The sequence below is a fragment of the Alcanivorax nanhaiticus genome (assembly GCF_000756665.1).
GTDB lineage: Bacteria > Pseudomonadota > Gammaproteobacteria > Pseudomonadales > Alcanivoracaceae > Alcanivorax > Alcanivorax nanhaiticus.
This window is the reverse complement of record NZ_ARXV01000010.1, coordinates 1-115,343: the sequence shown is the minus strand read 5'-3', so window position 1 is coordinate 115,343 and position 115,343 is coordinate 1. Positions and strand designations below refer to the sequence as shown.

98 protein-coding genes and 1 tRNA gene (1 of these 99 running past the window's edge) are annotated in these 115,343 nt (G+C 55.6%); 49 read left to right on the top strand and 50 right to left on the bottom strand.

Annotated features, from left to right (window positions below):
• The 8 genes from Y5S_RS12925 to Y5S_RS12890 all read right to left on the bottom strand — a co-directional run.
• A protein-coding gene (locus Y5S_RS12925; RefSeq protein WP_035233492.1) for a YqaJ viral recombinase family nuclease crosses the window boundary here: on the bottom strand, positions 1 to 782 show its 5' portion. The gene continues 226 nt to the left of window position 1, outside the view; the window shows 782 of its 1,008 coding nt (coding positions 1-782); its start codon is at positions 780 to 782; its stop codon lies off the left edge, out of view.
• Positions 783 to 872: 90 nt separating this feature from the next.
• A complete protein-coding gene (locus Y5S_RS12920; protein WP_052041595.1) occupies positions 873 to 1,298 on the bottom strand; it encodes a hypothetical protein in 426 nt (141 codons plus the stop codon).
• 60 nt (positions 1,299 to 1,358) lie between these two features.
• Positions 1,359 to 2,327, bottom strand: a complete 969-nt coding sequence (locus Y5S_RS12915; protein ID WP_035233491.1) for a DUF932 domain-containing protein — start codon at positions 2,325 to 2,327, stop codon at positions 1,359 to 1,361.
• 41 nt (positions 2,328 to 2,368) lie between these two features.
• Positions 2,369 to 2,863 (bottom strand): RadC family protein, encoded by a 495-nt coding sequence (radC, locus tag Y5S_RS12910; protein WP_035233489.1) that lies wholly within the window; start codon positions 2,861 to 2,863, stop codon positions 2,369 to 2,371.
• A gap of 73 nt (positions 2,864 to 2,936) precedes the next feature.
• Positions 2,937 to 3,269, bottom strand: coding sequence for a hypothetical protein (locus Y5S_RS12905; RefSeq protein WP_035233488.1), 333 nt, complete (start codon positions 3,267 to 3,269; stop codon positions 2,937 to 2,939).
• 410 nt (positions 3,270 to 3,679) lie between these two features.
• Complete coding sequence (locus Y5S_RS12900) at positions 3,680 to 6,715, bottom strand: efflux RND transporter permease subunit (protein ID WP_035233487.1); 3,036 nt, start codon at positions 6,713 to 6,715, stop codon at positions 3,680 to 3,682.
• An 11-nt stretch (positions 6,716 to 6,726) separates the two neighbouring features.
• Positions 6,727 to 7,851: an efflux RND transporter periplasmic adaptor subunit gene (locus tag Y5S_RS12895; protein ID WP_081939763.1), complete on the bottom strand. Its 1,125-nt coding sequence runs from the start codon at positions 7,849 to 7,851 to the stop codon at positions 6,727 to 6,729.
• Positions 7,848 to 8,393, bottom strand: coding sequence for a TetR/AcrR family transcriptional regulator (locus Y5S_RS12890; RefSeq protein ID WP_035233486.1), 546 nt, complete (start codon positions 8,391 to 8,393; stop codon positions 7,848 to 7,850). The genes Y5S_RS12895 and Y5S_RS12890 overlap by 4 nt, the downstream gene beginning before the upstream one ends.
• A gap of 105 nt (positions 8,394 to 8,498) precedes the next feature.
• On the opposite strand from Y5S_RS12890, the gene Y5S_RS12885 reads away from it, so the two are divergent.
• The 7 genes from Y5S_RS12885 to Y5S_RS12850 are packed head-to-tail and all read left to right on the top strand — an operon-like array spanning position 8,499 to position 17,006.
• Complete coding sequence (locus Y5S_RS12885) at positions 8,499 to 9,518, top strand: metal-dependent hydrolase (protein ID WP_231552687.1); 1,020 nt, start codon at positions 8,499 to 8,501, stop codon at positions 9,516 to 9,518.
• Positions 9,518 to 10,519 carry a BtrH N-terminal domain-containing protein gene (locus Y5S_RS12880; RefSeq protein ID WP_052041593.1) on the top strand — a complete coding sequence of 334 codons (1,002 nt, stop codon included), beginning with the start codon at positions 9,518 to 9,520 and terminating at the stop codon, positions 10,517 to 10,519. Before Y5S_RS12885 ends, Y5S_RS12880 begins: the two co-directional genes overlap by 1 nt.
• 19 nt (positions 10,520 to 10,538) lie before the next feature.
• Positions 10,539 to 11,477: a PaaI family thioesterase gene (locus Y5S_RS19200; RefSeq protein ID WP_052041592.1), complete on the top strand. Its 939-nt coding sequence runs from the start codon at positions 10,539 to 10,541 to the stop codon at positions 11,475 to 11,477.
• 58 nt (positions 11,478 to 11,535) lie between these two features.
• Complete coding sequence (locus Y5S_RS12865; protein ID WP_035233485.1) at positions 11,536 to 13,086, top strand: long-chain-fatty-acid--CoA ligase; 1,551 nt, start codon at positions 11,536 to 11,538, stop codon at positions 13,084 to 13,086.
• Positions 13,087 to 13,133: 47 nt separating this feature from the next.
• The gene (locus Y5S_RS12860; RefSeq protein WP_035233484.1) at positions 13,134 to 14,294 is read left to right on the top strand and encodes an acyl-CoA dehydrogenase family protein; all 1,161 of its coding nucleotides are present in this window, start codon (positions 13,134 to 13,136) and stop codon (positions 14,292 to 14,294) included.
• Between the two features lie 8 nt (positions 14,295 to 14,302).
• Positions 14,303 to 15,418, top strand: a complete 1,116-nt coding sequence (locus Y5S_RS12855) for an acyl-CoA dehydrogenase family protein (protein WP_035233483.1) — start codon at positions 14,303 to 14,305, stop codon at positions 15,416 to 15,418.
• Entirely contained in the window at positions 15,405 to 17,006 is a 1,602-nt protein-coding gene (locus Y5S_RS12850; protein ID WP_035233481.1) for a GMC family oxidoreductase, read from the top strand. Before Y5S_RS12855 ends, Y5S_RS12850 begins: the two co-directional genes overlap by 14 nt.
• A gap of 146 nt (positions 17,007 to 17,152) precedes the next feature.
• On the opposite strand, the gene Y5S_RS12845 is transcribed toward Y5S_RS12850, so the two are convergent.
• The 10 genes from Y5S_RS12845 to Y5S_RS12800 form a co-directional block, all read right to left on the bottom strand.
• The gene (locus Y5S_RS12845; protein ID WP_035233479.1) at positions 17,153 to 18,037 is read right to left on the bottom strand and encodes a metal-dependent hydrolase; all 885 of its coding nucleotides are present in this window, start codon (positions 18,035 to 18,037) and stop codon (positions 17,153 to 17,155) included.
• Between the two features lie 41 nt (positions 18,038 to 18,078).
• A complete protein-coding gene (locus tag Y5S_RS12840; protein ID WP_007150445.1) occupies positions 18,079 to 18,945 on the bottom strand; it encodes an SDR family NAD(P)-dependent oxidoreductase in 867 nt (288 codons plus the stop codon).
• Positions 18,942 to 20,468 carry a flavin-containing monooxygenase gene (locus Y5S_RS12835; protein ID WP_035233477.1) on the bottom strand — a complete coding sequence of 509 codons (1,527 nt, stop codon included), beginning with the start codon at positions 20,466 to 20,468 and terminating at the stop codon, positions 18,942 to 18,944. The genes Y5S_RS12840 and Y5S_RS12835 overlap by 4 nt, the downstream gene beginning before the upstream one ends.
• Positions 20,465 to 21,325: an alpha/beta fold hydrolase gene (locus Y5S_RS12830; protein ID WP_231552686.1), complete on the bottom strand. Its 861-nt coding sequence runs from the start codon at positions 21,323 to 21,325 to the stop codon at positions 20,465 to 20,467. Before Y5S_RS12830 ends, Y5S_RS12835 begins: the two co-directional genes overlap by 4 nt.
• 269 nt (positions 21,326 to 21,594) lie before the next feature.
• Positions 21,595 to 24,675, bottom strand: a complete 3,081-nt coding sequence (locus Y5S_RS12825) for an Ig-like domain-containing protein (RefSeq protein ID WP_035233476.1) — start codon at positions 24,673 to 24,675, stop codon at positions 21,595 to 21,597.
• Between the two features lie 34 nt (positions 24,676 to 24,709).
• Positions 24,710 to 26,071 carry an OmpP1/FadL family transporter gene (locus Y5S_RS12820; protein WP_035233475.1) on the bottom strand — a complete coding sequence of 454 codons (1,362 nt, stop codon included), beginning with the start codon at positions 26,069 to 26,071 and terminating at the stop codon, positions 24,710 to 24,712.
• A 334-nt stretch (positions 26,072 to 26,405) separates the two neighbouring features.
• Positions 26,406 to 28,049: a flavin-containing monooxygenase gene (locus Y5S_RS12815; RefSeq protein WP_035233474.1), complete on the bottom strand. Its 1,644-nt coding sequence runs from the start codon at positions 28,047 to 28,049 to the stop codon at positions 26,406 to 26,408.
• Complete coding sequence (locus tag Y5S_RS12810) at positions 28,046 to 28,957, bottom strand: alpha/beta hydrolase (protein WP_230457773.1); 912 nt, start codon at positions 28,955 to 28,957, stop codon at positions 28,046 to 28,048. Before Y5S_RS12810 ends, Y5S_RS12815 begins: the two co-directional genes overlap by 4 nt.
• Before the next feature lie 86 nt (positions 28,958 to 29,043).
• Entirely contained in the window at positions 29,044 to 29,871 is an 828-nt protein-coding gene (locus Y5S_RS12805; RefSeq protein ID WP_008930238.1) for an SDR family NAD(P)-dependent oxidoreductase, read from the bottom strand.
• The gene (locus tag Y5S_RS12800; protein ID WP_008930237.1) at positions 29,868 to 30,812 is read right to left on the bottom strand and encodes a metal-dependent hydrolase; all 945 of its coding nucleotides are present in this window, start codon (positions 30,810 to 30,812) and stop codon (positions 29,868 to 29,870) included. Before Y5S_RS12800 ends, Y5S_RS12805 begins: the two co-directional genes overlap by 4 nt.
• 181 nt (positions 30,813 to 30,993) lie before the next feature.
• Between Y5S_RS12800 and Y5S_RS12795 the strand changes: the two genes are divergently transcribed.
• Complete coding sequence (locus Y5S_RS12795; protein ID WP_035233472.1) at positions 30,994 to 31,599, top strand: TetR/AcrR family transcriptional regulator; 606 nt, start codon at positions 30,994 to 30,996, stop codon at positions 31,597 to 31,599.
• Between the two features lie 56 nt (positions 31,600 to 31,655).
• Here the strand turns inward: Y5S_RS12795 and Y5S_RS12790 are convergent, their stop codons facing one another.
• The gene (locus Y5S_RS12790; protein ID WP_035233471.1) at positions 31,656 to 32,702 is read right to left on the bottom strand and encodes an AraC family transcriptional regulator; all 1,047 of its coding nucleotides are present in this window, start codon (positions 32,700 to 32,702) and stop codon (positions 31,656 to 31,658) included.
• A gap of 122 nt (positions 32,703 to 32,824) precedes the next feature.
• Here Y5S_RS12790 and Y5S_RS12785 point away from each other — a divergent pair, with 122 nt between their 5' ends.
• The 4 genes from Y5S_RS12785 to Y5S_RS12770 all read left to right on the top strand — a co-directional run bounded on the left by Y5S_RS12785 (position 32,825) and on the right by Y5S_RS12770 (position 37,557).
• Positions 32,825 to 33,145: a 2Fe-2S iron-sulfur cluster-binding protein gene (locus tag Y5S_RS12785; RefSeq protein WP_008930234.1), complete on the top strand. Its 321-nt coding sequence runs from the start codon at positions 32,825 to 32,827 to the stop codon at positions 33,143 to 33,145.
• 14 nt (positions 33,146 to 33,159) lie between these two features.
• Positions 33,160 to 34,572 carry a cytochrome P450 gene (locus tag Y5S_RS12780; RefSeq protein ID WP_008930233.1) on the top strand — a complete coding sequence of 471 codons (1,413 nt, stop codon included), beginning with the start codon at positions 33,160 to 33,162 and terminating at the stop codon, positions 34,570 to 34,572.
• Complete coding sequence (locus Y5S_RS12775; protein ID WP_035233470.1) at positions 34,572 to 36,227, top strand: GMC family oxidoreductase; 1,656 nt, start codon at positions 34,572 to 34,574, stop codon at positions 36,225 to 36,227. The genes Y5S_RS12780 and Y5S_RS12775 overlap by 1 nt, the downstream gene beginning before the upstream one ends.
• Before the next feature lie 97 nt (positions 36,228 to 36,324).
• A complete protein-coding gene (locus tag Y5S_RS12770; RefSeq protein ID WP_035233469.1) occupies positions 36,325 to 37,557 on the top strand; it encodes an NAD(P)/FAD-dependent oxidoreductase in 1,233 nt (410 codons plus the stop codon).
• 186 nt (positions 37,558 to 37,743) lie between these two features.
• On the opposite strand, the gene Y5S_RS12765 is transcribed toward Y5S_RS12770, so the two are convergent.
• On the bottom strand, positions 37,744 to 38,409 hold the full coding sequence (locus Y5S_RS12765) for a TetR/AcrR family transcriptional regulator (protein ID WP_022983803.1): 666 nt from the start codon (positions 38,407 to 38,409) through the stop codon (positions 37,744 to 37,746).
• Between the two features lie 161 nt (positions 38,410 to 38,570).
• Between Y5S_RS12765 and Y5S_RS12760 the strand changes: the two genes are divergently transcribed.
• From Y5S_RS12760 to Y5S_RS12750, 3 genes are read left to right on the top strand one after another with little or no spacing between them, the layout of a single operon-like run.
• Positions 38,571 to 39,746, top strand: a complete 1,176-nt coding sequence (locus tag Y5S_RS12760; protein WP_022983802.1) for an acyl-CoA dehydrogenase family protein — start codon at positions 38,571 to 38,573, stop codon at positions 39,744 to 39,746.
• 54 nt (positions 39,747 to 39,800) lie between these two features.
• The gene (locus Y5S_RS19195) at positions 39,801 to 42,788 is read left to right on the top strand and encodes a peroxisomal multifunctional enzyme type 2 (protein WP_022983801.1); all 2,988 of its coding nucleotides are present in this window, start codon (positions 39,801 to 39,803) and stop codon (positions 42,786 to 42,788) included.
• Positions 42,789 to 42,811: 23 nt separating this feature from the next.
• Positions 42,812 to 43,993 (top strand): lipid-transfer protein, encoded by a 1,182-nt coding sequence (locus tag Y5S_RS12750; RefSeq protein ID WP_035233468.1) that lies wholly within the window; start codon positions 42,812 to 42,814, stop codon positions 43,991 to 43,993.
• Positions 43,994 to 44,251: 258 nt separating this feature from the next.
• Here Y5S_RS12750 and Y5S_RS12745 read toward each other — a convergent pair whose 3' ends face one another.
• Together Y5S_RS12745 and Y5S_RS12740 are read right to left on the bottom strand one after the other, a co-directional pair.
• Complete coding sequence (locus Y5S_RS12745) at positions 44,252 to 45,607, bottom strand: tyrosine-type recombinase/integrase (protein WP_022983799.1); 1,356 nt, start codon at positions 45,605 to 45,607, stop codon at positions 44,252 to 44,254.
• Between the two features lie 182 nt (positions 45,608 to 45,789).
• Positions 45,790 to 45,876, bottom strand: a tRNA-Leu gene (locus tag Y5S_RS12740).
• A 129-nt stretch (positions 45,877 to 46,005) separates the two neighbouring features.
• Between Y5S_RS12740 and rnr the strand changes: the two genes are divergently transcribed.
• Together rnr and rlmB are read left to right on the top strand one after the other, a co-directional pair.
• Entirely contained in the window at positions 46,006 to 48,456 is a 2,451-nt protein-coding gene (gene rnr, locus Y5S_RS12735) for a ribonuclease R (RefSeq protein WP_035233467.1), read from the top strand.
• 121 nt (positions 48,457 to 48,577) lie between these two features.
• Positions 48,578 to 49,342, top strand: coding sequence for a 23S rRNA (guanosine(2251)-2'-O)-methyltransferase RlmB (rlmB, locus tag Y5S_RS12730; RefSeq protein ID WP_081939762.1), 765 nt, complete (start codon positions 48,578 to 48,580; stop codon positions 49,340 to 49,342).
• Positions 49,343 to 49,366: 24 nt separating this feature from the next.
• On the opposite strand, the gene Y5S_RS12725 is transcribed toward rlmB, so the two are convergent.
• Complete coding sequence (locus tag Y5S_RS12725; protein WP_035233466.1) at positions 49,367 to 49,960, bottom strand: hypothetical protein; 594 nt, start codon at positions 49,958 to 49,960, stop codon at positions 49,367 to 49,369.
• Between the two features lie 5 nt (positions 49,961 to 49,965).
• The gene (locus Y5S_RS12720) at positions 49,966 to 50,667 is read right to left on the bottom strand and encodes a hypothetical protein (RefSeq protein WP_052041591.1); all 702 of its coding nucleotides are present in this window, start codon (positions 50,665 to 50,667) and stop codon (positions 49,966 to 49,968) included.
• Between the two features lie 294 nt (positions 50,668 to 50,961).
• On the opposite strand from Y5S_RS12720, the gene rpsF reads away from it, so the two are divergent.
• The 7 genes from rpsF to radA all read left to right on the top strand — a co-directional run bounded on the left by rpsF (position 50,962) and on the right by radA (position 56,734).
• Positions 50,962 to 51,303, top strand: coding sequence for a 30S ribosomal protein S6 (gene rpsF / locus Y5S_RS12715; RefSeq protein ID WP_035233465.1), 342 nt, complete (start codon positions 50,962 to 50,964; stop codon positions 51,301 to 51,303).
• 2 nt (positions 51,304 to 51,305) lie between these two features.
• Positions 51,306 to 51,620 carry a primosomal replication protein N gene (priB, locus tag Y5S_RS12710; protein WP_035233464.1) on the top strand — a complete coding sequence of 105 codons (315 nt, stop codon included), beginning with the start codon at positions 51,306 to 51,308 and terminating at the stop codon, positions 51,618 to 51,620.
• A gap of 14 nt (positions 51,621 to 51,634) precedes the next feature.
• Complete coding sequence (rpsR, locus tag Y5S_RS12705; RefSeq protein WP_022983792.1) at positions 51,635 to 51,865, top strand: 30S ribosomal protein S18; 231 nt, start codon at positions 51,635 to 51,637, stop codon at positions 51,863 to 51,865.
• A gap of 18 nt (positions 51,866 to 51,883) precedes the next feature.
• Positions 51,884 to 52,336, top strand: a complete 453-nt coding sequence (rplI, locus tag Y5S_RS12700) for a 50S ribosomal protein L9 (protein WP_035233463.1) — start codon at positions 51,884 to 51,886, stop codon at positions 52,334 to 52,336.
• 204 nt (positions 52,337 to 52,540) lie between these two features.
• Entirely contained in the window at positions 52,541 to 53,935 is a 1,395-nt protein-coding gene (dnaB, locus tag Y5S_RS12695; protein ID WP_052041590.1) for a replicative DNA helicase, read from the top strand.
• A gap of 94 nt (positions 53,936 to 54,029) precedes the next feature.
• A complete protein-coding gene (gene alr, locus Y5S_RS12690; protein ID WP_035233462.1) occupies positions 54,030 to 55,091 on the top strand; it encodes an alanine racemase in 1,062 nt (353 codons plus the stop codon).
• A 275-nt stretch (positions 55,092 to 55,366) separates the two neighbouring features.
• Positions 55,367 to 56,734 (top strand): DNA repair protein RadA, encoded by a 1,368-nt coding sequence (gene radA, locus Y5S_RS12685; protein WP_035233461.1) that lies wholly within the window; start codon positions 55,367 to 55,369, stop codon positions 56,732 to 56,734.
• A gap of 239 nt (positions 56,735 to 56,973) precedes the next feature.
• On the opposite strand, the gene Y5S_RS12680 is transcribed toward radA, so the two are convergent.
• From Y5S_RS12680 to ettA, 9 genes are all read right to left on the bottom strand, one after another.
• Positions 56,974 to 57,750 carry a DUF547 domain-containing protein gene (locus tag Y5S_RS12680; protein WP_035233460.1) on the bottom strand — a complete coding sequence of 259 codons (777 nt, stop codon included), beginning with the start codon at positions 57,748 to 57,750 and terminating at the stop codon, positions 56,974 to 56,976.
• Between the two features lie 98 nt (positions 57,751 to 57,848).
• A complete protein-coding gene (locus Y5S_RS12675; protein ID WP_035233458.1) occupies positions 57,849 to 58,955 on the bottom strand; it encodes a PepSY-associated TM helix domain-containing protein in 1,107 nt (368 codons plus the stop codon).
• Between the two features lie 64 nt (positions 58,956 to 59,019).
• Entirely contained in the window at positions 59,020 to 61,134 is a 2,115-nt protein-coding gene (locus Y5S_RS12670; RefSeq protein WP_035233457.1) for a TonB-dependent receptor, read from the bottom strand.
• A 98-nt stretch (positions 61,135 to 61,232) separates the two neighbouring features.
• Complete coding sequence (locus tag Y5S_RS12665) at positions 61,233 to 63,377, bottom strand: FAD-dependent oxidoreductase (RefSeq protein ID WP_035233456.1); 2,145 nt, start codon at positions 63,375 to 63,377, stop codon at positions 61,233 to 61,235.
• 165 nt (positions 63,378 to 63,542) lie between these two features.
• Entirely contained in the window at positions 63,543 to 64,583 is a 1,041-nt protein-coding gene (locus Y5S_RS12660; protein WP_035233455.1) for a methyltransferase domain-containing protein, read from the bottom strand.
• 155 nt (positions 64,584 to 64,738) lie between these two features.
• Positions 64,739 to 64,969, bottom strand: a complete 231-nt coding sequence (locus tag Y5S_RS12655; RefSeq protein ID WP_035233453.1) for a zf-HC2 domain-containing protein — start codon at positions 64,967 to 64,969, stop codon at positions 64,739 to 64,741.
• Positions 64,963 to 65,565 (bottom strand): RNA polymerase sigma factor, encoded by a 603-nt coding sequence (locus tag Y5S_RS12650; protein ID WP_035233452.1) that lies wholly within the window; start codon positions 65,563 to 65,565, stop codon positions 64,963 to 64,965. The genes Y5S_RS12655 and Y5S_RS12650 overlap by 7 nt, the downstream gene beginning before the upstream one ends.
• Positions 65,566 to 65,568: 3 nt before the next feature.
• A complete protein-coding gene (locus Y5S_RS12645) occupies positions 65,569 to 65,928 on the bottom strand; it encodes a PilZ domain-containing protein (protein ID WP_035233451.1) in 360 nt (119 codons plus the stop codon).
• A gap of 91 nt (positions 65,929 to 66,019) precedes the next feature.
• Positions 66,020 to 67,687, bottom strand: a complete 1,668-nt coding sequence (ettA, locus tag Y5S_RS12640) for an energy-dependent translational throttle protein EttA (protein WP_035233450.1) — start codon at positions 67,685 to 67,687, stop codon at positions 66,020 to 66,022.
• A gap of 255 nt (positions 67,688 to 67,942) precedes the next feature.
• On the opposite strand from ettA, the gene glyA reads away from it, so the two are divergent.
• Genes glyA through nrdR form a run of 3 tightly spaced genes read left to right on the top strand, consistent with a single transcriptional unit; the run spans position 67,943 to position 70,137 of the window.
• Positions 67,943 to 69,199, top strand: coding sequence for a serine hydroxymethyltransferase (gene glyA / locus Y5S_RS12635; RefSeq protein ID WP_035233449.1), 1,257 nt, complete (start codon positions 67,943 to 67,945; stop codon positions 69,197 to 69,199).
• A 41-nt stretch (positions 69,200 to 69,240) separates the two neighbouring features.
• Positions 69,241 to 69,597 (top strand): four helix bundle protein, encoded by a 357-nt coding sequence (locus Y5S_RS12630; protein ID WP_035233448.1) that lies wholly within the window; start codon positions 69,241 to 69,243, stop codon positions 69,595 to 69,597.
• A gap of 57 nt (positions 69,598 to 69,654) precedes the next feature.
• Entirely contained in the window at positions 69,655 to 70,137 is a 483-nt protein-coding gene (gene nrdR, locus Y5S_RS12625) for a transcriptional regulator NrdR (protein WP_035233447.1), read from the top strand.
• Between the two features lie 148 nt (positions 70,138 to 70,285).
• On the opposite strand, the gene Y5S_RS12620 is transcribed toward nrdR, so the two are convergent.
• Together Y5S_RS12620 and Y5S_RS12615 are read right to left on the bottom strand one after the other, a co-directional pair.
• Positions 70,286 to 71,233, bottom strand: a complete 948-nt coding sequence (locus Y5S_RS12620; protein WP_035233524.1) for a sodium-dependent bicarbonate transport family permease — start codon at positions 71,231 to 71,233, stop codon at positions 70,286 to 70,288.
• Positions 71,223 to 71,429 carry a hypothetical protein gene (locus tag Y5S_RS12615; protein WP_035233446.1) on the bottom strand — a complete coding sequence of 69 codons (207 nt, stop codon included), beginning with the start codon at positions 71,427 to 71,429 and terminating at the stop codon, positions 71,223 to 71,225. Before Y5S_RS12615 ends, Y5S_RS12620 begins: the two co-directional genes overlap by 11 nt.
• Before the next feature lie 95 nt (positions 71,430 to 71,524).
• On the opposite strand from Y5S_RS12615, the gene Y5S_RS12610 reads away from it, so the two are divergent.
• The 9 genes from Y5S_RS12610 to Y5S_RS12570 all read left to right on the top strand — a co-directional run bounded on the left by Y5S_RS12610 (position 71,525) and on the right by Y5S_RS12570 (position 80,143).
• A complete protein-coding gene (locus Y5S_RS12610) occupies positions 71,525 to 72,493 on the top strand; it encodes a LysR family transcriptional regulator (RefSeq protein WP_197055144.1) in 969 nt (322 codons plus the stop codon).
• A gap of 9 nt (positions 72,494 to 72,502) precedes the next feature.
• Entirely contained in the window at positions 72,503 to 73,636 is a 1,134-nt protein-coding gene (gene ribD / locus Y5S_RS12605) for a bifunctional diaminohydroxyphosphoribosylaminopyrimidine deaminase/5-amino-6-(5-phosphoribosylamino)uracil reductase RibD (RefSeq protein ID WP_035233445.1), read from the top strand.
• A 154-nt stretch (positions 73,637 to 73,790) separates the two neighbouring features.
• Positions 73,791 to 74,456, top strand: a complete 666-nt coding sequence (locus tag Y5S_RS12600) for a riboflavin synthase (protein WP_035233444.1) — start codon at positions 73,791 to 73,793, stop codon at positions 74,454 to 74,456.
• A gap of 151 nt (positions 74,457 to 74,607) precedes the next feature.
• Positions 74,608 to 75,717 carry a bifunctional 3,4-dihydroxy-2-butanone-4-phosphate synthase/GTP cyclohydrolase II gene (gene ribBA, locus Y5S_RS12595; protein ID WP_035233443.1) on the top strand — a complete coding sequence of 370 codons (1,110 nt, stop codon included), beginning with the start codon at positions 74,608 to 74,610 and terminating at the stop codon, positions 75,715 to 75,717.
• A 128-nt stretch (positions 75,718 to 75,845) separates the two neighbouring features.
• Positions 75,846 to 76,316 (top strand): 6,7-dimethyl-8-ribityllumazine synthase, encoded by a 471-nt coding sequence (ribH, locus tag Y5S_RS12590; protein WP_035233442.1) that lies wholly within the window; start codon positions 75,846 to 75,848, stop codon positions 76,314 to 76,316.
• A gap of 84 nt (positions 76,317 to 76,400) precedes the next feature.
• Positions 76,401 to 76,856, top strand: coding sequence for a transcription antitermination factor NusB (gene nusB, locus Y5S_RS12585; protein ID WP_035233441.1), 456 nt, complete (start codon positions 76,401 to 76,403; stop codon positions 76,854 to 76,856).
• Between the two features lie 14 nt (positions 76,857 to 76,870).
• On the top strand, positions 76,871 to 77,830 hold the full coding sequence (thiL, locus tag Y5S_RS12580) for a thiamine-phosphate kinase (RefSeq protein ID WP_052041588.1): 960 nt from the start codon (positions 76,871 to 76,873) through the stop codon (positions 77,828 to 77,830).
• Positions 77,831 to 77,893: 63 nt separating this feature from the next.
• On the top strand, positions 77,894 to 78,379 hold the full coding sequence (locus Y5S_RS12575) for a phosphatidylglycerophosphatase A family protein (RefSeq protein ID WP_035233440.1): 486 nt from the start codon (positions 77,894 to 77,896) through the stop codon (positions 78,377 to 78,379).
• A 528-nt stretch (positions 78,380 to 78,907) separates the two neighbouring features.
• Positions 78,908 to 80,143 carry a GGDEF domain-containing protein gene (locus Y5S_RS12570; protein ID WP_035233439.1) on the top strand — a complete coding sequence of 412 codons (1,236 nt, stop codon included), beginning with the start codon at positions 78,908 to 78,910 and terminating at the stop codon, positions 80,141 to 80,143.
• Between the two features lie 311 nt (positions 80,144 to 80,454).
• Here Y5S_RS12570 and dxs read toward each other — a convergent pair whose 3' ends face one another.
• From dxs to Y5S_RS12525, 9 genes are all read right to left on the bottom strand, one after another.
• Positions 80,455 to 82,374, bottom strand: a complete 1,920-nt coding sequence (gene dxs / locus Y5S_RS12565; RefSeq protein ID WP_035233438.1) for a 1-deoxy-D-xylulose-5-phosphate synthase — start codon at positions 82,372 to 82,374, stop codon at positions 80,455 to 80,457.
• 120 nt (positions 82,375 to 82,494) lie between these two features.
• Entirely contained in the window at positions 82,495 to 83,391 is an 897-nt protein-coding gene (locus Y5S_RS12560; RefSeq protein ID WP_052041587.1) for a polyprenyl synthetase family protein, read from the bottom strand.
• Complete coding sequence (gene xseB / locus Y5S_RS12555) at positions 83,381 to 83,623, bottom strand: exodeoxyribonuclease VII small subunit (protein ID WP_035233437.1); 243 nt, start codon at positions 83,621 to 83,623, stop codon at positions 83,381 to 83,383. The genes Y5S_RS12560 and xseB overlap by 11 nt, the downstream gene beginning before the upstream one ends.
• 576 nt (positions 83,624 to 84,199) lie before the next feature.
• Entirely contained in the window at positions 84,200 to 85,258 is a 1,059-nt protein-coding gene (locus tag Y5S_RS12550) for a porin (RefSeq protein ID WP_035233436.1), read from the bottom strand.
• Positions 85,259 to 85,276: 18 nt separating this feature from the next.
• On the bottom strand, positions 85,277 to 85,717 hold the full coding sequence (locus tag Y5S_RS12545; protein ID WP_035233435.1) for a universal stress protein: 441 nt from the start codon (positions 85,715 to 85,717) through the stop codon (positions 85,277 to 85,279).
• 24 nt (positions 85,718 to 85,741) lie between these two features.
• Positions 85,742 to 87,025, bottom strand: coding sequence for a TRAP transporter large permease (locus tag Y5S_RS12540; RefSeq protein WP_035233434.1), 1,284 nt, complete (start codon positions 87,023 to 87,025; stop codon positions 85,742 to 85,744).
• Between the two features lie 3 nt (positions 87,026 to 87,028).
• Entirely contained in the window at positions 87,029 to 87,604 is a 576-nt protein-coding gene (locus Y5S_RS12535) for a TRAP transporter small permease (protein ID WP_035233433.1), read from the bottom strand.
• A 165-nt stretch (positions 87,605 to 87,769) separates the two neighbouring features.
• Positions 87,770 to 88,837, bottom strand: a complete 1,068-nt coding sequence (locus tag Y5S_RS12530) for a TRAP transporter substrate-binding protein (RefSeq protein WP_231552684.1) — start codon at positions 88,835 to 88,837, stop codon at positions 87,770 to 87,772.
• 364 nt (positions 88,838 to 89,201) lie between these two features.
• Positions 89,202 to 89,618: an acyl-CoA thioesterase gene (locus Y5S_RS12525; protein ID WP_035233432.1), complete on the bottom strand. Its 417-nt coding sequence runs from the start codon at positions 89,616 to 89,618 to the stop codon at positions 89,202 to 89,204.
• Positions 89,619 to 89,923: 305 nt separating this feature from the next.
• Here Y5S_RS12525 and Y5S_RS12520 point away from each other — a divergent pair, with 305 nt between their 5' ends.
• Positions 89,924 to 90,901 carry a tRNA dihydrouridine synthase gene (locus Y5S_RS12520; RefSeq protein ID WP_035233519.1) on the top strand — a complete coding sequence of 326 codons (978 nt, stop codon included), beginning with the start codon at positions 89,924 to 89,926 and terminating at the stop codon, positions 90,899 to 90,901.
• Here the strand turns inward: Y5S_RS12520 and Y5S_RS12515 are convergent.
• A complete protein-coding gene (locus Y5S_RS12515; protein WP_052041585.1) occupies positions 90,816 to 91,832 on the bottom strand; it encodes an MBL fold metallo-hydrolase in 1,017 nt (338 codons plus the stop codon). The two genes, Y5S_RS12520 and Y5S_RS12515, sit on opposite strands and share 86 nt — an antisense overlap.
• 220 nt (positions 91,833 to 92,052) lie before the next feature.
• On the opposite strand from Y5S_RS12515, the gene Y5S_RS12510 reads away from it, so the two are divergent.
• The 7 genes from Y5S_RS12510 to Y5S_RS12480 all read left to right on the top strand — a co-directional run bounded on the left by Y5S_RS12510 (position 92,053) and on the right by Y5S_RS12480 (position 100,613).
• Positions 92,053 to 92,310, top strand: a complete 258-nt coding sequence (locus Y5S_RS12510; RefSeq protein WP_035233431.1) for a DUF4212 domain-containing protein — start codon at positions 92,053 to 92,055, stop codon at positions 92,308 to 92,310.
• Positions 92,311 to 92,323: 13 nt separating this feature from the next.
• Positions 92,324 to 94,120: a sodium:solute symporter family protein gene (locus Y5S_RS12505; protein WP_035233430.1), complete on the top strand. Its 1,797-nt coding sequence runs from the start codon at positions 92,324 to 92,326 to the stop codon at positions 94,118 to 94,120.
• A 29-nt stretch (positions 94,121 to 94,149) separates the two neighbouring features.
• A complete protein-coding gene (locus Y5S_RS12500; RefSeq protein ID WP_035233429.1) occupies positions 94,150 to 94,359 on the top strand; it encodes a hypothetical protein in 210 nt (69 codons plus the stop codon).
• A gap of 12 nt (positions 94,360 to 94,371) precedes the next feature.
• Positions 94,372 to 96,183: a putative nucleotidyltransferase substrate binding domain-containing protein gene (locus tag Y5S_RS12495; protein WP_035233428.1), complete on the top strand. Its 1,812-nt coding sequence runs from the start codon at positions 94,372 to 94,374 to the stop codon at positions 96,181 to 96,183.
• A gap of 26 nt (positions 96,184 to 96,209) precedes the next feature.
• Positions 96,210 to 96,824 carry a 3'-5' exonuclease gene (locus Y5S_RS12490; protein WP_035233517.1) on the top strand — a complete coding sequence of 205 codons (615 nt, stop codon included), beginning with the start codon at positions 96,210 to 96,212 and terminating at the stop codon, positions 96,822 to 96,824.
• 15 nt (positions 96,825 to 96,839) lie between these two features.
• On the top strand, positions 96,840 to 97,055 hold the full coding sequence (locus tag Y5S_RS12485; protein WP_035233427.1) for a hypothetical protein: 216 nt from the start codon (positions 96,840 to 96,842) through the stop codon (positions 97,053 to 97,055).
• An 87-nt stretch (positions 97,056 to 97,142) separates the two neighbouring features.
• A complete protein-coding gene (locus Y5S_RS12480; RefSeq protein ID WP_035233426.1) occupies positions 97,143 to 100,613 on the top strand; it encodes a hybrid sensor histidine kinase/response regulator in 3,471 nt (1,156 codons plus the stop codon).
• Between the two features lie 139 nt (positions 100,614 to 100,752).
• Here the strand turns inward: Y5S_RS12480 and Y5S_RS12475 are convergent, their stop codons facing one another.
• Positions 100,753 to 101,409: a response regulator gene (locus Y5S_RS12475; RefSeq protein ID WP_035233425.1), complete on the bottom strand. Its 657-nt coding sequence runs from the start codon at positions 101,407 to 101,409 to the stop codon at positions 100,753 to 100,755.
• Positions 101,410 to 101,818: 409 nt separating this feature from the next.
• On the opposite strand from Y5S_RS12475, the gene Y5S_RS12470 reads away from it, so the two are divergent.
• Complete coding sequence (locus Y5S_RS12470; RefSeq protein ID WP_035233424.1) at positions 101,819 to 103,033, top strand: DcaP family trimeric outer membrane transporter; 1,215 nt, start codon at positions 101,819 to 101,821, stop codon at positions 103,031 to 103,033.
• A 348-nt stretch (positions 103,034 to 103,381) separates the two neighbouring features.
• On the opposite strand, the gene Y5S_RS12465 is transcribed toward Y5S_RS12470, so the two are convergent.
• The 4 genes from Y5S_RS12465 to Y5S_RS12450 all read right to left on the bottom strand — a co-directional run bounded on the left by Y5S_RS12465 (position 103,382) and on the right by Y5S_RS12450 (position 106,278).
• Positions 103,382 to 103,777, bottom strand: coding sequence for an ectoine synthase (locus Y5S_RS12465; protein ID WP_035233423.1), 396 nt, complete (start codon positions 103,775 to 103,777; stop codon positions 103,382 to 103,384).
• Positions 103,778 to 103,855: 78 nt separating this feature from the next.
• On the bottom strand, positions 103,856 to 105,160 hold the full coding sequence (gene ectB, locus Y5S_RS12460) for a diaminobutyrate--2-oxoglutarate transaminase (protein WP_035233516.1): 1,305 nt from the start codon (positions 105,158 to 105,160) through the stop codon (positions 103,856 to 103,858).
• 34 nt (positions 105,161 to 105,194) lie between these two features.
• Complete coding sequence (gene ectA, locus Y5S_RS12455; RefSeq protein ID WP_081939761.1) at positions 105,195 to 105,731, bottom strand: diaminobutyrate acetyltransferase; 537 nt, start codon at positions 105,729 to 105,731, stop codon at positions 105,195 to 105,197.
• A 28-nt stretch (positions 105,732 to 105,759) separates the two neighbouring features.
• Complete coding sequence (locus Y5S_RS12450; RefSeq protein WP_035233422.1) at positions 105,760 to 106,278, bottom strand: MarR family winged helix-turn-helix transcriptional regulator; 519 nt, start codon at positions 106,276 to 106,278, stop codon at positions 105,760 to 105,762.
• Positions 106,279 to 106,581: 303 nt separating this feature from the next.
• On the opposite strand from Y5S_RS12450, the gene Y5S_RS12445 reads away from it, so the two are divergent.
• From Y5S_RS12445 to Y5S_RS12430, 4 genes are all read left to right on the top strand, one after another.
• Complete coding sequence (locus Y5S_RS12445; RefSeq protein WP_231552683.1) at positions 106,582 to 107,472, top strand: tetratricopeptide repeat protein; 891 nt, start codon at positions 106,582 to 106,584, stop codon at positions 107,470 to 107,472.
• Between the two features lie 184 nt (positions 107,473 to 107,656).
• The gene (gene folE2, locus Y5S_RS12440) at positions 107,657 to 108,616 is read left to right on the top strand and encodes a GTP cyclohydrolase FolE2 (RefSeq protein ID WP_197055142.1); all 960 of its coding nucleotides are present in this window, start codon (positions 107,657 to 107,659) and stop codon (positions 108,614 to 108,616) included.
• Positions 108,617 to 109,112: 496 nt separating this feature from the next.
• Positions 109,113 to 111,743, top strand: coding sequence for a LuxR C-terminal-related transcriptional regulator (locus Y5S_RS12435; protein ID WP_035233417.1), 2,631 nt, complete (start codon positions 109,113 to 109,115; stop codon positions 111,741 to 111,743).
• Between the two features lie 306 nt (positions 111,744 to 112,049).
• Positions 112,050 to 114,797: a peroxidase family protein gene (locus tag Y5S_RS12430; protein ID WP_035233415.1), complete on the top strand. Its 2,748-nt coding sequence runs from the start codon at positions 112,050 to 112,052 to the stop codon at positions 114,795 to 114,797.
• Positions 114,798 to 115,343 lie beyond the last annotated feature (546 nt).

Sequence of the window (115,343 nt, the reverse complement as noted above, 5' to 3'; positions counted from 1 at the left end):
AGGGTGTCACGCAGATCCAGTAGCTCATTGAAGTCGCCTTCGATGGCCGGGTAATCCGTGAGATCCATGGTTTCCCCTTTGTCCTGGGGGTAGAGCGCTTGCAGGGCGTTCCCTGCTGAGTCGGAGCCATCCGGGTCCGGTGGCGTGTCCGCTTCCACCAGCTGCCAGAACTCCCGCTCCAGCTCGTACAGGTGAGCGATCAACGCCTCATCCCGTTCGATCCGATGAATCTGCAACTCCTGACCACAGATCAACACGGCCACATCGGCTGCCTGTTTGCCGGTGACCGCCAGCTGGTGCTGCACCTGGCACTGGATGTACTCGGGAACCCCATCGGCCCAGAGCTTTGCGCCGTACTGGCCGGTGGTCTTGCACTCGAGGATCTGCACGTCATCGTTACCCACCACGGCGTAATCCAGATTGGCGAGCATCCAGGGCTTGTCCTCATCCGGGTGCTGCAGCACGGCATTCACCCGCCGAACCTTGTTGCCGGTGATCCTGGCATAGGCCTCGGCCACCTTGGGCTCCAGCAGGGTGCCCCAGTAGAGAGGCGATTGGATGTCATCGGGATCAGGCGCGGGTAACAGACCATCGCGGCCGGTCTTGATCATCCACAGCTCCAGTGGGGACTGGTACGGGCTGATGCCGACGGCGGCAGCCGCATCACTGGCGCCAATGCCTTGCTTACGGATCTTCAGCCAGTCCTTCCGGCTCATCTGCTTGGTGGAGACCAGGCGGAGCGCCGGGCGCTGCGTAGGAGTTGTGCTTTTCGGTTGTGCCATGAGTGTTCTCCTGACAAAGAAAAGCCCCGGCACAGTGACCGGGGCTAGAGGTAGGGGAAGGGGGGGATTGCGAGAGATGCCTAAATGACATCATGCGGCGCGACCTGACGACGAGGATGGCTCATCGCCTATCTCGAAGAAGTCATTCACCAACGCTTCGATATAGCGTTCAGCCTGCTTATCGCTGGGGAGGTGGCCGGTAGTGAGCAGTTGCTCACCCAGCCATTCGCCCAGCTCGCTGACCACTTCGTACTCGAAGATGCCAGGGCGGCCACGGGGCTCGAACCAGATGTGGGAGACGGTCTGCCACAGTGGGTCCAGGTATTCACACGAGGCGATGATCAGTTCGATGCAGCCACTGTCCCAGGTTTCCAGGATGCGGCGACTGCGTCCTGGGTCTCCGGGGTGGCACATCAAGCCTTCATGCAGGAACGCGCCCCACACCGCTGCCAATTCAGCAGGCATAGGGCGGCAGTCCCATACCGCCAACAGGCGGTAGAGCCATTTCAAATTCATGGTGTTCTCCAGGTTTTCTTTTAAGCGGGATATAGAGAGGGGAGAAAGATCGGGCCGGTTTCAGGCGACCAGCAGGGAGGTTTGTTCCAGAGCGCGTTGCTTGATCTGCGCACCCTTACCGAACCACGCCGAGTCCAGCCGGTTGTCGGTGCTGCGGGCACGGCGCTCATGGTCCACGAACTCGGTGACGGCATTGAGCAGGCCGTAGGCCGTGTTCTTGGCGGATGCCAGATCCGATCCGCGACCGGCACCCTCATACAGAGCCATGGCTTTCTTCATGGCCTGCTCGTTGGTCTTCACCGGCATGTCCGGTGGCTGATAGCCGGTGTCGGTGAAGATGGTCTGCATGACCTTCTTGGCGGTCTTGCGGGTAATGCGGCGCTCGCTGAGGGCCTTCAGGCGATACATGAAGTCATCCCAGGCAGAGACAGAGATGCCTAGCTGCTTCTTCACCGACTGCGGATCAAAGGTGGTGTTGTGGCGTACCTTCACCGCATGGGTATTGCCATTCAGTGCCACCGCAAGGGTGTTATTGCAGACGACCCGGATACTGGTGAACTGCGCCGTGGTAGCCAGGGTGCCGTCACAAGCCGTGGCCAGCAGCACATAGCCGTTGGTTTGGTCATTCCCAGCCAACGTGCCGGACTGCCCGGTACGCGCAAGCGCCCACAGCTTGCGGCCCCCTTTCAATACGCCAGCGGTCTCCAGCTCGAAGCCGGATTGCTCGGTGAGATCCCGGTAGAACTCCAGCACCTCACGGGGCTGAACCACCTTAAAGCGGTTGCTCACTACCGAGAGGGGCTCTTGATTGTCAGAACGGAACAGCACCTTCTGATCCGGGAACGATGAGATCTGGCCGAGCGCGCCGGCTTCGCTGCTGATAAAGCGCACCGGGGTCTCACGGATCTCCCAATCCATGCCCGCTTCGCGCATCCAGACTTCCAGCGGCTGTTGGCTGGCCAGCTGGTTGCCCAGCCCGTGCCAGGGGGTACGGCCTACATAGGCCATGTTTTCGACAAGATGTGCCATGGTGAATCTCCTGTTAAAGAGGGAATGCCCAAAGGGCAGGGTTAGAGCCAGCCGCGCTCGGCGAGGCTCACGTAGCTGGAACGGGACACCACAAAGTGGTCCAACACCCGCACATCGATCAGTGCGAGGGCGTCCTTGAGGCGTTTGGTGATTTGCCGGTCGGCAGTGGAGGGCTCACTGCAACCGGAAGGGTGGTTATGGGCGAAGATGATGGCTGCGGCATTGCAGTCCAGAGCGCGTTGCACTACCACGCGGGGGTAAACAGCGGAGCTATCAATGGTGCCGTTGAACAAGGTCTCGAAACTGAGCACCTTGTGCTTGTTGTTGAGGAAGATGGCCGAGAAGACTTCGTTTTTCTCCTGTGCCAGAGCCAGTTGCAGGAACTGGGCGACATCGGTAGGCGCGGTCAGGGCCTCCCGGTCGGTAAGCTCATCCAGCAGGATGGTGGCCGCCGTACTGACGATCTCCTCGGGTTTAACGCAGCCCTGTACGTGGTACAGGCCCTGCTCGTTCTTTACGAAAGTGGGAATATCCATTCAGGCCTCCAAAGGGGCATAAAGAAGCCCGCACAAGGCGGGCTTCGGAGTGGTGGGCAAAGGGAAGAGGGGGTTACTCAGAATCGAGGCGGAAGCTGTGTCCGCAGTCCAGGCATTCCAGGTTGTCGAGATAGGTCTCGTCGAGCTTGGCTCCCAGCGCGGCACCGGCTTCACCTCCGGCAACGCCACCAGCTAGACCGCCGAGCACGGCACCTGCGATACCGCCGATGGCGGACCCGGCAGGGCCAAACGCCAAGCCGACAGTAGCGCCAACCCGAGCACCACTGGTCGCCATGGCAAACCCACTGGCAGCGCCGGCAGCCGTGCCAACAGTCCCGCCAACCTTGCGGCCATTTTGCAGGGCGACGATTCGGATGGAGCGGCAGGACGGACATTGAATGATCATGAAACCTCCATGAGATGGGGTCAGGAAGGACATTCCTTCCCGGCTTCATGGAGGTGATATGTGTTTGAAAATAATTAGATTAGAGCTGTTTATGTGAAAGCCAAGGAGATAGAGGCGCTTTGATAGGTTGTCAGAGTTTTATGTCTCTTTGTGCTGCCTGTAGTCCGTAGACTTTTGTAAATCACATGTGTTGAATTGCGATCGTGAAAGACGAGAATATGAATAGCAATATTCGCTATTCAGTTGGGGGTAATGTTCGCCCAAATGGAAGTGCGCTCTATGTCGCAAGAGAAGTTGTGATAAATGTTGTTTGGATAGATGCATGCACTATCGGCTGGATCATATAATCCAAGAAGAGTGCGAGGGCTCATGCTAAGCTATGTTAGTGTGCGGAGTTTTCAAGAGCCCGCCTAGAACCGCACGCGGAAGAAAAGTGAATAAAGCACAGGTATTGCCACCATGGTAAGCAGAGTGGCGAAGGCAAGCCCCCCCATGATAGTAATCGCCATGCTCGAAAAGAAGGCGTCCCACATCAGAGGTATCATGCCGAGAATGGTGGTGAAGGCCGCGAGGATCACGGGGCGCAGGCGGCTGACGCTGCCATCGACTAGTGCATCTCTCATTAGCTTACCGTCCTTGACCTGTGCGTCGACTTCGTCAATTAACACGATGGCATTTTTCATCAGCATTCCGGAAAGGCTGAGGAAGCCGAGCATTGCCATGAAAGTGAATGGCTGACCAGTTAGTAACAGGCCGATGCTCACGCCACAGATCGACATTGGTACGATCAGCCAGATTATCAGCGGCTGACGGACCTTTCCGAACAATAATACTGAAATTACCAGCATCACAAGGATCCCCAGCGGTACCTGTTTCGCCAGGGACGCTTGCGCTTCGCTGGCTTTCTCATATTCGCCGCCCCATTCCAGAGCATAACCTTTTGGCAGCGGTAGAGTTTCCACCGCGTTATGTAATTGTCGCAATGCTTGGTCGGCAGTCAGGTCGCCAATCGGTTCGGCCTGAACTTTGAGCGCGCGTATACGGTTGCGCCGATGAATAAGGGATTCTTCGGTGGCAATTTCTAGTCCGCTTAGCACCTGGCTAACAGGAACGTAGGTCTGTTCGGCGCTGCTCCACATAACACGGTTGCCGAGTTTGCTGACGCTGCCACGTTCCTCGCTGGGAGGACGTACCACAATTGGTATTTGCGAGTCATATTCGCGGTAGGTGCCGGCTTGGATACCGGTAGTGGCAAATAGTGATGACGTTTTCACTTCTGCACGGCCAACGCCGGCGATACGTGCTCGTTCTTCATCGAAATGCGGTACCACGACAACCTCCCGCGTACGCCAATCGATTCTGATATCTTGCACAACATTACTCTCTTGGAAAATTTGTTGTGCTTGCTCACCAAGTTGACGAAGCACAGCAGGATCGTTGCCCTTAAAGCGTGCCTCAATCTTGGCCCCGCCACCAGGGCCGAACATCATCGTTTGTGGGTACACCTCGAGGGACGGATATTGGTTTGCTAGAACTACTCTTAATTCATCAATCAGGCCGTTAATCAACTGACGATTAGTTACGCGCACGATCAGCTGACCATAGGATGGATTTGGTAGCTCCGGTTCATAAGTCAGCATGAAGCGGCTGGCGCCCTGGCCAACAAAGGTGGTGACTGCTTCTACTTCATCGTGAGCGAGAATCAGACTTTCTATTTCGCTTATCTGCCGCGCGGTTTCTTGTATATCGGCACCCTGACGTAGCCACACATTAAGGTAGAACATTGGCATGTTCGATGGCGGGAAGAAAGCATGTCGAACAAAACCGAAGCCGACTATCGAAATTACGGTAATCATAACTAGTGCGGTAACGGTGATGCCTCGGTTTTTTAGTGCAAGCAGAAGGATCATGCGGTACTTGCCGTAGCTTGCATGCGCGTAGGGATCTTCGCCTTCTTCATACTGGTGGCCATCAAACAAATAGTGGCCCATAAGTGGCGTAACAGTGATCGCCAGCAGCCAACTTAACAACAGTGAAATGGAAATAACTGCGAACAGCGAGAACAGGAATTCGCCGGTCACGTCTTGCGACAGGCCGATCCCGGAAAATGCCATGATGCCGATAACAGTGGCGCCAAGCAGCGGGATTTGGGTGCGACGACAGGCTTCGCTTGCGGCATTCTCGGCACTTTTGCCGCGCTGGATACCGATTAGCATACCTTCGGCAATGACGATGGCATTATCAACTAGCATCCCCATGGCGATAATCAAGGCGCCGAGAGAAATGCGCTCCATTTCGATGGCAAAAATTGCCATAAAAAACACTGTGCCAAGCACGGTAAGTAAAAGGGTGCTGCCGACGGCAACTCCGACGCGCCAGCCCATGGCCAGACAAAGGACACAGATTACAATAGCCACTGACAATGCAAGACTGGCAAGGAAGTCATCAATCGCTTTGTCAACCACAAGGTGCTGCTGGTAAATCGGCTTAATATGCACACCTAACGGAATATGGTGGCGAATTTTATCAAGGTGCTCGTTGACCGCGTGCCCTACCTCGACAATGTTGGCATTTTGCAGGCCGGCGATAGCGAGGGTGAACGCCCTTTCGCCATCATAATTGATAAGTTCCCTGGGGATATCGTCGGTAGCGCGGTATACGGACGCCACATCGCTCAGGCTGAATTGCTCCGTGGAACCGGGTCGACCGATGCGTAACGCCTCAATGGCTGCGACTGAATCAAAACCGGGTTCGCCGCTAATGCGAATGCGGCGTCCATCGATTTTAAAAGAACCGCCGGATTGCATGCGGTTTTCCGATTGTAGAGCGTTGAGCACTACTTCCAGCGGAATGCCGAGGCTGACCAGGCTTTCTTGGGAGATATCCACATAAATGACTTCTGACGGCTCGCCTGCGGTGGTGACTTTCGACACATTTGGCACATTCAATAACTCGCGGCGTAGGAAGCGCGAGAGCTCGCGTACCTCGGAATCAGTTAGGTCTGGTGCGACGACCGCAAAGAAAATTCCGAACACATCGCCATAGTCATCATGGACAGTGGAATTTAAAGCCCCAATTGGCAGGAAGCTTTGTGCGTCACCGACCTTGCGTCGCAGTTCATCCCAAACTTGCGGCATTGTGTCGCCGTCATACTGGTTCTTTATCTCGACCTTGATAATAGACTCACCGGGTCGAGATCGCGAGGTCAGTCGTTTCAGCTGTGGTAATTGCTGGATGGCGGATTCCAGCGGCTCGGTGATTTCCTTTTCTACTTCTACTGCGGTGGCGCCAGGGTAGGGCGTGACCACCAGTGCCATCTTGATGGTGAAGGCAGGGTCTTCGAGGCGGCCAATATTGTTCATTCCCCACAAGCCGCCGAGCAGGCATGCAAGTATAATCAGCCAGGTGTTGACAGGACGCTTGATGGAGGTGCGTGCGATATCCATGAGGCGCCCTATCAGAATCCGTTGAATGGGGTTACGGGCATGTTATCGTGCAATAGCCGCACGCCAGCACTAACAACCTGTTCGTTACCTGAGAGACCGGCGACCAGAGCGTGGCCCTGCTTGGTGACGCCATGTACCTTGACCGGCTGTGCAGTCACCACAGATTTTTTCGGTTGGTAAACCCACACACGGAATTTGCCTTCGGCATCGCTGTCAAGTGCGGACTGGGGAATGTCAATCATGGCATCCGGGCGGTTGCTGGCTTCACTTACACGCACCGTAACGGTCATACCCGGTAAAATTGTCTTTTCGTGCTGGCGCGCCAAGCTGAAGGTGACGCGATAGGATTGTGCTACGGAATTCGGCTCAGTTTCATGTTCGTGATATTTGAGCGGCAACGGATGCTCCGAGTCGTTACCGAAAATTGCGTCGGCCATCAGTCGTTCCGGTGATTCAAGAGTCGCCATCAAGTTCTCCGGGACGTTGATGTGAACACGGAATTCCTCCACGTTTTGCACTCGCACGATTTGTGCGCCAGCGGGTACGTTGGTGAACGGATCGACCAGTCGTCGTGTTACCAGTGCATCGAACGGTGCGAGGATGCGTGTGTAGGCAAGGTTTCGTTGTGCTGTAACAAGAGCAACTTTACGCAGTTTGTATGCGGTTTCGGCCTGATCGAATTTTGCTTGCGGCAGTGTGCCCCGTTCGAACAAGGTACGGGTTCTCTCAAGATCGCGCGAGGCCTGTTCGAGTTGTAGTTCAGCTTCGCGCACCGCGAGTTGATAATCAGATGAATCAAGCGCGGCGATTAGTGTTCCCTTAGCAACAAACTTGCCCTGATGGACCGGCATATCGATGATGCGGCCACTCACCTGAAAAGACAGGTCCACTGTGTTGACTGCGTCGACGCGACCGACGAAGTGGCGAGCTGCTTGAAAGTTATTATTACTGCTGACTTGGTAGAGGCGGACCGCACGGGGCTCCATTGCTGCTTTGTCATTGCCGCCACAGGATGACAGCAACAGGGTAGCGTAGAGCAAGATAGCAAGAGTAATGCAGTCATTGCGTAGCGGTATTGGTGACACGCTTTTGGCGTGTGCATGCATTCCGGAAAAGGATGCTGGATGTTGTCTCATTTGAGCAGGTCCTTGGCCAGTCGTTGCAGTTGTTGGTAAACCTGACTGCGCTGGTCGCTGGGTACCGGTGAGATATTAAGTAATTCCTGGAACAACAGGCCGTCGGCGGCTGCCCACAGCAGCCATGCTGTGGGAGATTCCCGTTCTTCTTCGAGGATACGTTTGCGGGTTTGCTGAATGTATTGACGCAGCGGGTCGAGCAGGGCCGGCTGCTCAGCGGCGGAGGTCAGTATGGCCATGGTGACCCTGGGGTCGAGCACATCAGGATCCATCCGTGCTGCAAGCATGGCGCGCAGGACGCTCCAGGGCTGGCCCGACAACGTTTGCTCATGCGTCTCGCGAACTGTTCTGGTGCGGGCGATTAGGCGTTCGAGCATTGCCTGGAGTAGAGCTTCTTTAGTGGCAAAGTGGTAGAGAAGTCCGCCTTTGCTGAAGCCGCTTTCACGGGCAACTTTGTCAAGGGTAATGCGCCCGGATCCGTGCTCTACGGCTATGCGCTGAGCAGCATCCAAGATCATGTCACGAGTAGAGGCGGTGTTCATGGCGGTTCCTAGTACGAACTACATGGTCTACTTAATGTACCAACTAGACGGTAAAGTAGCCAGTTATTTGATCTTGGTGTGGATGGCTGTGTTGTAAGGGGTTGGATGATCGCCCGGGTTCGTTCATATGCTGTTGGTGGTTTGAATTATTCCTCTGGCATTGACATTTGGTTGTATGACCAAATAAGATATTCGAAAGTGCCGCTTTTTTTGCGGCTTGACCATCCTGAAGAGCCCTGTCTATTTGGAGGAGCCATGAAATCTATCCCGATTAAGCCGCGCAAAGTCGCCTTTGATGTCTCATCAGTGCCAAGGCACTGGAATGGCGGTGATCCCGTGCTGACCCGCTTTTTTGATGCTCTCTCAGTGCATTTCCCGGAGGGAGAGCGCTTCTTTATCCAATCAGTGCGTAACTTCAAGGATCAGGTGACAGATGATCAGCTGAGTGAGGATATTCGCCACTTTATTCGGCAAGAAGGTCAGCATGGGATTGTCCATGATCGCTTTAACGATGTTATGGCAAGCCAGGGTGTAGACGTGGATAAGGTAACGGCGAATCTAAGATCGTTTATTCGCACCACGCAAAAGTACTTGCCGAAGAAGTATCAGCTAGCAATGACTGCGGCGTTTGAGCACTTTACGGCAACCCTTGGCGAAACCATGGTCAGCGAGAAGAGCGACATGTTTAGTGAAGCTGACCCCGTAATGAGGGCATTGTTCCTTTGGCATGGTGTTGAAGAGGTGGAGCACAAGGCCGTGGCCTATGATCTTTACCAAGGGGCTGCTGGTGGAGGGTACCTGACACGTGCTTCCGCGCTGGTGGTCGCGACTCTTATGGTTCACCTGGTAGTGGCTCCGGTATTTTGGAATATGCTCAAGCTTGATGGTGTGACGCGCCAGCCTGGCGTGATTCTGCGAGGCTTGAACAAGCTTTATGGTAGAAACGGTATTCTCACCGGTATGCTGCCTGATTTTCTCGCCTGGTTTCGCCCTGGGTTTCACCCTTGGGATACTGGCATGCCTGAGAAAGTTACCGCGTGGTTGGCTGAGTATGAGGCTCATGGTGATCCGATGCGGGCATCGGAAACCATTTATGGTGCGGCTCCAGTGAGTGAGGCGGCCTGATGCAGGTAGTGAAGCAGGATAATTCTAGTACCATTGATGTTCCTCATACGCATCGGCCTGGGCGTCACTGTGGCAGTTCGGCTATCAGAGACCTGCTGGAGTTCCATGGACTCAATTTGACAGAAGCTTTCTGCTTCGGGCTGGGGGCCGGCCTTGGTATTACCTATGTGGAAATACCAGACACGGCCACCCCGTTTATTGTCCATGTCCGTTCAATGGGTTTCGAAGAAAGGGTGTTCTCAACGCTGGGCGTGCCGTTTCGATGGGAGACTTGGCAGGATAAAAGTGCAGCAGCAGATGCTCTTGATAACCATCTTGAGGCCGGCAGGCCAGCCCTACTGTTAACTGATATATACCATCTGCCTTATTTTAAAAGTAGTACGCATTTTCCAGGTCATGCGATTGTGGCTTGGAAGCATGCAAGAGATAAAATGAGTGTACTTGTAAGCGACACCGAGCGCCCGGGGCTTATTGAGGTGCCACATAGTAAATTAAGTGAGGCGAGATTTTCATTGTCCCCACCTTTTATTCATCATGGATCGTTGTTTGCGCCGGAATACATTGATGTGCAGGTCTCGGCCGAAAAAGTCCGCAATGCAATCCTTAATAATGCTCAGTCTCTCAAGCAGGGAAATCAAAAAAAAGGGATTGAAGCGCTAACGACCTGGAAGCAAGACCTTCCCAGGTGGAAAGCTTTTGAGAAATGGCCTTGGTTGCTTCGATTTGCGTATCAAGTAATCGAAAAGCGCGGGACTGGTGGTAGTGGCTTTCGCGCTATGTACTCAGAGTTTCTAGATGAATCAAGTGGAATTCTACCTGAAATAAAAAATATGGGCTTGGTGGTTTTAATGCGCCGTAGTGCTACGGCTTGGTCATATTTGGCGGATTGCCTTCGTGAAGGTTCGGAAAGCGAAACATTTCCAGAGAAAAAGATAGGTGAGGCCATCGAATATGTTCGGGAAGCAGAGCTTAGATACGTAAACGCTGCTTTAGAATTATGAATATTAAGTTGCGAAAAAAATGACAGCCGAGAAAAAAATAGCAAATAAAATGCTTGCCGCCAAAGCTTTTTTTGGATCGGCACACCCTCTTTTTAATGCTTTTAATATCACAATGGATGACATTACCAAAGATGGCGCGGTAATGAGCATGCCTTGTGTGGAAGTGGTTTGTGATCAACAGGGAAAGCTTCATCGGGGAGCCATCGCTACCTTGCTTGATACGGCATGTGGTTTGGCGATTTTTGTGCGCCTCGGCGACATGCGCCCAATTGCGACAATTGACTTGCGCGTTGATTTCATCGCTAACCCCGAGGCTGGCGAAGGGGTGGCATGTAATGTCACCTGTTTTGCAGTTGAAGAAAATATTGCCTATGTCCGTGGAGAGGCATTTGGGCGTGATGGCGGCAATTTGCTGGCGTCGGTATCAGGCAGTTTTGCGATAGGAACGGCAGGCCCGTCCTTTGATCAATCTGTGAATGCTGGCAATAAGAGAGCCCCCTCCAAGAAAAAAACAATCGATGATGAAGGAATCATCAGCTTCGAAACAGAAAGGGTAACCGCTCTCTCTACTGTGGTCGGCGATGTATCACCATACGAAAAATTTCTTGGTATGACGGCTTCGGACGATAACGGCGAAGCAACCTATAAAATGCCGTTTCGCGAGCAGCACATTGGCAACCCTCTGATCAAGACTTTTCATGGCGGTATTATCGCAAGCTTCGCGGAGCTTGTTGCTGGCGCGCACTTAACAGCGAATCAGACTGAACAAAATAAACCAGTATGTTCAAGTATGACTCTGGATTATTTGCGCCCGGCCTTTGCGGGTACGTTGGTGGCCAAGCCGAACATTATTCGTGAAGGAAAGCGCTTCATTGTGGTTGTTGTGGATGTGTTTCTTGATGGCGCCCAGGTTTCCCGAGGTCGCTTCATTTATAAGAGAGCCTTCGCTTCCAGCTAATCCAATCTATAAACAACCCTCCCCCCTTCCTTTTCTGCCTCAATAGAGGAGTTCTGTTATGTATATTTCACAGACTTTGCGCCGTGCGGTTCAATTAAACGGCCAAGGTACGGCTACCGTTTTTGCTGGTCGGCGGCAAACCTGGCGAGAGTTTGAAGACCGTATCGCATGCCTTGCTAACGGGTTGCTAAGTCTGGGCATCAATGCGGGTGACAGGGTTGCCATACTGGCATTAAACAGCGATCGCTACCTGGAGTATTTCTATGCAGTGCCGTGGGCCGGTGCGGCAGTGAATCCCGTCAATATTCGGCTCGCACCACCTGAAATCGCCTATACCTTGAATGACTCAGGTTCTAAAGTGCTTTTCGTTGATGACACCTTTGCAGCATTGCTGCCATCCCTACAGCCACAGCTTGAGTCTATCAAGCATGTTGTCTTCATGGGTGAGGGTGAGTGTCCACAAGGGTGTATTGATTATGAATCCCTTGTCGCCAACGCCGGTCGAATCCGTGACGCCAATGCTGGCGGTGACGATCTGGCGGGGCTGTTTTATACCGGTGGTACCACTGGGCGGTCAAAAGGCGTGATGCTGAGTCATGACAACCTGGTATTCAATGCCCTGAACGTGGTTGCCGAGATGGGCTATGACAGTGACACCATATATATGCATGCCGGGCCCATGTTCCACTTGGCTGATATGGCCAGCACGTTCGCCGTGACACTGGCTGCGGGGACACATGGCATTGTTCCTCGCTTTGATGTTGATGAAGTGCTGGCTTTCATTGAGCAGGAGAAAGTCACGAACACCCTGCTGGTGCCGACCATGGTCAATCTTCTAGCCTCATCTGGTCGCATCGCCAATTACGATGTCAGCAGCATAAAACGCATGCTGTATGGCGCCTCGCCAATGCCAGAGGCGGTATTGATTAGTGCTATGGAACAAATGCCGACAGTGTCATTTGCTCAGGGCTATGGTCAGACCGAAGCCTCCCCAATCATTACCTCACTCGGGCCAGAACATCACATTCCCGGCGGAGAAAAATTACGTAGCGCCGGTCGCGCAGCACTGGGTGTGGAGGTGTTGGTGCTTGATGAAAATGATCAGGTGGTATCTCAAGGTACGGTTGGCGAAATATGTGCGCGGGGACCAAACGTCATGTTGGGTTACTGGGGAATGGAATCAACAACCGCTGATACCTTGCGCAATGGTTGGCTACATACCGGCGACCTTGGCTACATGGACGAGGATGGCTTTGTCTTCATCGTTGATCGAGCCAAGGACATGGTAATTAGCGGTGGAGAAAATATTTTTTCTGTTGAAGTTGAGGGTGCCATTTATGGCCATCCTGCGGTACAGGAGTGCGCGGTAATCGGTATTCCTGATGAGCGCTGGGGTGAAGCTGTGCATGCAATCGTGGTGCTGCGTGAAGGAGAGCGCGCTAATGAGGCAGAGATTATCGAACATTGCCGTGAACGAATTGCAGGTTACAAAGTGCCTCGTAGCGTTGAGTTTAAGGCCGAGTCGTTGCCGGTGAGTGGGGCAGGCAAGGTGCTGAAAAACGAACTGCGAGCCCCCTTTTGGGAGAACAACGGTAAACAGGTTAATTGAGTAATCGATAACCTTGTATTGCGAAATTTATTGGCTTGGAGGCTTCCATGAATCTGGATTTCAGTAATGAAGAAAAAGAATTTCGTAAGAGTATCCGGCAGTGGATGAAGGAAAATGTGCCTGATGATATTCGGCGCTGTACTGCCCGAGGAGCGATGTTAGATAAGAATATGCAGCAACGATGGGAGCGTTTGCTGGGCAGTCAAGGTTGGCTCACGTCTACTTGGCCAGAACAATTTGGTGGCCCGGGGTGGAGCGCAACCCAGCGGTATATTTTCGATCAGGAGCGCGCCTCGGCAGGGGCACCGCCAACAAGCCCTTTTGGTGTGGCTATGGTTGGGCCGGTGCTATATACCTTCGGTTCTGAAGCACAGAAGGAACGGTGGTTGCCCGGCATTCAGCGTGGCGAAACGCTATGGTGCCAGGGTTATTCTGAGCCCAATGCGGGCTCAGATCTGGCCTCGTTAAAAACGCGAGCCACGCGTAATGGCGACCATTATTTGGTTAATGGTCAAAAAATCTGGACGACACAGGCCCATTGGGCGGACATGATGTTTTGCTTGGTGCGAACGGATAGCACCGTGAAACAGCAGCAGGGCATTTCATTCCTGCTGATCGATATGAAAACCCCCGGGCTTGAAGTACGGCCGATTTATTCAATTGATGGGCATCATCACCTTAACGAAGTCTATTTTACCGACGTGAAAGTGCCTGTGGAAAATTTGGTGGGTCAAGAAGGAATGGGGTGGACCATTGCCAAGTTTCTTCTTACCCACGAACGCACCACCATTGCCGGTGTGGCGGATATTCACTACGAAATCAATCGCCTTAAAAGTGCTATCGATGCGCTACCAACGGAAACAGATAAGCAGTTGGCGGTGCGTCGGTTGGCTGGATTGGAAGTCGATCTTATGGCGCTGGAATACACCAACTTTCGCACCGTTGCTGCCACAGATGAAGGCAAGCCGTTCGGCCCAGAATCGTCAGGACTGAAAATCAAAGGCACGGAACTACAGCAAAGGGTTTCCCAGGCGATGGTGGAAATCGGAGGTTTGATGTCTTTGCCATGGGATAACGAGGAGCCCATTGGTGAGCAAATTTTTAATCAGGCCAGTCGCCGCTATAACTTCCTGCGTGCGTGCACCATCTATGGTGGATCTAACGAGATCCAGAAAAACGTGTTGGCGAAGATGTTGCTCGGATTGTGAGGTGAAAAATGGATTTCAAGTTACCCGAAAATACCACCATGATTGCGGATACCGCGCGCCGTTATCTTAAAGATAACTATTCATTTGACACCTACATTGCACAGTTGAATGAGAGTAATCACCTTGAAGCGAATCGCTGGCAGGCCATGAATGATTTGGGTTGGTTTGGCCTTCCGTTTGCTGAATCTGTTGGAGGGTATGGCGGCTCATTGCTTGACGTGTGCGCCATTGTTCAGGAGTTAGGAGCCGCGCTTTGTCTTGACCCTTTTGTCGATTTAATTGTTTCCCCCGGCAAGTTATTGGAGTGCGCCAATACGCCAACATCCTTGGCGTTGCTTGATCGCATTATTGCTGGTGAGGCACGTGTGGCTTGCGGCCTTTATGACCGGCATGCCGGTTATCACGTGCTGAACCCTTCCTTGAGGCTAAACGGAGAACGACTTTCCGGGCAGAAGCACGTTGTGTCTGATGGTGGCGTTGCAGACACCGTGCTCGTCTCCGCTATGTCTGGTGATGAGTTGGTCATTGTCGCGCTACCTTTCGACGCCTGTGGCGTTGAAAGATATCGACTGCTCGATGGAAGCCGTGCTGCCAGTTTGACGCTTGATGATGTGCTCATCACAGACGAAATGGTTTTGTGTCGTGGTGATGCGGCAAAGCAGGCGGTTTCTGCCTGGTTCGATTATCTGTGCGCATTGGACTGCGCACGTATGTACGGCGCCTGCCGAGAGGTGTATCAGGCCACTCTGGAATACGCTCGAACGCGTAAACAGTTTGGTACAACGATTGGCAGTTTTCAGGTAATCCAGCACTACCTTGTTGATGCGTTTATTGATCTCCAGCAGCTGGAATCCATGCTCTTGATGGTGTCAGTAAAAGGAGAGAGCGCAAACGTCTGTGAGCGCGGGCGCGCGACAGCGGCGGCAAAGGCTTACTACGCAAACCAGGCCGTTGGTATCACTCAGCAAGGTATCCAGATCCATGGTGGCGTTGGTGTTACGGAAGAGCTGAACATTGGCCATTACTTCCGTCTGGTGACACATGCGTCATTGAGTCATGGCGACCGAGAGCACCACATGTCACGGTTTATTCAGGCGGGGGAGAACCAAAATGAAGTCGTTTGATTTTATCGTCGTGGGGGCGGGCTCTTCGGGCTGTGTTCTTGCCAACCGGTTAAGCGAGTGCGGCAAGTATTCCGTTTGTCTTATTGAGGCCGGCCCCCACGATAATAGCGGTTTTATTAATATTCCGTTTGGTCTCATCGGTCTAATTAAACAAGGAAAGCGAAACTGGGGCTACGACACCGCGCCACAGAGTCACCTTAATAAAAGACGCCTCTACTGGCCGCGAGGAAAAACACTGGGGGGCAGCAGCTCAATCAATGCCATGGTCTACATTCGAGGCCAACAACAAGACTATGATGACTGGGCAGCGCAAGGCGCAACAGGGTGGGCGTGGAAAGATGTGCAGCCGGTATTCAATGCACATGAAAACAATGAACAATACTCCGCTGACAATTGGCATGGTGTGGGTGGGCCACTGAATGTTACCCGAGTCAGGGATGTTAACCCGTTAACCCCGCTGTTTATTAAGTCCGGTGAAGAGCTGGGTTATACCCGAAACGATGATTTTAACGGGCCGGAACAGAAAGGCTTTGGCCGGTTTCAGGTAACACAAAAAGAAGGGCGCCGATGGAGTGCCGCGCGTGCTTTCCTGGATCCTGCACGTGGCCGCGATAACCTGCACATCATGACGGATGTGCAGGTAACCAAGGTGTTACTGGATTGCGGCAGGGCGATTGGCGTCGAAATTTGTGATAGTGATGGTGCTCAATCGGTCATTGGTACGAACAAAGAAGTCATCCTGTCCGGTGGGGCGATCAATACCCCTCAGTTGCTGATGTTGTCGGGTATTGGAGAGCGAGAGCACCTATCGAAAATCGGCATCACCTGTTTGCAAGACTCGCCGGAAGTTGGGGAGAACCTTCAAGATCACCTTGATATGACCGTCATGATCAGGGACAAAAGCCGTCAATCAATCGGCATGTCACCGTTTTTTATACCTCGGCTGATTAGTGCCTTCTACCAGTATTTTCGTCATCGGCGCGGCTTTCTTGCCAGTAACGCGGCGGAAGCAGGGGCTTTTGTCAGCCTGCTCAGCGAGCCGGATCGTCCGGATGCTCAGCTACACTTTTTACCGGCTTATCTTCGAGATCATGGACGTCAGTTGACGCCAGGGTTTGGTTGTACGATTCATGTGTGCCAACTCAGGCCTAAGAGTCGAGGACAGATTCGATTGGCCAATAGCGATCCATTTACTGCGCCTTTGATAGACCCAAACTATCTTTCTCATCCTGACGATATTCTTGTGCTCCGTGAAGGCGTGAAACTAGCCAGAAAAGTGTTTCACAGTCATTCTTTCAGCTCTGCTTTTGGCGGTGATGACGAACCGGCTTCCAGCGTGGAGAGTGATGACCAGATTGATGCGGATATTCGCCAGCGCGCTGAAACAATCTACCATCCCGTCGGCACTTGCCGAATGGGTAGTGATGAAAAAGCGGTGGTGGATGTCCGTCTGCGGGTAAACGGTGTGAAGGGGTTGCGTGTCGCGGATGCCTCGGTCATGCCATTGTTGATCAGTGGTAATACGAACGCGCCATGTATGATGATTGGCGAGCGAGCGGCACAATTCATTCTAGAGGATGCGCAATAAAGATCGGCTAGAGAAAAGCTATGATAAAAGGTGTAATGCCGGAGTTGCATGGAAGCAATTCCGGCATTTTTTTGTGTGTCTTTTAGCAAACGGTGGTGACAGAGTCGTCAACTATTCAGAGGTTCCCTAAACCCCCTTGAGCATTATTATGCCGCCGGATTGCTATACAGCTCATGCAGTTGGCCACCTTCAGCGAACAACTTCTCACGCCACAGTTTTTCCAGCCCTTTGGTGTCATGTTGATCTGGGTGGAAATCCGGCTGAATGAACTCAGGAAGGCGCGAAAGGATTTGCGATATAAACCCGTTACGACCTAGCAAAATATTCAGACCTTTAACATTATCGCTGATGTTGCCGAGCTGGCCGTCTTTGACAAGCATCCAGCTCCAGGTGATGCCCAGCATCGGCAGCAAGACGACCATCGAGGCGAGGGCTGCAGCCACGCGCTCTGTACGGCTGTTACCAATAAGCTCATATACGTCGTAGGCAACAGATTTGTGTTCCAGCTCTTCGAGCGCATGCCACTGCCATATTTTGAGCATTTCAGGGTCTGCCTGGCGTACAAAATTCTCGTCTTCAAGCAGCTGCTCGGCGAGAAGCGCAGTAAAGTGCTCCATAAACGTGGTGGCGGCTAGCCGAGTGCTCGGCGGCAACTTCTCTAGTATGGCCAAGCCAATTTTGACAAACCGATCTGGCGACTGCATGTCATAGCCGTACTCGGCGAGAATCTGGTTCAGCCTGTCATGCTCTCGTCCGTGAATGGCCTCCTGTCCCATGAAGCCCGATATGGCCGCCCGTAGAGATTCGTCCTTAACCTGACCACGAAAGTGTCTAACAGACTCCATGAAATAGCGTTCACCAGGTGGGAAAAACCCGGAGAGCATGGCAAAGAAAGTCGTTGCTGTGGCATTTCCAGCATAAAAATACTTTGGAATGGAATCTGGAAATTGAAAATTGATATGACGCGGTGGAATGCCCACCAGCGCGCCGCTGAGTTTCTTAATGCTTTTTACCGTATTAGACGAGCGCATATCGCCTCCAATCAATAATGTGATAGTTAAAGAGAAAAATGTCAGGCCATGCCCTGGTGCGTTTTTTTATTTTTGCTGCTTTGCTGTTTTTTAAACATAATTTCAAGCAAGCGTTGGTAGCCTGTGGGTATCAGTCTCTGTGTGGTGTCCAGCATGACCGCGTCACCGCCTACCAAAACTCTTCGCCGGTTTTTTCGCACGCCTTTCAGGATGGTTCTAGCGGCAGCTTCGGGTGTGGTCATGGCAATTTTTTCGAACATGCTGGCAATCTCTTCTTTGTCGCCCATGTTCATGCTGCCCATGTCTCCCATGCGACTATTACGCGCGATGTTGGTCTTTACTCCACCTGGATGAACGCAAGTCGCGCTGACAAGGCCGCCCGCGATATCCAGCTCTTCACGTAATGATTCTGTAAATCCGCGAACAGCAAATTTTGCGGCGTTGTAGGCTGACTGGGTTGGAACACCGATAATGCCGAAAACGCTGGAGATGTTGACGATATGGCCTTCACCTATTTTCTGGAGATGGGGAAGAAATGCCTTTGTACCGTATACGACACCCCAGAAATTGATATTCATCAGCCATTCAAAGTTTTCATAGCTCATGTTCTCGACGGTCTCACCCAGTCCCACACCGGCATTGTTCATGATGAGATTTACTTTTCCGTGTGTTGAGACGGTATCTTCCGCGTATTGATAAACCGCATTTTTGTTGCTGACATCAACAACATGAGTGCTGATGTTGACGGCGTAGCCTGCCAGTAATTCGACCGTCTTCTCTAGGCTTTCTTCGCTGATATCAGAGATCGCTAAGTGGCAGCCTTCTTTTGCTAGAGCAATCGCCGTGGCTTGCCCGATGCCCGACCCGGCGCCAGTGATCGCCGCGACTTTTCCTGAAAATGATTTCATCGTTGCGCCTCTATATTGAGTGTGTTGCTCAGAAGTTTTTGGACGAGATTGCGTTTCGTTTTATGTAGGTTTGTCGTTTCGAATTTAAGGTGGCCATCATTCATTTTTCCATAACGAAGCGCCGGCAGGTCGTGAAGATAATCGTTGAGGTTTTGCCAAGGATCTTTGTTGCCTTGGCGTGGCAGGCGGTCATCAGCACGTTGAATGTAGCCAGAGCGAAGGTTGAGAAAGTTGACATCAGAGCCACACCCTTCCTCGTCGATAGGGGTCACCTTTTCTGCGCCTGTCTTGCGCATATGCTTGAGAAGCCGACAAACAAATTCGGAGGCAATATCTGCCTTGAGGGTCCAGGACGCGTTGGTATAGCCAAAGACCAGTGCCATATTAGGCACTTTTTCCAGCATTAAGCCTTTGTACATCATGGTGTTTGAGAGATTGACGTGCTTACCATCAACACGTAGCTCTGCGCCGCCCAACATTTGCAAATCCAGACCGGTAGCTGTGACGATAATATCGGCAGGTATCCAATCCCCAGATTCCAGTTTTATACCGGTTTTGGTGACATTTTTTATATGATCCGTCACCACGGAAGCCTTGCCTTCACGAAGCACCTTGAACAGATCCCCCTTGGGAACTGCGCACATTCGTTCCTCCCATGGGTTGTAGTGAGGTTGAAAATGCTTCATGTCGATATCCGGCCCCAGTTGTTTGCGAGCAGCGGCCAGCAGTAATCTGCGGATCGCTTTGGGCTTACGAATCGATAGGTTAAATACGGTTCTCTGCAGCAGGATATTGCGTGTGCGCGCCATGCGGTAAACAAGCATTTCTGGCAGTACTCGGCGCAGGTTTTTCGAGATGAGATCTTGCTCAGGGACGGAGGCAACATAAGTAGGGGAGCGCTGTAACATGGTGACATGCGCAGCGCGGTCGGTCATCGCGGGCACCAGTGTTACGGCGGTGGCGCCGCTGCCGATCACGACAACTCGCTTACCCGTATAGTCGTAGTCAGCTGGCCAGTGCTGCGGGTGAATTACGTCGCCGCCAAAGCGATTGATTCCAGGAATTTTCGGTGTGTAGCCGGCGTCATAGTTATAATAACCGGTACAGTTGAGGACAAACCCAGCGGTGAAAACTTCTTCTTCACCGGTTTCCTCGTTCAACGCGGTAACCGTCCAGCGATTGAATTCGCTGCTCCAGTCCTCGGCAGTGACTTTCAGGCCAAAATGAATTTTCTTGTGGACCTGATGATGCTCAGCGGTTTCTTCGATGTAATTGCGAATAGAGGGGCCATCGGCAAGCATCTTGGTGTCTGTCCAAGGCCGAAAGTTATAGCCGAGTGTGAACATATCGGAGTCCGAACGGATGCCGGGATAGCGAAATAAATCCCAGGTGCCACCAACGCGCTTGCGTCGCTCAAGGATGCCATAGCGTAGATCTGGGCACTTGCGGCTTAGGTGACAAGCCGCACCGACGCCGGAAAGGCCCGCGCCAATGATCAGCACGTCGAGGTGTTTATGTTTCATGGTGTAAGTCTCCGATCGGTGGAGCGTATGTGATTTCCTTGCGGGTCAAGGTGCTGAAGAAAGTCCAGCACTGCTCCGGTAAAAATACTGTTGCGGTCACCCGCTACCATATGACCTGCTTGATGGATTACTCGGTACTTGGCATGTGGCACGAGGGCTAATAATTCCTGGGCTCCTGCTTCGCTGAGTACATCACTGTGATGGCCGCGGATGAGTAATATCGGTAATTTGAGTTTGCTTGCTGCAAGATTGAGTCGCGCTCGGCCGAACATGCCTTCATTTGCTTCAGGGATTACCGCATGATCAAGAAACGCAGGATCCCAGTGCCAATGGAGACGGCCATTAGCGTCCTGGCGGAGGTTTTTTCGCAAGCCCTGTGAGCTTGATGGTGCTTTTCGTGTTGGGTTATAGGCAGCCACGGCATCCTGAACCTGATCCAGAGAGTCGAAACCGTCAGGGTGGCGGCGCATGAACTCAATCACCCGGCGAACGCCTTTGGTCTCAAGCCGTGGGGCCACATCCACCAGTACCAGACCTCGACAGGGCAAGGGGGGCTCCTCCCCAAGGGTAAGCATGGCCGTCAGTCCGCCCATTGACGCTCCCACGATATAAGGTGATGTGGGAAGTGATTGGATGATGGCGCGGAGGTCTGATACCAGCGCGGTGCCGCTGTAATCCCCTTCAGGGCACCACTGGCTTTGACCATGACCGCGGGCATCAATGCAGGTAGCGCAGTACCCTGATCTGGCCAGAGCTGTTGCCGTGTGCGCCCAGGCATGACGGGTCTGTCCGCCGCCATGCAGCAAAAGCACCTGCGGTGACTTCGGGTCCCCGAACTGGGTTGCACTAAGAACCAACCCGCCGTTTCCCGGGAACTGTATATCCCTGCCAGATTCCGGTGAGTGCTTTGAATCGCTGTAGGCAAGGCTTGCGAGGCTGTCGTGAGGATGCATCATTATAGGCATTTATTTATTTGGCCAAACAACCAAATATTAGCGTTTCTTCTACACAAAGAAAAGTCCTATTTGACGATATTGATGATCATTCAGCGGTGTGGCATACGGTGAGGACAGAAAAAAGCCCCCATAAAGGGGGCATGAAAGTGCGTTAGCACAAGGGGAATATATTAAAAATCTTTTACCGGCAAAAAGGTAAAGGTCAGATCTACGCCGAGGGGGGGGACTTCCAGCTCAACACCCGCCAAGCCGATTCCCAAGAGATCAATGTTGGCCGGTATGATGAGAGGGTCGGGGTTACGGACTTTGAGAATCAGACGACCATCATCGACAAAGCGCAGGGGCCCTTCGAGGACGACTCCGGTAATTACTTTGCTGCGGATGTCATGCCCGAGTTCTATAATTAGCCGTGGTTCTAACTCTGGTGCATCCACCATGAGATCAAGCGTAGCACTGAACCAGGGGCCATCCGGGGTTTCGGTGATATGGCCCGTAATGGGTTGATTGTTTTCGTATGCCAATCGAAGTATCAGAGGACCGGTGTCCAGCGGTATTGTGATTAATCCCAGTGCGCGAGCTTCCAGAAAGACACTGGTCGTTGAGAGAACGGTAGGGAAGACTTTGGCGATGACGGAGCCGGTAACTACATTTGACGTCATGGGGTTGCTGTCGATTAAACGGCGGTTGACACTAACATTCGAATCATAATTGCTTACACCCGCTTGTAACGCGCCTGACCCGACAAAGGCATATTTCTTTTCCGGGCAATCCTCGCCTATACCACAGCCAATGTTGGCACTGGTTACTACTCCCGATCTGCTTTTTAGCCTAAGCTTTAGGAAGTTGGCATCGGCAGTTGCTCCGCCGTTACCGTCGGGAACCGCACCTTGCTCGTTGTCATCGATACTAAGATTAGCGTTAACATCTGCAACCGGCAGAGAGCGTAACGATACACGGGTGATCTGGTCCTCTTCCCCTGTTACAACGAAGTGATTGGTTAGGTCTGGGCCTCCTTCTCTAAGTTCTGGGGCTGTGGAACTGGACTGAGAGATTTGACGTGTTTGTATCGGTGCACCATCGGTTGAACATATGGCATTGGTGCCACAAACAGGGTAGTACCTCTCGGAGTGCAGGGTGTAGCGATAAAGCTCGCCAATCTGCCAGGGGTTGTCCGGAAAAAACTCTACTCTCTGGGCAAGCACCTTGAGACGACCATTGATGGGCTCCCATTCGTTATTGTTGGTATCAAAGTGTTCAACAACAAAAGTCTGATCATTAACCGTGTCGGCGTCGATACTGCGGCTAAAGATGACTCGAATACTAAAATCCTTGAACATATTCGGTACAGGATAGAGCGGGTCGCTATTTTTACCTCCTACACATCGGCCATTGCGCCAAGTCTCTCTTTCGCCGGTAAGATCGACATCGGTTAACGCACAGGGGTAACCGGGAAAAACAGCCGCGACAAGTGGTGCACGTAACTCATTGGTGCTGCCATTGGGAAGAACGAAGTCCGGCAGACGGATATTGAGTGTCTGGTCCTGGTTGAGCGGGTTCCCCTGCGTATCTCGGAGCAGGCTGGTGAGGGCGAGCTGGACGTCTTTTCCGTGTTGAAGGATATCTCCCCCGATGACAATCGTGGCGCCATCGTGTCGCATTGGGTACTTCGTTACTACACCATCAACAGAAACCTGTACAGCACCGTCAATGAAAACCGAAGCTGGGTCCAATGGTTTGTTGAAGTTCAGGATAACGGGGTCACCAGGTCTTGCATTGGGTTGGAACGTTTCCCCCGGTGCCCAAGACTGGAGCTGCAAGGGCCGTGTATCTGGGCTTGGGGTAGGCGCTTGGCGCTGGTTTTGATAGGCCTCCATGCGAAATGAGAGCAGGCCAGATGCCCTCTCTAAGCCCAGCACTTCAAGTTCAACCACACTGACCGCATCCAGTACCAGCACACCATCTTTTACAATGGCTAAACCCGCCACCTGCACATTTAGCAGATTCTGGCTGAGAGCCGCATTGGGTTCTGTACCCTCAGCTGTCATTGCTGCATCCATATTAAGAAGGGCATAGCGGGGGACCGATGGGGAATCACTGAAAGGATTCGGGATCAGATACCCATTAGCGTCGCTGAGTATCGTGATGGTGACTTCACCGGTTTCTAGCCCGGACGGTACTTCGCCCAGTATATTGACGTCGACGTCGGTGCCTCGCAGTACGGAACCAGCGGGGACTCGCAGAGGAACGGCATCAGGAAAGTTGGGAGCAAAAGCCAGATCTGCTGCTAGATTCCCGCTCAATACGGTAAATGATTCATCTCCCAATACAAAGGATTGTACTGGTACCTGATTGATCGGGTTGCCGGTTAAAATTGACGCTAGTTCAGGTTGCTCAGCTCCAAGGCTGCCAACTTTGAGAATGGATGTAGCACGGGGAAGTGTCGTTTTCGGTACAAAAGTACGATTGTACACCGGTAACTGTTCACCGGTAGTCTGGGCGCGCAGCCCAGCAATCGTCAGTGTGTGTTCAACAGGTTGTAGATCTTGCTCAGGATCTAGTGTCAGGTAACGGCCCCGCAAGAAGAGGGAGGCGGGAACCAGCTTGCCCAGGTTGTCACGAAGTTGAACCGATCCGGTTTCGCCATATGCTGTGCTGACTGGGTCAACCGTCTGGTTAAACGACATCCTGAGGGTGCTCATGTCGTTGGGACGCCTGGCATCATCAATTGACTCTAGCAATGACGGTTGGTCTAAAGGAGTGGCTGAAAGCAGAGTGAAAGAGCCGCTTCCCATGCTTTGCGATGCGCCGTCTTGACTGCCTGCAGTCCGAAAGCCAACGCGGTTCACGGAGTCGTCATCAATGGCTCCTAAGCCACCATCGTTGACAACCAGATGGTACCCTTCAGCCGGAGCCAGCTGCGATTGAGGATACAGGGCCAGGCCTCTGCCATTGTCTACCACTTGATAGTCAACCATGACGGTATTCCCATCAGTATCACTGGCCAGCTGTAGGCGTGAGTCAATGTCATCAATAACCTCTTGCTCAAGTGCAGAGGAAAATCGCAGGATCACTGGCGCGGTAACTGGCACTTCTGTCTGGCCGGGATAAGGGTATGAAAAAATTAGTGTCTCTGGTGTGCTCCAGGGATTGTTTACATCGCCCTTGTCGCCACCGCATCCGGTCAGAAGGGCTGCTATGGCGATCGCCAGAATAGTAAAAAACTGATGGATTGTGCTGGAATTATTATTCATTGCTCTTCTCCTGGTATTAATCGCATGTCTGTTGTTAAAACTTTAGCGACAGAGAGGCAGAAAATACGTTTATCTCACCATCAGCCCTTACCGTTTCATAAGAATCTGGATCGGTGGGAGAGTTGATGGAGGTCAATTCAAAATCAGCTTCATCCAGCATTTGATACTGGTAAGCGAAGGCGAGTTCTAATGGCATTTCAATTATTGGTGCGCTGGCCAGACGGTAGCTGGCACCCAGACCGAAAACCTTTTTATCGGTGTCAAGATAGTTAACATCCTGGGATCGGCTGGATTTTAAAGGTGAGTCCTCCAGGGCTGCGCCGGCAAAGAGTTTCATGGACTCCGACCACTGATAGCTAACGCCAATTCGGGGAATGGTGATGTCGTCAAACGCTAGATTAGCCTGATCGCGAATAGTATCGTCGGCAAACTCGCTTTCAAGCGCAGACCAATTGTGCTGCTCAATGCCTGCCGTCAATTCGAATTTGCCAACGGGAAGCAAAATGGCTGCGCCGAGAACTTCAGGTTGATAGGTATCAATTGTACTAAGCGCTAGGCTCAGGCCTGGTTCAGGGATAACTCCCGGCACAACCACATTGGCATCCACGGATACCTCATAGCTACTTTCCCCCCGCCAGAAAAGAGCCAGCTCCATCTTATCCATTCCAAAAGGCATGCACTCGCTTGTACCGCAGAACATTTCTCCAGAGCGGATATTGATACCTAGTGCCGGTGATAGGGATGGAGAGGCTTCCAGGGAAAGTTTTTCAGAGTCTGTGTTGCCGCCAAGGTCTGAAACTGCTTCCAGGTTGGCTTTGGCCTGGAGGGTAAGACGTGCTGATGCGCCGACGTCAACGCCCCTCAGGACGTTGCTGATAGCGCCACCAAAGGCGAGATAAAGTGGCTGAGATTCATAGCGTAGAAACTGCCCTTTCTGGCTGGTATTGGCCTGATAGGGCAATAGGTTGGATGTGTATTGGTCTACACCCACGTTCAGGCCAAAGTAAATGGGCTTGTCGATGCTGGAAATGCCGGCGACGCGGCTTTTGAAGCCGATTAATAATAGTTCGGAACTGGTGTCAGAGAGGATATCATTCTCTCGCTCCAAAGGGTCTGTTCCTCCCAGTGATTTGGCACGTAATTCCTGGTCGCCATACTGCACAATGACTCCCAGTTCGCCCTCCGGGGAGCGGGCCATGGCGGCCGGGTTGTAGTACACCGACCAGCTGTTGGATGCAAAAGGACTGAATGCCAAGGCAGTGCCGGCATTCATCGGGCCTAGCCCATAAGTGCTCGCTCCGTCGCCAGCACCGCCAATGGCCAAGCCGGGTGAGAGCAATGCTGTAGTGCACGTGAAGAAAAGGAGAGGTAACCGTTTTGTTTTTTTTGCAGACATTTCAGGCTCCTAAAGGGGGCTGTTCTGGTTATAGATGGTGAGTTGTTCTGATTTTCTGTTTGTTTGGTTAAACAACCAATATTGGTCTCAGGCTTAGCTGTCTGTGTCCATGACTGTAATGACGTTGTGCTCTGGCGCTCCGGTAATGTCACACATTAATGCGTGACGCCCAGTCGTCGTCTATGACGAGATGCCGTGTTCTGTTGCTGACCAGGCATGGGTTATCGAGTGGTGTAACGCCTCCTGGGCAGCGCTAAAGCGCACGGTCAACTGGATCTGGAGAGCTCTGCTGGCGTGACATGTACAAGCAGGCTCCACACTTTCTCTGGCACAGTCACTGAGAATTGTTATCTGTTTGTTTTGCCGGAATGCCCTTCTCTGGCAGCTGGGGATGTGGCTCACAGGCTTGTCTCCCGCCGTCGTGTCTGCTGGGAGTGTGCCCGGCCAGTACACTGAATCGGTAGTGATCCATCGGTAAATGCTTGGCTCGCCACAGCATTTCCAGAGAGGTAGAGGGCCGCAGCATTGGCGCGTCACCATGATGGTCGAAGTAATAACTGTTCGACAGCGCGCAGTTGTGGTTAAGGAACACGGTGTTTTGCTGGCGTTTCTGGATATTGCGGAAATACGCGTCATGGACGGACTGACGTATTTCCACTTGGCTGGCTCCACGTCGGTTGGCTTCGCGAATACAGCGAGAGAGGTGGATGGCATTCCCTTCGACCATCTTGAAGTAAGAGGTGCCGATAAGGGCATAGGGACCGAGCATGATGTAAAAGTTCGGGTAGCCCGGAATGGTCAACCCTTCATAGGCCTGGTAACGGTAGTCATGCCAGAAATCGCCCAAATTGATGTTGTTGCTGCCGATGACGTCGAACGAGGGAATATTTCCTTTCTCGAAGGTTTTGTAACCGGTGGCGAGGATCAAGGTATCGATACGCCGTGAGCGGCCGTCCTGGGTGGTGATGCCGCGGGACGTAATACGCTTGATCGGGGTCGTGACAAGCTCAACGTTGTTTCGGGCAAAGGTTCGGAAATAGTCGTTGGAAAACGTTGGCCTTTTGCACCCGAAGCCGTATTTCGGTGTCAGTGCTTGCCACAGGTCCTGGCGGTTGGGCAGCTGTTCGCGCAGGTTGTTTATGCCCGCCTTTTCACACATGCGAACCAGCCAGGGGGCCTGCCGGTAATATATTGCGGAAAGCACCATCAGGGTTTCGCTGACGGTGTCGGTAGCGCCGCGAAGGCTGCGTTGCAAGCCCGGTACGGTTCGGAACAATACCTTGAGCCAGCCAGGCAGAGTCTGATCCGGCTTCTTCAGCACCCAGATGGGGGTGCGCTGGTAGACGTCAAGTTGACGAGCCTGGCGGGCAATTTTCGGAATCAGTTGCACTGCAGTGGCGCCAGTGCCTATTACCGCTACTCGCTTGTCACTAAGATCAAGGTCATCTGGCCAGCGTGCAGTGTGAATGACATTGCCCTGGAACGTATCAAGCCCTTCAATATCTGGCATCTTGGGTGATATCAAACCGCCACAGGCCGAGACAATATGGCGTGCACTAAGTCGCCTGCCATCCGTAAGATCGATCAACCAGGCATGGCTGTCGAGATCAAAACGGGCGCTAGCGACTTCGACACCAAAGCGAATCAGTGGGTAGATGCCATACTTGCTTGTTACCTGTCTTGTATACTGGTAAAGCTCGTTTCCCGGCGCAAAAACGCGAGACCAATTTGCGTTTTGTTCGAAGGAAAATGAATAGGTAAACGAGGTAATGTCGACAGCGATTCCCGGATAACGGTTGTCGCGCCAGGTTCCTCCCACATCCTTGCTTCGCTCAAGGATCAAGATATCTTTGATGCCATCGGCACGCAGCTGGATTGCCGCACCAATTCCAGAAATTCCCGCGCCGATGATAATGACTTCATGATCAGGAGTAACGCTGGGGCGAGGGTTATGGATTGCAACAGCAGCCATATTCATGATGCAACCTCAACTATGGCGCTATCGCTAGCATTGACCGTTTGGGATGGGGCTTTGCCGACGTTATTGCTGGTCAGATACTTTCCCAGAATTCGGACGATGGTAGGGAAGTCCTGCTTTGCCTCTGGTAGCAAAAAGGTGAATACGGGCCACACGTGCGGCATATCATCGCGCTCCAGAACCTGCACGGGCACCCCCGCATCTCGCGCGCATTGTGCTGCTGCATGGGTATCGTCGCGCAGACACTCTTCGCTACTGACAGTGAAAAGTAGAGGGGGCAAGCCGGTGAAATCCGCGGTGATTGGTGAGGCATACGGGTGAGCGGGGTCCGCGCCGGCCAGATAGATATCCGTTGCCACCTCAATCATGCCATGGGAAAGCATGGTATCGCTGTCGCTATTCGCCTGTCTGGACATCAGGGTGCCTCGCGCATCCGATGCCGGCGAAATGGCGAGGGCGCAAGCCGGCATTTTCAGCAGCTGATCACGGGCACGCAGCAATGTGACTAACGTCAGGTTGCCTCCCGCAGAGTCTCCCGCAATGACCACAGGGCGAGGGTCTGCGATCAGTTCACGATACACATTAAAGGCGTCATCCGTTGCTGCCGGGAAGGGGTGCTCAGGGGCTAGTCGGTAATCCGGAAGAAAGACCCGCGCATTCAGGGCGTGAGCCAAACGGCCACAAAAGTGGTGATAGGTATCAAGCCGCCCGCCGATGAAGGCGCCACCATGCAGGTAGAGTATGGTGATTTGTGGGTCTGCGGTGCCTAGCCAGTGGCCAGCTATTCCTGCAACCTTGCCTCGCTTGAGTCGCACTCCGCGTGGCAGCAGAGAGGGGGCCAAAGGCGCGTTCATCACCCTGCGAAGATGTCTTACCAGTTTGTCCGGGTCGCGTATATCACGCTTCATGCCGGCGCGAAAAAGTAGCTTCAAAATTGTTGTAGGAATGGAGGCCATATTGAATTCCTTGCGTGTTTCGTTTCCACTAATGCGGTTTAATCAGCCAGCATTCTGTAAGCTTCGCCAATCGCGCGGGCGTATAGTCGTGGCGTCAGGCGTTTCAACCGCCAGGCAAGCCGGCCGTCAATTTGTGGCAGCATGTAAAGCTCACCTCGATCAAGGGCACTGAGGGTCTGTCGGGCCACCTGGTCGGCGTTGGTGAGGGCATAGCGGGTCATCGCTGAACGGGCAAAGTCACGGCGACGTTCAGGCAGGCGCCCATTCTCGACGATATTGGTCGGGACCACGGTTGGGCACAGGGCCGTGATTTTTACGCCGGTACCGGTCAGTTCAGAAGACAGCGTTTCGGACAGGGCCAGCACCCCCGCCTTGGTGACGTTGTAGGCGGCCATTTCCGGGGCGGACCCGAATGCGGCAGCAGAGGCCACATTGATGATGCCTCCATAGCCCAGATCGCGAAGCTGAGGGGCAAAATAATGGCAGCCGTGAATAACCCCCCATAGATTGACGTTCATGCACCAGTGCCAATCTTCAAGTGACACCTCGCCGATTGGGCCACCGAGGCCGACGCCGGCGTTGTTGATTACCAGGGTTACCGGCCTGCCGAGCAAAGGCTCGGCATTTTCCGCCAGGTATGCCATCTGTTTTTCATCGCCGACATCACACCCCAGGGCTACCGCGTGAGTACCGAGTGCTCGCAGGCTGATCGCCACCTGTTCGGCGCGCTCTTCATTGATATCGACACACAGTACCGAACCGCCTCGACGGGCAACTTCGTAAGCAAAGCTACGACCGATGCCGCTACCCGCCCCGGTGATGACAGCTGCCGCCTGAGTTGACGGGTGCAAGGGTTTCTTTTTCATGCCTGCCCCCATGCGGGTTCAGGTTGTGGCGTTTCGAATGTACCGTGTACATTGTTGGCTCGGTGGTCTCTGAGCGCTTGATAGGCCTTATGAGGGTCGCCAGTTCTTTCGTAGGCGCGTTTCCAGATCCGGATTACATCACGGTTATCGTCATCCCACGGGTGGAAAGTGGGGGAGAAATAGGGGGGCACGCCAGCGAGTACCTTGGAAAGAATGCCGGGACGCCAGAACAGGACTTTGGTCATTTTGGCGGCGGACCACAAATTCAGAATTTGACGATCCTTGTAGAGCAGATAGGTCTGGTTGCCGATCATAATGGGGAAGCCCAGGGCAATGGCCAGTAGCATGCCACTGATACGCAGTCGGTAACTGCGGTAGCCACCACCACTGGCATCGACGAAGACGTCATAACTGACGCTCTTGTGCTCGGTTTCTTCGACAAAGTGCCAGTAGAGCATGGCACGCAAATCCGGGTGGGTTTCGTCAAACAGCTCCGGGTGCTCAAGCAGTACCGAGGAAATAATGGCCGTGAAATGTTCAAACGCCGCTGCGATGGAGCTCTGCATATCGTCACTGAGGCGGTGTTGGAGTTGCTTACGGATCAGCTTGAACACGCCTTCAACCTTGTCGATGGGAACCCCGTGTTGCACGCCGATGGCGTTCATTTCATCGTGCTCACGAGCATGAATGCGCTCCTGGCGAATGAATTCTTTAGCTGCGTTCAGCACTTCTGGATCGTCAAGCTTGCCAAGCTGCCGTCTTGCAGAATTCATCACCCAGCGTTCACCGTCGGGGACGGCGGCGAGAATGGCATTCATCCAGTGAGTGGACCACGGGTCGTTGCGAAACCAGTGGCGAGCCACGTTTTCGATGTTCATGGGAAAGTGAATGTCACGGGTTACAACCTCGTCGTAACCAATCTTGCGGTTTGCCAGAGCCATTGGATCGCTCCCAAGTAAAGTGCATTCATTGGACTTTATTTGTATAACCAACCAAATTCAAGATTATAAGGTAGACAGCGTGTTTTTATCTGTATAGATCGAATAGTGCCATCGGCCAGGAAGGCTGGGCCGACTTTAAAAGGAATGCTAGAATCAAAGGCTTACAGCATGGGAGTGCCTTGTGGGAAGAAAGAAAAATCAGGTAACGCCGGTGGCGGAGGCGGATCGAGTGTTTGTGCTCGGTGCTGCAGCTCGTCTATTTCGTCAAAAGGGGTTCGATAAAACCACCGTTAAAGAAATCGCCGAGGCTTGTGGCATGCTGCCTGGCAGCTTGCATTACCGTTACCCCTCCAAGGAAAGCATTCTGGTCGACTTGATGCGCCTTGCGCTTGAGCAAGCGTCTACGGCCTTGTCTGAGGCCATTCGGGGGGAAAGTGAGCCGCTTGAGCAGTTGCGTCAGGGGATCAATGCTCACCTTGAGTTGCTGGTTGGTGGGTCGGATATGGTCTATGTCCTCCTTTTTGAATGGCGCTCCTTGCAGGGCCAGTCACGCAAGGAAATGATTGATCTACGAGACAGATACGAACTTCTTTGGTCTGCTATGATCCAATCCTTGTCCTCTCAAAACCTGATTCGTGCGGATGTAGATCGTGACCTTTTGCGCCTTATCGGCTTGGGAGCGTTAAATTGGGTCGCAACATGGTTTAACGAGGGCGGGCGGTATACCGTAAAAGATATCGGTGACTTTGTGTGGGTGGTAATTAAAGACGGTGTGCTCAAGCGCTAGACGATCTATTGAATGAGAAGTCATGACCAGCGCTGATTGCTGACTGTCAGCACGGCTTATGTGCCCGTCCTTTGTCTGTACTGATCAGGAGTCTGACCAAACCAGCGTTTAAACGCCCGTCTGAAGCTGGCAGTGTCATGATAATTCAACAGTGTAGCGGTTGCTTCGACCGAGAGCTGACTCTCGCACAAATAGCTTGCTGCTTGCCTGGATAGCACTTCATCGCGAATCTTTCTGAAGCTGCTGTTTTCTTTCTTGAGCTTCCGTGCAAGGGTGCGTTTGCTCATGAAGAGGGAGGCGGCGGCTTCATCTTCACTCAGTGTCCCGGGTGGTCGGGAAAGCATCATTTTCTGTAGCCGAGTCCGATAGTCCGGTTCAGGGTTCTGAAGGCGCGCAAGCATGGATTCGCACTGCTGAAAGGCCAGATGATAGCTTTCATGATTGGCTGATGCGTTCGGCTTTCGACATAACTCCATTGCTAATTTTAGTTTGAAGTGATTGCAGTCGAAGTAAACTTTGCCTGGTAAATACTCCCGGTACATGTCCTGGTAGACGGGGGCTGGATGGGGGAAATGAACCTCTGATTCATACAATGGGCGACCTACGATGAACTCGCCAATTTCAAAAAAAGCCTTGATCACAGTATCTGCCAAGCAGCGCTCCACGTCGTTGTCCATCGCTACCTGAAAGCTCACAACACATTCCAGATAATCCTCAGTGTTTTGCAGGTTCACCTGAATAAAGCTTGCTCGCGTAGGCAGGAAAGTGTGAACGGCTTGCAGCGCGGTATAAAGGTCGGGGCTGCTGTTAGCAACAAAGCCCATCACCCCATGGGTTGCCGGGGTGAGGCGCCTGCCCAACCGCAAGCCGAACTCTGGTTTACCGGATAGATCCAAAGCATTACGCAAGATCTGCATCTGTTGGGTTGCGGTGAGTCGACTCTCATCTTTGAGTAATTGCGTAACATCCACATCTGTTTTGCGCAGGAGTCGGGGCAGCTCTCGTGCACTCAGACCAAGTTCACGGGCGATAAGGCGTGAGTAGTTCGATGGGATATCAGCATCCACGCTTTGCAAGCTATCACTCTGCGTAGTTATTGCCATTAGCCTCTCCTCGGAAAGTCATTACTGTCTTTAAATGTCCCCGTCCTGTCAAGAAATGTCCTCGCTGGCATGCCGCTATATAGCCAATCTTCAGGTTAGACATAAATACTAGGAGACGCGCTGTGGGAAAAATTATCTTTATTGAACATGACGATACCGAGCATGTGACGGAATTCAGGGCGGGTTCTACGCTTATGCAAGTTGCGGTTGATAACGCCGTGCCAGGTATCGATGGTGATTGTGGCGGCGAGTGCGCCTGTGGTACCTGCCACATGATTGTTGCCGATGAGTGGTTCGGCAATACCGGAACGGTTGGTGACGCGGAAGAACAGATGCTGTCCATGACCCCGGAGCGGGCGAGAACCTCGCGTCTGGGCTGCCAGGTAGAAATTACTGAGGCGATGGACGGTATGACCGTGCATTTGCCTGAATTCCAGATGTAAGCAGGGAGAAAGCTATGTCAACAAAAACAAGCTCAAGCAACAGTTTGCAGACCAAGGTTTTCAACGTTTCGTCGAAAGTGGTGCCAATGCATTTTCAGATTAAAACCATGAAAATGTTGATGAAGGCAAAGAGAAAGGCCGTGGGTTCTCGCTCCACACAAATGGAGTTTGTCGAAACTCCCCTGCCTGATGTTAGCACCTTGGCACTGGAAGATATCGACACCAGCAACCCTTTTCTGTATCGACAAGATCAGTGGCGCGCCTATTTTAAGCGGTTACGAGATGAAGCTCCGGTACATTACCAGAAGAACAGTCCATTCGGGCCTTTCTGGTCAATAACGCGCTATGAAGATATTTTGTTCGTCGACAAGAGCCATGAACTGTTTTCCTCTGAGCCGCAAATTATTCTGGGTGATCCACCGGACGGACTATCGGTGGAAATGTTTATCGCCATGGATCCGCCCAAACATGATGTACAGCGCCGAGCGGTGCAGGGCGTCGTTGCTCCGAAAAACCTTAAAGAAATGGAAGGGCTGATTCGTTCTCGTGCGGCGGAAGTGCTAGACAGCTTGCCTCTGGATAAACCTTTCGATTGGGTGCCGGCGGTGTCCAAAGAACTGACTGGCCGTATGCTCGCTACGTTGCTGGATTTCCCTTATGAGGATCGTCACAAACTCGTTGAATGGTCTGATCGTTTGTCTGGCGCGGCATCCGCCACGGGTGGAGAATTTACCGACGAAGATGTCATGTTTGATGACGCGGCAGATATGGCGAGGGCGTTCTCCAGGCTGTGGCGAGACAAGGAGGCGCGACGTGCTTCCGGCGAAGAACCCGGTTTCGATTTGATCAGTATGCTGCAGAGCAACGACGATACAAAAGACCTTATCAATCGACCGATGGAGTTTATCGGGAATCTGGCTCTGCTTATCGTTGGCGGCAATGACACCACAAGGAATTCCATGAGTGGTGGTGTTTTGGCCTTGAATCAATTCCCCGAGGAATTCTCCAAGCTGAAGGCGAATCCGGAACTGATTCCTAACATGGTTTCGGAAATCATTCGTTGGCAAACTCCACTGGCCAACATGCGTAGGGTGGCGACACAGGATGTAGAACTTCGTGGCCAGACCATCAAGAAAGGCGACCGGGTGTTAATGTGGTATGCCTCGGGTAATCGGGACGAACGCAAGTTTGATAACCCCGACCAACTCATTATTGATCGCAAGGACGCACGGAACCATATTTCTTTTGGCTACGGTATTCATCGTTGTATGGGTAACCGCTTGGCCGAACTGCAATTGCGCATTTTGTGGGAAGAGCTGCTCAAGCGCTTCGAGAATATCGAAGTGGTTGGTGACCCGGAGCGTGTACAGTCCAACTTCGTGCGCGGCTATTCCAAGTTGATGGTCAAACTGACGGAAAAAAATTAATGAAAGGTTTGACCGGACTGGCGACTGAAAAATTCGATTATATCGTTGTGGGGGCTGGGTCGGCAGGGTGTGCGGTAGCCAATCGTTTGTCTGAGAGTGGCCTCTATACGGTGTTGCTACTCGAAGCCGGGCCAGAGAGTCGCCGCAACCCTTTCGTCAGCACGCCTCTTGGATTTTTGCAGTTGATGTTCAGTCGCCGTTTCAACTGGCAGTTCTATACTGAGCCACAGCGGCACATGTACGGTCGTTCATTGTTCCAGCCGCGGGGCAAGATGCTTGGCGGTTCGAGTGGGATTAACGCCCAAGTCTATATCCGTGGTCACGCCAGAGACTACGACGAGTGGGCACGGCAGGGGTGTAACGGTTGGTCATACGCCGAGGTGCTGCCGTATTTTCGTAAGTCAGAACATTACGAGCCTGAGATGGTGCCGGATACAGAAGGGTTCCATGGTCAGGATGGCCCTCTCAATGTGGCGGAGCGGCGTTATACCAACCCGTTGAGTACGGCGTTTGTCGAGGCCGCAGTACAGGCGGGGTATCGGCGTAATCGGGATTTCAACGGTCCTGATCAGGAAGGTGTCGGTTATTACTACGCCTACCAGAAAGACGGCTCCCGTTGCAGTAATGCGCGTGCTTATCTTGAGCCTGCGGCGGGGCGATCTAACTTGACCATTTGCAGCGATGCACATGTTACCCGCGTGCTATTTGAGGGTGCTCGCGCTATTGGTGTCGAGTATCGTCACGCAAAAAGTTTGGTTAGAGCTCATGCTAGGCGGGAGGTTATCCTATGCGGCGGTGCATTCAACTCGCCACAACTGCTTATGCTGTCAGGTGTCGGCCCCCGCGAGGAGCTTGCTCGACATGGCATTGAGCTGCGTCATTCGCTGGAGGGTGTGGGGCGTAATCTTCAAGATCATGTTGACGTTTTTGTGCGGGTCAGATCGCGAAGCCGGCAGGGAATCTCGATGCATCCGAGCTATTGGTTGAAGGGGGTGTGGGCCTTAATGCAATACCTGAGCGGTCGCCGAGGTGTGCTGTCTAGCAATGGCGCTGAGGCAGGCGGATTCATTTGCTCTCAAGCAGAGCTACCGATACCTGATCTGCAATTGCACTTCGGACCAATGCTGTACGCTGATCATGGGCGTGACATGAAGATTGCAATGAGTGGCTATGGCTACATTGTAATGATCTATGGGCTCAGGCCCTTGTCCCGGGGCCGCATTGGTTTACACAGTGCTGATCCGCTCGCTGCACCATTGATTGACCCCAATTACATGGCTGACCCTGCCGATGTCGAACAACTCATTCGTGGTGTTCGGCTTGTTCGTAATATTTTGTCCCAGCGTGCACTTTATCTTCATCAGGATGTAGAAATTTCACCAGGGCTGGAAATACAGGATGACGCGAGTCTCACCGAGTGGGTGCGCCGTAATGGCGAGTCCGCATACCACCCGGTCGGCACTTGTAAGATGGGGATTGATCATATGGCAGTGGTCGACCCTCGTCTCCGTGTGCGTGGCTTGCAGTCGTTGCGGGTAGTTGATGCGTCTATCATGCCAACCCTGGTTGGCGGGAATACCAATCAGTCGGCGACCATGATTGGAGAGAAAGGGGCAGATATGATACTTGAGGACGCCGCGGTGGCTGGAGTTTAGGCATCATGTGTTTAGCTCGGATGATGTTGCAAGTTATAGTTATTCATGAAGTTTTTGTGGGTAACTCGGTTTCAGTACGCATAGAAAGAGACAGGTTATGATTAACAAAAATAAAGAGGTCACCGTCATTATTGGTGGTGGACACGCAGCAGGAACACTTTTGACCGCCTTGCTGCAAAAAAAATACCCTCACAAAGTGGTTATGGTTAGCGAAGAACCACACCCTCCCTACCAGCGGCCGCCCTTGTCAAAGAATTACCTCGCGGGGGAGGTTGATAAGGCGTCTTTATACCTTAAACCGCCTTCAATCTACGAGAAAGCGGGACAGCAATTACGGCTCGGCGTGCGCGTAGAACAGATTAACAGAGACGACAAAAACCTCATTTTGTCAGATCAAAGCACTTTAAAGTACGACCAACTGGTATTGGCCACTGGCTCACATGTCCGCCGTCTTAACGTGCGGGGTTCAGATTTGAAAGGCATTCATTATTTGCATGATATCGCGGACACGGATGCCCTGCGTCGTGAGCTAGTACCCGGCAAACGCCTAGTCATCGTGGGGGGCGGTTATATCGGACTTGAAGTGGCTGCCAGTGCGACTAAGCAAGGTGTTAAGGTTACTGTCTTGGAAGCTGCCGATCGCTTAATGCAGCGTGTTACTGGGCCAGAGATATCTGAATTTCTCTACGCCAAACACACGAGTGCAGGAGTCGATGTTCGTCTGGGGGCGGCCGTAATTGGTTTTGAATCAGATGATCAAGGGTGCGTGAATGGTGTGACCTTGGCCGATGGGGGTAAGGTTTCAGCGGACATCGTTCTCGTTTCGATTGGTGTCATACCAGAAACGGCCTTGGCTGAAAATGCAGGCCTGCTTTGCGATGATGGCGTTGTCGTCGATGAATTTACCCGCACCGATGACCCAGACATTCTGGCGATAGGAGATTGTACCCGCCATCATAATCTGTTCTTCGACAAAAGGCAGCGTCTTGAATCAGTCGCTAACGCTGTTGAGCAAGCTCGTACGGCGGCAGCTACACTTATGAGTGAAGAAAAGCCCTACGATAGCCCTCCCTGGTTCTGGTCGAACCAGTATGATGTTCGTTTGCAGATGGTAGGATTGTCCCAAAATCATGACCAGCGTGTACTGCGTGGCAGTATCCTTGACAAGGAATTCGCAGTTTTCTATCTATGTCTTGGTCATGTTATTGCTGTTGATGCAGTCAATTTTCCAGTTGCATTCATGGTGGGTAAGCAGTTGGTTAAACTGCGCAAGAGTGTCAGCGCTGAAGTGTTGTCTAATCCGAATATCGAACTGAAGTCTTTAATCTGAAGCACTGCAAGAATTGCTATCTCCAATAGTCTCGATGACGACTTGTGTCAACGGAAACCGTATCCGGTACCGAAGGTCGATCTGAGCAATCAAGTGGCGTGGACATGGTCGATATACAGCTTTATTCGTTGGGTGTTAACGACAACGTAGCTATGTGTAGAGATGCCGCAAGCCCAAGTGGGGCGGTCAAGCATCGCTCAGCGGTAGTTCCCACTTGGGCGGGTAAGGCGGTGGGTCGTTTACATCTGCACGGGCTCGCAGATGAACGGCGAGCATGTTGCACCAGACTTTGAGATAGCGGTCAAAGAGCGTTTTGTCGGCAACGATGTGCAAATCCTGCGCCATGCCGCGCAACAGCCATTGCGTCAACATCATCATCGAGCGCACATCGGTGTCTTCACTAATGGCCTCCAGATAATGGTCTGCCGCGTTACCGACGATGAAGTAATTGGAAGTCCAGACACGTTGCAAAATGGATGCAAGCTCAGGGTCATGTTGGCTGGCTGTCAATAGTTGCATCAACGGGATAAATTCCGGCTGATCGAAAACATTCTTCCATGCACCAAAGATAAGGGCTTCTAGTCGATCTTCAGATCCATGGAGTTTGGCGATGGCTTTACCCAGCTGAATATAGTGCTGGCGAATTAAATGCTCAGCTGCCGCAGCGATCATGTCTGCTTTACTAGAGAAATGGTGTAGTGGGGCGCCCCTAGATACGCCAGCGATGTTGATAATGCGACTGACGGTGGTGCCAGCGAATCCATCCTTCTCTAGACAGGTGAGCACTGCCTGAATGATGCGTTCCCGCATGGCGTCGCTACGTTGTTCCTGGGTGCGTCGTTGAGCATTCATCGCGTTCTCTGTCTATTACTGAGCATGGTCACTGGGATGCAGAGGCCTGATTCTAAATGATAAATGGATTGTAGCGTAGCTCGCCAATAAACAAGTTGAACGTACGTATTGTAAGTTATAAAGTCTTGCCATTGTTCCTGAATCAACGTTGGAAGCCTGTAATGAGTGATGTGCATGTACCGGCGGCTGTATCGCCGATGATCCCCCGTACTCTCTTCAATGAAGACCATGAGGCGTTCCGCGCCACAGCAAGGCGTTTCTTCGAGACTGAAATCTCCCCTTACCACGAGAAGTGGGAGGAGCAGCAACATATTGATCGTGAACTGTGGAACAAGGCGGGGGAGCTGGGGCTGCTGTGTCCAACGATGCCTGAAGAGTACGGCGGCTGCGGCGTTGACCGTCTCTATTCGATGATACTGATGGAGGAGCAGGCGAGGGTGGGGGATTCGGCCAGCGGCTTTGCCCTGCACTCGGACATTGTTGCCAACTACATCAACAACTTTGGTTCCCATGAACAGAAAAGCCAGTGGCTGCCCAAAATGGCCACCGGTGAAGCGGTCACTGCCGTGGCCATGACCGAGCCGGGTACCGGTTCCGATCTTCAACGTATCAAGACCACGGCCACCCTTGAGGGCGATCACTACGTGGTAAATGGCTCGAAAATCTTTATCACCAACGGTTACCTCTGTGACATGGCGGTGGTGGCGGTGCGTACCGGGCCGGCTGAGCTGGGTGCACAAAGTGTGTCCCTGATGATTATTGAGGCGGATCGCGAGGGCTTCTCCAAGGGCAAGCCGCTGAAGAAAGTCGGCATGCGCGGGCAGGACACCTGCGAGTTGTTCTTCGACAACGTCAAGGTGCCCAAGGAAAACCTGCTGGGTGCCGAGGGCATGGGTTTCATTGCCTTGATGAAGGAGCTGGCCTGGGAGCGGATGATGATCGCCATCATCTGTTCGTCGGCTGCCGAGCATGCGCTGGCAACCACCGTGGAATATGTGAAACAGCGCCAGGCGTTTGGCAAGCCGGTGGCGGCATTCCAGAACACCCGCTTTGAATTGGCCGAGATGCGTTCTGAAATCCAGATTGCACGGGTCTATGTTGATCGCTGTATGGAGCTGGTGGTGAAGAATTCCCTGTCGCCCGAGGCTGCCTGTGCGGCCAAGTACTGGGTATCCGATTTGCTCAGCAAGGTGGTTGACCGCTGTGTGCAACTGCATGGTGGCTATGGCTACATGCTCGAGTATCCGATCGCCCGAGCCTACATCGACACCCGTGCCAACCGCATCTACGGCGGCACCAACGAAATCATGAAAGAACTTATTTCACGCTCTATCTGAGGATTCTCGACCCTGCACGGCATGTGTGCCCTGTATTGAAAAGAGGAAAGTATCATGGCAGAACTTCGTTTTGATGATCGTGTAGCCATTGTCACCGGTGCCGGGGGCGGGCTGGGCCGGCAGCATGCCCTGACCCTGGCCGCGCGTGGCTGCAAGGTGGTGGTTAACGACCTGGGTGGCAGCGCCCACGGTGATGGCAAGTCGTCGTCTGCCGCAGACAAGGTGGTGGATGAGATCCGGGCCATGGGAGGGGAGGCGGTTGCCAACTATGACTCGGTGGAAAACGGCGAGTCGATAGTACAAACCGCGTTGGATAGCTTCGGCACTGTGGACATCGTGGTCAACAATGCCGGCATCCTGCGTGACGTCAGTTTTGCCAAGATGTCGAAGCAGGACTGGGACTTGGTGTTGAAAGTCCATCTGGAAGGTTCCATGAGCGTCACCCATGCGGCTTGGCCGATCATGCGTGAGAAGGGCTATGGCCGCATCATCATGACGACCTCGGCAGCCGGCCTCTACGGTAACTTTGGTCAGGCCAACTACTGTGCTGCCAAGTTGGGTCTGGCCGGGCTGGCCAACTGTCTGGCGGAGGAAGGTCGCAGCAAAAACATTCATGTGAATACCATTGCGCCGATTGCGGCCTCTCGGCTGACTGAAACCATCATGCCGCCGAATTTGCTGGAAAACCTCAAGCCAGAAGCGGTCAGTCCGCTGGTGGCCTGGTTGTGCCATGAAAAGTGCGAAGAAACCAAGGGTATCTTCGAAGTGGGTGCCGGCTTCATCAGCAAGTTGCGCTGGGAACGTAGCCAGGGCAATAGCTTCCCCCTTGGCAAGGCCTTCAGTGTTGATGATGTAGCGCGTCGTTGGGGCAAGATCACCGACTTTACCGATGCGGAGCATCCATCCAATGTCAACGAATCCTTCTCGCCGATTCTCGACAACATCAACAACCCGTCACTGGGCGGCAACGAATTCATCGATCTGGATGTGGCCAGCAAGGAAAGCCTCGAGCTGGAATCGTCCTATGATGAAAATGACCTGTCGTTGTATGCCCTAAGTGTCGGCGCCGCACGTGATCCGCTCGACAAGGATGAACTGAAGTTCGTCTACGAGCTGGGTGGCAATTTCCAGGCGTTGCCCACCTATGGCGTCATGCCACAGATCGGCGCGATGCTAAAGGCAGCAAAAGAAGGCGCGCTGGCTCTGCCAGGGATGAACTTTGGCTTCGACCGGTTGCTGCATGGCGAGCAATACACCGAAATCAAACGGCCGCTGCCGCCGCACGCCAAGCTGAAGCACACCTTCAAATTCAAGAAGGCATTGGACAAGGATCCGAATGCGGTAGTTACCTTTGCTATTACCTCCACCGACGAAAACGGTAACGAGGTGGCCTATAACGAGATGACCTCGTTCGTGAAAGACGCCGGCGGCTGGGGCGGTGAGCGGGGCGATTCCGGCGAGATCAATGTGCCGCCCGCACGTGAACCGGATGCGGTGATCGAAGAGAAAACCGACGCCAACCAGACGCTGCTGTATCGCCTGTGCGGTGACTGGAATCCGCTGCACGCCGACCCGGCGTTTGCCAGGGCGTTCGGTTATGACAAGCCGATCCTGCATGGGCTGTGTACCTTCGGTTATGCCGGACGCCATGTCATCAAGGCGTTCAGCAATAACGATGGCCGTTATTTCAAGAGCATCAAGGTGCGCTTTGCCAAGACGGTATTTCCGGGTGAAACCCTGGAAACGCGCATGTGGAAGGAATCCGATAACCGCATCATCTTCGAAACCTGGGTGAAAGAGCGTAACGAGGTGGTGCTGAAGAATGCCGCCATCGAGTTGTTCTCGGAGATTCCGGCAGAAGCGCCGGTGCCGGAACAGGTGTCCGCCGAGGAAGTGTCTGCGCCGCAGGTGGAGCAGGCGGTGACGCCTGACGATGTGTTCGCGGCGGTGGCGACCTACATCAAGCAGAAACCGGAACTGGTTGATCAGACCGGTACCAGCTTCCAGTTCGAGTTCAGCAATCCGGATCAGCAGTTCTTTATTGATCTGAAAAATGCACCAGGCGCGGCAGGGCCTGGCACGATCGACAAACCGGACGTGACTCTGGCGCTGGACAGCGAGCATCTGGCGACCGTGTTTGGTGGCGATCTTGCGGCGGTGCAGAAACTGTTCTTCGGTGGCGAGCTGAAAATTTCCGGCAACGTGATGGCGTCCAACAAGTTGACCGTGTTGCAGGACATGGACCCGAAACTGGCCGAGCAGGCGCGTGACAAGCGCGTGGCTGACGGTGGTGGTTCACAAGCTGTCGCAGTACCGGTCGAATCGCAGGAGCCGACCATGGCGGATGTGTTCAGTGCCATCGGCCACTTCATCGCTGACAACCCGGATCTGATCGAGAAGGCCGCTACCAGCTTCCAGTTTGCGTTCAGCAACCCGGATCAGGATTTCTATATTGATCTGAAAAACGCACCGGGTACCGCCGGGGCGGGCCAGCTGGACAAGGCGGATGTGACGCTGGAGTTGGACAGCAAACATGCCCCGACCCTGTTTGGCGGTGATCTGGCTGCGGTACAGAAACTGTTTTTTGGTGGCGATCTGAAGATCGGAGGTAACGTGATGGCCTCCAACAAGCTCACCGTGTTGCAGGACATGGACCCTAAGCTGGTGGAGCAGGCACGCGACAAGCGATTGGCCTCCGGCCAGCCGGATACCGCTACCGCACAACCGAAAAAGCAGAAAGCACCGCAGGCGGAGAAAGTGCTGCCGGAGCTGGCGGAAAAACTGTCGGCCATTGGTGGACAGGGTGGTGTGTTGCAGATCAAGGTGCGGAGCCCAGACAGTGCCTGGTTTATCGATCTATCCGCCTCGTCGCCCGGCATCGTCAGCGGCGAGAAGGACGCGGCGGCGGTGATCACGCTGGACGACAGCAAGCTTGCCGACCTGATTGCCGGCAAGGTGGCCTTGAGCACCTTGTACCAGAAGGGCGACATGCGCGTCGACGGTGACCTGGCGCTGGTGCGCAAACTTGAACAAATCCTGTAACGCCATAATTCGGAGAACAGAGAATGAAACGTAGAGTGAATGTGATCGGTGTCGGGATGACCAAGTTTGCCAAGCCCGGTGCCAGCGATGATTACCATGTGATGGCAAAAGCGGCTGGCCTCGCCGCAATGAAGGATGCCGGCATCCAGTACAGCGATGTTGAGCAGGCGTTCTGTGGTTATGTCTACGGCGATTCCACCTGTGGTCAGCGTGCCGTGTATGAACTGGGCTTGACCGGCATTCCCATGGTCAATGTGAACAACAATTGTTCCACCGGTTCGTCGGCCCTGTTCCTGGCGCGCCAGGCCATCGAAGGCGGTTTGGCTGAATGTGTCATCGCCCTGGGTTTTGAAAAAATGGAGCGCGGCGCGCTTGGTGCTAAGTTCAATGATCGCGAGAACCCCATGAGCCAGCATGCGCAGGTGATGATGGATACGCAGGGCTTCAATCAGGCGCCGCCGGCGGCACAGATGTTCGGTGGCGCAGGGCGTGAATACCGCTGGAAGTACGGCACCAAACGGGAAACCTTCGGCAAGATTGCCGAGAAGGCGCGTCAGCATGCCGCCAACAATCCTTACGCACTGTTCAATCAGGTGCTGTCGCTGGAAGAGATCATGGCGTCAGACGAGGTGTTTGATCCGCTCACCCGTTTCCAATGCTGCCCGCCCACCTGTGGTGCCGGCGCCGCGATTCTGTGTTCGGACGAGTTCGCCAAGAAGCATGGCATTGCTAACCCGGTGTATATCGCCGCCCAGGCGATGACCACGGATTTCGCCAGCAGCTTTGATGAAAAATCCATGATCAAGATGGTCGGTTACGACATGACCCGTTCCGCCGCCGACAGCGTGTACGAGCAGGCCGGTATCGGCCCGCAAGACATCAATGTGGTCGAGTTGCACGACTGCTTTACCGCCAATGAGCTGCTCACCTATGAAGGTCTGGGTCTGTGCCGGGAAGGCGGCGCGGAGAAATTTATCTGGGATGGCGACAACACTTATGGAGGCAAGTTCGTGACCAATCCGTCCGGTGGCTTGCTGTCCAAGGGGCACCCGCTGGGGGCTACAGGTCTGGCGCAATGTGCCGAACTGGTGTGGCAGTTGCGTGGCCAAGCAGAAAAGCGACAGGTCGAGGGAGCTCGGGTAGCCTTGCAGCACAACCTTGGTCTGGGGGGGGCCTGTGTAGTGACCCTGTACCGCAACGATTGAGCCGTTACATGCAAGGGATGGGCTGGCTGCGCTTCTGATCGGGATGTTGACCAAATAGGGCGGTATCTTAGACGGGCTAGGACGCTTTTGGATGCCTGGGGACTATGCTCAATGACTTGCTTTGCAGGCCTGCGTTATGCTGCCGCCCACGAAGGGTTAGGGTTCCATTTTTTTGCGATTTTTCGGCTGAAAGTCTGTGTTGTTACTTGCACCCGGTGATTTCGAGCTACGAGTGTTTGGTAAAGATCGGAGTGGCGACTAATCAGATGTGGGTTTTTCCTGGGATGCATAATTGCTAAATAAAGCTGTAAAGCTTTTCTTGCCATCCTTCTTTAGATTGCCATTCTCTTTTTCAGTCGATTCGCAGCTAAGGCTGTATTGAGTTTCTGGGGTTGTTCCCGCCCGTTCAAATTGTTTCCCATCTCGAAGGGCGTCTAGGTAGTTGGCCCACTCCTGCATCATTTTGGTGCGCTGACTCAGGAAGCTGGTTCTATTATAGGCGGTACCATTGGGGTCTTTGACGGCATGAGCCAGTTGGTGCTCGATCCACTCAATCCTATAGCCCAGTACTTCGTCCAAGATTGTCCGGGCTGTTGCTCGGAAGCCATGGGGGGTTACGTCATCGTTGCCGTAGCCCATATCCCGAAGGGCCACTCGGACGCCATTCTCGGATAGACAGCGGCTTGCCCCTCGTTGCGACGGAAAAACGTATTTGCCGCGTCCGGTAAACAGGTGGATATCCTGTAGTAACGCCATGGCTTGCTGCGGTAGTGGTACTATGTGGGGATGGCGCATTTTCATCTTGTCGGCAGGGATCTCCCAGCGCTGCTCTTCCCAGTTGATCTCGGACCATTCCATTTGCCGGATTTCGCCTGGGCGCTGGAATAAGATGGGGGTCAGAAGCAGGGCGGTTTTCACCACTGGGCCTGCTGTGGACGCTTGCATGTCCCGTAGCAGCTTTCCCAACCGGGAAGGGTCGGTGATGGCGGCGCGGTGTTTTACCTTGGGTGACTTGAGCGCTCCTCGCAAGCTTGCCGTGGGATCGATTTCGGCTTTTCCCTCAATGATTGCATGGCGGAAGACCTGGCCGCACTTTGTCTTCAGGCGTTGAGCTGTTTCCAGCTTGCCGGTTGACTCGACTCGGCGGAGGACATCCAGCAGTTCTCGGGGGGATATGTCGGCAATAGGCCTGTGTCCTATATAAGGAAAGGCGAAGGTTTCCATGAGCCAGCGATTTTTCTTGTCTGTTTCGGGGGCTACCTGCTGGCGCACCAGCCATTCCTGGGCAACAGCCTCGAAACTGTTGGCCTGGGCTTCGGTGCGAGCCAGTTTCTCCTGGCGGCGAGCTTCGCTAGGGTCAATGTTGTCGGCAAGTTTGAGCCGCGCGTCTTTGTGAGCTTTTCGGGCGGCCTTGAGGGAGATTTCGGGATACACCCCAAGTGCCAAGGATTTCTGCTTACCTAGGAAGCGGTACTGATAGCGCCAGTACATTCCTCCATCAGGAGAGATCTGTAAGTAGAGCCCGCCACCGTCAGCAAGCTTGTAGGTTTTGTCTTTCGGTTTGGCCTTTTTGATCTCAAGGGCCGACAGCTTTTCCATCGCATTCTTGCTCATTTCCTGTTCCTTGGGCGTTGTTGGTATCTGAAAGAGGCCAGCAGGGCAGTGCCAACATAAGTACCAACAGAAATGCTGGTATCTGGTTGGATTCCATCGGATGGGATTAGAGCGAGTATAAACGAAAAAAGCCCTGAACCAGACGGTTGCAGGGCTTTGTCGGACTCCGTAAGAGTCATGTTTGGTGCCGAGGAGAGGACTTGAACCTCCACGGGGTTGCCCCCACTAGCACCTGAAGCTAGCGTGTCTACCAATTTCACCACCTCGGCAATTTCGTGCTGAGCCTTATAGGGCGATCCGGTAAAGTTTTTACCGTTTCACGTAAGGTTCATCGCGAAAGCGCGTGCATTCTAGTATATGATGGCTGAATGTCAAATCCCTTTTCGAAAAAATCTTCAATGCCCCCTAAAAAAAGTTATCGCGACCCCCATGCCGACCGAGAGGCGGAAAAGTACGAAAATCCGGTGCCCAGCCGTGAGCTGATTCTGGATGTACTCAATGATCAGGGTAAGCCCCTGTCCTTCGATGAGCTGGCGGAGCTGCTGGAGGTGGGCGAGGAAGGTGAAGTCGGTCTCGACCGCCGTGTCCGCGCCATGTTGCGCGATGCCCAGCTGGTGCAGAACCGTAATGGCAAGGTCGGTGTGGTGTCCCGCATGGACCTCATTGCCGGCAAGATCCAGGGCCATAAGGATGGCTTTGGGTTCCTGATTCCGGATGACAAATCCCTCAGTGACCTGTTCCTTGGCCCGCGCCAGATGGAAAAGGTCATGGACGGTGACCGGGTGCTGGTTAGCGATGCGGGAGTGAACCGCTTCGGCAAAAAAGAAGCGCGTATCGTCGAGATTACTGAACGTGCGACCACCGAAGTGGTGGGTCGCTATTACCGGGAAGCCGGAATCAGCTTTGTCGAGCCGGAAAACCGCCGCATCACCAAGGAAGTGTTGGTAGAAGACAAGAATGGCATCAAGCCCAATCCGGGAGATCATGTTCGTGCCTCTATTACCCAGTACCCCAGTCGCGAACATCATGTGCTGGTGCGTCTGGAGGAAGTGATTGCCACGCCGGATCAGGCGGGCATGGAAATCGAAGTGGCCCTGCGCCGTTTTGAGATTCCTCACGTCTGGCCGGAAGGTGTTGAAGAGCAGGCCAACGCCTTTGGCGATGCGGTGCCTCACAAGGCCAAGGCCAACCGGGTGGATCTGCGTGATCTGCCTCTGGTGACGATTGATGGTGAAGATGCCCGTGACTTTGATGATGCGGTTTATGTAGAGCGTCGTCCTCGCGGTGGCTGGCGTCTGATCGTGGCCATTGCCGATGTCAGTCACTACGTGTATCCGGGTTCAGCGCTGGATCGCGAAGCGGCCAAGCGCGGTAACTCGGTGTACTTCCCCAACCGGGTGATCCCCATGTTGCCGGAGGCGCTGTCCAATGGTCTGTGCTCCCTGAATCCCCATGTGGACCGGCTGTGTCTCTATTGCGACATGACCATCTCCGCCAATGGTCGTCTCTCGGGCTTCGTGTTCCGTGAGGGGGTCATGCGCTCCCGTCATCGCCTTACCTATACCAAGGTGGGTGCCATGATCGAGGAGCCGGAATCCGAGCTGGCACTGGAAACCGTGGCCAGCCTGGATGATGAATCCCTGGATATGCTGTGGGCGTACCACGAGATGTTCCTGGCGCTGCGCAAGCGCCGGGTAGAGCGGGGTGCCATCGACTTCGATAGCGAAGAAACCCGCATCATCTACGATGAAAACCACAAGATCGAAGGCATGGTGCCGGTGGTGCGCAACGTGGCGCATATCATGATCGAGGAGGCCATGCTGGCCGCCAACATCTGTGCAGCCAAGCTGCTGGAGAAGGCGAAGATTCCGGCCCTGTATCGGAATCATGAGCCGCCGAAGGAAGAGCGCCTGAGCAAGTTGCAGCAGTTCCTCGGAGGTCTGGGCTTGAGTATTGCCTGGTCAGAAGGCGCGCCCAAGCCAGCCGTGTTCCAGCAACTGCGTGAGCAGATTCTGGACCGCCCGGATCGCAACGTGATTCAGACCATGATGCTGCGCTCCATGACCCAGGCCAAGTACGAGGCCGAGAACAAGGGGCACTTCGGTCTCTCCTACAAGGCCTATACTCACTTTACCTCGCCGATCCGCCGCTATCCGGATCTGTTGGTGCATCGCGCCATCCGTTTCCTGATTCGCAGCGAAGCCATGCCCGCCCACGTGGACAACCCGGGCAAGCTGCCGGCCATCCCGAGGGAAAAGATCGCGCCTTATAATCAGGCCGACATGGTGGTGATTGGCGAGCAGTGTTCCATGACCGAGCGTCGCGCCGATGATGCGACCCGTGATGTGATTTCCTGGCTCAAATGCCAGTTCATGGAATCGCGCATCGGTGAAGTCTTTGAAGGCGTGATCAGTGGTGTGGCCAACTTTGGGCTGTTTGTCCAGCTCAACGAACTGCACATTGATGGCCTGGTACATGTGGCTAACCTGGATAGTGACTACTATCACTTTGATGAGGTGAATCTGAGCCTCAAGGGTGAGAGCAGTGGTCGCACCTTCAGCCTCGGTGATTCGGTCACCGTGCGGGTGGCGGCAGTGCACACCGAAGACCGCAAGATCGACCTGCAGCTGGAGTCCTCTACTCCGTCTCGCAAGGGGCGGCCCAAGAGCGGTAGCAAGCAGGGCGGCAAGGGCCGTGCTGGCCAGAAAGGTGAAGGGCAATCCGCTACGGCAAAGAAGGGGCCATCCGAACGGGAAAAGCTGGCCAAGGGCGATATTCCCAAGCCCAAGGCCAAGCGCAAGGGCCCGCCTCGTGGCAAGAAATCGGCCCGGCGTAGCAAGAAGAGCTAGCCCCTATCCTGTGGAAGCTTGCCTGCAAGCCATTTGCGCCAGCGGTGCGAGTGGCTAATTGCTTGCAGGCAAGCTTCCACATCAATCTTTCCCTCCTTACTGTAGCGTGCAGGCGTTTCCAATGAGTAAAGCCCAGAAACCCTTGATGTATTCCGGCTTCCACGCGGTGGAGGCGCTGTTGCGGCATCGCCCCGAAGCGGTGCTGGAGTTGTTTGTCCAGGATACCCGTGCCGAGCGTGAAGAGCCGCGTCTGGAGGCGATGATCCAGGCTGCAAAAGACTTTGGTATTGCTGTGCAGCGGGCGCGTCGTGACGTGCTTGAGAAGCATGCGGGTCCCCAGCATCAGGGGATTGTGGCGCGGGCCCGTCCACGTCGTGCAGCGGATGAAAATGCCCTGCTCAAATGGCTGGACAGCAAGCCAGCCAACCCATTTCTTCTGATTCTGGAAAATGTCACCGATCCCCATAATCTGGGGGCCTGTTTGCGTAGCGCCGATGCGGCCGGCGTCCAGGGAGTGATCGTGCCTCGTCGTGGGGCTGCGGGTCTGACGCCGGTGGCTTGTCGTACGGCGGTGGGGGCGGCGGAAAGTCTTGCCTATTATGAGGTAGGGAATCTGGCGACCTTGCTGGATCAGATCAAGGAACGTGGCGTACAGGTGGTGGGTACTGCCCTTGAAGAGCGAAGCGCCTCACTGTTTGAGTTCCAGGCGCCAGAGTCGTTGGCTGTGGTGATGGGGGCAGAGGGCGCGGGCCTGAAACGATTGACTCGAGACAAGTGTGACCAGTTGCTGGAAATCCCCATGGCGGGTGAAGTGCAGAGCCTGAATGTGTCTGTAGCCACAGGGGTGGTGCTGTTTGCGGTGCGAGCACAGCGGGGGAGCGCGTAGTCGTTACCGCTGCGAGGCAGGACTTTAGCGCATCTCTGAGTAGCCCAGAAATCGCTGGCGTTCCAGCGACGGTGGTGGCAGGTCGGCTTGTTGTGCGGCCATCTCCCGTTGTAATTGGCTGGTTTCGTCCAGTAGCGGCTCCGGAACGCCCTCGGCAGCGGGATGTCTGAGCGGCGGCCTTACGGGCTCAAGACGTTCATCGGCCAGCTGTTGTTTGCCAAGAGGGGGCAGGGGAAAGCTCAGGTGCGTGGTGCGGTCGTAGCGGAGCGTTTCCTTGTAATTGGGCTGTTGATAGCCTTTGGCATTGCGAAGTGCTGTGTCCAGGTCTTCCGGGCCGGTGACATGATGCCAGTCGTTGGGTTTTCGGGGCTGGGGCGGAAGAATATCTTCTCCCTGCTGTAGCTTTTGGGTAAGTGTCTTGCGGCGGGCTTTCCAGGCCAGCAGGTCGGTGACGAACTGATCCTGTTTACTGTAATTACGAATTTCCGGGCGAGGGCCCAGCGCTTGCTCCAGAATGCGTTGCTGTTCATGAGGAAGGTCTGGGTTTGCGGCGCTGGCTGCAGGCAGGATTATCCCGCAAACCAGGCCCAAAAACAGAATAATCTTTCCTCTCACCATGATGGTTACATCTCTCCTTCTGCAACCGCCTCAATGCGAACCACTCCTCCGCTGGAGTCGTAGTAGAAGGTCAGGTTGTTGGCAAAATAGATGCTGGTGATCAGCGGCGTATTCTCAGCCTTAAAGGCTGCTACGGAAGCTTGGGTTTCCCTGGCCCCAAGAGTGTCGTAGGTCATCTCGGTTTCCTGATTCAGGGCATCTCCACCATCATTTACTCCCTCAAGCTGCATGCCAACAATGGTCATAGGCAGCACCAAGGGCTCTTCGCTGTGGGCATTGCCGAGCAAGGTGCGGATGTGCTCCCCGGAGAGAAGAGTGGCGGCAAGAGGGGGGAGTTCGAAGCTGCGCGAGGTGGACCGGTCATACCAGGTGGGATGGGTCTGGTAGTCGATGGGCTCAATCCGTGAGGTGCGTGCCAGGGCTCCATCCAGCGTTTCGGGTTCGCTGATAACGGTTGGGTCGTTGCTGACGACTTTCTGCGGGAGATAATCATCCGGGCAGGCCGTTTGATGAAGTGCCTGGAGCTGGCTGGCCTGCTTGTACTTCATGATCTGCAGCAGAAAATCGGTGTAATCCGGATAGTTCTCCAGATCCGGCTTGTCGGGTACAGATACAGGCGCGCCACATGGCGGTACCGCTTCACTGGCGTGAAGTGTGGACAACAAGCAAAAGCTGCTCAGGCCAATGGCCAGGGCTCTGAGGTGCATGGTCGTATCCCGATTGTTGTTGTTTTCCCCTTTTTAATCAGGGGCTTAGGGTAGACGACGCTTTCTGTAAGCGTTTGTAGCGTTTTGTTTCGGTTCAGGATACGACGACCGGATGCGATTGGCAATGGATATACCTTGAGCCTGACCGCGTGTATGGGATAGAATCGCGCGCTTCCTGCGTCCCGCCTGTGTTTTCACGGTGCGGGGGCGGGTCTCCTTGCTTCACCGAGTGGCTCCAGGCTGCCCGGGAAGCTGATCTGACACCGTGAGGTGTCTCAACCGTAAGGAGCTACCATGCGTCATTACGAAGTTGTGTTCCTGGTCCACCCGGACCAGAGCGAGCAGGTGCCGGCCATGATCGAGCGTTACAGCGCGATCGTGACTGATGGCAAGGGCACCATCCACCGTCTTGAAGACTGGGGTCGTCGCCAGCTGGCCTACTCCATCAACAAGATCCACAAAGCCCACTATGTGATGTTGAACATCGAATGTGACGGCGAAACCCTGGCCGAGCTGGAAAACACTTTCCGCTTTAACGATGCCGTAATCCGTCACCTCGTAATTCGTCGCGACAACGCTGTTACCGAGCCGTCGCCCCTGGCGAAGAACGAAGAGAAGGAGGGGGCTGCCAGCTAATTTTGGAAAGCAATTACTGTGAACTCACCGGTGTAATCGCCACCTTGGAAAAGGTCGCACTGACACCGGCAGGGGTACCCCGCCAACGGTTGTGGCTCGAGCATCGCTCCCGCCAGCTGGAAGACGGCCATCCCCGTGAAGTCCAGGCCCGCATTGCTGTGATACTGGCAGGCGGGATGACCCGACAGGCTCAAAGCCTGAAAGAGGGTCAGCGAATCAAGGTAACCGGGTGCCTTAGCCGCGCCGGATACAAAGGAGACGCCCGGGACCGTTTGCAGCTGATTGCCCAAACGCTGGACACCCTCAACCAGGATTAAAGAGGAGATATCCAATGGCCCGTTTTTATCGTCGCCGCAAGTTCTGCCGCTTCACCGCGGAAGGTGTTGAGTACATCGATTACAAAGATCTCGACACCCTTAAAGCCTACATCACTGAAACTGGCAAGATCGTGCCCAGCCGTATCACCGGCACCAAGGCACGCTATCAGCGTCAGCTGGCGTCTGCTATCAAGCAGGCCCGCTACCTGGCGCTGCTGCCGTACACTGACAGCCACGACAGCTAAGCCGAGGGGACTACTATCATGCAAGTGATCCTGCTGGAAACTATCAAGAACCTGGGCGACCTGGGTGCTGTGGTTGACGTACGTTCCGGCTACGGCCGTAACTTCCTGATCCCTCAGGGCAAGGCGCTGCCGGCCACCAAAGCCAACCTGGCTGAAGTGGAAGCCCGTCGTGCCGAGCTGGAGAAGCATGCTGCCGAGCAGCTGACTGCTGCCCAGGCTCGCGCCGAGAAGCTGAACGAAGCTACCGTTACCATCGCTGCCAAAGCCGGTGACGAAGGCAAACTGTTCGGCTCCGTGGGTACCCGCGATATCGCTGAAGCCGTGTCAGCTGCTACCGAAGTTGCGGTAGAAAAGGCCGAAGTCAAACTGCCGAATGGTGCTCTGCGCAACACCGGTGAGTTCGAAATCGACCTGGCGCTGCACGCCGAGGTGACTGTTACCATCAAGCTGGCTGTGGTTCCTGCCGAGTAATCGACAGTAACGGACAACCGGTTTGCCCATTGCTGGGCGCGGTGACAGAATCAGGGCATTGTCCGAGAGGACAATGCCCTTTTTCGTTGAAGTGATTTTGAGTTTCGAGAAGCGGGTTTCGAGTTACGAAAGGCCGGGTTGCGGTGCTTTTCGGTACTCGCTTCTCGAAGCTCGTTACTGATTTCTGGTCTTGTGGAAGCCCCCATGAACGAACCCGTATCGCTGGATAAACATCTGCCTGAAAACCTGAAGATTCCGCCCAATTCCGTGGAAGCCGAGCAGGCGATTCTGGGTGGTCTGCTGCTTAACAACAGTGCCTGGGATGACGTGGCAGAGCGGGTCGGAGCTCGGGACTTTTATCGCAAGGCCCACCGCCAGATCTTTGAGGTGATTGCCCAGTTGGTGGAAGAAGAGAATCCCTGTGATCTGGTGACGGTGTCCCAAGCTCTTGGGCAGCTGGGGCAGTTGGAAGAGATTGGCGGCATGACTTATTTGTCTGAGCTGGCGCGCAATACGCCCAGTGCGGCCAACATCACCGCCTATGCAGAGATCGTCCGTGAGCGCAGTATCCTGCGGCAGCTGATCAATGTATCCCATGATGTAGCGGACAGCGCCTTCAACCCGGAAGGGCGCAAGTCGCTGGAGATTCTCGACAAGGCGGAATCCGCCATCTTCGAGATTGCCGAGCAGCAGAAGAAGGGCTCAGGCCCCCAAGACATCAAGACCGTGCTCAAGAAGACCGTGGACCGGATTGATGAGCTCTACAAGAACAAGAGCGCCATCACCGGGGTGACCACCGGCTTTGATGAGCTAGACAAGATGACAGGTGGTCTGCAGCCATCGGACATGGTGGTCATCGCCGGTCGTCCTTCCATGGGTAAGACCACCTTTGCCATGAACCTGTGCGAAAACGTGGCCATCAAGGCCGGCAAGCCGGTACTGGTGTTCTCCATGGAAATGCCCGCGGACTCCATTGTCATGCGGATGCTCGCCTCCCTGGGGCGGATCAACCAGACCTCGGTGCGCTCCGGTAACCTGGAAAAGGATGACTGGCCGCGCATCACCTCCGCCATTCACATGCTGAGTGAGCAGCGCTTCTATATTGATGACACTCCGGCATTGAGTCCGCTGGAAATGCGTGCCCGTGCCCGCCGCGTGGCCCGGGAGTGTGGTGGCGAAATCGGCTGTATCATGGTCGATTACTTGCAGCTGATGCAGGTGCCGGGAGTGGATAATCGGGTGAACGAGATCTCGGAAATTTCCCGCTCCCTGAAGGGTATCGCCAAGGAGCTGAATTGTCCGGTGCTGGCCCTGTCCCAGCTTAATCGCTCACTGGAACAGCGGCCCAACAAGCGGCCGGTGATGTCTGACCTGCGGGAATCCGGGGCCATCGAACAGGACGCCGACTTGATCACCTTCCTCTATCGGGACGAGGTGTACAACAAGGACACCAATGAAAAGGGGGTGGCCGAAGTGATTATCGGCAAGCAGCGTAACGGCCCTATCGGCACGGTGCGGTTAGCCTTTCAGGGGCAGTTCTCCCGCTTCGATGACCTGGCACCGGAATACTACGCCCAGCTGGCGGCAATGGATGAGTGATTGAGTTGCAAGTTTCAAGCTGCAAGTTGCAAGGAAAACAACGACCCGACGTTGCGGTTCGGTGTGACGCGTTTTGGCTCAGGAGTGCCTGATAATGCGTGGTACCCGAGTCGAAATTCGTAATGCGGCGCTGGCACACAATGCGCGGCGGGCGAAGCAGTTGGCGGGCGGGGCTGACGTCTTCGCCATGGTCAAGGCCAATGGCTATGGCCATGGTCTGGTGAATGCCGCCAATGCCATGCTGAACCAGGTGGACGGTCTGGGTGTGGCTTTGCTGGAAGAGGCTCGCCAGTTGCGAGACGCAGGCATCGGGGCGCCGATTCTGGTGGCGGAGGGCTGCTTTGATCAGGAGGAAATGATCGAAGCGCGGGCGCTCTCTCTGGAGCTGGTGGTGCACTCGCCCTGGCAGGTGGCCATGTTGCTGGAGAACCCCGGCACCGATCGCCTCTGGTTGAAAGTGAATACCGGAATGAACCGTCTGGGACTGCGACCTGCCATTGCCCTGCAGGCGGCTGAGCAGCTTGCGGCTGTCGGCATGAAGCCGGTGGGTGTCATGACGCACTTCGCCTGTGCGGATGACGAGCAGAATGAGCGCACGACCCGCCAGCATATGCTGGCCCAGGAGGTAGCGGATGCGCTGGGGTTGCCATTGTCTGCCGCTAACTCCGCTGCGCTGATTCGCTACCCGAACACCCGAGCCAAGCGGGTGCGCCCAGGCATCATGCTTTATGGCTCGTCCCCCTTCACCTGGAAGAGCGCTGCTGAAATCGGCCTGCAAGTCAGCCATCGCTTTGCGGCACGGCTGATTGCTATCAATGATATTCAGCCGGGTGAATCGGTGGGCTATGGAGCGACCTGGACGGCAGCGCAAGCTGGCCGGGTAGGGGTGGTAGCGGTGGGCTACGGTGACGGCTACCCCCGCCATGCTCCCAGCGGTACCCCTGCGGCCATTAATGGCGAGCCCACGGTACTGGTGGGGCGAGTGTCCATGGACATGCTCACCATCGACCTCAACGGCATTGATGCCCATGTGGGCGATGAAGTGGAGCTGTGGGGCGATGTGGTGGATGTGGACGCGGTAGCGAAAGCCTGCGGCACCATCAGCTATGAGCTGTTCTGTCAGATAACCAGCCGTCCGGAACGTATTATCGTTTGATCGAGCGCAGCGGTGGGGCCAGCTTGCAGGCGAGCGGAAATGCTGAGTTGCAAGTTACAAGAAGCAAGTTGCAACGCGGACTGGTCGTGTGCGTGATGTTGAGCGTTGTGCCCGCGCCGAAACATTGAAAAGATAGAGCGCAATATAAAGGGCGCGACTCCTGTTTTGAGATTTAGCGAAGCGCATAGTGACCTGAATCGCGGTTGCACGCTGTCCGGCCGGGATGGCTTTCCCCGCGTTGAAACTTTCAACTTGTAACTTGCAACTAGGTTTCCATGGCCAAGAAAAAAATCGCCTTTGTCTGCACCGATTGCGGTGCTGATACTCCTAAGTGGCAGGGCCAGTGTCCTTCCTGTGGTGCGTGGAATACCTTGCAGGAGTTCGTCCACGACCCGGCGACTCCCGCTTCCAAGGGGGCCGGTAGTCGTGCGGGGTTTTCCGGTCAGCTTTCTGAGGTGCAGAACCTCAACGAGATTGTGCTGGAAGAGACGCCGCGGATAGGTTCTGGCATGGGCGAGCTGGACCGGGTGCTGGGCGGTGGTTTGGTGCCGGGTTCTGCCATTCTGATTGGTGGTCATCCCGGTGCGGGTAAATCCACACTGCTGCTGCAGATGCTTTGCAAGCTGGCGGATAGCCAGAAGTCGCTCTATATCACCGGTGAAGAATCGCTTTCCCAGGTAGCCATGCGTGCCGACCGGCTGAAGCTGCCGAAGGACAAGCTGCGGCTGGCAGCGGAAACCGATGTGGAACAGATTCTTGAACTGGCTCGTAAAGAACAGCCGCGTATTCTGGTGGTGGACTCCATTCAGGTTATGTTCCTCACAGCCCTGCAATCTGCCCCCGGTAGTGTGGCACAGGTACGCGAATGTGCTGCGGCCCTGACCCGCTTTGCCAAGCAGACAGGCACCGTGCTGTTGCTGGTGGGGCATGTCACCAAGGATGGCACCCTGGCCGGCCCCAAGGTGCTGGAGCACATGATCGATTGCTCGTTGATGCTGGAAGGCTCCACGGATTCCCGTTTCCGCACCCTTCGAGGTTTGAAGAACCGCTTTGGTGCGGTAAACGAACTGGGCGTGTTCGCCATGACCGGTGAAGGCCTCAAAGAAGTGAAAAACCCTTCTGCGATCTTTCTCAACCGGGCGGAAGAGATTGCCTCCGGCTCTCTGGTGACTGTGGTATGGGAAGGTACACGCCCCCTGCTGGTGGAGCTGCAGGCGCTGGTGGATGCTTCCCACTTCGGTAATCCCCGCCGGGTTTGTGTGGGCCTGGAAGGCAACAGGCTGGCCATGTTGCTGGCGGTACTGCATCGTCATGGCGGTATTCAGGTGGGTGATCAGGATGTGTTTATGAACGTGGTGGGTGGGGTCAAGGTCACCGAGACTGCCGCCGACCTGGCGCAAGTGTTAGCCATTGTCTCAAGTTTCCGCGACCGCGCCCTGGAGCGTGAGTTGGTGGTATTTGGCGAGGTCGGTCTGTCCGGGGAAATTCGTCCGGTGCCCCAGGGACAGGAGCGGCTTTACGAAGCGGTAAAGCATGGTTTCAAGAAAGCCATCGTGCCCAAGGCCAACCTTCCCAGAAACCTGCCGGAAGGCGTTGAGGTGATTGGCGTGAGTAATGTGGCGCAGGCGCTGGAATACCTTTGAAGGCAGTTAATAGTTAACAGTTAATAGTGAATAACTAAAGAAAAAACTGAGACGTTTGGCAATTGCATCACTAACGTAGCCGAGCTCTGTAGGAGCTCAACTTGTTGAGCGAATGGGGCCGGAAAGCTTGTGCCTCAATTTGTTCCGTTAGCGGTTTTGTTGACGGTTTGGAGAAAGGGCAGAGATGGGCTTGCGGCCATTTCCGCCCTGCGGTTTTTTCATTGGCATTCGGCGTTTCTTTACTGTTTGTTCAGTGCCCAGTCGTAGTCCAGATGGCGGATGGTCATGTCGTCATCTTTCATCTGTTTGCGTTTATTCTGGGGAACACCGAGTTCCTCGGCGTAGGGCAGCAGGTACGCCGCCAGGCTGCCGGCAGCGTCTTCGAAATCTTCTTCGTACCAGTCAAAAATCTTTGAGATTTCCAGCGCCTTGCGTTCGCTGTTGTAGCGATTGCGTTGCTTGTCGCTGAGAAACTTTCGGGTGCTGTCTTCCAGCTGTGCATCGAGTTTATCTGCGGTATAGGCTTCCGGGCGAAGGGCTGGGCAGCCGATGGAGGCACAGTTCACTGCGAAGTGAATGCGTGGATCCATTAGTGCCGGATTGGCTCGGATCATTTCATGCTCTACTTCATCCAGAGTGCGTGGATTGCCAAGAAGAGAAAAGAATTCCTTGTCCCAGGGGCCAGAGAAGACGCTGCCAATATCGCGAATGGAGTTGGGTTGCCCCTCAAGGAGTATCAGCTCAACGGTAAAGGCGTTGTAGGCATTAATCAGGAATGCCAGCTGTTCGTCCCGTGGCCACTGCTGAAAATCTGCCTGCGTAACATCGGTTAGTGCATCCAGATAGTTGCGCAATGTCTGCCGGTCTTTTTCCATGCCTGAGTAATTCACAGCGGTGGCAACGCCGCCGCGCAGTGGCTTCACATGGTTCGCAAGCAGTGTGTTCCAGGCGCTGTGATCAAAGGCTTGGGTAGCGCTGCTAAGCAGCAACAGGAACGGGATCAGGAAACGGGTCATAACTCCTCCTTTAGGCAAACGGTATCACGTTGTTGTGTAGTGATGCCGTGATGCTGCCTTTCAGGAAAGGATATGAAACTGAACGTTTATGTCAGCCTTTATGTCTTGCGGCGTTTTGCTGCGCGCCGTTTGAGTTGCCGTTTGGTCCACCACAGGTAGCTTCCGGTCACAAAAAATAGCAGCGGCGCCAGGCCCGTAAACAAGACCAGTAGGCGTCCGGGCATGCCAAGGGCATCGCCATTGTGCAGCGGGAATTGCCAAGACATGAACTGGCTGCCCGGGGTCAATTGGTCGATCTGCCAGAGCGCCAGTGGTGCGCCGCTGTACTGGTCCAGCCACACATTGTTGGCGCCGTAGTCTTGCCAGGCATCATTTGGCAGGGTGAAGGCGATCCGGTAACTGTCGGTGGGTTTCTGGGGGAGATAGAGGCGCTGCAGGGTGGCGTCAGGAAAACGTGACTGTACCAGAGCCATGGCATCGTCGGGCCCCAGCGGAGGTTGTTCTGAGGGAACAGAGTGTGGGGCGGGGCGCTCTTGCAGGGGCAACACAGCGCCAACCGCGGCGCTGACCTGTTTGGCGAACACCAGGCTAACGCCGGAGAAGGCGACCACCAGGAGGGCGGGCAGCAGGTAGATGCCGGTAACCTGATGAAGATCGAAGTGCAGCCGGTAGCTGCCGGCCCCGCGCTGGATGGTCAGGTGGCGCTTCCACTTCCCTTTGCGTTTTCCGGCCGGCCACCACAGTACCACCCCGGTGAGGCAGAAACCGAGCAGACACAGGCCAAGAATTCCGACCACAGTCTTGCCGTTGGCACCGGCAAGGAGGGTGTAGTGCAGTCGGTAGATCCAGGTCATCGGGTAGTGCCCCCAGTCACGCACCGCAAGCACTTCGCCGGAATAGGGTGAGACGCTGACCTGCTGGGGCCCGGCGGCCTGTGCATTCTTGGCAAAGCGCAGGGTGTGGGGGCTGCCGGGTTGGCGGGACAGGTCAATGCGTTGGGCTGTTTTTCCGGTGGCGCTTTCGGCGTTGGCAATCACCGTGCTGAGGGGCGCACGGTGCTCGCCATGGGTCACAAGCTCCGGGGTGAGCTGTTCATCTAGCGCATCATGAAATACCAGCAGACTGCCGGTGAGGCCGCTGATGACCAGCAGCAGGCCTGCGGTCAGGCCGGTGTACTTATGCAGGATGAACAGCAGTTTACGCATGTTGTGGTTTCGCCAGAGACAACACGGGCAGCCAGAGGCTGCCCGTCAGGTGGTGACCCGGAGATCAGAAGTCCAGGTTGTAGCCCAGGGTGAAGGTGCGGCCACGTCCCTTGAAGTTCTGATCATCTCGAGTAGTGGCGGTTTGCGAAAAGTAGGTGAAGTAATCTTCATTCAACAGGTTTTCGATGCCGGCAGTGATCTGACCTTTGGGCAGGGTGTAACCCAGCGACAAGTCGACCAGCTGGTAGGCGGTGAAGTCGTTGGTGTCGCCTTCGAAATCCTTGTTGAAGTAGTGGGTGCCCTGTAGCTGGGTATCCAGCTTGCTGGTCCAGTTGGCCTGCCAGCGCAGCTGGATGCTGTCCGGGGCGATATTGCGGCCATCCAGGCGAGTGTCCACAGAGCCATCCTCGTCACTGTCGAACTTGCCGCTGGTGTGGACATAGCTTGCATTCAGGAAATGGGAAGCATTGAGTTGCCAGCCTGCGTCGGCTTCAATGCCTTGAATCTCAGTGCGCTCACGGCTGACTTCAAAGATGCCGCCGTTGTTCTGGAGCCGCTGACCCAGATCAGAATCAGAGCTGAAGTGACTGATTTCGAAGTGCGCGCTGCCGTTGTGCAAGCGAACACCGATTTCGGTGTTGTCGGTCACAATGGGCTGCAGGTCGAGGAAGTCCTCCACGCTCTGGTTGTCCTGGTTTATGCCGCGAAGTACACGGCCTACATCGGGCATGCCAAAGCCTTCGGAGTAGTTGGCAAACAGTTGGGCATTTTCGGTGGCTTGAAACACTACGCCGTAGTTAATCAGGGTTTCGTCGAAATCCGGGTTGCCACCTTCGACCTGTTTGCTGCCGTAAGACGCCAATGTGGTGAAATCATCTACATTGAGCTTCGCGTATTCATAGCGCACACCTGCACTCAGGGTGAGCTGCTGCATAGGTTGTACTTCTGCCTGCAGGAATGGGGCGATGTTGCGGAACTGGGTTTCCGGTACCCACTCGCGTCCGGTTTGCGCCAGGATCTGGGTGGTCTCGTCCTGGAGGACATCCAGCCCGGTGGTCAGTTTCAGGTGGTTATCCAGCATGCCGTCCCGGGTCAGTGTCAGCTTTCCCCCGATCTTGTCGGATTCATTCTGGGACTGATCGTAAATTCTGTCTTCCTCAAGAAGGCCTGGCGTGTACTGAAAGGTGTCAAAGGTGCCACCACCATAACGACCCTTGAAGGTCTGGCTGTACAGCTGGGCGGTGAAGTGATTGCCGGCCAGATTGCTGTGGGTGTACGTCAGGCCCGCGGTGGTCACCTCGTTCATTGGCGCGTCGCCTTCCGGGCTGCCTTTTTTCGATTTGGTGGAAATGCCGTTGGCCCATCCATCCTGGGGATAAACCGCTACATAATCATGATTGCCTTCCAGCTCAAAGCGATTCACAGACAGTTCGATGTTCTGCTCGTCGTTGAACCAGTAGCCCAGCTTGAGAAATACATCGCCACTTTGCGAATCCATGATGTCACCCTGGGTGCCATCCACACCGATGTAGTCGCCCTCGGCATCATAGAACATGCCACGGTCCACATAGCTGACACCCAGCAGGTAGTCCACGTTGCCGGCGATGCCGTCTACCCGGTAGTCCACCTTGTAGCTGAGGCTGTCGGAGTGGATGTCATTGGTGGGAGAGGTGGCCTGTACGCCGATGTGCTGGTTCACGGTGCCGGACTCAGGGCGGCGGGTCACGAAGTTGATGATGCCGCCGGTGGCGCCCAGGCCGTGCTCGGCGCTGGCACCGTGGATGACTTCGATGCGCTCCACCATGGACAGGTCAATGGTGTATCCGTCACGGGAGCCATCGCGTAGCGGATTGGATTGCGGAATGCCATCGATTAGAAACAACGGTGCCCGGCCACGGAAGGTCTCGCCAGCGTTGGTCAGTTTTTGGCGACTTGGGGTGTAGGACGGAATCAGATTGCTCAGCACCTGGGATTGATCCGAGGTCATGCGCAGCTGTTGTTCAATGTCCTCTTTGCTGATCACCGTGATTTTCTGGGGTGTCTTGCCTACTTCACTGTTGGAGCGGGTGGCAGAAACCGTAATGGTGCCCAGCTCGTTGGCTTCCTCAGCCAGCGCCAGGGGAGAAATGGCAAGGGTGAGCATGGAAATGGGCAAGCCAATAAGGCGGAAGCGGGGCACGGCAATTCTCCCAGTACGATTGTAAGGAATGTAATTGGCCGTGCACGGTAGTGCTAATGATAATGATTGTCAATATGACCGATGTTCGGTCCTTCTTGCTAGCGCCGCCATGCGTGCAGTTTTTCCACCCAGCGCAACAGCCCTTCCGGCTTGCGGGCCTTCTTCCATTCGCCAGCGGCGAATTTGTTGGCTTCCGCCATGGTGGGGTAGATGTGAATCGTGCCAAGGATCTTGTTGAGGCCAAGGCCATGCTTCATGGCCAGCACATATTCGGCAATCAGCTCACCGGCATGCTGGCCGACAATGGTGACGCCGAGAATCTTGTCAGTGTCTTTGGCGGTGATGACTTTCACATAGCCCTCGGCAGCGCTGTCGGCGATGGCGCGGTCAAGATCGTCAATGCCGTAGCGGGTCACGTCATGTTCGATGCCCTGTTCGATCGCTTCCTGTTCATTGATGCCAACGCGTGCCACTTCCGGATCAGTGAAGGTGCACCAGGGGATAACCCGGTAATCAACCTTGAAGGACTTCAGAAAGCCAAACAGGGCATTGACTGAGGCATACCAAGCCTGATGTGAGGCAGTATGGGTGAATTGATAGGGGCCGGCCACATCGCCGCAGGCGTAGATATTCGGGTAGCGGCTTTGCAACAGGTCGTTGGTCTGGATGGTGCCGTTGGGGGCGGTGGGTAGCTGGAGATCCTCCAGTCCAAGATTATCGGTATTGGCCTTGCGCCCAACCGCCACCAGCACCTGATCGAAGGGCAGGGCGGTTTCCTGATCGTCATTCTCCACAAAAAGCACCTTCTCACCGTCTTCATGGCTGAAGCGAACCGCCTTGTGGCCGGTGAGTACCTGTACGCCGCTTTCCCTCAGGGAGTGGGTGACAATCTCGCTGGCTTCTTCGTCTTCGCGAATCATCAGGCGCGGTAGCATTTCCACCTGGGTCACTTCGCTGCCCAGCCGGGCAAAGGTCTGCGCCAGCTCGCAACCGATAGGGCCGCCGCCCAGTACCAGCAGGCGTTTAGGTAGCTCCTGAAGTTCCCATAGATTGTCGGAGGTGAGGATGTCCATGTCCTCGATGCCGGGAATTGGCGGCACGAAGGGACGGGCGCCGGAGGCGATGATGATGCTGCGGGCGGTGAGCGTTTCCAGCTGGTCGCCGTTGCGGATTTCCACTGTCCAGGGAGACACGATGCGCGCTTCGCCCTGGCGGCAATCCACGCCCAGATCGGTGTAGCGTTCCACCGAGTCGTGGGGTTCGATCTTATCGATAACCTGGTGTACGCGCTGCATCAGTTTGCCAAATACAAAGTCACTCTTGATGCTGTCGAAGCCGTACTTGTCCGCCTGTCTGTCGTGGTAGGCGACACGGGCGCTCTTGATCAGGGCCTTGGATGGCACACAGCCGGTATTCAGACAGTCGCCGCCCATTCTGTGTTTTTCGACAAGGGTGACTTTTGCTTTCACCATGGCAGCAATATAGGCACTCACCAGCCCGGCGGAACCAGCGCCGATAACGATCAGGTTGCGGTCAAAGTGTTTGGGTTTTTTCCAGCCTTTGTAGATCTTCCGAGCTTGCAGGCGCGCCATGATTCCTTTGGCAATCCACGGGAAGATACCCAGCAACACAAAGGCGCCCAGCAGTTGCGGGGAGAGCAGGCCGCCCAGACTTTCCAACTGGCCCAGCTGGGTGCCGGCATTCACATACACGGCGGTGCCAGCGAGCATGCCCACCTGGCTGACCCAGTAGAAGGTGCGGGTCTTGATGGGGGTCAGGCCCATGACCAGGTTGATGACAAAGAACGGAAAGGCTGGCACAAGGCGCAGCGTGAAAAGATAGAACGCCCCTTCCTTTTCGACTCCCTGGTTAATTTTTTTCAGGCGTTCGCCGAAGCGTTCCTGCACCGTATCCTGGAACAGGAACCGGGACGCCAGAAACGCCAGGGTGGCACCAATGGATGAGGCAAATGACACCAGCACCAGCGCCACCCAGAAGCCGAACAAGGCACCGGCGGCCAGGGTCATGATGGCAGCACCGGGCAGGCTCAGCGCGGTAACCGCCACATATACGGCAAAGAAAGCCCCGAGTACCAAGGTGGGTTTGTCGGTGTACAGCGTATCAAAGGCACCCTGCTGCTCCTTAAGATAAGCAAGGCTGAAGAACTGACCCAGATCGAAAATAAAGTAGCAGGCAATGAGCGCGGCGATGAGGCTAAACAACAGCGCTTTTTTGATGTTCATTGGGCGTCCTTGGTTCGTGTTCCAGTGCCAGTGGGTTGTGAAGGCGATCATGCTGGCCGGGTGTTTGAGTTGCGAGGTACGAGTAACGAGTTACGAAGATCAAAAGCGCGGCCCTTCAGGGTTTTGCCTTTCGAAAATCGCAACTCGTACCTCGCTACTTTGTTCCTAGCAGCAGCTTGCCGCGCCGGCTTGCTCGTTATCTTCAAAAGGCACATTCAATCCGCAACCTTCGAAGATGCCGTAGTGGGTATCGAAGTTACCGATAAAGTCGAAGTGTTCCGCAAAACGACTTTTCTCCAGCATCAGCCAGGTGTTGCCGCATACCGGGAACACCTTGCCGGTTTCGATGATGTGGTGGTCATCGAGCATGAATGCATGCGGGCAGTTTTCCAGGGAGCCTTTGTAAATGACTGCCTGGCCGTAGTCTTCGCAGGCGGGTTCCAGGGCGTCGATGTTGAACAGCCGGTAGGTGGCAGAGTAGAAACGGATGTTGCCGAGTTTTTTCTCGATGGCTGGATTCTCGATGGTCAGACGACGAGACTCGACCAGGCGTGGGTCGGCGAACCCGCTGCGCTTGCCCAGATTGATGAAGTCATTCCAGTACAGGGCCCCTGAAAGGCATTCGCCATACAGCACGGGATCATTCACCAGCGCGCCCGGCACCCTTCGATCTGCATACACATCGGAAAAGTAGAATTCGCCACCGGGTTTGAGCAGCCGCTTTACATCCCTTAGGACCTTGGCCTTGTCGGTGCTCAGATTGATGACGCAGTTGGAGATGATGATGTCGAAATAACCGTCCTGCAGATCCAGGTTGTCCAGTTCTTCAATGTAGCCTTTCAGGAAGCGTACATTACTGTTGGCGTAGCCGAACAGGTCGCGGTGGTAACCCTGATGACGACGCGCCACATCCAGCTGTTCGTCGGTCATGTCTACGCCCACCACTTCGCCCTGTTCACCCACCAGGGCCGACAGGAGATACACATCACGACCCGAGCCGCTGCCAAGATCCAGAATGCGCATGCCGCTTAGTTGCTCAGGGGCCACCAGCCCGCAGCCGTAGTAGCGCATGACCACTTCATCATGCAGCTGCGCCAGCAACGGTTTTAAATGTTCCGGAGGTTCCTGGTCGCAACAGGCATTGGTCTGCAGGTCCTCGCTGGATTGCAGTTGCTTGCCGTAGTAGTCCTGGACATCGTTACGCATTGGGTTCTCCAGAAATTCGTCGTGGTCTCGAATCGGGCTCGTCAGTCGCCAGCTCAACACACCACAGCCATTCTAGGGGGCCGAGTGTTTGGTGGGGATGATAAAAATTGCAAAGCAGGCGTAGTAGCGGTCAGCCAAGGTGAAGAGCGCGTGAGTCAGTGCTCGTGATCCAGCTTATCCAGGATGCCTTGCACCTGCTCATCGCTGGCAGGAGGCGTATTTTTACCATTAAGTGATGTCACCAGCGCATGCAGCTGGCGAACATAGCGCCGACAGTGGTGGCACATCAGCAGATGCATGCGCAGGGCGAAATGCTCTCGCCAGCTTAGCGGCGTGCCGTCCACCAGGGCGTCGGCCCTATCGACTACCTCTTTGCATTTCAGCACTCGCCTGTCTCCTGAAAATGATCCACCAGCTCAAATAGTCGGGCCCTGGCCCGATGAAGCAGGACTCGAACATTGGATGCGCTGATGTCCAGCATGTTACAGATGGCATCAAAGTCCATGCCCTGCATGTCGCGCAGCTCCAGTACCAAGCGCTGGTTTTCTGGCATGCTGTCCAGACATTTGGCCATGCAATGACGGAGTTCATCGCGGGTGAGTAGCGAATCGGGGCCGCCCAGATCCCACTGCTGCGGCCCCTGTTCCCAGTGCCCCCCATCACGAAAGCGGTGGGCGAGAGGGTCACTATCATCGGTAGGATCAAACTGGATTTCGCGCCCTTGCTTGCGCAGCATCATGCGGGCCTGATTGATAACGATCCGGGTTAGCCAGGTACGCAGTTGGCTGCGTCCTTCAAATTTGCCGATGGCGCGATGCGCTGAGATCCAGGCATCCTGAACGGCTTCTTCGGCATCAGCAGGGGAGAGCAAGGAGCGGGCGGTGGCCAGCAAGTAGCCATGATGGTGTTTCACCAATTGCCCGAAAGCGGCTCGGTCTCCCTGCTTCAACTTGGCTATAAACTGCGGCCCATCCAGCTCCAAGAATCAGTGCTCCGGGCTCAGCAGGCTGGCGGGGTTGTCGTCACCTTCGTCGCCGTCGTTCAACATGACCAGACGACGCAGGTGCTGCATGTCGTCCACGGAGGGCTTTTCGAACATGATGCCGATATCCCGCCCTTCCTGGCGTTTGACGCGGCCAGGCAAGGTCAGTGCGATATCAGAATCTTCGAGGATGATCTTGAGTGATACCGGAGAGGCGTCCGGCAGGGCCAGCGGCGTTTCACTATGGACGCGGGCGCCCAGAACAGACAGATCCTGCAGCTCCACAGGGAAACTGTCTTGTTGGAAGATCAGGGTTGCTTCGCCATCAAATTCAATGCGATTAACCCGGCGCCGTTCGCTCATCAGCGTTTCCTTTTACTGGCAACGGACTACTGCCAACGGATGCTGGCTTGCGGTCTGCCCCGGCTACGGCTGCCGGGGCGGCCGCAACGGGTCAGACGTCGATCCGTTTGTACTTCATACGCTTGGGTTGCAGGGCTTCGTCACCCAGCTGCTTGCGCTTGTACTCTTCATACTCGGTATAAGAGCCTTCAAACCACTCTACTTTAGCATCTCCTTCAAAAGAAAGAATATGCGTAGCGACACGATCCAGGAACCAGCGATCGTGCGAGATCACGATGGCACAGCCGGGGAACGCCAGTAGCGCTTCTTCCAGTGCCCGCAGGGTTTCCACATCCAGGTCGTTGGTGGGCTCATCGAGGAGCAGCACGTTGGCTCCCTGCTTGAGCAGTTTGGCCAGGTGCAGACGGTTGCGTTCACCACCGGACAGATCGCCCACGCGCTTCTGCTGGTCGCCACCCTTGAAGTTGAAGCGGCCCAGATAGGCGCGGCTGGGGACTTCGTAGTTGCCGATGCGCAGGATGTCGTTACCGTCGGACACTTCTTCCCACACGGTCTTCTTGCCTTCCAGGTCTTCGCGGCTCTGGTCCACATAGGCCATCTGAACGGTTTCACCGGTGGTGATTTCGCCTTTGTCCGGAGTTTCCTGGCCGGCCAGCATGCGGAACAGGGTGGTCTTACCGGCACCGTTGGGGCCGATGATGCCGACGATGGCACCGCGCGGCACCTTGAAGCTCAGGTCTTCATAGAGCAGCTTGTGGTCGAATTCCTTGGCCACGCCATTCAGCTCGAACACCTGCTCACCGAGACGCTCACCCGGCGGGATGTATAGCTCCTGGGTTTCGTTGCGTTTCTGGAATTCCTGGCTGGCCAGTTCCTCGAACGCGGCCACACGGGCCTTGTTCTTGGCGCGGCGGCCTTTCGGGTTCTGGCGCACCCACTCCAGTTCCTTTTCCACCGTCTTGCGGTGGGCAGATTCGCTCTTGGCTTCCTGCTCGAGACGCTGCTCTTTCTGCTCCAGCCAGGAGGAGTAGTTGCCTTTCCACGGAATACCTTCACCGCGGTCCAGTTCCAGGATCCACTCACAGGAGTTGTCGAGGAAGTAACGGTCGTGGGTGACTGCCACCACGGTGCCGGGGAATTCGTGCAGGAAGCGCTCCAGCCAGGCCACGGATTCCGCATCCAGGTGGTTGGTGGGTTCGTCCAGCAGCAGCATGTCCGGGGCGCTCATAATCAGGCGGCACAGGGCCACCCGGCGGCGCTCCCCCCCGGACAGGTGTTTGACACTGGCTTCCCAGGGCGGCAGACGCAGGGCGTCGGCAGCGATCTCCAGCTTGCGCTCAAGATTGTGGGCGTCGCTGGTTTCGATAATGGCTTCCAGCTTGGCCTGCTCGGCGGCCAGCTTGTCGAAGTCGGCGTCTTCTTCGGCGTAGGCCGCATAGACCTCTTCCAGGCGCTTCTGGGCATCGAGAATCTCGGACAGGGCCTCTTCGACGATTTCGCGGACATTCTTCTCAGGATCCAGCTCCGGCTCCTGAGGCAGGTAGCCGATCTTGGTGCCAGCCTGGGGTCGCGCCTCACCAAGGAAATCCTTGTCCACACCGGCCATGATCTTGAGCAGGGTGGATTTACCGGAGCCGTTCAAACCCAGCACGCCAATCTTGGCGCCGGGGAAGAAGGACAGGGAAATGTCTTTCAGGATGTGCTTCTTGGGCGGGACAACCTTGCCCACCCGATCCATGGTGAAGATGTACTGGCTCATAAACTCCGACCGCAGTGTCGTTAAGTGTGCGGGGTTGGCGTGATGATAGAGGCCGACCCCGGCGGAATGGCGCCTAAGCTAACGGAAACCGCCTTCGAGTAAAAGGCCGCAGGCCCCGGAACCGGGCGATTTGGCCGGGTTCTGGGGCATGAGGCGACTGATGGGTTCCCTTGAGGCGTCTTCATGTGTCTTTAGCGGCAGTTTTGGTTAGAATACGCGCCCTCGAATCCACCAAATATTGCGCAGGGTTAGCCCATGTTCCCGAAATCCATGTCCATTGCCGAGTTCGATCCGGAAATCCAGGCGGCCATCGAGGCCGAGGAAGTCCGTCAGGAAGAGCACATCGAACTGATCGCTTCTGAAAACTATGCCTCCCCGCGGGTCATGGAAGCCCAGGGCTCCGTGCTGACCAACAAGTACGCGGAAGGCTACCCCGGCAAGCGCTACTACGGTGGCTGTGAAAACGTGGACGTGGTGGAGCAACTGGCCATCGACCGTGCCTGTGAGCTGTTCGGCGCCGACTGGGCCAACGTGCAGCCGCACTCCGGTTCCCAGGCCAACGCTGCCGTTTACATGGCCATGTTGCAGGCTGGCGACACCGTGCTGGGCATGAGCCTGGACGCCGGTGGTCACCTGACCCACGGTGCCAAGCCGAACTTCTCCGGCAAGACCTACAACGCGGTTCAGTACGGTCTGGACACCGAGACCGGCCTGATCGATTACGAGCAGGTGGAAAGCCTGGCTCGCGAGCACAAACCGAAAATGATCGTGGCGGGTTTCTCTGCCTACTCCCAGGTAGTGGACTGGCAGCGTTTCCGTGATATCGCTGACGAAGTGGGCGCGATCCTGCTGGTGGACATGGCCCACGTGGCCGGTCTGGTTGCCGCTGGCGTATACCCGAGCCCGGTAGGCATTGCCGACATCACCACCACCACCACCCACAAGACCCTGGGCGGTCCCCGTGGTGGTCTGATCATGGGCAAGGCCAACGAAGAAATTCAGAAGAAGATCAACTCTGCGGTATTCCCCGGTGGCCAGGGTGGCCCGCTGGAGCACGTGATTGCCGCCAAGGCGATTTGCTTCAAGGAAGCCATGCAGGCGGACTTTAAAGGCTACCAGCAGCAGGTAGTGAAGAATGCCCAGGCCATGGCCAGCGTGTTCATCGAGCGCGGTTTCGACGTGGTCTCCAACGGCACCGAGAACCACCTGTTCCTGCTCAGCCTGATCAAGCAGGACATCACCGGTAAAGATGCTGACGCCGCCCTGGGCCGTGCCTTCATCACCGTGAACAAGAACGCCGTTCCCAACGACCCGCGTTCCCCGTTCGTCACCTCCGGCCTGCGCATCGGCTCCCCGTCCATCACCCGCCGTGGCTTCGTTGAAGCCGACGCCAAGGAACTGGCCGGCTGGATCTGTGACATCCTCGACAACATGGGCGATGAGTCTGTGATTGAGAGTGTTAAAGGGAAGGTGAAGGAGATTTGTGCTCGGTTGCCGGTGTATGAGCGGTAATTGATAATTGACAATGGATAATTGATAACTGGAGGCCAAGGATGGCTGAAGGTAGTGCGGCGCGGGAGAAATCCCGCGCTTTTGCGTTGCGGGTTGTGAAAGTTTGTCAGTATCTGCAGGAGCAAAAGCGGGAGTACGTACTGAGTAAACAGCTCTTGCGAAGCGGCACGGCAATTGGTGCTCTTGTGAGAGAAGCTGAGCAGGCCGAGAGTCGGGCAGACTTTATTCACAAGCTCTCCATTGCGCTCAAGGAAGCCAGCGAAACACAGTATTGGCTGGATTTGCTGACGGAGTCTGGTTATTTCGAGAAGCGTGCAGGAAACTCTGTGCTGCAGGACGTGGATGAGTTGTTGAAGCTGCTCACCTCGATTATAAAAACCTCAAAAAGCCGAAGGTAATCGGATTTCGGGTTTTCGTTATCAATTATTAATTATCAACTATCAATTGAGGTTTTTATGTACTGCCCATTTTGCTCTGCCCAGGACACAAAGGTGATCGACTCCCGTCTGGTGGCTGACGGTGGGCAGGTGCGGCGGCGGCGGGAGTGTCTCAGTTGTAATGAGCGCTTTACCACGTTCGAGACCGCCGAGCTGGTGATGCCACGGTTGGTAAAATCCGATGGTACGCGGCAGCCGTTTGATGAGGCCAAGCTGCGGGCGGGGATGCTGCGGGCGCTGGAGAAGCGGCCGGTGAGTATGGAAGATCTGGAAGCGGCCATCAGCCGGGTCTGTCACCGTCTGCGCGCTACCGGTGAGCGCGAACTGCCCGCCCGGGAATTGGGCGAGTTTGTGATGGAAGAGCTGCAGCAGCTGGATGATGTCGCCTACGTGCGTTTTGCGTCGGTATACCGCAGTTTTCAGGATATCTCCGAGTTTTCTGCCGAGGTGGATCGTCTGCGTGGCAAAGGCGGCAGCAAAGACGACGATCTGGAAAAGTAGCGGGCCCGCCTGCCGTCCTGATGGGACATCGACGATGTCGCCCATCGCAGCCTTTCTTGTTTTTGTCTTGTGATGTTTTCTTCAGACGGCAGCCTGGTGGCTGCCGTCTCTCTCTTATGACTCTCTTATTGCCAAACTGGCAGGCTGATCATGGGCTGACGGCACTCCCCTGAAGCCACTGGGCCAGCAGCAGGTAAAGAGGAATGCCGGCCAGCACATTGAACGGAAAAGTGATGCCCAGAGAGGCCGCCATGGAGAGTGTGGCGTTGGCCTGGGGCAGCGCTACCCGCATGGCGGCAGGGACGGCGATGTAGGAGGCGCTGGCGCCCAACACTGCCAGCAACGTCACACCGCCCACCGATAAACCCAGTCCATGGCCGAGCAGGGAGCCCAGTCCTCCTGCCAGCAGGGGCATGAAGACCCCGAAGGCCGCGAGGAAAGGGCCGTCCTGTTTCAGTGCGCTGAGCTGTTCGGTGGTGATGAGCCCCATTTTCAACAAGAACAAGGCCAGCGCCCCTTGGAACAGGTCCATGAAGAAGGGAGTGATCTTGATGAGGCTGCCCCCGGAAAATGCGCCAATGAGCAAGCCGCCCACCATCAACACAATCCCAGGACTGAGGAGCGTTTCATGGGCCAGTTCACGGCTGGCGAGCCCCGCAGACAGCCCTCTGGCCAGCACTAGTCCGACAATGATGGCCGGGATTTCCAGCAGCACCACGAACAGGGGGAAGTAAGCCTCATAGGTGACCCCGGCGGCATCCAGTACTGCCACGGCCACCGCGTAGGTAGCGACGCTGACGCTGCCGTAGTGGGCGGCAATGGCGGCGGCATTGATCTTGTCCAGGCCACCAATCTGACGCAGCAGGGGGAAGGCCAGCAGTGGCAAAGCGGCACCAAAGCCAATCACCAGCAGCGACTGCCAGATGATGCGTGAGCTGGCATGTTCCGCCAGGGCGGCACCGCCCTTGAGACCGATGGCCAGTAGCAAAAACAGTGTCAGACTCTGATACAGGCCGGTGGGGAATGGCAATCGTACCTTTAGCACCCCGGCGACCAGACCCAGCACAAAGAACAGCACCACCGCATCAAGCTGCATGGGCATCCCCCTCGCCAGCGGACACGGCCGTAGTGTCGGGCCGGCGACCGGCCAGCCAGGCCAGTGGCAACAGCGCGCCGCCAATCACGCCCAAAGGGGCACCGGCATGGCCGTTCAGGTACAGGGTGGCGGCTAAAGCCAGATTGAGCAGGGCTACCAGGCAGATAAACAAACGTTGACGGGTAATCAGTGACATAGGGCCTCCCTTATGAAAACGGGGGCATTATCCAGAGAAGCAACATTAGATAAAAATAGATACTATCTAGTTTTTATATAGATAAAAATCTAATCATGAGTCGATTGCACGCCCGGGTGGGCACCCTGAGACAACTGGAGATCCTGCTCGCGGTTCACGATACCGGTACGGTCACGGCTGCCGCCGAGGCGCTGCACCTGACGCAGCCGACGGTGTCCATGCAGCTGCATAAGCTCGCGGATGCCATGGGGATTACCCTTTATGCGCAGCATGGCCGAAAGCTGCGTTTTACCGACGCGGGCCTGGCTGCGGTCGCCTCTGCCCGCCGGGTGATGGAGGAGTTCGAACATCTGGATATGACCCTGGCGGATCTGCGTGGTCTGAAAGCCGGTACCTTGCGGTTGTCAGTGGTCACCACCGCCAAATACTTCGTGCCGCATCTGTTGGGGCCGTTCTGCGAGCGTTATCCCGGGATTGAGGTGTCATTCCATGTGGGTAACCGGGAGCAGATCATCGAGCGTCTGGAGGCGGGGCTGGATGACTTCTATGTGTTCAGTCATGTTCCGGGCGGGTTGTCGTTGGAGTCCAGTGCGTTCCTGGATAATCCGCTGGTGGCCATTGCTGCCGAGGGGCATGCGTTATCACGACAGCCCGCGCTGAGCCTGGAGGATATTGCCAGAGAGCCATTCTTGATGCGCGAGTCGGGTTCCGGCACCCGGCATGCCATTGAGCAGTATCTTCAGCAGCAGGGACAAACGCTGAACGTGAAAATGACGGTAGAAAGCAATGAGGCTATCCGTCATTCGGTGATGGCTGGGCTTGGTATTTCGATCCTTTCTGCCCATACCCTGAATCTGGGTGGGTGGGTCGGCCTGTCGCCGTTGCGCGTGGAAGGGTTGCCCATCGTGACCCAATGGCATCTGGTCAGACCCTCGCGCAAGCGTCTCTCGGTGGTGGCTGGCGCGTTCCAGCAGTTCATGGAAGAACAGGGGCGGGCCGTGTTGGCAGATTTTGTTGAGGATGCGGGTCGCTTTGTTGCGGCATCCGGGGCCGGCATCAAGTAGAATACGCCCATGTTCACCGACTTCGACCGCCAGATGATGGCGCGGGCCCTGCAGTTGGCCCGCCGCGCTCTTTATACCACCGACCCTAATCCACGGGTGGGGTGCGTACTGGTGCGTGGTGGTGAGATTGTCGGTGAGGGTTTTCATGCCCGTGCGGGCGAGCCCCACGCTGAGCGTCATGCTTTGGCTGCCGCCGGTGACAAAGCCCGCGGCGCTAACGCCTATGTGACTCTTGAACCCTGTTCCCATACCGGCCGTACCGGCCCCTGTGCGGATGCGCTGCTAGAGGCGGGAGTGTCCCGCGTCGTCGCTGCCATGCAGGATCCCAATCCGCAGGTGGCGGGGCAGGGTCTCAAACGGTTGGCGGATGCCGGTATCGAGACGGCTTCCGGGTTGCTGGAGGCCGAAGCGCTGGCGCTTAACCCCGGCTTTATTTCCCGCATGACCCGCCAGCGTCCCTTTATTCGTATCAAGATTGCTGCCAGCGTGGATGGCCGAACCGCCATGGCCAGTGGTGAATCGCAGTGGATTACCGGGCCTGCCGCCCGCGAAGACGTACAGCGGTTGCGGGCGCGCAGTTCTGCGGTGATTACCGGGGTGGGCACGGTGCTGGCGGATCGCCCCTCCTATACGGTGCGCCCGGATCAGTGGGTGCTTACTTCCTATGACAGTGACTGGGTGCGCCAGCCGCTGCGGGTGATTCTGGATCGCACCCTGCGCACGCCCCCCAATGTGCCGGTAGTGAGTGCGCCGGGGCATTGTCTGCTGGTGGCCGGGGAACGTCATGACGGGCGCCAGAATGCGCTGGAGTCTGCAGGGGCTGAGGTGATCCATTTACCGGCCTCTGGTTCCGGCATCGACCTGCAGCAGTTACTCAAGGAATTGAACCGGCGCGAATGCAATGAAGTGCTGGTAGAATGTGGCGCCACGCTGGCCGGGGCCTTTGTTCGTGAAGGGCTGTTCGACGAGCTGGTGGTGTACATGGCGCCGGCGCTGTTGGGCTCTTCCGCGCGCCCGCTGTTGGGCCTGCCGCAGCTGGCCACCATGAGCGAGAAGGTATCGCTGCGGTGGCAGGATGTGCGAATGGTGGGGAATGACCTGCGCCTGACACTGGTTCCTGATGACTTGCAAGTTTCAAGTTGAAAGTTGCAAGGCGCGGGAGAGGGTGTCACTTCGCAAAGGCCGTGCTCGCGGGGTTGTAATGGCGACAAACGCGGCGGTTGAGACTAGCCGTATTGCACGGCGTTAGCCGCGTTGAATCTTGTAACTTGAAACTTGCTTCTCCAAGAGGTTTTCCATGTTTACCGGCATTATTGAAGCCATGGGTACCGTGGCCGCGATGACCCCGAAAGGCGGGGATGTGACCCTGCTGGTCAAGAGTGATGATCTGGACTTTGGCGATGTGCAGCTGGGTGATTCCATTGCCGTGAACGGTGTCTGCCTCACCGCCACCGCCTTGCCGGGTGGCGCGTTTGAGGCGGATGTGTCCGGTGAGACCCTGTCGCTGACCTCTCTGAAGCAGATCACCGTGGGCAGCACAGTGAATCTGGAAAAAGCCCTTACCCCGACCACCCGGCTGGGCGGGCATCTGGTCAGTGGGCATGTGGACGGGCTCGGCAAGATCGTCGAGATGAAGCAGGATGCCCGCTCCGTGCGGATCGATATTGAAGCACCGAAAGAACTGGCCAAATATATTGCCCACAAGGGCTCCATCACCGTGGATGGCATCAGCCTGACGGTGAACAGTGTGTCCGGCGCGGTGTTCTCCCTGAACATCATCCCGCACACCCAGGACATCACCACCATCGGCCAGTGGAAGGTGGGGACGCCAGTGAACCTGGAAGTTGATATAATCGCCCGCTATCTGGAACGCCTGCTACTGGGAGAGAAGGCCGCCGAGCCCACATCCCAGGGCATTTCCATGGCGTTTCTGGCGGAAAACGGGTTTTTGAAAGGCAGTTGAAAGTTGCAAGTTACAAGTTGCAAGGCGCGTCAGGTCTGATCTGATCTTGATGGGCCCTGCCCGCGAAACGCAAAAGTGTAAATGTGCACCGGCGTTTATCCGCGTTGAAACTTGTAACTTGAATCTTGCAACTCCAACAGCGAGTGAAGTTATGCAGCTCAACAGTATTGAAGAACTGATCGAAGATATCCGTCAGGGCAAGATGGTTATCCTGATGGACGACGAGGATCGGGAAAACGAGGGTGATCTGGTGATGGCGGCGGAGCATGTGGATGCGGCTGCCATCAACTTCATGGCCAAGTATGGCCGTGGCCTGATCTGTATGCCCATGTCCCGCGAGCGCTGTGAGCTGCTGGAACTGCCTTTGATGGTACAGAGCAACGGCAGTGGCTTCGGCACCAAGTTCACCGTGTCCATCGAGGCCCGGGAAGGGGTGACCACCGGGATTTCTGCTGCCGATCGTGCCCGCACCGTTCAGGCTGCGGTGGCGCGCAATGCCAAGGCCTTCGATATCGTGCAGCCGGGCCACATCTTTCCGCTGATGTCCGAGCCGGGTGGCGTACTGCGCCGTGCGGGTCACACTGAAGCGTCCTGTGATCTGGCCCAGCTGGCCGGTTGTGAGCCGGCCGGGGTGATCTGTGAAGTCATGAACGAAGATGGCTCCATGGCCCGTCGTGAAGACCTGGAAGTGTTTGCCAAGGAGCACGATCTGAAAATCGGTACCATTGCCGACCTGATCCAGTACCGTGCCCTGAATGAAAAGACCATCGAACAGGTGTCCGATAATGTGCTGGATACCTGGTATGGCGATTTCCGTCTGGTGGCGTTCCGCGACACTGTAGACGGTCTGACCCATGTGGCGCTGGTGAAGGGCGAGATCAGTGAAGAGAAGGAAGTCACCGTGCGGGTGCACCAGGTGGATCCGCTGCGCGATCTGATGAGCGCCAAGATGAATGGTCGTACCGGCTGGAACATGCATCGGGTGCTGGAAGCGGTGTCCGAGGCAGATGCGGGTGTGGTGATTATTCTGGGGCAGGATTATGACTCTCAGGATATGGTCGAGCGTCTGGACACCTTCTTCGGTGGCGAGCCACGCAAGCCCAAGGGTGAGTCCCGTGCCTACCGCAACATTGGCACCGGTTCCCAGATTCTCAAGGCGCTGGGTGTGCGCAAGATGCGCCTGCTTAGCTCGCCCATGCGCTTCAACGCACTCAGCGGTTTCGATCTGGAAATCACCGAGTACGTAGACGCGGAAAGCTGACAAACCACCGGACGTCTGAGGTCGGGCGTCGGGTGACAAGATCAATAGCGTCAGACGTCAGACGTCAGACCAAACGTTTAACACTGCGTCGGTTGCCGTGAGCCTCCGGCACTGACAGGAAGGCAAAAATGCAAAACATCAAGACTCTCGAAGGTTCCCTGAACAACGTTGGCGGCCGTTACGGTATCGTCGTTGCCCGCTTCAACAGCTTCGTCGTTGAAGCCCTGCTGGAAGGCGCAGTGGATGCGCTGGTGCGTCATGGTGTGAGCCGCGATGACATCGAAATCATTCGCGTACCGGGTGCCTGGGAACTGCCAGTGGCGGTGAAGAAAGTGATCGAGAAACGTGATTATGACGCAGTGATCACCCTGGGTGCGGTGATTCGTGGTGGTACCGCTCACTTCGAATACGTTGCTGGCGAAGCGGCCAAGGGCCTGGCTGGCGTGCAGAACGCCACTGGCGTACCGGTGATCTTTGGTGTGTTGACTGTGGACACCATCGAGCAGGCCATCGAGCGCTCCGGTACCAAGGCTGGCAACAAGGGTGCCGAAGCCGCCATGTGCGCGCTGGAAATGGTTTCCCTGTTCAAGGCACTGTAATCAGGCAGGGCATAAGACACCTGTCGCCTGACGATGCGCCCTCGCCTTCGGGAGAGGGCGCTTTTGACTGATCAAGAGATTGTTATGAGCCAAGCCACACCCGCTGCCCGTCGCAAGGCACGCCGTTTTACCCTTCAGGCGCTGTATCAGTGGCAGCTGGCTGGTGCCAGTGTCACCGATATCGAAGCCCAGTTTCTGGCCAATAATGATTTTGCCAAGACCGATCGCGAGTACTTTCACGATCTGCTGCACGGTGTGCCCGGGCAGGTGAAGGAGCTGGACGAACTGCTGACGCCGTTTCTGGATCGCCGTGTGGAAGAGCTTTCCCAGGTGGAAAAAGCCATCCTGCGCATGGGGGCCTTCGAACTGAAGGAACGCCTGGATGTGCCTTACCGGGTGGTGATCAATGAAGGTATCGAACTGGCCAAGGTGTTTGGTGCAGAGGAATCCTTCAAATACGTTAACGGTGTGCTCGACAAGCTGGCGCGCAAACTGCGCTATGAAGAAGCCTCCGAACGTCCCTCCTCCAAAGATGACTAAGTTATACTGGCGGCATGACTTCCGCTTCCTCCTCCGATAACCCGCTGGATGAGTTTTCCCTGATCCGGCGGTATTTTCACCATCAGCCGCACCATGCCGGGCAGGGCGACTCCGTCAGCATGGGGCCGGGTGATGATGCCGCCATTCTGATTCCCCCTCCCGGCCAGCAGCTGGTGATGACCCAGGATACCAGTCTTGAGGGGCGTCACTTTCCTGCGGACATGGCGGCGGCAGATGTGGGCTATCGCTGTCTGGCTGTGAACTTGTCCGACTTGGCTGCCATGGGGGCCTGCCCCCTGTGGTTTCTGCTCTCCTTGACGCTGCCCGAAGTGGATGAAGACTGGTTGGCCGGATTTTCACACGGCATGTTCGAGCTGGCGGATGCTGCGGGCATTGCCCTGGTGGGTGGGGACATTACCCGCGGGCCCTTGGCGGTGTCGATTCAAGCCACCGGCGCTGTGCCTGCGGGGCAGGCGTTGCGGCGCAGTGGCGCAAGGGCAGGGGAGCGGATCTGTCTGGGAGGCGTGACTGGCGCAGGGTTGCATGGTCTGCATCTGTGGCAGCAGGGGCGTCGTGACGGACCGGCGATTGATCATTTTCGTCGTCCGCAACCGCAACTGGAGCTGGGTCAGTCTCTGCGAAAGCGAGCCTCTGCCTGTATCGATATCTCCGATGGGGTGCTGGCGGATTTGAATCATGTCCTCGACGCCTCTGGTGGTTTGGGGGCTCAGCTGGATGAGGCCGCATTACCGCTGGATGCTGCTATCCTGAGTGACTGTGATCATCAGGAGCAACGCCGGCTGCAGTTGCAGGGCGGTGACGATTACGTATTGCTGTTCACGCTGGCGACAGATGAACCGATACCGGCAGGATGCCATGTTATCGGTCATATTGAGGAAGCGCCGGGTATCCGGTTAAAGACGATGGCCGGAGAGATTCGGTCACTGTCAGCAAAGGGTTGGCAGCATTTCTGATAAGAGCGATGCAATACGCATCATGCAACACGCGACTGGCAAAAAATATAAAAGAGAAACTGAATGGAACTGAAACGTCCGAAGATGAGTAACCCGGTGCACTTTCTGGCCTTTGGTTTTGGTTCCGGCTTGGCGCCGGTGGCGCCGGGGACCTTCGGTACGGTGGCGGCCATGCCGATCTGGTGGCTGTGCGCGCAGCTGCCAATGTGGGGTTACTTGCTGGCTACGGTGCTGGTGATCGCGGTGGGGCCGTACCTGTGCGGCAAGACTTCCCATGACATGAATGTGCACGATCACCCGGGCATCGTCTGGGATGAAATCGCGGGCCTGTTGGTGACCATGATTGCTGTGCCGGTGACTCCCCTGGGGGCGTTGGCAGGTTTTCTGGCGTTCCGCTTCTTCGACATCATCAAGCCCTGGCCCATTGGCTGGCTGGATCGCCGTGTGGAAGGCGGGCTGGGCATCATGGTGGATGATCTGCTGGCCGGCGTGTACGCAGCCGTGGTCATGCAGCTGCTGATTGTCTTCCTGCCTTCCTGGTTTTCTTAGGGCCTGTCATCCCGGTAGTGTTCACAGGCTCTCAGCGGCTGCTGAAAAGGCGCATCGCGGATTAGCAGGAAAACCTGACGGGACATGAGTATCTGCCGACCTTACCGGCATTGCCTGACCGAGGGGATTTTCCGATGCGGCCCGCCGCCTTTTGTGGGAGCGGCGGTTCCGCCGCGATGTGCCGCACCATGATGGAAGCTTAGTATCGTGGTCGCACCTAGAGGTTAATCTTCTTCCCTCTGTGAGCTCCGTGATCTCTGTGGTTAAGATCGCTTTTAACGGCCTGCTTAAGGCTGCTGTCGCGCCTGGGCTCCTGCTCCGAGGGCTGGCGCGGCACCCATCGCCACTCGTCGGCTGCCCCCGGGCTTTCCTCTACCGATGAAGACTGGATCACTTTGCAATTCCCTGCATTTTGTCATGATATCGTTCTGTCACTACCGTTCAGAAGTTGGTAATGGTCTGGCAGAGCAGGAATATCTAGCCTGAAATTGTGACGAGTGTCCGTTTTGGGTGTGCAAAGGAATTGCCATGGCAGAAACAGATCCCCGTTCCAGGCGAGTGGTGGTGCCCGGTGTGCGCTGGTTGCGCTTTCCTCGCCGGCTGGAAGCGGAATATCGTGATTACCAATGCCTGGAGGCTGTGGATAGCTTCCGGGTAAAGGCTTTTTATATTCTGTTTCTGTACATGCTGCTGGTGACCGGTATTTATGCGCTGGCACCAGAGGCGGTGCTGGGGTTGTGGCTGGGCACCTATATCTGGGTTGGGGTGATTGTGTTGGCGGCGGGCGTGCTGGCCCAGTTCCGAGCCCTGGACCGTTATTTCCCACTCTATGCCGGCTTTGGCAGTTTTCTCGCGGTGACGTTATCCATGGCCATTCCGGGCTTTCTGGATGAGCCTGAATCGGTGCAGCTGGCCAACGTTTCGGTGATTTATGCCCTGGTAATTGTGTACGCCATGGTGGGCCTGCGTTTCCCGGTGGCGACTCTGGCCTGTTGGGCTGGCGGCATGGTCGGCTGGTTTATCGCCGAACACTTCGGGCGTGGCATCGACTGGTTGATGGCGCATCGGACTTATACCGGTGTGAGTCTGCTGGGGATGTTTCTCTGTTACACCGAGGAAGTGCGTGGTCGCTTGCTGTTTTTCAACCAAAGCCAGCTATTGAGGCAGCAGCAGAGAACCCAGCGACTGGCTGAGCGACTCCATCGCCTGAGCCGGGAAGACAGCCTGACGTCGCTGGCCAATCGCCGTTATTTTGACGAGGCACTGGATCGCGAATGGCGCAGGTGTCAGCGCGATAAACGACCATTGGCAATCATGTTGGTGGATGTGGATCGCTTCAAGGCCTACAACGATCACTATGGCCACTTGCAGGGCGATGAGTGCCTGCGCGCACTTGCAGAGGAGTTGGGGCGTTACAGCCGCAGGGGAGGCGATCTGGTGGCGCGCTTCGGGGGGGAGGAATTTATCCTGTTGTATCCAGGGGTGGATGAAACCGAGGCGGTAAGATTGGCGTCCCGTTTATGTCGTTCGGTGCGTGCCCTGGGTATCCCGCATGCAGACAATCCCACCTCGGGTGAGGTCACCATCAGTGTCGGCGTGGCGGTGAAGACCCCTGCTGACGGAGGAACCTCCCTCCAGCTTCTGGATGAGGCTGACAGGGCATTGTATCAGGCCAAACAGAGCGGCAGGGACAATTGGCGTCTCTACGAACCGCCGCCAACGGTTCGCCTGGTCAGCGATAATGGCAATCGCAAGGAAGATTAGGGCAAGCCTGTTGCTGCAGTGGCGACGCTTGATGCGCGTTCATCCCCTCATGTCCCCAATGGCCAATAATCGGGGTATGGCATTCAAGGCAATCTGCTCCTCATAGGCGCATCGAGGCGGAACCACTGCTCCTACAGATAGGGGAGGCGCTTTCTGTTTTGTGGGAGCGGCGGTTCCGCCGCGAAAAACAGGCACGATTTGCGACCGCACCCGGTGGGCATAGAAAATGCCGCTCCTGCAGCAAGGCAGTGCAGTCAAGGTTTTTGATGTGGATGCCCCGTCAGGCTTTCCCGTTATGCCGGGATGAAATTTTAATTTTCCCGGGCCTGCGGCAGGGGCTGGCGGCTGAGTCGTTCGCGAATGCGTTGCTCAATGCTGTCGGCGTCCAGCCCGGCTTCAGCCAGCAAGGTCTCACGTTTACCGTGATGAATAAACTGATCCGGCAGAGCCAGATTCAGCACATCCATGACAATCCCTTCTTCATTCAACAGTTCATTGACGGCAGAGCCCGCGCCGCCCATGAGCTGATGGTCTTCAACGGTGGCAAGAAGGCTGTGACTGGCCGCCGCACGCACAATGGCATCGCGATCCAGCGGCTTCACCCAGCGCATATCAATGACGGTCGCGTTGAGCGCTTTGCCGGCCTCAAGGGCGACACCGGTGAGCGCGCCAAAGGCAAGAATTGCAACGTGTTGGCCTTCCAGCAGGGTGCGGGACTGACCAACCGGCAGGGGCTGTAGTGGTTGCAGGATCTCAACGCCGGGGCCAGTTCCACGAGGGTAGCGGACTGCGGAAGGGCCTTCATGGAGGTAGGCGCTGGTCAGCAGTTGGCGGCACTCGTTTTCGTCGGACGGGGCGGCGATGATCATGTTGGGGACGGTACGCAGGTAAGCCAGATCGAAGACTCCACCATGGGTGGCGCCGTCCTCACCGACCAGACCCGCACGATCCAGCGCAAAGGTCACATCCAGATCCTGCAGGGCCACGTCATGGATCAGCTGATCATAGCCGCGCTGCAGAAAGGTGGAGTAAATAGCCACTACCGGCTTCTGCGCTTCACAGGCCAGGCCTCCAGCCAGGGTGACGGCGTGCTGTTCGCAGATGGCCACATCGTGGAACCGCTCTGGATACTGCTTGCTGAAGGCCACCATGCCGGAGCCTTCGCACATGGCCGGGGTAATCGCTACCAGGCGTGGGTCCTCCGACGCCATGTCACACAGCCACTGGCCAAACACATCCTGATACTTGGGCGACTTGGGCTTGGCCGGGACGGCGACTTGTACCTTCGGTTTGGGTTCAATCTTGTTGAGGGCGTGATAGCCCACCGGGTCGGCTTCTGCCGGGGCGAAGCCCTTGCCCTTGGTGGTGTAGACGTGCAGCAGCTGCGGCCCTTCCAGGTCGCGCATGTTGTCCAGGGTGCGTACCAGCTCGTCCAGGTTGTGACCGTCGATGGGGCCGATGTAGTTGAAGCCGATGGCCTCAAACAGCATGTCCGGGCTGACCATGTTCTTCATGCTCTCTTCGGTACGGCGGATAAAATCCCAGGCCGCCGGCATGGTAGAGAGTACACGCTTGCCGCCTTCACGCAGGGCGATATAGCTTTTGCTGGCCCAGATGCGGGCAAAGTAATTGGACAGCCCACCTACGTTGTGGGAGATCGACATATTGTTGTCGTTCAGGATGACCAGCAGGTTGGAGCGGGTGTGTGCTGCGTGGCTCATGGCTTCGAAAGCTTGACCCGCGGTCATGGCGCCATCGCCGATAATGGCTACGGCACGGCGGTCACTGCCCGCCATCTCGGCACCCAGAGCCATGCCGAGGGCGGCGCTGATGGAGGTGGACGAGTGGCCTACACCGAAGGTGTCGAATTCGGATTCGCTGCGCTTGGGGAAGCCAGAAAGACCATGTTGCTGGCGAATGCTGGTCAGAGCCTCGCGGCGCCCGGTGAGAATCTTGTGTGGGTAGCATTGATGGCCCACATCCCACACCAGCCGGTCCTCCGGGGTGTTGTACAGGTAGTGCAGGGCCACCGTCAGTTCAACGACCCCCAAGCCGGCACCAAAGTGACCGCCGGATTGACCTACTGCGTACAGTAGATATTCCCGCAATTCATCCACCACCCTTTCCAGCTGGCTGGCAGGCAGACGGCGCAGTTCTGCCGGGCTGTTCAGGGTGTCCAGCAACGGCGTGCTTGGGCGCGTCAGTGGAATCTGCGTAAAGGTCTTGGGCATAACGTCGAATTGCCTGGTTCGGTACTGGCTGCGTCGGGAAGCCTGTAAAAAGGCGCTTTGGTTCCGGTCAGTAAGTCGTGATCGTCGTGTTGCTAGTATACAGGCCCTTGGGGCGAGCCGTCAGTGATTGCGGGCAATGATGTACTGCGCCAATTGTTGCAATGGGGCGGCGCGCTCGCCATAGCCTGCAAGCGCCTCTTGTGCCTGCTCGCACAGCAGGCGGGCTCGCTCACGGCTGGCGTCCAGCCCCAGCAGGGACGGAAAGGTGCTTTTGGCGTGCTTTTCATCCGAACCGGAAGGTTTGCCTAGCTGCTCGGTATCCATGGTGACATCGAGGATGTCATCCTGAATCTGGAAGGCCAGACCAACGGCGTCACCGAAGCGGGTCAGGGCATCCAGCAGGGCAGGGTCGTCAATTTCAGCGGCGAAATAGCCCAGTTGAAGGCTGACGGTGATCAGCCGACCGGTTTTCAGAAAATGCATTTCTTCCAGTGCGGCCACGGTTTGCTGCTGGCCGTGGGCTTGCATGTCCTGCATTTGTCCCGCTGCCATGCCGTCTGCCCCAGAGGCCTGAGAGAGCTGGCGAATCATGGCAATGCGGGTATCCGCGCGGAATTCACCATTGCAGGCCAGGAGTTCGAAAGCCCGGGTGTGCAGGGTGTCTCCGGCAAGGATGGCCGTCGCTTCATCAAATGCCTTGTGGCAGGTGGGCTGGCCACGGCGCAGATCATCATCATCCATTGCTGGCAAATCGTCATGTACCAGCGAATAGGCATGAATCAGCTCTACGGCGGTAGCGGGGATGTCCGCTTTGGCGAGCGGCGCGCCGGCCAGGGTAGTGGCACCATATACCAACAGCGGGCGTATCCGTTTGCCACCACTGAGCGCAGCGTAGCGCATGGCCTGGCTGAGTCTGCTGGCAGCTGTGTTTTCCGGCAGCAGCTGATCCAGGCTGGTCTCCAGCCGATTGATGCAGGTGGTGCGCAATGTGTCCAGCGCGGGAAAGCTATTGCTCATTGTCGTCGCCAGTGAAAGGCTCTGGTTCGGCGTTACTGTTCTGTTCAAGCAGGATACGGACTTTCTGCTCTGCCTGTTGTAGTGCCTGCTGGCAGTCCCGTGACAGGCGAACCCCTTCTTCAAAGGCTTTCAGGGATTCTTCCAGCGTCAACTCGCCGGATTCCATCCGTTCCACCAGCGATTCCAGGTTATCCAGTGCGGTTTCCAGGGCGGGGGACGCCTTTTTGGCCATGGGGGTCTCCAGGAGGGTTGATGGCACGGGGGAATGATACGGCGGCAACAGTAAATCAGCCGGAGGGGTGAATCAATCCGTTTATGGACTGAAACTGACCGTGCAAAGGCCTGAAATGACTCACCAAGGCATATTGTAACTTATTGATAGTGAGAGGTATTTTGGCGGAACCAGGGGGGCGTTGCGATTGATTCCAAATGGTTCTAAAGAAAGGGTTTCAGCCCCGCCCTGTGCCTGCTTATAGTGAAAGACCCGCCGGAATCTGCAGGGTGACTTCTTCCTCTGATCTCCTAAGCTATGGCGTGAGCTCTGCGGCGCCGGCGGGGTTCCTTCTACGCTGAACACAACACGCAAAATACGCTCGTGGCCTGTCCTGACTCTGTAACCGTGAGGCTGTGAGAGCTTGCCTGCAAGCGATGCGGGCCTGGGCGAGGAACGGGGTTCGAGTGACGAGGAGCGAGTTTCGAAGGTCAAAAAAAGGCCGCGTCCCGGTTGGGCGCGGCCTCTTTGCTCTCAGGCCTGGCAAAAGGCTTGTTCCGCATTGTTGCAGGAAGCGTGGCGCAGGTTGCGCCTCAGTCAAAAGTCATAGCGCAGGCCCAGCGAGAAGGCCTGACCATCGCTTTCCACATGATAGCCTGCCAGAGGATTGAAACTTCTGGAGGTGGGGGTGTAGATGGCGTAACCCAGTTCCTCATAGAAGTAATCCGCAAACAGCTTCAGGTTTTCACTGTACTGGTAGTCGAGACCGACCTGGTAGGAATCGCCCTGAAAGAAGGCGGCGGGATCGTCGGTTTCCTCGCCATTGGCAAACATGGCTTTCACCGTGTATTTGTCCCAGCTATAGGACCCATACAGGTTGTAGGTGACCGGATCTTCGTCCTGCAGGCCATCAGCGTTGGATAGCAGTTGCTCTACCTTGGCGGCAAAGCGCCAGCCGCCGAGTACATAAGCTGCAGATACACCAGCCTGGTCGGCGTTATCGGCCGAATCCTGCTCGGTGTCCTGATAGGCGAGTCCCAGAGTCAGATCGCCCAGTGCCCACGACATGGCGTATTGCATGGTATCCAGATAGCTGGTGCCGGCTTCATCGGTTTGATCCACCGCGGAAACAGAGGCAGTCAGCCCCGCCATGCTTGGCGTGGTGTAGGTGGCCGCATCCCGGCGGAAGGTGGCCTGGGTTGCATAGCCGGAATAGAAAGAGCTGAAGAAATCGACCGGATAAGCGACGGTGTTGTAGTAGGCGAGCCACTGAGTGCCTACACGCAAGCTACCCAGATTTTCCGTTGTGGCAGTGATATCGGCAACACGGGGTTTGTTATTCCCTTTGTAGCCTTCCTGGAAAAAGGTGGGATCTTCCGCGCGGAGCAGGGCTGAATTGATTGGAAATTCCAGGGTGGCGTTAATATCTACCCAGTCCAGATCGTTATAGGCGGCGGTGACACCAAGCCGCGAATAGGCATCCCGAAGGCCGGTATAGGAATCATCCTCACCGGGTTGGGCTTCATCCACAGACACGGCTTCCGTCTGAATTCGCAAAGACCCGTAAGGGGTGACTTCCAGCGCCGCATGGGCGGGTAGGGTAAAGAGACCGGCAAGTACTGCTGAGGACAGCCTCAAGGTGCGTGCTTGGTTCATGGTTTTCTCCCTCTGGTTTCAAACAATCAGTACCGGGCAGCGGGCCATGCTGGCCACCCGTTGGGACACACTGCCCAGAAAATAGCCGTCCACATCGCTACTGCTGCCGCGCGCACCCATGACGATCAGATCCACCTCGTTGTCACTGGCAAAACGGACAATGGCTCGGGATGGCCTGCCGCCCTTGACGAAGGCGCGAATATTTTTGGCTCCGGCGCTCAGGGCTTGTTGTTTGGCTTGTTCTGCTACCTCAGAAGCATATTCGCGTAATGCATCGTCGGGGATCTGGACATCCTTGGGGCGAACCATGGATAACGACGCTTCAAAAAGGCTGTGATGTTTGAACACGCACAATAGATAAAGCTCGGCATTGCTTGCCTGCTGGAGGTGGGCTGCGTGATCCAATGCCAACAACGCTTGCTGGGAGCCGTCGATGGGAACCAGTATTCGCTTGTACATGCCAGCCTCCTTGCCGAGTGTTGTTTATTGGAAGAAAAGGTCTCTCAGAAACAGAGCAATCTGCGGAAACAGAATGACCAGTAACGTGGCCCCCATCAGCATAAATACGAAAGGCGGCGTGCCACGAATCACTTCCCAGTAAGGGCGCTTGAAAATGGCGATGGCGGTAAAGATGTCGCAGCCAAAAGGTGGTGTGGCAGAACCGACAGCTACCATCATGGTGATGAGAATGCCCACATGCACCGGATCCAGCCCGGTGGATGCCACTGCCGGCGCAAAAATCGGGGTCAGCACCAGAATGACCACGATCGGATCGACGAACATGCACGCGATAAAGAAGGCGACAGCGATAGCGATCAATACCCCGGTAGGGCCGGCCTCATTGATTCCTACTGCGCCGAGTACTGTTTGAGGAATCTGGGCAAAGGAAATGATCCATGAGAAACCATTGCCCACGGCCACAAGGATAAACACCACCGCGGTGATCAGGCCGGTGGATTTGGCAATCGCATAAATATCCATGGCCTTCAGGGAGCGGAAGATCAGGAACTCCAGAACCACGGCATAGAGCACACAGGCAGCAGCCGCTTCTGTGGGGCTGAATATTCCACCATAAATCCCGCCGACAATAATGACCGGAAAACCCAGTGGCCATAGCGCTTCGCGCACAGACTTGATGCGTTCACCCCAGCTGGCTTTCTCTTCCGTGGGGACATCCATGCGATAGGCGTAGATGATGCAGTAAACCGAGAACATCAACAGGATCAGCAGCCCGGGGCCAATGCCGGCGATAAACAGTTCGGCAATGGAAGTGCCGGAAATGACGCCGTAAATAATCATGCCAATGCTGGGTGGGATCAGGAAGGCAATGTCACTGGCGTTGATGATCAATGCCAGCGTGAAGGAATCCTTGTAGCCGGATTGCAGCATGCGCGGCCGTAATGGTGAACCCACTGCGACTACGGTTGCCTGGGTAGAGCCAGAGACGGCACCGAACAGTGTGCATGACGCTGCTGTGCTTACCGCCAGCCCGCCTTTTATATGGCCAATAAACGCCATCACCATGTTCACCAACCGGTTAGCGGATTGGCCGCGTGTCATGATGTCGGCGGCAAGAATGAACATGGGTACCGCAATCAATGCGGTGGGGCGGATACCTGCCAGCATTTGCTGGATAAAGAAGTCCATGCGGTCGAAGCCGTCGAACATCATCACAAAGCCGACAATGGCGCCGAGAATCAACGGTACCTTCATGGGGAAACCGAACAGCAGCAGCACCAGCATGACAAGAAACATGATCCAGGCCATTGATCAGATCTCCGTCTCTTGTTCGTCGTATCCATCCAATACGGTGGTCGACAGGTAAACATCCCGCGAAACAATATTCTTGACCGCCGTCATCAGGTACTGGAGGCCGGTGACGGCGAGGCCGACGGGCACCCACAGATAAATCAGATAAATGGGAAAGCCCAGAGTGGGCAATACCCGGCCCGTTTCGTACACGGAGTGGATATAACTTACGGAATACCAGCAGAGGAAAAACATCACTGCGGAGGTGACGAAGCTGATGATCACCATCATCACGCGTCGCACCTTGGTCGGGAAGACGTCATACAGGGCGGACATGCGAATATGTCGCCCGTGGCGTGCCGCATAGCCGATCCCGGCAAAGGTGATGAGAATAATGAGGATCCGGTTTACTTCTTCAGAGAAGTGAAGGCTTTCGCCGAACAGAAACCGGCCGACAACATTGGCAACAGTGTTGACCGCCATCAGCAGAACGCCTACGGCGAGAATCACCGCCTCAATGCGAGCAATCCCGTCATCAACGGTGCCCAGGATACCGGGGAGGCTGGATGGCTGGTGTTCCGGGGATTCTTCCGACATGGTGATTTCCCTTGTTCTGTCGGTGGCGTGTTCTACCGAGGACGCCTTGACCGGTCTTCCCTGACCGGCCTGTCATTCCGGGCCGGGCAGGAGAGATGCGTCCCTGCTCGGCTGGATGATGTTCAATCTCCAAAGCATGGCAGGCCTGCCCGGAGATAGTGGTAATTATTCTTCTGCGGCGGTGCTGTCTTTCAAATCCGCCTTGAATTGGTCAAGCAGTTGCTTGCCCCGTTCGCCGGTCATTTCGATAAATTTGGCTTCCACCTGGGGGGCCCGGTCACGAAATGCCTGACGCTGAGCTTCGTTGAGGCGGGTTACCGTGACTTCTTCACTGTCTTGCTGGATTTTCTTCAGCATCTTGTCACCCAGGCCGGGGACATAGTCGAAAATGTATTGGCGCGCGTAAGCAGTGGCATCCTGCACCAGCTTTTTATTGTCATCAGACAGGCCGTTATAGAATTCCTGATTGGCCATCATCGCGGTCACAAACTGGCTATGACCCGTAAAGATCAGGTTGGGTGAAACTTCATAAAGTCCACCGGACTGAATCCAGAAAATGGGGTTTTCCTGACCCTGAATGATGTTGGTTTGCAGGGCTCCATATACTTCGCCCCAGGGAAGAGGGGTAGGGGTGGCGCCAAACGCTCTGTAGGTTTCGGACAGCAGAGGGTTGGTCATCACACGAATGTTCTTGCCTTTGAACTCTTGCGGAGATGTCACTTTTTCATCGGCTGTGACGACAACTTCCCCTTCAGGGTACATGGCTAACAGCTCCAGGCCCTGCTCCTCGTAGAGGTCCGGAAACATGTCGTTGATGGCATTGCTGTTTTTGAAGAAGCTGACAATTTTTTCATCGCCAACCGGTAGAAGGTACGGAATGAAAAAGATCTGAGCTTCAGGAATCAGTGAGCCGGTAAAGCCGGGAGACTGATTGACGAACTGCAGTACGCCTGCCTGAGTGAGCTCCATGATGTCATCGGATTCGCCCAGTTCACCAAAGCGGTGAATTTGCACGGTGTTGGGGGAATTATCTTCAATATATTCCTTGAACTTGTAAGCGAACACATCCTGTACATCGCCTTCATATTCTTCATGGGCATAACGCCAGTTTTGCCCTTCGTTCTCTGCGTTGGCGGATGACGAGTTACTCTCGTTGCCGCTGTCACTACATGCTGCCAGCGCTGCCATCATGAGGGTTGCGATGATGGCAGCAGGGACGGATCGAAGGTTCATGGCGATATCCTCTCATTGCCTTTTCTTTAAATTTTTTAACCACAGCACGTCCATTGTGCCGGATTGTTGTAAACAGTCGTTGTGCACCACCGTGGCAAAGGAAAACCGGGATTGCAAGGAAATGGCCCGATTTATCCGGGTTTTTCCGGGGATTTAGGGTGGTAAAGGCATTAAAAGAGGGGGATTAAAGAAAATATCAGGGAGATTTAAAGCGCAATTGCAGTGAGGAATTTGAAAATGAGGAAGTGGAAAAGCCGCAATTTTTATTATGAGTAAAGCGGTATGGTGACGCTGAGAAAAAGAGTGCACAAAGAAATAGAGAAGAGATGTGCTCTGGCTGCTGGATCGGGTTGGTGGCGGGCGATCAGCCCGGAGGCTGTTCTGCGTCTGCCGTGTCGAGATGCATATTCAGCTGTTCGCGCTGTTCATCCGTAATGGGCTGGCTTTGTCGTGTGGCCGCGTTGAAGCTGACCAGGGTGGCTTTGCCTACAGCGGTAAGTACGCCGTTTTGCCATGCACGTTGTACGACTTCCAGAGAACGATTGCCGATCTTGCCAATGGTGGTTGTGACGGTGACCGGGCTGCCGAACAGCGATTCGGCCTTGAAGGTAATGTCCATGTGAACCATGGCCAAACCGTTTTCGCCGGCTGTCGGGTTGTGGGTGAAAATGGCAATCACAGGCTCTCTGGCCTCCAGAAACCAGACCGGTAGAACCGTGTTGTTGATATGCCCGAGGGCGTCTGTTTCACAGAAGCGGGGGCGCAGGGTTGTTGTCCACATGGGGGAAGTATGGCGCAAAAATGGCGCAGGGCAATGATATTTAGCTACGAGCTACGAGCTACGAGCTACGAGCTACGAGCTACGAGCTACGAGCTACGAGCTACGAGCTACGCTCGATTGGATTGGGCGATTGTGAAAAGTTCCCCGGTGGTGCGGCCGCTGTAGGAACGTAGTGTGCAGCGAAAACCTGCCTGCAGGTGATCCGAGCCTCGGGCGAGGAAAGGATTCCAGAAACGCATTGGGAAAGGCTGCATTCTTATCTCCCTGGCCCTTCCTTGGTGCCGCCTGCCCCGTCCTGCTATAGAATCCGCCCCATGAAACTGATCCTTGCCCCGATGGAGGGCCTGGCGGATTTTTGGGTGCGTCAGGCGCTGACCGATGTGGGCGACTATGACTGGTGTGTCAGCGAGTTTGTCCGGGTGAATGGACTGCTGTTGCCCCCCAAGGTGTTTTATCGCTGGTGTCCCGAGCTGAAAAATGGCGCGCGCACCCGGGCGGGTGTCCCCGTGCATCTGCAATTGCTGGGGTCTGACCCCGCCTGTATGGCAGAGAACGCGGCACGTGCTGTGGAGTTGGGAGCTCCGGCTATCGATCTGAATTTCGGCTGTCCGGCCAAGACGGTTAACCGTCATCGGGGCGGGGCCGTATTACTGGATGAACCGGACCTGGTCCATGCTGTAACACTGGCGGTCCGTCAGGCTGTGCCGGAAGACATCACGGTATCGGTGAAGATGCGTCTGGGCAATGAAGATGATGCCCTGTCGCTGGAGAATGCGTTGGGGGTGGAGGCGGCGGGCGCCGCATGGTTGACGGTGCATGGCCGCACCAAGCGGCAGGGTTATAAGCCACCAGCTTACTGGGACCGAATCGGCAAAATCCGCGAAGCAGTCACTATTCCGGTGATCGCCAATGGCGAGATCTGGACCAGGGACGATGCTCTGCGTTGCCAGCGTGAAAGCGGTTGTCAGGATTTGATGCTGGGGCGCGGGGCGGTGGCCAACCCCTGGTTGCTGCGGGCATTGCGCACTGGGCAGGCGTCAGACTGGGAGAGCGTCATGTCGGTGATACAGCGTTTTGCGGTGGATATCCTGGGGTCGGGAACCGATGCCCAGGTGGCCGGACGGATCAAACAATGGCTCAGTTACCTGCGCCGGCAATGGCCCCAGGCTGGCGCCATGCTGGAGCAGGTCAAACGGGTCAATGAGCCAGGGGCGATGCTGCCGTATCTGCAGGCGGTTCAGAGTATTCCGGCGGCGTCAGCGTCAAGCGCTGGAACGGCTTGAGTACAATAAAGTCGCCGTCGTGGCGATTGGCCATGGCCTCAAAGGATTTATCCAGATTATCGAGAAACCAGGGGAGGGGTTTGACGTCCTCGCTCAGCTCCACAAAGAAGTTGTCCCAGTGCACCGGGATGATGGTGTGTGCACCAACCGCTCCCGCCGTCTCGTTGTAGAACACCTGTTGATAATACTCACTCTGTTTACCCAGGCTGGCGCTGGCAAGCAGGGCGTAATCCGCCTGATATCGATCCAGTTCGCCGGGCTGAACCCCCGCGCTGCCCTGAATCAGGAGCGAGCCGCCGGGGTGGGTGATCACCACGCCGTAACAGCGCCCTTCTTGCCATTCCCCCAGATAGGCGGGAGGTCGTACCGGTTGGGTGATCTCGCCCTTGCCGGTCCACTTCTCAATGGGACGGGGTAACGGGACATGGTCGGCGGGGACAAAATACAGGGTGAAATCGCCGAATTGGTAGGGCTGATGAGTCTGGATAGTGGTAATGCGCTCTTCAGCCAGGTCGCTGCCTCTGCCTACCATTGCCGTGGAGGCGGAGCCCAGCAGCTGAGCTCCCGTCATCTGCGCCACAATGCCGCTGTCCATCGCATGATCAAAATGGGAATGGAGCACCGGGATGGCATCGATTTTTTCAATGCCGGCTTTTTTGAGTGCGGAGCGAATACGCTGCTGATCGGGCTCGATCCGGCCAAACAATGCCGGGATGCTGACGCGGGAAAAGTAGCCGTCCGTGAGCAGGTGGGTCTCGCCGTCACTGATCAGGATGGTGCTGGTACCAAGATAGGTAATGGTGACCTCTCCAGGGGTGCTTGCCTGCGTCGCAAGGGGCCAGTTGCCCAGGGAGGGGGAAAGCTGCAGGGTTGCTGTGATGGTAATGACCAGGAGCAGTATTGCGCCAATGATCCATCGCGCTGCCTTCATTGATACGTCCAGTGTTGTTATTCGTTTGAGGTCGATCCTGACCGGAACAGCTCATAATACTCAAATTCCCCGGCGCTTGCAGGCCTCGCGTAAATACAGTGCCTGCCGGTTGTTCGACTAAAGTCATACTGTGCACAGCCGACCCTTTGGCTAGTCTTGATACAAGCCCGATCCCCATGTGGGGATGGCCACTTGTAACGAGGACGCAGAGGGACGAGTAATGAAAGAAGAAAATGCCCGCGCCTATTGGGCCGCCAACCTGCGATTGATTCTAACCTACCTGGCTATCTGGTTCGCCGTCTCTTATGGCTGCGGCATTTTGCTGGTGGACGAACTCAATCAGATTCACCTGTTCGGTTTCAAGCTCGGTTTCTGGTTTGCACAACAGGGCGCGATTTATGCGTTCCTGGTACTGATCATCATGTACGCGCACTCCATGAACAAGCTGGACCGCAAGTTCGACGTCCACGAAGACTGAGCTGGGAGGCCGTATGGATATTCAAACCCTTACCTATTTATTTGTGGGCGGCTCCTTTGCCCTGTATATCGGCATTGCGATCTGGTCGCGGGCGGGCTCTACCAAGGATTTTTATGTGGCGGGTGGTGGTGTTTCGCCGCTAGCCAATGGTGCAGCTACCGCGGCTGACTGGATGTCAGCTGCCTCGTTCATTTCCATGGCCGGGATTATCGCCTATGCGGGTTATGACGCATCGGTCTACCTGATGGGGTGGACCGGCGGCTACGTCTTGCTGGCCATGCTACTGGCACCCTACTTGCGCAAGTTTGGCAAGTTTACCGTGCCGGACTTTATTGGTGATCGTTACTACTCCAGCGTGGCAAGAACGGTGGCGGTCGTCTGCGTGATCTTCGTGTCGTTCACTTATGTGGCTGGCCAGATGCGTGGTACAGGTATTGTGTTCGCGCGCTTTCTGGAAGTGGATGTGAATACCGGCGTCATCATCGGTATGGCGATTGTTTTCTTCTACGCAGTATTGGGTGGCATGAAGGGTATTACCTATACCCAGGTGGCTCAGTATTGTGTGCTGATCTTCGCCTTCCTGGTGCCTGCGGTGTTCCTGTCCATCATGATGACTGGCCACGTTCTGCCGCAAACCGGTTTCGGTGGTACCGTGCTTGATGCGGCAGGCAATGACAGTGGCGTCTACCTGTTGCAGAAGCTGGATCAGGTGGTCACCGATCTTGGCTTTACCGCCTACACCGAAGGTTCCAAGTCCACCATTGATGTGTTCTTCATTGCTGCTGCACTGATGTGTGGTACGGCGGGTCTGCCTCACGTGATTGTGCGCTTCTTCACTGTGCCGCGCGTTAAAGATGCACGAATCAGTGCTGGCTGGGCGCTGTTCTTTATCGCGCTGCTGTACACCTCCGCACCGGCGGTGGGTGCCTTCGCCCGCCTTAACCTGATCGATACCGTGAACGAAACCCAGTACACCGAACTGCCCGAGTGGTTCTACAACTGGGAAAATTCCGGGTTGATCGGTTGGGTGGACAAGAACGGAGACGGAGCGGTGCAGATGCGTGCTGGCGCGCCGTTTGAAGGCAAGCCAACCTTTGCTGGCAGTCGTGAGGAAGCCGCCGGAGCCTACGGTGAGCGTGTGCTGACCAATGCGCCGACCGATAACACCTCTGAGGTCTACATTGATCGCGACATCATCGTGCTGGCCAACCCGGAAATTGGCAACTTGCCGGCCTGGGTCATTGCTCTGGTGGCGGCGGGTGGCGTGGCTGCCGCACTGTCCACTGCAGCAGGGTTGTTGCTGGTGATTTCCAGTGCGATCTCCCATGACCTGCTGAAGAAAACACTCAAGCCGGATATCAACGAGAAACAGGAATTGATGGCGGCCCGTGGTGCGGCGGTGGTGGCGATCTGCATCGCCGGGTACTTCGGGATAAATCCGCCCGGGTTTGTGGCACAGGTGGTGGCATTTGCCTTCGGTCTGGCGGCAGCAAGCTTCTTCCCTGTGATCCTGATGGGCATCTTCTACAAGCGGATGAACAAGGAAGGTGCCATTGCCGGCATGCTCGTGGGTCTGATTTTCACCTTCAGCTATATCGTATTCTTCAAGTTCGTGTCGCCTGAACTGAACAATGCGGAGCACTGGTGGTTTGGTGTGTCCCCGGAAGGTATTGGTACCTTTGGCATGCTGCTGAACTTTGCTGTGGCCTTTGCGGTGTCCCGAGTCACTGCCCCGCCGCCGGAGCACATTCAGCATATTGTTGAGGATATCCGTATTCCCCGTGGTGCTGGTGAAGCCCACGCGCACTAAAAGTAATAGATAAGGGAGAGCTGGCCGGTATGGATGAATCATTCATGCCGGCTTTTTTCTCTGAGTTTCAAGAGACAAGTTTCAAGTGGCAACGCGATAAAGATCGAAGATTCCTGCAACTCAAGGTGGCCGCGAAAAGAGCTTTCAATGTCACTTTCGGTATTGCGCGAATGTCGAATCTCTCAGCTGGAAATGCTGGTGATCCGCGTTGTAACTTGAAACTTGCCACTTGTATCTAAAGGTCGCCGGAAATGATTGAACAGGAACTCAATCACTACCCTTTTACCTTGCTTAGCGAGGCGTCACGCCACCGGCTGAATCAGGGCATGGATCTGGCATACTTCGAAAAGGGCGACATCATTCTGGATGCCGCCAGTGCCAGTGATTATGTCTATGTCGTTCACAAGGGCAGTGTGGCGGAACTGGACGTCAAGGCACCATCGGGCCGTAGTCAGGTGGGAGTGTATGCCGCTGGTGATCTTTTCGGTGCCATCAGCGTGCTCAATGGAAAAAGCCGATATCGCTTTCGCTGTGAGGAGCAGACGCTCTGCCATTTGATTCCCGCCAAATTATTTCTGGCTCTCTGCGATGAAGATGAGGAGTTCGGACGCTTCTTCCGACAGACCCTGGCTGAAAAATCCCAGCGTCTGGCAGAGGGGCGGGAAGGTGGGGTGACACTGGCGGGGTTTATGCTGGCTCGAGTCGAGCAATGCATGCGTGAGCCCATGATCATGCCCGCCGCTGCCAGCCTGCGTGATGCGGTTGAAACACTCAAGCGTCATGGGGTCGACAGCGTGCTGATTGAACTGGAAACGCAGTTCGCGATTATCACTAAAACAGACCTGCTAACGGCACTGGTGATGGAGAACCGTAGTGCGGATGATCCTCTCTCTGAGATTGCCGAAACCAATCTGGTGACGGCACTGCCGGAAGATTACCTGTTCACTGCACTTACCTTGATGACCCGCCACAAAGTCGCGCGGGTGGTGGTGATGGCTCATGGTCAGGCCGTGGGCGTTGTCGAACTTACGGACGTGCTCAGTTTCTTCTCAAGCCGCTCTTATGTCGTCGGGCTGGAAATTGAGAAAGCAGAGGATTTGCCGGCGTTGCGTCTGGCCAGTGAGCGCTTGCCGGAGTTGGTGCAGGCGCTGATGGCCCAGGGTGTGAAGATGCGTTTTGCCATGGACCTTCTCGCCGCACTGAATGGGCGCATCATGGCCAAGGCATTCGAGATGGTCATTCCTGCCGATCAGCATTCCGCGTGTCTGATTGTCATGGGCAGTGAAGGGCGGGGTGAGCAGATCCTCAAGACAGACCAGGATAATGGACTGATTCTTGGGGATCATCAGGATTGGCCCCGTTGCCAACAGGATGCCAACCAGTTTACCCAAACCCTGCTCTCGTTGGGTTACCCGCCCTGTCCGGGCAAGGTTATGGTGTCCAATCCTGAGTGGGTGGGAACCCAGTCTCAGTGGCGGGAACGGATTTATGACTGGGCGGGTGATGCGGGAGGTGAAGGCATGATCCGCATTACCACTTTGGTCGATGCTCATTGTGTGGCGGGCAGTAGCCACTTACTGGATGAGATTCGGCAAATCCTGTTCAACCGTTGTAGTGATGATGAGATGTTCCTGCGACATTTTGCGCGTCCTGTGCTTCAGTTCGCTACGCCGCTAAACCTGTTTGGCTCGTTGAAAAAGCCGCAGCATGGCATCGATATCAAGAAAGGGGCGCTGTTTCCTCTTATCCACGGCGTGCGGGCCATGGCCCTTCAGAACCGCATCGAGGAAACCTCAACGCTGGCGCGACTGGACAAGCTGGTGGCCGCCGGGGTCATGGAGGCCGGTTTTGCGGAAGATCTTGGCGAAGCCATGGAGCTGTTCAGTGAACTCAGGCTCAACCATCAACTGGAAAATCTGCATGGGGATGAGATGAATATCCCCAGCAACCATATAGTGGTGCAGAAGCTGTCATCACTGGAGCGAGATCTGTTACGAGATGCCCTGCATCTGGTGAGCGATTTTAAACAGCGGCTGTCTCGCCGGTTTCATCTGGAGTACTGATGGCGCTGCTGCCAGGAGTAAAACGAATGATCAGACAGATACGACGCTATGCGGACCGATACCGCCACGCCCATGGACCCTATGGACATCTGTTCCTTCCTTATGAAGGAAACGATGTGGTGGCACTGGATTGTGAAACCACCGGGCTGGATAGTCGCCATGCCGAACTGGTTTCCATTGCTGCGGTACCGGTTCGAAATGGACGGGTATGTGCCAGCGAGAGTATGGATGTGCGGTTTCAGGCACCGGACAGCCTGACCAGTGAGTCTATTACTATCCACAGGCTGAGGCCGGTAGATCTGGATGAGGGTGAGGCGATTGCAGATACGCTGGAGACGTTGCTTGCCTTTGTCGGTAATCGTCCAGTTGTGGGTTGGTGTATCGATTTTGATGTGGCCATGATTAACCGATATCTACGTCCGTTACTGGGTTTCGATTTGCCCAATGCGACCATCGAGCTATCCAACCTCTATCAGAAGAAAATGCGCTACTGGCAACCGGATATTGAACCGGATCTGCGGTTTGAAGCCATGGCCAGGAATCTGCGTGTTCCGATGATGGCACGCCACAGTGCGCGAGGCGATGCAGTAACCGCCGGGTTGATGTATTTGCAATTGCAACGGGCCACCCTGGAGCAGTAAGTCATGGAGACAAGCATGCAGATAGCAGAACAGATATGCCTGGTGCTCGGTTTGGGAGTGGTGGGCTTCAGTTATCTGAGCTATTGGCGGCGCACGGGAGATGCCCGTGGGATTCTGGCGTTTTGGCGTAAAGGTATGGCTCTGGACGTGCGTGAATTCAAAATGCAGCGGGCGGGGATATGCCTGCTATTGCTGGCAGTGGTACTGCGTTTTACCGGCGCTCTGGTATAAAGGAAGACAGCAGGCGGCGGGCGTGTGTTACTGGTCCGCGTCTTGTTAGGGCTGTAGGCCCTGGGCCAATAATAAACGGGAGCCGCCGTGTTTTCACTGTGGGAATTGAGCGGGCTGGCGCTGGGCTATGTGCTGGTACTGTTTGTGATCGCCTGGTTAGGTGATCGCGCGGCAAGAGAGGGACGCAAAACTTACCAGAATGCCTGGGTGTACAGCCTTGGATTAGGGGTGTACTGCACCTCATGGACGTTCTTTGGTGCGGTGGGCGAAGCTGCGCAAAGCGGCTGGACGTACCTGCCCATTTACCTTGGCCCAATACTGACCGTCCTGCTCGGTGGCTCGCTGATTTACAAAATGGCATCCGTCACCCAGCAACAGAATATTACCTCCATCGCCGATTTCCTCGCTGCCCGTTACGGTAAATCCCGTCGCTTGGCGGTCATGGTGACCCTGGTTGCAGTGGTAGGCGTTCTGCCATACATAGCCCTACAGCTGAAAGCGGTCACGCTCTCCTTTGATTATGTCTTGCTTGAGCAGGATGCGGCCTCAGTCGATACCGCCCTGGTGGTGGCGGTCTTGATGGCCGTGTTCACCGTCTTGTTTGGTACACGTCACATCGATACCTCTGAGCACCAGTCCGGACTGATGCTGGCAGTGAGCTTCGAGTCATTTATCAAGGTTGTGGCGTTTGTCCTGCTGGGGCTTTACTGCCTGTTCGGCATTTTTGATGGGCCCGGGGACATGTGGCGCAGTTTGGCGCAGCGGCCGGATGTGATGCAGACGTTCGAGCCGACTCTGTTCTCGCAGAGCTTTGTGACGGCGTTACTGCTTTCCATGGTGGCAATCCTCTGCCTGCCCCGCCAGTTTCATGCCGGCATGGTGGAAAACAATGACCTGAGACATTTGCGCACCACTCGCTGGTTGCTGCCTTTATATCTGCTCATGTTTGCGGTCTTTGTACTCCCTATTGTGATTAGCGGAGTCCTGACCCAGCCCTATCTACTGGGACAAGCAGACACGTACATGTTGTCGCTGCCGATGGCGCAGGATAATTCCGCCATGCTGATGCTGTCCTTTATCGGCGGTATTGCGGCGGCAACCGGTATGGTGATTGTATCCACCATGGCACTGGCAATCATGCTGACTAACGAAGTGCTGTTGCCGTTGTGGTTGCGCTCGAGATTGCATGAAAAGGATCAGCTGTCAGACCTGGGGCGGCAACTGCGCTTTTTGCGGCGTGCCAGTATCCTGGTGTTGCTGGGGTTGGCGTTCGCCTTTCATTCCCTGATCGAGCGTTTTGATGGGTTGGCCAGTATTGGGCTGGTCTCTTTCGCAGCCGTGGCGCAGTTTGCGCCTGCCTTGCTGGGCGCCTTGTACTGGCGAAATGGCCATAAGCAGGGCGCGGTCATTGGCATCGGTATCGGCTTTCTTGTCTGGTTCTATTGTTTGCTGTTGCCGATCATGCTTCCGGTTGAGTGGGTGGCGATACTGAACAGTGATGGGCTGCTGGGGTTGGGCTTATTCAAGCCGCACTCCCTGTTCGGTATCGAAGGCCTGGAACCTCTCACTCATGGGGTGTTCTGGTCGCTGAGTCTGAATATGGCGGCCTTTATCTACTTTTCCCGCCGTGCGCGTCACGATGCGCTGGATGAGGCCCAGGCGGCACGCTTTGTGGACATGCCTACCGACTGGTGGCGTGAGGGCATGGGGCACCCCTCTATCACTACTGCCGAACTGCTTGAAGTCTGCCGCCGTGGGCTCGGCAATCCCCGTGCGGAACCGCTGTTTTTTGATTACATGCAACGCCGTCATGTGGCGGAAGATCTGGATCTTCCCGCGCCTTTGCACCTGGTGCGTTATGTCGAGCGGTTGTTGGCGGGGGCAATGGGGGCTTCCACCGCCCGTATTGTGATGAGTTCCCTGCTGCGCAAACAGAACAGCCGTCATGACGACGTCGTGCGCATGATGGATGAGGCCTCAGAACTGATCCAGTTCAATCATCAGCTGCTGCGCACCACCATTGAAACCATCGCCCAGGGTATCTGTGTAGTGGACCGTAATATGCAGGTGGTGGCGTGGAATCAGGCTTATGTAAAGCTGTTCGAGTATCCCGATGGTTTGATTCGCCTTGGTCGTCCCATCGAAGAGGTCTACCGGTTCAATGCCGAGCGGGGTTTCTACGATGGGGAGGATATGGACGCCAATGTGAAGAAGCGGGTGCAGCTGCTTCGGGATGGCCATTCTCACCGCTTTGAGCGTGAGCTCCCCAACGGCATCGTGGTGGAAGTGCGGGGAACCCCCATGGTGGGAGGTGGGTTTGTCAGTACCTATATGGATGTTACCGAGCGCAAGCGTGATGAACAGGCACTGCGACAGATCAACGAAAACCTGGAAAATATGGTCTCCGAAAGGACCCGCAAACTCACCGAACTCAATGTGCAACTTGCCCAGGCCAACGAAGGCAAAACCCGCTTCCTGGCTGCCGCTGGCCATGACTTGATGCAGCCACTCAATGCCGCCCAGCTGTTCGCGTCTTCATTACGTCAGCAATTGCGGCAACAGGATGAGCAGGGTTTTGCCCGTGAAGTGGAAGTGCTGGGGCACATTGATGGCTCTCTGCAGACCGCGGAGCAAATCATTTCCGCGTTGATGGAAATCAGCAAGCTGGATACCGGTGCCATGCCGGTGCATGTTCATCCGGTCAGCTTGCAGAAAATGATGGAGCCGCTTGGGCAGGAGTTTTCAGCCATGGCGCAAGCCAGTGGGTTACAGCTGCACATGGTATCCAGCTCGTGCATTGTCGAGACCGATGAAGTGTTGCTGCGCAGAGTGCTGCAGAACCTGCTCTCCAACGCGATTCGTTATACGGAGTCCGGGCGCGTTCTGTTTGGTTGCCGCCGTCTTCCCGGTGCGGTGAGGATGGATGTCTGGGATACCGGTCCTGGCATTCCTGATAACCAGCATGAGCAGATTTTCCAGGAATTCCAGCGCCTGCCCCAGCAGAATGGCCGAACGGTGAAAGGGCTCGGATTGGGGCTGGCGATTGCAGATCGGATCTGTCGTTTGTTGAACCATACCCTGACCGTTCGCTCCTGGCCGGGAAAAGGCACCCTGTTCAGCGTCAGCGTGCCGCTTGCCAGCGGGGAATTGCCGCCCATGTTGTCCAATGAAGAGCTGCCAGTCAGTCGTGATATCAGTGGCATGCGTATTTTCTGTGTAGACAACGATAGCGCTTTGCTTGCCGGGCTGGTGGAGGCACTGGAGACACTGGGCTGCAATGTGGTTGCCGCCAGTGGTCTTGCGGATGCACAGCACAAGGCAAAGGGCGTGCCCGCCCCTGATCTGTTGCTGGTGGATTACCAACTGGATCATGAGAATGGCTTTGACGTGATAGAGGGGCTGGACGACTGCTGGGAGGACGTGGTCCCCGCCATCCTGATGACCGCGGACCGCCGCCCCGAAATTCGCCAGCAAGCGGAAGAGCAGGGGGTAGGGTTCCTGCAAAAACCGTTGACGGAAGCGATGCTGAAAAGAGCGCTTGAGGCAGTTAACAGTTAACAGTGAATAGTGAACAGCGCGCGATCAAGTGCGCTCTTGATCTTTAAACGTATGAGGCCGCGCCCAACCTTTGGACGCGGCCTCATACGTTTCAAAATCTTATGCGCTGCACGCGCAACTATTAACTGTTCACTGTTAACTATTCACTGCCTACCGAAGGTTGCTCAATCGCCAAATCCTTGAGTGCCAGCACTGCCTGGGTGCGGTTGCGTACGCCTAGTTTGCGGAAGATGGCGGTCATGTGGGCCTTGATGGTGGCTTCGGATACATCCAGTTCGTAAGCGATGATCTTGTTCTGCATCCCTTCCATTAGCATTCCCATGACCCGGAATTGTTGCGGCGTGAGGCTGGCAATGCGTTCGCTCATGGCGGACAGGTCAGGAAGGGTGGGAGGCATGGCACGACGGGCATGCTCAGGTAGCCAGCGTTCGCCATCCATGACCTGCTTCATGGCACTGGTCATGGTGTCCACAGGGGTGGATTTGGGAATGAATCCATCGGCACCAAAGTGAATCGCCCGCTGTATCACGTCAACATCTTCAGTGGCAGAGATTACGATCAGCGGCACCTTGCGATATTGCTCGCGCAGGTAAATCAAACCAGAGAACCCGTGGGTGCCAGGCATGTGCAAATCCAGCAGGATGACATCAAAAGGCACAGATTGCTGTCCCAGCGACTCCAGTGCGGCCAGTGAATCTGCCTCGTGGATCCGGGCATCACTAAAGCTGGCGCTTACCGCTTGTTTGAGAGCAGTGCGAAAGAGTGGGTGGTCATCTGCGATCAGAATATTTGTCATTAGATTGTTTTAGCGAGTTTTTTTTGTTCTGTACAGCCTTTATGGCGAGCTTTGCCTTGTGCCAAAAAAAAGGCCGCTTGGAATGGCGGCCCGGGGGAAGGGTTTTGACAAAATAACAACAGAATCCCTTCAGCAAACCAGACCGGCACTGTCACCGTTTCATTTGAGAAACCGGGAAAGGAAAAGGGTGCTGATCGGTCCATTCCCTGGACATTGTCGGTGTTCACGTTGAGGCGTGAACAGTGTGAAAGGCGATCGTAAAAATCCCAATTAGACTTTGGTCGTAGGGCTTGAATGCAGGGTTCGGGGCTTCGACCTATGGCTAATGGAGAACAACTCTTGCTCCTCGCAAGCTGCTATTCGGAGTCAGTTATTTCTTGCATCCGGATGACAACAAGAGGACAGGGCCATGAAAGCAATAACTCCTAAATACCTGTGTGCCAGTATCGCACTGGCCTGTGCCGGTACGGTCGGCGCGGCGACATTGGAAGAGCGCGTGGAGATGCTCGAACAGAAAGCAGCCGATCAGCCCGCAGCGGGGCAGGCTCAGGTGGGAAATACCCAGCTAAGCGTTGGCGGTTTTATCAAGGCCGACACCATGGTGAGCAAGTACAGTGATGGTGAGCTGGCACCGGGTTCCATTGGTCGCGATTTCATGGTCCCCAGCACTATTCCGGTTGGCGGTGAGGCCAGCTCTGAAGAAGTGGACTTCAATGCCAAACAGAGCCGTTTCTGGCTGAAAAGTAAAACCCAGACCGATGCCGGAGAAATTGGCGGCCACATCGAAGTGGATTTTCAAACCAACGGTCTTGGCGATGAGCGCATCAGCAACAGCTATGCCGTTCGTTTGCGTCATGCCTATCTGACGTGGGACAAGTGGCTCTTTGGTCAGACCTGGTCCACCTTTTTTAACGTCAGCGCCTTGCCTGAGACGCTCGACTTTGTGGGTGCAGCAGGAACCGTGTTCGAACGTCAGCAGCAGATCCGGTATACCAATGGTGGTTTGATGCTGGCTATGGAGAACCCATCCACCACCCTCTACGGCGGCTCAGGTACCAATCCCTATGATGATAATGCCATGCCCGATTTGGTCGCCCGTTATAACTTCACTGGCGACTGGGGCAATGTGAGTCTTTCCGCCATGGGGCGTGAAATTGCCTATCAGGACACCATCGGCGGTGTAGATCAGGATGAAAGTGAATACGGTTACGCTGTGTCCCTGGCGGGCAAGTGGATGCTGGGCAAGGATGATGTGCGATTCCAGGCCAACTACGGCAACGCCATGGGCCGTTACACCACGCTGAATGCGTTCCGTGCAGGCCAGATTGAGGCGGACGGCAGTATTGATTTGATTGACCAGTGGAGTGCGGTGTTGGCGTTGCGTCATCACTGGAATGACCAGTGGCGGAGCAATATTGCCTTGTCCGTCAGCGAAGCGGACAACCCGGATACGGTTGCCACGACCACCAACAAGACAATTCAGAGCGCCCATGCCAACCTGATCTGGCAGGTGGCCAAACCGCTGTCTCTGGGTGGTGAGTTCATTTATGCGGATCGGGAAATTGAGAGTGGCGATGACGGTGATTTGAAACGCCTGCAGTTTACCGCGAAGTATGCGTTTTAAGAGATCGCAACACGCGACAAGAAATAGCAGGGGCGCTTCGGCGTCCCTTTTTTGCAGCCTGTGCCTGCATTGCGATCCGGATTGAAGGGGCAAGTTTCGAGTTTCGAGTCGCGAGTTTCGAAAGGCAAAACCCTGAGCCTTTCGACCCGGTGGTCCCACTGTGGGAGCGACGGTTCCGTCGCGATGCCGAGGCATCGATCTTTCGCGGCCGAACGCCGGCTGCCACGTGTCAGACGTCCGGTTGTAGACGTGTGGCAAACCACTGCTCCCGCTAAAGTGCGGTGACGCATAAAAAAAGGACGCCGAAGCGTCCTTTTCTTTTGGCTTACCGCTTGGGCGTATCTGTAATCAATCCAGATCCGCGGGGTATACGCCGTTTTCGTCGTGCACTTCTTTACCGCTAAGGGGCGGTGTGAAGGCGCAAGCCACAACCATGTCTTCATCACCACCATACAGCCAGTGCTCGTCGTGCTCGTCGAGCAGGTAGATGGTGCCGGGCTTCAGGTCATAAACCTTGCCGTCGGCAATGGTTTCGATCTTGCCGTTGCCGGAAATCACGTAAACGGATTCCCAGTGATTCTTGTAATGGATGTGGGTCTTGGTGCCCTTGAAGATGGTGGTGATGTTGAAAGAGTGCCCCATCTTGTCATCTTTCAGAGACAGACGAACAGACTGCCAGTTGCCGTTTTCGGCTTTGACGCAGCGCTCTGAATTTTCGGCTTCCGCCAGAGTACGAACGATCATGGATTCATTCTCCAGGGTGGGTGATAAAACAGCCGCCCGGCTGGGCGGCTGTATGAGTCGTTCCGGAGCCTGGAGGAATTAACCTGCCAGGCTGGATACGGAGTGGGCTTCGCCGCGCTTGATGCGGTCGGTCATCACTTCGCTGACGCTTTCCTTGATGATGTCCAGCGCGCGGGTCAGGTCTTCTTCACTGATGGTCAGCGGACACAGGGTCTTGATCACCTGATCGTCAGCACCGGAGGTTTCGATCACCAGCTGACGCTTGAAACACGCCTTGGTGATTTCGCCGGCCAGTTCACCATCACGGGCTACCAGGCCCTGCATCATCCCGCGACCGTTCAGGTAGAACCAGTGCGAATCGTAGGTGTTGGCGATCTCACGGAACCGCTCGGTGATGATGCCGGCTTTCTTCTGCACTTCCTTGGCGAATACATCATCGCGCCAGTAGTGGTTCAGTGCCGCTGCAGCAGTAACGAACGCCAGGTTGTGGCCCCGGAAGGTGCCGTTATGCTCGCCCGGTTTCCACTGGTCCAGTTCTGGTTTCATCAGCACCATGGCAAACGGCAAACCGTAGCCACTCAGTGACTTGGACAGGGTAATGATGTCCGGCTGGATGCCGATGTCATCAAAGCTGAAGAAGCTGCCGGTACGACCACAGCCGGCCTGGATGTCATCCAGAATCAACAGCATGTCATGCTTGCGGCAAACCTTTTCCAGGTTACGCAGCCACTCAAAGCTGGCGGCATTGATACCACCTTCGCCCTGTACGGTTTCCACGATCACGGCAGCAGGGTGATCAACACCACTGGAAGAATCTCCCAGCACCTTGTCCAGGTATTCAGTGGTATCAAAGGCATCGCCCAGGTATCCGTCGTACGGCATGGGCGTTACGCCGCCCAGGGTAACCCCGGCCACGCCACGGTGATGACTATTACCGGTGGTGGCAAGTGCGCCCAGGCTTACGCCGTGGAAGCCATTGGTGAAGCTGATCACGTTCTCACGACCCTTGATCACGCGGGCAATCTTCAGTGCTGCTTCCACAGCATTGGTGCCGGTGGGGCCGGTGAACTGCATCACGTGATCCATGTCGCGGGGCTTGAGGATCACTTCATAGAAAGTATCCATAAACTCGCGCTTGGCTTTGGTGTGCATGTCCAGACCGTGCACGATGCCATCGCCCTGGATGTATTCCAGCAGCTTTTCTTTCAGGATCGGGTTGTTGTGCCCGTAGTTCAGGGTGCCGGCACCGGCCAGGAAATCGATGTATTCCTTGCCGGTCTCGTCGTACAGGTAGCTGCCCTTGGCCTGGTCGAAAACAACCGGGAAGCTACGGGCATAGCTCATGACTTCCGATTCGTGGCTTTCAAAAATGTCGGTATCCATGGTGCTCATGATCAATATCCTCGCTTGAATTCGTTCAGGCTTCGTCGCGGTTGAAAGGGCCAATCCGCAGCAAATACTCATCATTGTGTTCGCCGGCAAAATGAATGCGCGAATCGAACAGAATGAACTCTTCCGTCGGCATGCTGCGCTGGTAAGCGAAGCTGCGGAACATTCCCCAGGATGCTTCATTGTCCGGGGTAATAGTGGTTTCGATGAATTGCACGTCGGCACTTTCTTCCCGCTGCAGCAGCTCGGCCAGCATGCGCTTGGCCAGACCCTTGCCGCGGGCTTTTTCGTGTACCGCTACCTGCCAGACAAACAGCACGTTTTGCTGTTTGGGAGGGATGTAGCCGGAAATAAAGCCGACCAGATCGCCATCCATTTCGGCCGCCACTGAGGTGTCGGCGAAGTGGGTGCATTGCAGCAGGTTGCAGTACACGGAGTTCTCATCCAGTGGCTTGCACTCGCTGATCAGTGTGTGAACCCGGCTACCGTCCTGGCTTTCGGGTTTGCGAAACACAATGTTGTCCGTTTGGGACGAAGTGTTCTTTACATCGTTGTCTGCAGGCATGGTCTCACTAACAGTTTGCTTAGAAAGTTTATTGCTCGCGGCTGCTGGTTCGCTGGGACAGTTCAACAGCGGGCTGGGCGCGATCAATGGCTCCCAGATCCAGCATTGGCGATGCATCGATTTCTTCGGCATTCATCATCGCGGCGACCCGTTGCAGGGAGCTGAGAATCAATGATTGCTCCCAGTCTTCAAGACGGTCGAAACGGTCGATGAATTCTTCCTGGAGAGGCGTCGGTGCCTGTTCGATGATGCCTGACCCGTCCGGAGTCAGCGTGGCATAGACCCGACGTTTGTCGGATTCGCCGCGTTTGCGTTCGATCAGGTGGCGCTTCTCAAGGCGGTCGAGAATAGTGGTAACGGTGGCCTGACTCAGAGACACCTCGTTGGCCAGATCACCCATGGTGATCTCACCCTTGGCCCCAATGGCTTGCATGATCAGCAGCTGGGGAGAGGTGAGTCCTGACACCTTGCTCAACTTGCGTGAGTAGAGGTCGGTGGCGCGAATAATCTGTCGTAATGAAATCAGCACGTCTTCGTGTCTGGCCATTGCCGCTAATTCTCTTGATAACAAAGTAATGTGACGAAAAATGGACATGGTTTCTCCTCAATGCGTTTTGAGGTGTAAACGGCATTTTTCGGTTTAATTAAGGCAATGCCTTGAATTTCCTTGCTAAAATGTGGGGCATATCTTAGTGGTAAAACATTTAGATGTCAAAGTAATGCTGAATTGCCCCTTTAAAGGGCACTCTGTTCGCCTGCACGGTGGAGTGATCCCCAATAGGGTGCGACCATTAGTGGGCGGTAAATCAATCAGGAGGGTGAACCATTGTTCAGGAGTCTGCGTTTCAGTTTGCTAAGCCTATTCATGGTGCTGGCCGGTAGTGTGGCCGCTGCGGAGGGTGGCGCAGAGCCAGCAGCGGATGCGGCTTCGCGTCCAGAGGCTCAAAGTGAGATTGAGAAAGGGCCGGTTATTTCCCAGTTCCGGGAGAACTGGATCCTCAGCGAACTGAGATTGTTGCGGCAGGACATGATGGAGTACCGCAACCAGATGAACTTGCTGGTCACAGACAGAGAGCTGGAAGTGGCAGACAAGGCCATGGGTTATGCCACCAATACGGTGACCTACTTCTTTTACCTGATCGCCGGTGCCGCTTCGATTCTGGCGCTGGTTGGCTGGTCTACGATTCGGGACCTGAAAGACAATGTCAGGGTGTATGCAGAGAAGGAAATGGCGCGCCTGACCAGCGAATATGAAGCCCGCCTGGCAGATCTGGAGCGAGAGCTGCGTAAGAAATCGCGGACGATTGCGGAGAACCAGGAAGAAATTGAGCGTACCAACGAGATTCATAGCCTGTGGCTCAAGAGCACCAAGGAGCCCAGTGCCCAGGCCAAAATCGAAATGTATGACCGGATTCTTGAGCTGCGCCCGGATGATGCTGAGGCACTGGCCTGGAAGGCCGATGCGGCCCTGGAGCTGGGCGAGCAGCGTTGGGCGTTGAGTCTTTGTGACCGGGTGCTGGAAGTGGATGAAGAGAACTCCCACGCGCTTTACCAGCGGGCTTGTGCCTGGGCGGGGTTGGGTGAGATTGATAACGCCCTGCAGGATCTGGAGGCCGCTATCCAGGCTTCCGAGACCCTGGTACGCCACGCCCGGGTGGAAGAGATGTTCCGACCTTTACGTGATCTTGAACGCTTCCGTGTTTTGGTGGGAAGCGACAATGATCCGGTAGTTCCCGACTGATAGCCCCTTGCTGTTGTGGCGATAGCCGCTCAGCGGGGTGCTAAATGGTCATTTTACTGGTGACTTTCTGCTAGACTTGCCCCCCCTTGAAGGAAAGGGCGATGACCCCCATTGAGTGGGGGCGTGATTTCCGCCGGCAATCCCCCGGTCTGGAAATGAATTCATCGCCCCTGTGGAGAAACCCATGACACGTGAAAAGGGTGCCGCTGGCACCAAGCAGATGCCGGATGTGGCATCCAACTCCATGGTGGATCATATCCATAGCACCCTGGACTGGGTGGGCATGAGCGAGATCCATCTGCCTGCCCGGGTGAGCGACACCCTGGCCGGTGAGCGCCCGGTGAGCACCTCCATCCAGGCCTATGTGAACCTGGCGAACCCGGATGCCAAGGGTATCCATATGTCTCGCCTGTTCCTGATGCTGGAAGAAACCTTCGGGGATCACTCCGTGAGCGCAGGCTCCATTGAGCAGCTGCTGCGTAATTTCCTGGAAACCCACGAGGGGCTCAGCACCCGTGGCTTTGTCCAGCTGGACTTCGAATACTCCATGCGTCGCCCGGCGCTCAAGAGCAGCTATTCCGGTTGGAAGAGCTACCCGGTGAGCATCAAGGGCACCCTGTGCGAAGAGGGTATGCGCATTGAAATGTATGTTGAGGTGCCTTATTCCTCTACTTGCCCCTGTTCGGCTGCGCTCTCCCGCCAGCTGATCCAGGAGCAGTTCCGCAAGGACTTCAAGGAAGGCAAGGTGGATGCCGAGGCCGTGTTCGAGTGGCTGGGTACAGAGGAAGGCATCGTGGCCACTCCTCACAGCCAGCGCTCTGTGGCTCAGGTGCGTGTGCTGCTGGATCATACCGAAGGTGATGCGTTCCCAATCACTGCCCTGATCGATTCCATTGAAGGTGCGCTGAAAACCCCGGTGCAGACCGCCGTGAAGCGTGTCGATGAGCAGGAGTTTGCCCTGCTGAACGGCCAGAACCTGATGTTCTGTGAAGATGCGGCTCGCCGCCTCAAGCAGGCCATTGATCCGCAGCCTTGCTACAAGGACTTCTGGCTGCGTGTGAATCATCTGGAAAGCCTCCACGCCCACAACGCGGTGGCCATCGTGACCAAGGAAGTCGACGGCGGTTACCTGCCGATCCCGTAAGGAAAGTACGCTCACAACGAAGGCGGCCATTGGCCGCCTTTTTTGTTTGTGGTTCATCGCGGAATAGGAGGGGGATCCCCGGCGTGGGTACTGTTTTGTGGGAGCGGCGGTTCCGCCGCGATGCGCCCAGATACGATTGAAGTCCTGTGTCGCGGTCGCGCCCAAAAGAGAGTGGGTTTTGGAGTTGACGTCCCAGGTCCGACTCCAGGCGTCTGGAGCCTGCCTGCCCGCTAACCCGCGATGAACCTTTTCTGTTCCTGGATCAACGGGCAGTAGCCATGAAACATAAAAACGGGACGTCGTACCTGCATGGTGCTGTTGTCGTGGGGCCGGTGTTCGCCTGGTTTTGCTCCGCAGAGCAAAAGGAAACATCGAAAGGGAGATTGTGACCTTGTGCAACGAATGGCACTATCGTATCGATTAAGTTGTGCACACACCGTGCGCGCCACGATGCGCCGATAACAATAACAAACAACTGACTCCAGGCAGGGAGCTTATGAGTTCGGTAAGGACGACACGCCTGCTATCCGGCCAGTTTTACCGTCAGGATCTGGTGGCAAGGCTCAATGAATGTGGCCAGTTTCCCTTGACGCTGCTGCTGGCGCCAGCGGGGTCGGGTAAGTCCACCCTGCTCAATCAGTGGCGTGAACAAGTGGATGTGCCTCAGGTTGTGTTCATGGCGATCCAGCCCTCCGACGATGATCCTGTGCGTTTCCTGCGACGCTTTGCCGAGCAGACGCGTGCGGTGGTACCTGCCTTTGATACCTCCTGGTTCATGCCCTTCGATGTCTCCGAGATGCCGCCTTCTTCCATCGCAGAAGCACTGCAGGATGCGCTGGAACAGGTGCCTGATCCTCTCTATATCGTGTTCGATGACTTTCAGCACATTCGTAATGAAGAAACCCTGAAAGTACTGGATGTGATGTGTGCCTATCCGCCCAGTGATGTGCACCTGCTGATTGCCAGCCGTACCCGGCCAGCCTTGAGTCTGGCAGCGTTGCGTTTGAGTGATGCCTTGCTTGAGCTGGATGGCGGTGCCCTGAAAGTGAATCGTGATGAGGTGATCGAGCTGAACCAGCGCCTTGGCGGCGAGCCCCTGGAAGACAGCGCGCTGGAGCACTTGATGGCCATCACCGAAGGCTGGGTGGCCGGGGTGAAGATCGCCCTGATGGGGGCCATGGGCTCCGGTGTGGGCACGCTGCGGGATTTCAATGCCAGCCAGCCGGAAATCATGGAGTATTTTGGTCACGCGGTGCTCAAAGGACTGCCGGACTACGCTCGCAAGCTGTTTCTGGAAAGTAGCCTGCTGGATCACTTCAATGCGGAAATCGGCGATGCAGTGCTGGAGACCACCCACTCCGCCGCCTTGATGGAAGAGCTGTCCCGCCGGGAACTGTTCATTATCCCGGTGCAGGGGCGGCCGGGATGGTATCGCTACCATGCCTTGCTGCGTGAGTTCCTTCAGGCGCGAGTAGCGATTGATATGCCTGAGTGTGTGGCGCCGATCCACCGTCGCGCCACCGATTATTTTTTGCAGCAAGGGGATTTCGAGCAGGCGCTATGGCATGCCTATCGGGCAGATGATGTGGATCTGTTGCTGGATGCTCTGGCGCGGGCGTTTGATTACTGGTTGCGAGAGGGTTATGCCAGTCAGATTCTGGAATGGGCTGAACAAATACCCGATGAGGAGTTTCTGGCGAGAATCGATCTGGCCGCACCGCTGATCAGCACGTTGACGTTGTCGCGGCGCTTTTACCGGGCGCGCTTTTATCTTGATGCCTACCGGGAGCAGGCCTCGACCGCTTCGCAGAAGAATGAGGATGAGCAGCAGACCCTGAAGTTTCTGGAGCTGCACTTGCAGCTTTTCCAGCACGATACGGATTTCATGGAAGGGGCTAACCTTTCCCTGCTAATGGAAACCAGCAGCCATCGTGACGTGCGTGCGTTTTCACTTGCCATGGTGGCGTATTATCACCTGCAGCATGGGCGTTTGCAGTCGGCGCTGGCGTTTTCTACCCAGGCGCGGGAGGTGCTGTTACAGCTTGGGCATCACTTCACGGCGGGTTATGCCGGCCTGATCACCGCCCTTGCCAACCATCAGCTGGGACACATTGCCGAAGCCGTCACCTTGATCACAGAACAGTTCGAGGCCTCTCGCAGGGACTGTCCGACCTGGTCGCTGTGGGCGACAGGAATGGTGGTGGTCTTGTATGACCAGAATCGTCTCGAGGAAGCCCGGCAATTGTGCGAAGACCTGCTGCCCGTAGTGTCATCCGCATCCGCCACAGAGGTGATCTCCACGGTTTATCTCACCCTGTCACGCTTGCAGCATCACCAGGGCAGCCGCAAGAATTCCACGCGTATGCTGGAAAAGCTGCACAGTATTCTGCAGCTGGGGAATTACGAGCGGTTCGTGAATGGCGCGGTAATGGAAATGGTGCGTCAGGCCTATGTAAACGGTGAATGGGCGCGGCTGGAAAGCATTGCCGAACGCTTCGCGCTGAGTGAATGGGTGGAGACATACCTGGAAGCGGACGACGTGCCGTATAGCCAGAGTTGGGAGCGCCGTGGCCTGGCGGCGGTTTACTGGTTGATGGCATCCGGTCGCAGTGATGACGCTAAGAAAGCTCTCTCTCTGCTGCGCGACGTGGTGAATCGTGCAGGCATTCGCAACCGGGGTTCCATCATGGAGGCGAATCTTCTCGTCCTTGCTGGCAAGCAGTCCAGTGATGCCGAACAGGTGCGCGGCATCGAAACCCTGATCAGTCGACATGGCTTGATGAACATCAATCGCTCGGTGTTTGATGAGGCGCCCGGCCTGGGTGGACTCATGAGCGATTTATGGCGGCGTGGTGTGCTCAATCTGCCCCAGTTTTATACCCAGCTGTTCTCGGGCGTGTTTGATGAAGAGCCTGATCAGCCGCCGCTGGAGGTCGATCCGGCCTCCGTACTGACCCCGAAGGAATTCGAGATCTTCGAATTGCTGCAAAATGGCCTGAGCAACGCGAAAATCAGCGAGCACACTGGCGTCTCGGTCACCACCACCAAGTGGCACCTGAAGAATATCTACAGCAAGCTGGGCGTCTCCAGCCGCACGGAAGCCGTGCTCCGTGCGTCGTCGAGATAAAGGGGAGCTGTGAGCTACGAGCTTCTAGCTACGAGGCGCGAGGAATGTCTATGTTTCTTGAAAGCTGTGCCCGCGCGCGAATGTGTGATCGCGGGCACGGCTTTCGAGATACAGCAAACCCAATTCGCGTCTCGTGGCTCGAAGCTCATAGCTGGTAGCTTCCCTTCCAAACCTTGAACCGGTTCGCGATTTTGTCCTCCCCCTACCCACCCCCTCCCAACGGAGGGGGTGGAGGGGGTGGGGCGGTTGCTAGAGTCCCGTCGTTATCAACATTCACCCCAAGAATAACAACGACGGAGACACCCCATGGCTACGTCCCCCTGGGTCACCTGGCCCGCCCTGACGAAGTTTGGTTCCCTCGGCGTGATGGTCGCACTGCTGGTGCTGGCTGCAGAGCGTCAGGAACTGCTCGAAAACAACATGTTCGACACCGAAAACTGGCAGGAAAAAAATGCCGATATCGTCTGTGACGAACGCAGCCTGACTGCCCGTATGGAAGACGGCACCTGTAACATTCAGGAAAACCCCGCAGAGGGTTCCGTGCACGTTAACTTCGGTCGCAATGTGGACCCGGCTTCTGTTTACGCCGAATCCAACAGTGGCAACTTGCTTAACCCGAACCCGCGTGAAGTCAGTAACCTGATCATGTCCCGTGGGGGGGATTTCAAGCCCGCCACCACCCTCAACTTCATTGCCACCAGCTGGATCCAGTTCATGGTCCACGACTGGTTCGATCACGGCCCCCGCACCGATGCCAACCCTATTGAATTCCCGCTGCCGGCGGGCGATGTGCTGGGTGGCGGCACCATGTCGGTACAGCGTACCCGTCCGGACCCGGACGTGAGTGGCGATGAAGGCATCATCACCTACGAAAACATCAACACCCACTGGTGGGATGGCTCGCAGCTGTATGGCAGCAGCAAGGAAAAGAACGACGAAGTACGTTCCTTCGTGGACGGCAAACTGAAAGTGGATGGCGACGGCCGTCTGCCCACCGAGTTCTTCAGCGGCAAGCCGGTCACCGGTTTCAATGAAAACTGGTGGGTGGGGCTGAGCATGCTGCACCACATCTTCACCCAGGAGCACAACGCCATTGCCGACATGCTGGTCGCCAACTACCCGGGCCAGAGCGATCAGTGGTACTTCGACAAGGCGCGCCTGATCAACTCCGCGCTGATGGCCAAGATCCACACTGTGGAGTGGACCCCGGCGATTCTGGCCAACCCGGTACTGGAGCGTGCCATGTACGCCAACTGGTGGGGTCTGGGTGGTGATCGCGACAAGCGTGACAAGTATCAGGATGATCTGGACAACCTGAACAACAACCTGGGTCAGATCGGTGGCCTGCTGGATCTGGTCGGCATCGACAACGGTCTGGGCGATAGCCCCACCGGTTCCCTGGAGCATGCGCTGGCAGGCCTGGTGGGTTCACGTACCCCGAATAACTACAACGTGCCCTACACCCTGACCGAAGAATTTGTCTCCGTTTACCGTATGCACCCGTTGCTGCGCGACGAGATCAAAGTGTATGACATCGGTTCCAACGTAGTGGATGAAGAAATTGCGCTGGAAGACACCCGTAACGGCGATGCAGAAGATCTGCTCGGCGATATCGGCCAGGATCGCCTGTGGTACTCCTTTGGTATTACCCATCCGGGTGCCCTGACCCTGAACAACTATCCGGACTTCCTGCGTAACCTGTCCATGCCGCTGATTGGCGACATCGACATGGCCGCCATCGATATCCTGCGTGACCGTGAGCGCGGCGTACCTCGTTACAACGAATTCCGTCGTCAGATCGGCCTCAAGCCGCTCACCAGCTTCGAGCAGCTGACCAGTGATCCGCAGCTGCTGGCGGACCTGAAAGCGCTGTACAACAACGACATCGAACTGGTGGATACCCTGGTGGGCCAGCTGGGCGAAGAGACCCGTCCGGAAGGCTTCGGTTTCGGTGAAACCTCCTTCCAGATCTTCATCCTCAACGCATCCCGTCGCCTGATGACCGACCGTTTCTTCACCACGGATTACACCGACGAGGTGTACACCGCAGAAGGGATCGACTGGGTAGAAGACAACACCATGGTTGACGTGATCCGTCGCCACTTCCCGAGCCTGGCCACCAGCCTGGTCGGCATGGATAACGCCTTTAAACCCTGGGGCCTGAACATGCCTGAGGAATATCAGGACTGGGATGCACAGACCAAGCAAAACCACCTGTGGGTGAACGGAGCCCTGCGTACCAGCTATGCAGACAGCGAAGTGCCAGCCATCGAACCCATCGACATCGGCGGCCTGATCAACTCGGTGCTGTGGAAAAAAGTCCAGGATGTCACCGACGTGGCGCCTCCTGGTTACAGCAAACCGATCCACCCCCGTGGTGCGCTGGCAAAAGTGAAGTTTGTGCCCAGCGCCGGGCATGATTTCACTGGCCTGTTCCAGGGTGCTGATCACGGCCTGCTGCGTCTCTCGGTCACCGGTGATCCGTCAGATCGTGGCTTTGCTCCGGGCCTGGCGCTGAAGTTGTTCGTGGACGGCAAGCGTTCCGAGAACGTGTCTGCGCTGTACACCCTCAGCGGACAGGGCAGCAACCACAACATCTTCGCCAACGAACTGTCCAACTATGTTCAGGCAGAAGTGAACGAGACCCTGGGGACAACCACCCTGTTCTCGCTGGTCTCCACCAAACCAACCCTGCTTGTCATGAGCGATATGGCCAAGGTGAAGCAGGATGGTTCCGCCGTGGGTAGCCCCAAGACCCCGTCGCAGATCTACTTCGTGCCCAACAGCACCCTGAAAAACAACACCAGCACTGGTGCCCATGATTTCCGTGACGACCTCACTGCCATCCCGGCGGGTACCAAGGTCTACGATATCTATGGCACCACCCAGAGCATCAGAACCTCCATCTGGCCCTGGGTCACCGAGCGTTACGCCCGTGAGCGTCGTAACAGCGCGGTGAAGATTGGTGAGCTGGTGACCGATTCCGAATTCACCCTGTCCCAGTTCGGTGACACAGGTATCTTCTTCAAGCACCAGCGATACGAAGACCGGTAAGCGCTACAACAACTATAAGGTGGGAGAGCTGTATTGCAGCTGATTCAGGCCCGGACAGTGAAAGCTGTCCGGGCTTTTTTATGGGCCGCGCAACGGCTGCTGGGCGCGGCAGGCATCACGCAATACGGCAAAAGCAGCTTTACCACAGAGTTCACAGCGATCACTGAGGAAAAGCGTTTCTCGATTCGGTGCTTCCAATGGCCAAGGTCATCATCGGGAGGGCGCTTGCAAACGAGGCTCAGCCCAGCCACAAGCGGTGACTTCGTCCATGGACCCGGCCCGTGCTCAACAGATGGGACGGAATGTTTGTAGGATATGGCTTACAGAAAATGCTAAATGATTGATATAGAGTGGTTTTATTGAAAGGGAAAATCGGCGGGGCGGTACGATCGTACCGGCACTATGTCGAACCATTCGTGTTTTGCCGGATGGGATAAGTTCTCAATTTCGGGTTAAGTGATTGTTGGTGGGGAAGTTTTTGTCGCTGAGTTCGAAAAACCAAAAATAATTATGTCGAATTAAATTAAGTCGATTCGTTCGACTTAA

Coding starts and splice junctions, on each gene's coding strand:
- Y5S_RS12920 (WP_052041595.1), bottom strand. CDS start 1,298: ATGAATTTGAAATGGCTCTACCGCCTGTTGGCGGTATGGGACTGCCGC.
- Y5S_RS12915 (WP_035233491.1), bottom strand. CDS start 2,327: ATGGCACATCTTGTCGAAAACATGGCCTATGTAGGCCGTACCCCCTGG.
- radC (WP_035233489.1), bottom strand. CDS start 2,863: ATGGATATTCCCACTTTCGTAAAGAACGAGCAGGGCCTGTACCACGTA.
- Y5S_RS12905 (WP_035233488.1), bottom strand. CDS start 3,269: ATGATCATTCAATGTCCGTCCTGCCGCTCCATCCGAATCGTCGCCCTG.
- Y5S_RS12900 (WP_035233487.1), bottom strand. CDS start 6,715: ATGGATATCGCACGCACCTCCATCAAGCGTCCTGTCAACACCTGGCTG.
- Y5S_RS12895 (WP_081939763.1), bottom strand. CDS start 7,851: ATGAGACAACATCCAGCATCCTTTTCCGGAATGCATGCACACGCCAAA.
- Y5S_RS12890 (WP_035233486.1), bottom strand. CDS start 8,393: ATGAACACCGCCTCTACTCGTGACATGATCTTGGATGCTGCTCAGCGC.
- Y5S_RS12885 (WP_231552687.1), top strand. CDS start 8,499: ATGATCGCCCGGGTTCGTTCATATGCTGTTGGTGGTTTGAATTATTCC.
- Y5S_RS12880 (WP_052041593.1), top strand. CDS start 9,518: ATGCAGGTAGTGAAGCAGGATAATTCTAGTACCATTGATGTTCCTCAT.
- Y5S_RS19200 (WP_052041592.1), top strand. CDS start 10,539: ATGACAGCCGAGAAAAAAATAGCAAATAAAATGCTTGCCGCCAAAGCT.
- Y5S_RS12865 (WP_035233485.1), top strand. CDS start 11,536: ATGTATATTTCACAGACTTTGCGCCGTGCGGTTCAATTAAACGGCCAA.
- Y5S_RS12860 (WP_035233484.1), top strand. CDS start 13,134: ATGAATCTGGATTTCAGTAATGAAGAAAAAGAATTTCGTAAGAGTATC.
- Y5S_RS12855 (WP_035233483.1), top strand. CDS start 14,303: ATGGATTTCAAGTTACCCGAAAATACCACCATGATTGCGGATACCGCG.
- Y5S_RS12850 (WP_035233481.1), top strand. CDS start 15,405: ATGAAGTCGTTTGATTTTATCGTCGTGGGGGCGGGCTCTTCGGGCTGT.
- Y5S_RS12845 (WP_035233479.1), bottom strand. CDS start 18,037: ATGCGCTCGTCTAATACGGTAAAAAGCATTAAGAAACTCAGCGGCGCG.
- Y5S_RS12840 (WP_007150445.1), bottom strand. CDS start 18,945: ATGAAATCATTTTCAGGAAAAGTCGCGGCGATCACTGGCGCCGGGTCG.
- Y5S_RS12835 (WP_035233477.1), bottom strand. CDS start 20,468: ATGAAACATAAACACCTCGACGTGCTGATCATTGGCGCGGGCCTTTCC.
- Y5S_RS12825 (WP_035233476.1), bottom strand. CDS start 24,675: ATGAATAATAATTCCAGCACAATCCATCAGTTTTTTACTATTCTGGCG.
- Y5S_RS12820 (WP_035233475.1), bottom strand. CDS start 26,071: ATGTCTGCAAAAAAAACAAAACGGTTACCTCTCCTTTTCTTCACGTGC.
- Y5S_RS12815 (WP_035233474.1), bottom strand. CDS start 28,049: ATGAATATGGCTGCTGTTGCAATCCATAACCCTCGCCCCAGCGTTACT.
- Y5S_RS12810 (WP_230457773.1), bottom strand. CDS start 28,957: ATGAAGCGTGATATACGCGACCCGGACAAACTGGTAAGACATCTTCGC.
- Y5S_RS12805 (WP_008930238.1), bottom strand. CDS start 29,871: ATGAAAAAGAAACCCTTGCACCCGTCAACTCAGGCGGCAGCTGTCATC.
- Y5S_RS12800 (WP_008930237.1), bottom strand. CDS start 30,812: ATGGCTCTGGCAAACCGCAAGATTGGTTACGACGAGGTTGTAACCCGT.
- Y5S_RS12790 (WP_035233471.1), bottom strand. CDS start 32,702: ATGGCAATAACTACGCAGAGTGATAGCTTGCAAAGCGTGGATGCTGAT.
- Y5S_RS12780 (WP_008930233.1), top strand. CDS start 33,160: ATGTCAACAAAAACAAGCTCAAGCAACAGTTTGCAGACCAAGGTTTTC.
- Y5S_RS12775 (WP_035233470.1), top strand. CDS start 34,572: ATGAAAGGTTTGACCGGACTGGCGACTGAAAAATTCGATTATATCGTT.
- Y5S_RS12770 (WP_035233469.1), top strand. CDS start 36,325: ATGATTAACAAAAATAAAGAGGTCACCGTCATTATTGGTGGTGGACAC.
- Y5S_RS12765 (WP_022983803.1), bottom strand. CDS start 38,409: ATGAATGCTCAACGACGCACCCAGGAACAACGTAGCGACGCCATGCGG.
- Y5S_RS12760 (WP_022983802.1), top strand. CDS start 38,571: ATGAGTGATGTGCATGTACCGGCGGCTGTATCGCCGATGATCCCCCGT.
- Y5S_RS19195 (WP_022983801.1), top strand. CDS start 39,801: ATGGCAGAACTTCGTTTTGATGATCGTGTAGCCATTGTCACCGGTGCC.
- Y5S_RS12750 (WP_035233468.1), top strand. CDS start 42,812: ATGAAACGTAGAGTGAATGTGATCGGTGTCGGGATGACCAAGTTTGCC.
- Y5S_RS12745 (WP_022983799.1), bottom strand. CDS start 45,607: ATGAGCAAGAATGCGATGGAAAAGCTGTCGGCCCTTGAGATCAAAAAG.
- rnr (WP_035233467.1), top strand. CDS start 46,006: ATGCCCCCTAAAAAAAGTTATCGCGACCCCCATGCCGACCGAGAGGCG.
- rlmB (WP_081939762.1), top strand. CDS start 48,578: ATGAGTAAAGCCCAGAAACCCTTGATGTATTCCGGCTTCCACGCGGTG.
- Y5S_RS12725 (WP_035233466.1), bottom strand. CDS start 49,960: ATGGTGAGAGGAAAGATTATTCTGTTTTTGGGCCTGGTTTGCGGGATA.
- Y5S_RS12720 (WP_052041591.1), bottom strand. CDS start 50,667: ATGCACCTCAGAGCCCTGGCCATTGGCCTGAGCAGCTTTTGCTTGTTG.
- rpsF (WP_035233465.1), top strand. CDS start 50,962: ATGCGTCATTACGAAGTTGTGTTCCTGGTCCACCCGGACCAGAGCGAG.
- rpsR (WP_022983792.1), top strand. CDS start 51,635: ATGGCCCGTTTTTATCGTCGCCGCAAGTTCTGCCGCTTCACCGCGGAA.
- rplI (WP_035233463.1), top strand. CDS start 51,884: ATGCAAGTGATCCTGCTGGAAACTATCAAGAACCTGGGCGACCTGGGT.
- dnaB (WP_052041590.1), top strand. CDS start 52,541: ATGAACGAACCCGTATCGCTGGATAAACATCTGCCTGAAAACCTGAAG.
- alr (WP_035233462.1), top strand. CDS start 54,030: ATGCGTGGTACCCGAGTCGAAATTCGTAATGCGGCGCTGGCACACAAT.
- radA (WP_035233461.1), top strand. CDS start 55,367: ATGGCCAAGAAAAAAATCGCCTTTGTCTGCACCGATTGCGGTGCTGAT.
- Y5S_RS12680 (WP_035233460.1), bottom strand. CDS start 57,750: ATGACCCGTTTCCTGATCCCGTTCCTGTTGCTGCTTAGCAGCGCTACC.
- Y5S_RS12675 (WP_035233458.1), bottom strand. CDS start 58,955: ATGCGTAAACTGCTGTTCATCCTGCATAAGTACACCGGCCTGACCGCA.
- Y5S_RS12665 (WP_035233456.1), bottom strand. CDS start 63,377: ATGAACATCAAAAAAGCGCTGTTGTTTAGCCTCATCGCCGCGCTCATT.
- Y5S_RS12660 (WP_035233455.1), bottom strand. CDS start 64,583: ATGCGTAACGATGTCCAGGACTACTACGGCAAGCAACTGCAATCCAGC.
- Y5S_RS12645 (WP_035233451.1), bottom strand. CDS start 65,928: ATGAGCGAACGGCGCCGGGTTAATCGCATTGAATTTGATGGCGAAGCA.
- ettA (WP_035233450.1), bottom strand. CDS start 67,687: ATGAGCCAGTACATCTTCACCATGGATCGGGTGGGCAAGGTTGTCCCG.
- glyA (WP_035233449.1), top strand. CDS start 67,943: ATGTTCCCGAAATCCATGTCCATTGCCGAGTTCGATCCGGAAATCCAG.
- Y5S_RS12630 (WP_035233448.1), top strand. CDS start 69,241: ATGGCTGAAGGTAGTGCGGCGCGGGAGAAATCCCGCGCTTTTGCGTTG.
- nrdR (WP_035233447.1), top strand. CDS start 69,655: ATGTACTGCCCATTTTGCTCTGCCCAGGACACAAAGGTGATCGACTCC.
- Y5S_RS12620 (WP_035233524.1), bottom strand. CDS start 71,233: ATGCAGCTTGATGCGGTGGTGCTGTTCTTTGTGCTGGGTCTGGTCGCC.
- Y5S_RS12615 (WP_035233446.1), bottom strand. CDS start 71,429: ATGTCACTGATTACCCGTCAACGTTTGTTTATCTGCCTGGTAGCCCTG.
- Y5S_RS12610 (WP_197055144.1), top strand. CDS start 71,525: ATGAGTCGATTGCACGCCCGGGTGGGCACCCTGAGACAACTGGAGATC.
- ribD (WP_035233445.1), top strand. CDS start 72,503: ATGTTCACCGACTTCGACCGCCAGATGATGGCGCGGGCCCTGCAGTTG.
- Y5S_RS12600 (WP_035233444.1), top strand. CDS start 73,791: ATGTTTACCGGCATTATTGAAGCCATGGGTACCGTGGCCGCGATGACC.
- ribBA (WP_035233443.1), top strand. CDS start 74,608: ATGCAGCTCAACAGTATTGAAGAACTGATCGAAGATATCCGTCAGGGC.
- ribH (WP_035233442.1), top strand. CDS start 75,846: ATGCAAAACATCAAGACTCTCGAAGGTTCCCTGAACAACGTTGGCGGC.
- nusB (WP_035233441.1), top strand. CDS start 76,401: ATGAGCCAAGCCACACCCGCTGCCCGTCGCAAGGCACGCCGTTTTACC.
- thiL (WP_052041588.1), top strand. CDS start 76,871: ATGACTTCCGCTTCCTCCTCCGATAACCCGCTGGATGAGTTTTCCCTG.
- Y5S_RS12575 (WP_035233440.1), top strand. CDS start 77,894: ATGGAACTGAAACGTCCGAAGATGAGTAACCCGGTGCACTTTCTGGCC.
- Y5S_RS12570 (WP_035233439.1), top strand. CDS start 78,908: ATGGCAGAAACAGATCCCCGTTCCAGGCGAGTGGTGGTGCCCGGTGTG.
- dxs (WP_035233438.1), bottom strand. CDS start 82,374: ATGCCCAAGACCTTTACGCAGATTCCACTGACGCGCCCAAGCACGCCG.
- Y5S_RS12560 (WP_052041587.1), bottom strand. CDS start 83,391: ATGAGCAATAGCTTTCCCGCGCTGGACACATTGCGCACCACCTGCATC.
- xseB (WP_035233437.1), bottom strand. CDS start 83,623: ATGGCCAAAAAGGCGTCCCCCGCCCTGGAAACCGCACTGGATAACCTG.
- Y5S_RS12550 (WP_035233436.1), bottom strand. CDS start 85,258: ATGAACCAAGCACGCACCTTGAGGCTGTCCTCAGCAGTACTTGCCGGT.
- Y5S_RS12545 (WP_035233435.1), bottom strand. CDS start 85,717: ATGTACAAGCGAATACTGGTTCCCATCGACGGCTCCCAGCAAGCGTTG.
- Y5S_RS12540 (WP_035233434.1), bottom strand. CDS start 87,025: ATGGCCTGGATCATGTTTCTTGTCATGCTGGTGCTGCTGCTGTTCGGT.
- Y5S_RS12535 (WP_035233433.1), bottom strand. CDS start 87,604: ATGTCGGAAGAATCCCCGGAACACCAGCCATCCAGCCTCCCCGGTATC.
- Y5S_RS12530 (WP_231552684.1), bottom strand. CDS start 88,837: ATGAACCTTCGATCCGTCCCTGCTGCCATCATCGCAACCCTCATGATG.
- Y5S_RS12525 (WP_035233432.1), bottom strand. CDS start 89,618: ATGTGGACAACAACCCTGCGCCCCCGCTTCTGTGAAACAGACGCCCTC.
- Y5S_RS12515 (WP_052041585.1), bottom strand. CDS start 91,832: ATGAAGGCAGCGCGATGGATCATTGGCGCAATACTGCTCCTGGTCATT.
- Y5S_RS12510 (WP_035233431.1), top strand. CDS start 92,053: ATGAAAGAAGAAAATGCCCGCGCCTATTGGGCCGCCAACCTGCGATTG.
- Y5S_RS12505 (WP_035233430.1), top strand. CDS start 92,324: ATGGATATTCAAACCCTTACCTATTTATTTGTGGGCGGCTCCTTTGCC.
- Y5S_RS12500 (WP_035233429.1), top strand. CDS start 94,150: ATGGATGAATCATTCATGCCGGCTTTTTTCTCTGAGTTTCAAGAGACA.
- Y5S_RS12495 (WP_035233428.1), top strand. CDS start 94,372: ATGATTGAACAGGAACTCAATCACTACCCTTTTACCTTGCTTAGCGAG.
- Y5S_RS12490 (WP_035233517.1), top strand. CDS start 96,210: ATGATCAGACAGATACGACGCTATGCGGACCGATACCGCCACGCCCAT.
- Y5S_RS12485 (WP_035233427.1), top strand. CDS start 96,840: ATGCAGATAGCAGAACAGATATGCCTGGTGCTCGGTTTGGGAGTGGTG.
- Y5S_RS12475 (WP_035233425.1), bottom strand. CDS start 101,409: ATGACAAATATTCTGATCGCAGATGACCACCCACTCTTTCGCACTGCT.
- Y5S_RS12470 (WP_035233424.1), top strand. CDS start 101,819: ATGAAAGCAATAACTCCTAAATACCTGTGTGCCAGTATCGCACTGGCC.
- Y5S_RS12465 (WP_035233423.1), bottom strand. CDS start 103,777: ATGATCGTTCGTACTCTGGCGGAAGCCGAAAATTCAGAGCGCTGCGTC.
- ectB (WP_035233516.1), bottom strand. CDS start 105,160: ATGGATACCGACATTTTTGAAAGCCACGAATCGGAAGTCATGAGCTAT.
- ectA (WP_081939761.1), bottom strand. CDS start 105,731: ATGCCTGCAGACAACGATGTAAAGAACACTTCGTCCCAAACGGACAAC.
- Y5S_RS12450 (WP_035233422.1), bottom strand. CDS start 106,278: ATGGCCAGACACGAAGACGTGCTGATTTCATTACGACAGATTATTCGC.
- folE2 (WP_197055142.1), top strand. CDS start 107,657: ATGACACGTGAAAAGGGTGCCGCTGGCACCAAGCAGATGCCGGATGTG.
- Y5S_RS12435 (WP_035233417.1), top strand. CDS start 109,113: ATGAGTTCGGTAAGGACGACACGCCTGCTATCCGGCCAGTTTTACCGT.
- Y5S_RS12430 (WP_035233415.1), top strand. CDS start 112,050: ATGGCTACGTCCCCCTGGGTCACCTGGCCCGCCCTGACGAAGTTTGGT.